We start from the raw sequence: 115,343 nt of genomic DNA, 5'->3' as shown, positions 1-115,343 counted from the left end.
CCTGGTGGTGTTGACGGCGCTTTTCATGGTGCAAAAGCATGGCACCAGCGGCATTGGCAAGTTCTTTGGCCCCATCACCACCATCTGGTTTTTGGTGGTGGCGGTTTTGGGTGCGATGCACATCGTCGAGAACCCGGCCGTTCTGGCTGCCATGAACCCGCTGTATGCGCTGACGTTCATTTATCAGCATCCCGGTCTGGCCTTCATCGCCTTGGGTGCGGTCATCCTGTGCGCCACTGGCGCCGAAGCGCTGTATGCCGACATGGGCCATTTCGGCAAGCTGCCCATTCGTCTTGCCTGGTTCAGTCTGGTGCTGCCATCGCTGGTGTTGAACTACTTCGGTCAGGGGGCGATGCTGCTCGAGCACCCAGAGAACGTTGAAAACCCGTTCTTTGAAATGGCGCCGCAATGGGCGCTCTACCCCTTGGTGGGGCTGGCCACCGCTGCGACGGTAATCGCATCGCAAGCGCTGATCACTGCGGCCTTCTCGGTGACCAAGCAAATCATTCAGTTGGGTTACCTGCCGCGTTTGCGCATCCTGCACACGTCCGAGCAAGAAACCGGTCAGATCTACATTCCGTTTGTGAACTGGGCGCTGTACGCCTGCATCGTGCTGGCCGTGGCGCTGTTTGGCTCCAGCAGCAAGTTGGCCGCAGCTTACGGTATCACCGTGACGATCGACATGCTGATCACCACCGTGATGACCTTCTTCGTCATCCGCTATGCATGGAAGTTGACGCTGCCCGTGTGCGTGCTGGCCACCGGCGCCTTCTTGGTCATCGACATCATGTTCTTCAGTGCCAACGCGATCAAGATCGTGGATGGTGGCTGGTTCCCCCTGCTGGTGGGTGTCGTCATGTTCAGCCTGATGATGACCTGGCGCGACGGCCGATCGCTGCTGCATGAACGCCTGCGCTCAGACGCGATTGATCTGCACCCCTTCCTGGAAGCGGTGTTCTGCAGTCCACCCACCCGCGTCGAAGGCACCGCTGTGTTCCTGAACGCGGATGCGGGCAGCACCCCGAATGCCTTGCTGCACAACCTCAAGCACAACAAGGTGCTGCACTCTCAGAACCTGTTTGTCACCGTGCGCGCGCATGAGGTGCCTTACATCTCGGCAGACCAGCGCATCGAGATTGAAGACTTGGGCAACGATTGCTGGCAAGTGATGCTGCACTTCGGCTTCATGAACGAGTTTGACGTGCCAGAAGCACTCAAATTGGTGAAAGAGCGTGGCGTTGCCATCAATGACATGGAAACCAGTTATTTCCTGTCTCGCGACATCATCATCCCCACCATTGGCAGTGGCATGGCCCCGTGGCGTGAAAAGCTGTTTGCCGGCATGCACCGCAATGCATCGGGCATCGCTGACTTCCTGAGCCTGCCGACCAATCGAGTGGTTGAACTGGGCTCGAAAGTGGAGATTTAAGGGCATGGTTCTGTCCCTGAGGCAGATCTTCAGGGACACCAGCCTGACCTCGGTGTCGTCCGGTTTCGTGGCGACGCTGGTCGCCTTCACCAGCACGATTGCGCTGGTATTCCACGCTGCAAGGTCTCTCGGCGCATCCCCGGAACAGGTAACCTCATGGGTCTTGGTGCTGGGGCTCGGCATGGGCTTGAGCTCGATCGGACTGTCGCTGTGGACGCGTGCGCCAATTCTGATCACTTGGTCCACACCCGGTGCCGCCGTCATCGCCAGTGCGGCCAACGGGGTAAGCCTGTCTGAAGCCACTGGCGCCTTCATGGTATGCGGCGTGCTGATGTGGTTGTGCGGGGTCACCGGTTGGTTTGCCCGCGTGATGAACCGCATTCCCTACGCCTTGGCGTCCGCGCTGCTGGCGGGCATTCTGGCCAAATTCGCCTTGCTGGCGTTCGCCGAGGCTGCCCCCCACCCCTTGCTGGTCATCGGCATGATGCTGACCTACCTGTTGGGAAAACGTTGGTGGCCGCGCTACGCGGTATTGGGTGTCCTGCTGGTGGGCGCACTGCTCGCGTGGCAGCAAGGTCAACTGAATGCCGAGCAGTTGACTTGGTCTGTAGCAACACCGGTCTGGGTCACTCCCAGTTGGTCATGGTTGGCAGTGATCGGCATGGGGTTGCCATTGTTCATCGTGACAATGGCCTCGCAAGCCGTACCCGGTGTGTCGGCCATTCGGGTGTCCGGCTATGAGCCACCCGTGTCGCGACTGATGAGCTGGTCCGGGCTGGTCACGCTGATCGGTGCTCCCTTTGGTGGCTACGCCTTCAATCTGGCCGCCATCACGGCGGCCATCGTGCTCAATCCCCATGCCCACGCTGACCCCAGCAAGCGCTACACCGCAGCTGTCATGGCGGGCCTGTTCTACGTGGCCATGGGCCTGCTCGGCGGCGCGGTGGCCGGCGTCCTGGCAGCATTTCCTGGCGCCCTGATCATGAGCGTGGCCGGATTGGCACTGTTGGGCACCATTGGCAACGGACTGGCCTCGGCGCTGAAGGACGACCACCACCGCGAAGCGGCGCTTATCACGTTCCTGGTCACGCTGTCTGGCGTGACCTTGATGGGCATTGGTTCTGCATTTTGGGGCTTGGTCGCCGGCACGCTGACACTGTTCGTGGAAAACTTCAGGGTTCATCCCGCTGACGACCAGACTGACGAACCATGAAATTCCTCTTCGTTGCCGATCCGCTCGACACCTTCAAGACCCACAAAGACAGCACGTTTGCGATGATGCGCGAAGCCGCGTCGCGCGGCCATGAACTGTGGGCCTGCGAGCCGCAGGACATCGTGTGGCGACGTGGTGAGCTGGTGCAGGCCCGCAGCCGTCGCATCAGCCTGACGGGCCATGCGCACAATTGGTACGCAGAACAGGAAGTGGCCACCGTGGCGTTGGCCAGCCTGGATGGGGTGCTGATGCGCAAGGACCCACCCTTCGACCAGGAATACCTCTACACCACCCACCTGCTGACCCAGGCCGAACGTGAAGGGGCCAAGGTGTTCAATCGTGCGCAAGCCCTGCGTGAGCACCCGGAAAAGCTGGCCATCCTCGAGTTCCCGCTGCACATCGCTCCCACGCTGGTCACACGTGACATGGAGACCATCCGAGCCTTCCATGCCGAGCACCGCGACATCATCCTCAAGCCCCTGGACGGCATGGGCGGCATGGGCATTTTTCGCGTGCGGGATGACGGACTGAACCTCGGCAGCATCGCGGAGACCCTGACGAACAACGGCCAGCAAACCATCATGGTGCAGGGCTTCTTGCCAGCCATTGTGCAAGGAGACAAGCGTGTGCTGCTCATCGACGGTGAACCCGTCCCTTACGCCCTCGCGCGCATTCCCCAAGGCGGTGAGGTGCGCGGCAATCTGGCTGCCGGTGGCAAGGGGGTCGCCCAAGCCCTGAGCGACAGCGACTGGGCCATCGCCCGTCATTTGGGACCGATTCTGGCCGCGCGCGGCCTGCTGCTGGTCGGCCTGGACATCATTGGCGACCGACTCACCGAGATCAACGTCACCAGCCCGACCTGCTTCCAGGAGATCACCGACCAGACTGGCTGGAACGTGGCTCAACGCTTTGTGGATGCCCTGGAAGCCGCCATCGCGCGCCAGCAGCGACAATAAGGCCCTCTTGCACGCCAACACCTCTGGCGCGCCCACTTTTTTGCGGATCCTAGTCTCATGGCTGTTTTGACCTTGAGCGACGCCTGCCTGGCCTTTGGCCACGTCGCCCTGCTTGACCACACCGAGTTCGCACTCGAAACCGGCGAACGCGTTGGCCTGATCGGCCGCAACGGCACGGGCAAGTCTTCCCTGCTCAAGATCATGGCCGGACTGGAGAAGGCCGATGACGGTCAACTGCAGATCCAAAGCGGTGTCGAAGTGGCCTACGTGCCGCAAGAGCCCAGCTTTGCCGAGGGCGCCACGGTGTTCAGCACCGTGAGTGAAGGCCTGGCTGAAGTAAAGGCCTTGCGTGAGCGCTTCGAGGCCCATGCAGAGGGCGATGACCTCGACGCCCTGATGACTCAGATCGAAGCCCGCAATGGCTGGACCTGGGAGCAACGCGTCGACGAAACCCTGCAGCGCCTGCGACTGGACCCCAGCCTGCCCATCGCTGGCTTGTCGGGGGGCACCAAAAAGCGTGTGGCCTTGGCACGCGCGCTGGTGGCGAGCCCGGACGTCTTGTTCCTGGACGAGCCCACCAACCACCTGGATCTGGATGCCATCACGTGGCTGGAAGAGTTGCTGGTGGCGTTCAAGGGCAGCATCGTGCTGATCTCGCACGATCGCGCCTTCCTCGACAACGTCTGCACCCGCATCGTCGAGCTCGACCGCGGCATCCTGCGCAGCTACCCCGGCAACTTCAAGGCTTACGAGGATCTCAAGGCCCGCGAACTGGCCGACGAGGCCCTGGCCAACGCCCGCTTCGACAAACTGCTGGCGCAAGAGGAAGTCTGGATCCGCAAGGGCGTGGAAGCGCGACGCACCCGCTCGGTGGCGCGCGTCAAACGCCTGGAAGACCTGCGAAAGACCCGCGCCGAGCGCCGCGATGTGATGGGCCGCGCCAAGCTGGAAGTGTCACAAGGCGAGCGCGGTGGCAAGATCGTGGCCGACCTGGACAACGTCAGCAAGACGTATCAGGGCCGGGACATCGTCAAGGGCTTCAGCGGCACCATTTTGCGTGGCGACAAGGTGGGTCTGGTGGGTGCCAATGGCGCGGGCAAGACCACCTTGCTCAAGATGATTCTGGGCGAACTGGCCCCGGACTGCGGTACCGTCAAGCTCGGCGCCAACCTGCAAGTGGCGTACTTCGATCAAATGCGCGACCACCTGGACCTCGACGCCACGTTGGCCGATTTCATCAGCCCGGGCAGCGAGTGGATCGAGATCAATGGCTCGCGCAAGCACGTGATGGGTTACCTGCAGGATTTCCTGTTCTCACCTGCCCGCGCCAATTCACCGGTTCGCACCCTCAGCGGCGGCGAACGCAACCGCCTGCTGCTGGCCCGCCTGTTTGCCAAGCCCAGCAACGTGCTGGTGCTGGACGAACCCACCAATGACCTCGACATCGACACCCTCGACCTGCTGGAAGACCTGCTGGCCGAGTACCCTGGCACCGTCTTCCTGGTCAGCCACGACCGGCGCTTCCTCGACAACGTGGTCACATCGACCCTCGTGGCTGAGGGCGATGGCCTGTGGCGTGAGTACGAAGGTGGCGTGGAAGACTGGTTGATTCAGTCCAAGCGCGCGCAAGCCATGGCGGCCAGCAAATCCACGCCGACCAACAAGCCTGCGGCCAGCGCCGAACCCGTGTCCGCCAGTGCCCCAGCGCCAACCACCGCAGCCGCAACCAAGCGCAAGCTCAGCTACAAGGAGCAACGTGAGCTGGATGAACTGCCAGGCCGCATCGCGGCCCTGGAAACCGAGCAGAAAATGCTCAACGACAAACTGGCAGACCCTGACGTTTACACCAAGGAAGGCGCCAACGTCGGCCCGATGCACGAGCGCGTCAACGCCATTGACGAAGAGCTGATGGTCTTGCTCGAGCGCTGGGAAGAACTCAGCCAGCGCTGAACCCGCACATCAAGCTGCAAACCGGGGCAAGTGCGTGGCCCCGGTGGCCGCTGCAAACTGTTCGAGACAGGTTGCCTCGGGATCTTCGCTGCCCAGCACCTGCGGCACCAGTGGGGCCAGACGGCGGGTGTCCGCACGCAGCACACGCTGCTTGATGGACGCCACCTGCGTGGGGTGCATCGAGAAGGTGCGCAAACCCATGGCCAACAGCAACTCCGTGAAGGCCGGGTCACCAGCCATTTCACCGCACACACTCACGCCCTTGCCAGCCGCACGCGCCTGGCTGATGGTGCTGTACAGTAATTGCAGAACGGCCGGATTCCAGGGGTCGTACAGGTGGGCCACGGCTTCATCGGTCCGGTCAATGGCCAGGGTGTACTGAATCAGGTCGTTCGTCCCCAAGGACACAAAGTCGAAGTGTTTCAAAAACACGGGCAAGGTCAGTGCCGCTGCAGGCACTTCGATCATGGCCCCCAGTTCAACTTCGCCAAAAGGCTTGCCCGCTTCTGCCAATTGCCGCTTGGCATGGGCCACGTTGTCCAGCGTTTGCTTGATTTCGCGCACGCTCGACAACATCGGGATCATGATCTTCACCGGGCCATGGGCCGCCGCGCGCAACAACGCCCGCAACTGACGGCGGAACATGCTCGGCTCGGAGAGGCTCCAGCGAATGGCCCGCAAGCCCAGCGCCGGATTCAGCACCGACTCATGCCGCAACTCACTCGACGACATGGCATCCAGCGGCTTGTCGGCACCGATGTCCACCGTACGGATGGTGACGGGCAAGCCCTTCATGGCTTCGACCGCACGACGATAGGCGTCGTACTGCTCTTCCTCGTCGGGCAGGTTACCGCCCCGGTTCATGAAGAGGAACTCACTGCGGAACAACCCCACGCCCACCGAGCCGGCTTCGAGCACGGCGTCGGCATCTTCGGGCATCTCGATGTTCGACAGCAGTTCGACGCGTTCACCATCCAGCGTGACGGCCGGCGTGTGCCGGAGGCGGGCCAATCGCCCACGCTCCAACTCGCTTTGACGCTGGCGGAAACGGTACTCTTCCAAAACGATGGGAGAGGGATCGACGATCACCAAACCCGCATCGCCGTCAATGATGATGCAGTCGTCCGACCGAATCAGGCTGCTGGCCTGGCGGGCCCCGACCACGGCAGGGATGTCCATGCTGCGTGCCACGATGGCGGTGTGCGAGGTCTTGCCGCCCACATCGGTCACAAAGCCCTTGAACACGCTGCGCTTGAAGTTGAGCATGTCGGCGGGCGCAATGTCGCTGGCAACCAGTACCAGCGGCTCGTCACCACCGAAGTCGCGCGAATCGCGGTCGGTTTCCGGCAACGTCAGGGGCGCACCCCGGCCCAGACTGCGAATCAGACGCTCGACGACCTGCTCCAGATCGGCCTTGCGCTCGCGCAGGTAGGCATCTTCCATCTCGTCAAACTGGCGTGCCAAGACTTCCAGTTGCGCGGACAAGGCCCACTCGGCGTTGTAGTGACGTTGGCGCACCCAATCGGCCGCGGCACCAATGAGGGCCTCGTCCTGCAGCAGCATGTGGTGCACATCGAGCAAGGCCGCCAACTCGGCTGGGGCGTCCGCAGGCAAATCACGCTTGAGCGCATCGAACTCGGCACCCACCACATCGCGCGCGGCGTACAGGCGGGCGACCTCCTCCTCAATCAGAGTCGGATCGATGAAAACGTGCGGCACGTCTACCCGGCTGGATGCGACCAGCACTGCGCGGCCAATCGCAACCCCGCGCGAGACAGGCAAACCGAAGATCTGGATGCTCATGACGTCATCCTAGCAGCGACCGTGCCACCTCTTCGTGAGGATTTGTCATGAGTTGCCCGACTGAAATCAGATGACGCGAAAGGGAAAACGCAGTCCGTCACACAAGTGTCATCCAGCCTTCACGGCACCGTCACCCGCACTGCCAACACTGTGCCCCACAGAGACACAGACATGAACGAATTGGAGATGACGATGCGCGACCTCCCCCTTCCTACCCTACCCTTGTCCGAACTGTCCGCCAACCACACCGGGGATGCACGCTCCGCCCGGAGGTTACTTCATCCAAGCTCGGACGCTCAGCCAAGCGCGCGTCAGCCCATTGAGGTCGTTTGGGCGCGCACTGAAGAGGATGTTCGTGCAGCGCAACGCCTGAGATACGAGGTCTTCGCCACAGAGATGGGCGCACGCCTGAGCGTGCCCGCCGGCAGCCCAGCCGAGCACGACATCGACCTGTTCGACCCCTACTGCGAGCACCTGCTGGTGCGCCTGGGTGGAACTGGCAGCGAGCCCGGTCAGGTCATCGGCACCTACCGCGTTCTGACCCCGGAGTCGGCCCAGCGCATTGGTGGTCTGTACAGCGAAACCGAGTTCGACCTGACCCGTCTGCGTCATCTGCGCGGCAAGATGGTGGAGCTGGGGCGCTCGTGCGTGCATCCCGACCACCGCAGCGGCGGCGCCATCATGGCGCTGTGGGGCGCCTTGGCCGAGTTCATGGTGCGCAATGACCTGGACACCATGATTGGCTGCGCCAGCATCAGCATGCGCGACGGTGGCCACGTGGCCGCCAGCCTGTGGGAGCAACTGCGTCAGACGCATTTGGCGCCCATCGAGTTGCAAGTGCGCCCCCGCCTGCCCCTGCCTGTGGAAGAACTGGACCGCCACCTGAACGTCGAGCCGCCCGCGTTGATCAAGGGCTACTTGCGCGTGGGCGCCAAAGTGCTGGGTGCGCCCGCCTGGGATCCTGACTTCAACACGGCCGACCTGCCCATGCTCATGCGCATCGCCGATCTGCCTGCACGCTACCGCAAGCACTTCCTCGGTGCGTGAATACTCGGTAAATCCTGACCGAGTGCGGGGCAGACACCTCGCGCAGCGCATAGACTGCGCGCCATGAGTAAAACGGTCACGCCCTTCTCTCCCTCGTCCTTGCCACTGTGGCAACTTCTGACCGGCTGCGCCGATGCGGTAGCGGCCGTTCGCCAAGGACAATCCCTGACCGACGCCTTGGCCGCTCGCCCAGCTTTGGAGCGCCCTGGCGTTCAAGCCCTGTCCTTTGCCGTGCTGCGAAGACTGGGCACCGCCGAGGCCTTGCGCAAGAAGCTCGTCCCCAAAGCCCCGCAACCATGGGTCGATGCCTTGCTGTTGTCGGCTTTGGCCCTGGCGCTGGGCACCGAATACAACGCCCACACGCTGGTGGATCAGGCGGTGGAAGCAGCCAAGCGCCGAGCCAAAGTGGCCAGCGGCCTGGTCAATGCCGTGCTGCGCCGCTTTCTGCGCGAGCAAGAAGCTTTGCTCAGCGCTTTGGACAACGACCCCGTGGCGCAGTTCAACCATCCTGCCTGGTGGATCAAACGTCTGAAGAAAGATTGGCCCGAGCACTGGCAGGCCATCCTCATGGCCAATCAGGAGCAGCCCCCCATGACGCTGCGCGCCAACTTGCGCCATGGCAGCACCGCTGCCTATGTGGGGCGACTGGTTGACGCGGGCTTGCTGCCGCAGCCCACCACGCAAATGCCCGATGCGCCGGATCAGGCGCAACCCATCGCCCTGCCATCCGGTGTCCCGGTACAACGCCTGCCTGGCTTTGCCGAGGGCGATGTGTCGGTACAAGACGCAGCAGCTCAGATCGCCGCACCGCTGCTCATCCATGCAGGTAGACACGCCCTTGCAGCAGGCGCACGCGTGTTGGATGCCTGCGCAGCGCCCGGCGGCAAGACCGCCCACCTGCTGGAATTGGCCGACTTGCAAGTCACCGCGTTGGATGCCGACCCAGAGCGTCTGGCCCGCGTGCAAGACACCCTGACACGACTGAAACTGCAAGCCCGCACCGTGGCCGCCGATGCCAGCCAGCCAGACTCTTGGTGGGATGGGCAGCCCTTCGACGCCATCTTGCTGGATGCCCCTTGCAGCGCATCGGGCATCGTGAGGCGTCACCCCGACGTGCGCTGGCTGCGCCGCGAATCCGACATCGCCGCCCTTGCCAAGACACAAGATGCCATCCTCCAAGCCCTGTGGCCCTTGCTCAAGCCGGGTGGCCATTTGCTGTACTGCACCTGCTCGGTCTTCAAGATGGAAGGGCAGGATCGCGTCGACGCATTTTTGCAACGCACGCCCGATGCTCAGGCTTGCCCGGCTCCCGGTCATCTGCTGCCTGTGGTCGAATACCTTGACCCCGCCCGGCACAACCGTGGCGATGGCTTCTTTTACGCCTTGCTGCACAAGACCCCAGCCTAGTGCTTGATGCCCTCAATGCGACGCCGAGCTTTCATGCAACGCAGTACCTCTACCGCGCTGGCCGCCATCTTGGCCCAGCCTGGCCGGCAGGCGTTGGCGGCGCCTGGTCGCAATGGCATTGAACTGGCTCGACTGAGCGCCCAACGCAGTGACGAAGGGGTTTTGCTGAGCTACGAAGTTCGGTTCGACCTGTCTCGTGACATTGAACAGGCTCTCTACAAAGGCTTGTCGGTGGTCTTCGTGGCCGAAGCCGAGGTGCACAAAAACCGCTGGTACTGGACCGACCAGGTCGTCGCAACGGCCACACGTCGCTGGCGCTTGGCCTACCAACCGTTGACCCGTCAATGGCGACTGAGCTTTGACGGCCTCAGTCGCCATTACAGCCGCCTCAGTGAAGTTCTGGAAGTGCTGCGACACGGCATTCAGTGGCGAATTGCCGATGCACTGCCAGCCAATGACAGCGAAGACTACTACGTGGACTTCGTCTTCAAACTCGACACCAGCGAACTCCCCCGCCCCATGCAGTTTGGCCTGGGCGGGCAATCCGACTGGGATTTGATCGTGCAACGCCGCACCAGCGTGCCTTTGCCGCGGTGACACCGCCCCCCCCAAAAAAAGCATGAGCACCATCAAAGCCAATCGCTGGGCCTGGATCGTGGCCGGTACCGCGATAACCGGTGCTGGCCTGGTGCTGACCTTTCTGCTGGTACTCGCCACACAGAACAGCGAGCAGCTGGAGCCGTATTACGGCTGGCTGCTGGCCATCAACGTGAGTGTGGCGGCCCTGCTGGGCATCGTCATCGTTTTCGCGCTGATTCGATTGGGCCTCCGGTTGCGGCAACGTCGCTTCGGTAGCCGACTGCTGCTCAAACTGGCGGGCATTTTTGGCCTGGTGGGCCTGCTGCCCGGCCTGCTCATCTACACCGTGTCCTACCAGTTCGTGTCACGAAGCATCGAAACCTGGTTCGACGTTCGCGTGGAGGGCGCCTTGGAAGCCGGTCTCAATCTCGGCCGCTCGACCCTCGACAGCCTGAGCCAGGACTTGGCAGCCAAGACCCGCGTCGCCGCCGAGCGCATGGGGCGCCAAAATCAACCGACGGGCACCAACCTCCCCAGCCTGCTGGACTTGGAACACCTGCGGGAACAACTGGGCGCGCAGTCGGTCAGCCTTTACTCGGAAACCGGTGCCGTCGAGTGGAGCGTCGGCACGACTCACTCACGCGCGCTCATCGCCGAACGGCTACCGTCATCCTTGCGGCAAGAAGCGCGCGGCAAGGGCGTGGTGTCCCAGGTTGAGGGCCTGGATGAGCCCGACAACATTGCGGCGAATGCCCGTGTGATGGCACTGGCCTGGATGCCCGACACCAGTTTCAGCCTGCAAGCACGTGGCCACTATCTGCAAGTCACGCAAGCCCTGCCACCGGACATGGTGACCAACGCCCTGAACGTGCAGACGGCCTACCGCGAATACCAGCAACGCGCTTTGGGCCGTAATGGCCTCAAGCGGATGTACATCGGCACCCTGACGCTGTCGCTGTTCCTGGCGGTGTTTGGCGCTTTTTTGCTCGCAGCCATCCTCGGGCAACAACTGGTTCGGCCGCTGCTGCTGCTGGCCGCCGGTGTGGGAGAAGTGGCACGCGGCGACTTGCGCCCGAAGGCCATCTTCCATTCGAAAGATGAACTCGGCGGCCTGACACGCTCGTTTGCGGACATGACGCAGCAATTGGCCGATGCGCGCGCACAGGTCGATCAAAGCGTGCATGAGCTCGATAGCGCCCGCGCGCATTTGCAGACCATCCTGGACAACCTGACGGCAGGCGTCATCGTCTTTGACGCACAAGGCCATATCGACACCGTCAACCCGGGCGCAACACGGATCTTGCGACTGCCGCTGTCTGCCTATCGCGGGCGCTCGCTGTCTGACGTGCCGGAATTGACCGGTTTCGCAGAAACCTTACGACAACGATTCGCACTCTACGCCACAGACCCAACGCCCGGCGAGCGTCAGCAATGGCAAGAATCGTACGAACTACAGCTACCCCACCACCCTGAGCCGCTGACCTTGCTGGTTCGCGGCGCCGAGCTCCCGCCGGACGAGCGTCTGATCGTGTTTGACGACCTTACCGAGGTGGTCTCCGCCCAACGTGCAGAGGCGTGGAGCGAGGTGGCTCGTCGCGTCGCCCATGAAATCAAAAACCCCCTGACCCCCATCCAGCTGTCGGCCGAGCGCCTGCAAATCAAGCTGGAAGACAAACTGGACGATCCCAGCCGTCAATTGCTCCACCGCTCGGTCAACACCATCGTGGCGCAAGTGCATGCGCTCAAGACGTTGATCAACGAATTCCGCGATTACGCACGACTGCCCTCTGCCAAGCTCATCCCACTGGATCTGAATGAATTGGTCAGCGACGTGCTGGGCCTTTACGGACAGGCGATTGAGCAAGGCCCCCTGCAGGTGCAACTGCAACCCAACTTGCCCCTCATCCAAGGCGATCCGACCTTGCTTCGCCAGGTCGTGCACAACCTCGTGCAAAACGCCCTGGATGCTCTGGCAGAACACCCGCCCGCCGATGCGCCGCCAACCGTGTTGATTCGCACGGACGGCCCCACCCACGCGGACGGTTCGGTGCGAGCCGTGCGCCTGACCGTGCGCGATAACGGGGTGGGATTCCCCGAAAAAGTGCTCAAACGCGCCTTCGAGCCCTACATCACCACCAAAGCCAAGGGCACAGGTTTAGGCTTAGCAGTTGTCAAAAAGATTGCCGATGAGCACGGCGCACTGGTTAGACTGCGCAATCTTCTCTCATCCCCCGCTCCTGAAGGGGACGCAATCAGTCCAGAACGCGTGAGAGGGGCACAAGTTTCGCTATCATTTTCAAAGCTGTCATCCCAAACTCCCGCAACGGGTTCACACCAGAGCTAGATTTCACCTGCGGGCTCCGAAAATTTCATGGCTACCATTCTTGTTGTCGACGACGAACTGGGCATTCGTGCCCTCCTGTCAGAAATCCTGAGCGACGAGGGTCACACCGTCGAAGTCGCTGAAAACGCAGCCAAAGCCCGCGTGATGCGCGAGCAATGCAAACCCGATCTCGTCTTGCTCGACATCTGGATGCCCGACGTCGATGGCGTCACCCTGCTCAAAGAGTGGGCGGCCAGCGGGCAATTGACCATGCCTGTGATCATGATGTCGGGCCACGGCACGATTGACACGGCCGTGGAAGCCACCAAGTTTGGCGCGCAGGCTTTCCTGGAAAAACCCATCACGATGCAAAAGCTGCTCCGTGCTGTGGAACAAGGCCTGACCAAGCCTGCGGCACCGCGTGCGGTCGCTGCAGCCCCTCAGGCTGTGCACTTGGCAACGGTGACCCCCATCACCGCAGCCTCGTCGTACGCCAGCGTCAGCTCGGTCGTCTCGACCATGCGTACCGACCTGTCCCACGCCGAACCAGTGGCGCAAGCCGCAACCGTGGCGTACAGCTCGGCCGTCGTCAGCACTCCCGTAGTGTCGCAATCCACCAACACTGGTCTGTCGCACGCTCAGAGCTTCGAACTGGATCGTCCCCTGCGTGAAGCACGCGACGATTTCGAGCGTGCTTACTTCGAGTTCCACCTGGCTCGCGAAGGCGGCAGCATGACCCGTGTGGCTGAAAAAACGGGCTTGGAACGCACCCACCTCTACAGAAAATTGAAACAACTGGGTGTTGATTTGGGTCGAAATAAGAAAACGGCCTCAAATTGATGCTATAGTTCAATTCTTCGCTGATCACTGCAACGCAGCAATCAAGCGAAGAGATGGCCTGGTAGCTCAGTTGGTAGAGCAGCGGATTGAAAATCCGCGTGTCGGTGGTTCGATTCCGCCCCAGGCCACCAAAATTCAAAAGCCCATCCTATGGATGGGCTTTTTCTTTTTTGGCCCGCCGCTCTTCAGCAGCGAAGACACGGACGCTGCACACGCATCAACCGTAGCAAAATCGCAACATCACTGAGCCATGAAGTCATCGATTTACCTCGTCGACGTCGATCGCCCGGACACATGGACACGCTACCGCAACGGTCTGTGCGACAACTGCATGGCCAACTGCTGCACGATGCCAGTCGAGGTCAAGCTGGCAGATCTGGTACGACTGCAGTTGGTCGACCCATTTGAAGCGGAGCACGAGGCGCCGAAGCAGATTGCCAAGCGTTTAACCAAGGCGGGGCTGATCGATCACTTCAACTTCAAATACGAGATTTACACCTTGGCTCGACGCGCCAGTGGCGACTGCCGCTTCCTCGACGCCAACACACGCCGCTGTACTGTGTACGAGCAGCGGCCCAATACCTGTCGCAGGCACCCACAGGTCAGCCCTCGCCCCAATTACTGCCCTTACGGCGCAAAGGCGCACGCGCGCTGAATCACGCCAGGCCAAGAGCTGAAGTCACCCACGCATGACACGCTCAAGGCGGCGATACGCGGCATACAAAGGTCCGCGCTCTGCCATGACCTGCTCGTCCAGACGGTCTGCATGCTGACGCACGGCCTGGGCCGCGTTGAGATACCTCTCTGGCTCCAGCATGCTTTCGGATGCAGCCAAGAGCTTGCGATGAAGCTCCCTGGGCATCCTGACATCGTCTACTGACAAGCCGGACCACAACACCAGATCGACATCCGACGCCCCCGTCAGCGTCGCGCCGGCATCGCCCGCGCGCTGAAGAATGAGATCCAACCCTCGCAGCCCAGCGGGCAGCCTGTGCCGTGCCACCAAGGTTCGGTGTAAATACCCACGCCCCCCAACCAGGGACGACATCAGCGCCACCCAGAGGCGGGGGGCGATGCCGTACCGCTTCCCCGGCCAACCCCACGTCGAGAAGAATGATCGGCGCACCACCATGGCACCGCCATGCAACGCGGCAGGTACACGCAGGCCATGTTGAGCCAGATGATCAAAATGGGATCGAGACACCCTCGCCCCATCGCCCACATCGGACCAATCATGTGTCACAACTTCATGATTGCCATCTCGCATGAAGCACACTGATGCTTCAATCTTTTCGGGATCCCACACATCCCCACGATCACAGAAAAACAGCGCATCGCCCTCGGCAAGTGCAACCGCCTCTTTGATGGACTTCACATAGCCCCGGCGTTTCTGATGCACGACAAGCCGGATTGGAAACGGTGCCTGTTGTGAGAACTCACGCAACACTTCTTTGGCTGCGTCGGTGGCGCCATCGTCCACAACGACCAACTCATCAGGCAATTTTGTTTGCGCTCCGATACTCCGCAGTTGCGCAGATAACGTCTGGTCGTCCCGACCGATGACCACCAATACCGAGCAAGTTGATACCTGCGGACGCATGACAGCAGGCTTGATCGGATGGAAGAAGCCATCACTCACAGGCATATACGGGTGCGGGTCCCATCGAATGGCGCGCTTCAGTGAGGCTGGAAATGGCGTGATCTTTAAGCCGGCCTTGCGCACAGCAGTGCCCACTCGCAACTCGCTGATCACATCCTCCACCGGCGCGTGATCTAGAAAGGCCTGTAATGCAGCGTGCGAAAAGAACATGCCAGCAAAGGGCACCAGCCCCGCCGCAAACTTGCGATCGGCTTCGGGTAGTCGTTCAATTTCCCGGAAGTGAAACCACTCCGACGCGACATAGCGCCCTTTTGACGTATCGCGTTTCTCGCCCGGCAAAAAGAGATCTCTGGCCGCAATGTCCACATCCCAGATCTCGGCATAGGCATCCGCCAGATCCACCGTGCAGAGGCAGTCCCATTCCACAAACACATAGCGCTTTGCGCTCACGGTTCGGTTAGCGAACCAGCGCAAGAGCACGGTGTCACACCCTCGCCAGCCATCGAGTGACACCCACGGCCCAGGAAAAGCCCTGACATCGACCGTACCCGGCAGTTGCTCATCAGCCGCATCGGTCAATGGAATGATGCAGTGATGCGCGTTGTGCTGAACCAGCAGGTTGAAATGTCGAACAGTGGTCTCATCCAAGCGGTGATACACGTAAAGGATACAAAGCTCATGCTCGCTGCCGGACTTCACGAACGCTCCCAATTTTCCACCCCTGGTTTAACGGGATGAAACAAGACATCCCTCGTTTGAAATTCTCGGGGACACTCATGGAAGTAGTTTGCACGAGACGGTCGCCAGACAAAGCTCCCCGGCTGCAATTGCCAGTCCAGCGGCGTATTGGTGTAGTTCACCTTTTGACAGTCCGCTCTGTCGCGGACATCTCGCAGCGATCGCCCTAGCGTGGACGCGATCGTCGGAACGGTGAACTCATAGTGCCCGCCCCATTGCCCGTCACGCACAGCACGCACATAGTCACCGACCAACGCCCTGGACAACCTCATGATGGGCAAGAACCCCCTCAGCCATCTCGCCTTGGGTAAGGCGTCTGGGGCTTTCGCATGCTGCCACCAGTACCACTCAGGGTCTTGGTCATGACGCACCATCGTCGTCATCAACAGGTCAGACACATCGCCCTCAAACTGGCGAAAAAAATCTGCCCAATGCCCCGAAAAATCCACGTCGTACTCCAACACCCAGACGTAAGGCGCCCCCAACGCCAATGCGCACGGCATGAACACTGTATCGAGGTAGCCCCCTTGAACGCTACCGTTGCGCATCATCTCACTGTGCCGGAGTCCCATCAGCACATCACACCCATGCAAAGGCAGCGCTGCAGAAGGATTAGGGTAGCGCCCCGGATTGAACACGAGATGCCAGTCGACGAGCCCTTGAGTTTCTGCCTTGAGTCGGCAGAAGTGTCGACGGACTCGTGGGGACATCACATGTGTGAGAAAGATGCCTTGCGGCACAGAGCCCAGACTCACCTCATGTCCTCCCGCGCTGAATACCAGCGCGGATTCTGCGTGGAAAAAGGCGAACGCAGTTACTTGCCGGCCACTTGGTAACTCAAGATGCCTGCATATTGGGTGGTGCCCTTGAGGATCACCGCCACATCCACTTGCCCCTCTGGCAGGCAGACCTCCGCTGTGTAGTACCCATCCACCGGCGTCAACTCGCTGATGATGTTGTTGCCTTGGAAGACCGTGACTTTCTCTGCATCCGGCAAACGCAGCTTGAACCTCACCGGTTCACCGGCACGGAGTCGACCATCCAGTGGGCTCGCCAACTCCACCTTTTGCGCGTAATAGCCGCTGTAGGCCTGAGGGAACCCATACGGGAAGCGGCCTGCTTGCGCAAACTGCACTGTGTAGTCGAGCACGGGCTCAAGTTGCGTGGCTTGCGGATCGGGTGAGCTGAAAATCGTTGCCCGATACTCATTGGGTGCCGGCGCTGCCAACAAGAGCCGAGAGCCGCCCTCTGGTGTCCGAATCTGGAACGACCAGTTCCCGCTGACGACTTGGCTGCCCTGCATCAAGGTGGCCTGGAGTCGCAATGCACTGACACCAAAATCAAATGCGTAGGTGTCGTCCGCCGACACAATGCGCTCGTCGACATGCGTCGACGGATCCACCCCCCAACGGCGCAAATCGGGCCTCAACTTGGTTCGCGCCAAAAAGCTTTCAAAACTCAAGGGTTGAGGCAACAACTGCCATTGCGCCGCACTGGGGTAATGCGTGGTGACAAACAAGTCCGGCTGTGCCAGAAAGTAGATGGGCTCGCCAGAGCGTTTGACGAATGCCCGCGTGGCGGCATCCACCCCGCCGGAATCCCAGGTGACATCGAGCAAGTACCAGCGGCCATCCAACTCCACTGCATTCCAGGCATGGTTTTCTTTGTCCTGCAGTGACGCGGTCGTCAAGCCCGGGCCAAAACCTTTGGCATGCCCCTCCACTTTCTCGATGTGCAGCCCTGCGGCCTTCCCCATTTCCACCAAAAGATCCGCATAACCGTTGCAGACGGACCTTCCTGAACGGAACGTGTTATCAGCCCCGCCGGCACCCATCAGACGCCCGCTCAGGTACGACTCCACGTCATAGTCAATGTAATGGGCCACCCATCGGTAGACCGCATACAGCCGTTCTCGGGGTGATGCCAATCCGTCAACCAGTCGCTCGGTGAAGAGCGCAATGGCTTCCTCACGTGGATGCCCGATGGACAGAACACGCGCGTCAATCTGGGACGCGCGCACTGCGTCCAACGTTACAGCCGGAGATTCTTGAGCCCGGACGGCAAAGGACACGCAGCCCGCAAGAAGCAGTGATCCGAGCAGTGTTTTGACGGTCGAAAGCATGACAAACACCTCAGCGCAACAAAGAGGCCTCCTGAGCATCCTATTCGATTCGGTTTGACCAAGGTAGCTGGCCATCGTACGCAACTCACCGGGGCGGCAAAATGCCGCATCTCCGGCCTGTCGCCACGGGTCCGTCGCCTAGGTTACAGTCTCTTTTTGCGCAAGTTCCCCTCTGCATTCATGCTTTCCACACCGCCGGCCACGCCTCCGCTGTCGATCCTGATGTACCACCAGATCGGCCTGTATCCGCGGCCCAAGGCTCATCGTGCCCTGTTCTGCCACATTGGTCGATTCAGACAACAACTGGCCTACCTGAAATACACCGGCTTCCGCGTCTTAAGCCTGGAAGAAGCTCGTCAGTGTCTGTTCGAGGGGCGCCCACTCCCTCAGCGCTCTGTGGTCATCACGGTAGACGACGGGTTCGACGACTTCCGCGAGCATGCCTGGCCCGCGCTGCAGGAATACGGTTTCCCTGCCACCGTGTTCCTGGTGAGTTCACTCATCGGGAAGAACGCGGCTTGGTTGCAAGATCGGCCTCAGCAAAGCAGGTTGATGGACGCTGCATCGATTCGTCGCTTGCATCAAGAGGGCTGCCACTTCGGCTCACACGCCATGAGCCACCCGCGCCTGACACAGTTGACAGCAGCTCAACAACGTCAGGAAATCTTTGGCAGCAAGCAGGCACTGGAAGATTTGCTGGGTGCAGAAGTCCCGGACTTTTGCTACCCCTACGGAGACTACAACGCCCAAGTTCGCGATCTCGTTCAGGAGGCTGGCTATCGCACAGGCCTGACCTGCATCCGAGGCGCGGCCAACACGGCACACAATCCGTTCGAGCTTCCGCGCAAAGCCATCTCATATGGTGACAACCTGATTGGCTACGCCTGGAAGTTGCACATGAAGCACAAGCGCAAAGACGGGCAATGAGCACCATGCGAATCGTTCACGTTTTGCACAGCCACGGCTACGGCGGCGCTGAGAACCACGCCCTGGTTCTTATGAAAGGGCAACGTGCGGCAGGCCATCATGTGATGTACGCCGGGCCACTCGACTCGTGGCTCGGGCGCGCCTGTCAGGAACACGGCATCCCCGCCACTCATCTGCGCATGTCCGGGCTGTTTGACCTGCCATCGCACTTTGCCCTTCGCAAGCTGGTCAGACAGTGGCGCGCCGACATCGTGCACGGTCACTTGGTGCGAGGTGCACAATACGCCGGCCTCGCAGGGCACCGGAAGCAGCGCCCCGTGGCCGTGTGCACCGCGCACGCAACCACCGCACACAAGCACATGGAGCGTTGCGCTCATGTGATTGCAGTGTCCAAAGCCGTGCAGGACAACTTGCTTCAACACGGCTATGCCGACCACGCCACCTCCGTGATCTACAACGGCATGCCCGACGGCCCACAGGGTGACCGCGCAGCCTTGCGTGCCGAGTTGGGCATCCCCTCAGACCAATTTGCCGTGGTCAATGTGGGTCGCTTCGTCCGAGACAAGGGGCAAGACTTGCTGGTTCAAGCCATGCGCCAGGTCCCCGCCAACAAGCTACACCTGTATCTGATCGGGGACCCCGACACGGCATATGGCCGTGAAGTGCAGGCTCTGGCGCAAGACACCGCGCGCATCCACTATCTGGGCTATCGCAGCGACGTGCAACGCATCCTGCCGGCCTTCGATGCCTACGCCTTGTCTTCCCGACGCGAAGCACTTGGGCTTTCCGTGATTGAAGCCTTTGCCGCCAAACTGCCTGTGATCGCCACTGCCGTGGGAGGGGTGCCCGAAATCGTGCGCCAAGATCAAACCGGATGGCTGGTTCCCACCGAACAGCCAGATGCCTTGGCGCAGGCCATGACACGTTTGGCGGCTACGCCCGAAGCCGCCTCGCAACTGGCCCAATCTGGACGAGATTTTTACTTGCAGCACCTGACCGATACCGCCATGGTTGAGCAAACCGTGGCCGTGTATCAGCATTGCCTTGCTTTGGCCCGCCACGCATGAGTGCCCACACAACCTCAACCCCACATCGCATTCTGATCGTGCGTTTGTCAGCGCTGGGGGACATCGTCATGGCCTCAGGCCTGATCCCCGCATTGCATACGCTCTACCCCAATGCTGAGGTGTCATGGGTCTGCGAAGCGGGGTGCGCCCCCCTGCTGAAACACAATCCACGGATCAAGCAAGTCATCATCTGGCCCCGTAGCGAGTGGGAAGCGCTGCTCAAGGCCAAGCGCTACGTTGCGCTGTGGCGTGCCATCAAGGCATTTCGCAATCGTCTGCGTGAAGAAAAGTTCGATCTGGTCCTTGATGGTCAGGGGCTGCTCAAAAGTGGCTTGGTCGCCTGGATGACTGGCGCACCACGCCGCGTCAGCATCATCGCCCGCGAAGGCAGCCACAGACTGGTGAATGAAGTGGTCACCCCACCTCCCGGCCAGGATCCAGTGATGGGCTCGGAATACCGCTATCTGGCCCACTACCTCGGCGCCCCGCAAGGCAGTTTCGTGCATGACCTGGCCGTCGGTGACGAACAGCGCCAGCGCGCCAGCAACGTGTTGAAGCAAGCCCTGGATGCCGCTTGGGGCGCCTCCGCTACAAGCCGCCCCATTGTCATCCTCGCGCCCTTCACCACGCGCCCTCAAAAGCACTGGGTCGAGTCGAATTGGTCAGAATTGGCTGGCGAGCTCCTCGCCAAGGGGTTGCAACCCGTGGTGCTGGGTGGACCGGCAGACACGGAAGCCGCCAACCGCATTGCGGCCACGCAGCCCCATCTGATCAATCTGGCAGGACGACTCAAACTGGATGAAAGCGTCGCGCTCATTGCTCAAGCCCAACTGCTGATTGGCGTCGACACCGGCCTGACGCACATGGGCTCGGCCTTGCGCATTCCGACCGTGGTGCTGTTTGGTTCCACACGCCCCTACCGCGAAGGTCCAACACCTCGCACACGCATCCTTTACGACGCACCACCTTGCTCGCCCTGCCGTCGCCGGCCCACGTGCAACGGCGCCTTCACCTGCATGACTCAACTCACCACTCAGCGCGTCCTCGAAGCGGCCTTGGGGCAATTGGAGATGACCGCATGAAAATCCTTCACGTTGAAGCAGGCATGCACCTGTACGGAGGCGCCTTGCAGGTTGTGTTCCTGCTACGCGGACTGAAAGCCATGGGGATGCAATGCATCCTGGCGTGCCCCGAGGGCAGCGCCATCGCCCGTGAAGCGGAACCTCATGCCAAAGTGGTGACGATGCCCATGAAGGGCGATCTGGACATGGGCCTGCTGGGTCGGCTGCGCCGACTGATCCGCGCCGAGCGTCCTGACCTCATCCATCTGCACAGCCGGCGAGGCAGTGACATTTGGGGCGCGCTGGCTGGCAAGCTCGAAGGGATCCCCGTGGTTCTCAGCCGCCGCGTCGACAATCCGGAGTCACGCTTTGTTGTCAATCTGAAGTACCGCCTCTATGACGAAGTCATCACCATCTCTGACGGCATCCGACAGGTCTTGCTGAGTGAAGGCGTGCCCGCCAACAAGGTGAATTGCGTTTTGAGCGCGGTCGACACTGATCAATACAGACCGGATCGCTCGCACCTGGACTGGTTTCGACATGAATTCAAGATCCAGCCCGATGAGTTGGTGATCGGCATGGTGGCGCAATTCATCCAGCGTAAAGGCCACCAGACACTGCTGGACGCCCTGCCGACCGTGATCGCACGGCATCCGCGCATCAAGGTCATTTTGTTCGGCCAAGGCCCCATCAGCGAAGACATCCAGGCACGCGTCGCAGCCTCACCCGACCTCGCCGCCCGCGTCCAACTGCCGGGATTCCGCAAAGACCTGGCCAAGATCCTGCCCTGCCTGGATGTGCTGGCCCATCCTGCCTTCATGGAAGGCTTGGGCGTCTCACTGTTGCAAGCCGCGGCATGCGGCGTGCCGCTGATCGGTGGGCGAGCAGGTGGTATTCCCGAGATCGTGCGCCCGGGACTCAACGGGGAGTTGATTGAACCCGGCGATGTACCGGGATTGGCTGCTGCATTGAACAAACTGTTGGATTCGCCAACCCTGCGTGACAGCTATGGCCAAGCCGGCCGACAGTGGGTCGAGAGACAGTTTTCCATCCCATCGATGGTCAAAGGCAACTTGTCGGTTTACCGTAGCCTGCTATCCAGCGACAAGCACAGATAATGCCGCACTCGAAAAAACAAAACAGACAGGGAATGATTGCTTCAATTTACACAACGATCAAGGCTGTTGCATACGCACACTGATGCTTGTTAGCTCATGTTGCGCGTCTTACAGATCAGCCCATTTGCCGTCCCGGCAGAGCCTCGCAGTGGTGGCGCCATCCGCGTTGCCGAGTCAGCACGCGCCTATGAGCGCGCCGGCTGCCAGGTCACACGTGCTTGCGTGGTCACACGCAAGCGTGACCTCCAGTCGCCGCTTGATATCAAGCTCTGGTCATGGCAGCGTGCCATGCGGCACCACTGGGGCAAGCCAGCACACTTGGGCCAACTGCGTGTGTTGTGGAGTGGCGATGGGCTCATGGGCTGGGGGCAAGCCCTCTGCAGCAAGCTCAATCAACTGAGCCAGCCCTTCGACGTCCTGCATTTGGAGCACCCGTGGGCCGCCTACGCCTTGCCATCACTGCTCAGCCATCCACGCCTCCACCGCGCCCGCATCGTCTACAGCGCTCACAACATCGAATCCGAGTTGTTGCATCAAATCTGGCATCGATCCAATCAGCTCACCCCCGCTGCAGAGAAGATGCTTACGGAAGTCCGTGCAGCAGAGCAGTTCTGCGCCCAACGGGCTGATCTGTGCTGGGCTGTCTCCGATGCGGACGCTGACACCTTGCAAAATTGGGGCGCAAAACAGATCGTGATCGGCCCGAACGGTTGCCGCACCTTGGGCAACAAAAGTCCGCAGGCAAGCATCCCGAAGACACCCTACGCGCTGTTTGTCAGCGGCGTGCATCAGCCCAGCATCCACAGCTTTCGCACCTTGGTCGCCCCATGGTTGGCTCAACTGCCACCTCACACCAGCATCGTGGTTGCGGGCAGCGCCGGCAGCATGCTGGCGGGTGACCCGCTCTTGCGCGCGCACGTTCTATCCAAACGATTGATCCTGGCAGGCGAAGTCAGCCGATCACAGTTGGACCAGCTGTTGCATCATGCACGAGCCGTCTTGCTCCCCATCGAGAACAGTGGTGGCACCAACTTGAAGACAGCGGAAGCGCTGCTCTCCAACCGCCCCATCATCGCCACGCACGTCAGCATGCGCGGCTTCGAGGCATGGTTGCAGACACCCGGCCTGCATCTCACCGATACGGTGGACGGCTTTCGGGAACGTTGTGTCAACATCCTCAGCCAGGGGCACATTCCAGACCATTCACGACCCGGCATCAGCGAACTCACCTGGGAAAGCACCTTGCATCACCCTGTTCAGTTCGCGCTGGGCACCAAATGAGCTTTGCGCATCGCCATGCCATTTGATACGACATTGACCATCATCTGCACTGCTTTCAATGCGGCGCAACGAACTCAGGAGCTCACCGAGCACCTGGGGGAGATCCTGACCACATCACCCAAGGTCGAGGTTGTCGTGGTTGATGACGCATCCACAGATCAGACCTGGCAGGCGCTTGAGCAGTTTCAGCGTGGGCTGAGCACCCATGATCGGGCTCGGCTCGCCCTGATTCAAAACGAGCAAAACAGAGGCTTGGCTGCTGCACGCAACACCGGCATGCAGCATGCGTCTGGGCGATATGTCTGTTTTCTGGATGACGACGACGCATTGATCCTTGCGTCCTTGCGCGGCCTGCTGACCATTCTCGCCACGACCACGAGTGACCTGATGACTGTGAACGTCGTGGAAGAGTCAGATGCGGGAGAGCGACGCCTCACGCACCCCCTTCTGTCTGATGACATGCCTCCAGCGGCGTTCTTTCAGCGTGCGGTGGAGCGAGGCACTTTGCTCACCCCCGCGTGGGCGTACCTTTACAGCCGGCACTTCATTGACCGCTGTGCCTGGCAATTCCCGGATGGATGGATTCACGAGGACTGCTGGTCCACCCCCACGGCACTTCTACGCGCGCAATCCATCTGCCAGTTTTCGCAACCTTTCTATCGCTATCGCAGACGTGCAGGATCCCTGACGCTCAACGACAGTCCTGTTCGCCTACAACAACGCGCACAGGACCTGATGAACATCTGCGAAGCATTGTTTTCCGAGCATCCAACTTGCCCGGTCTTCGCTCGATCAGCCCTGCTCGCTCGACAATTTGATCTGCTCGCGTATGCATGCTCGATCACATCGCCCGCACCGGCTTCCGCGCTGGCGCAACGTGCCCATGCCTTGAAGATCCGGCTTCTGTCCGAGCGCCCAGCTTGGCGAATCCTGCAATGGACGCCAACGTTGTTTCTGAAACAGAAACACCTGCGCCGTGTGCGTGACAGCTTGAAGGCTGTTCGCTGAGACATGACCATGCACGTGTCACATCCCCTCATCAGCGTGTACATCCCGACCCACAATCGCCAACTGCTTTTGCAGCGCGCGGTTCAATCTGTGCAGGCGCAAGACTACCCGCATCTGGAAATATTGATCGTGGACGATGGCTCCACGGATGGCACAGAAGCCGCGGTCAACGAATGGATGCGGGGCGATGGTCGCATCCGTTACTTCCGCCATGCGTCTGCGATGGGCGCCCCCACCGCACGCAACCTGGCCATCACCTCCGCAAAGGGGGAATTCATCACCGGGCTGGACGATGACGACTGGTTCGATCAGCAACGCCTCAGCCAGTTCTGGACCGCATGGCAGGCGCATCCATCCGGCAATGCGGCGCATCCGGTCTTCCTGTACGGTGCTGACATCACGCTCACTTCTGCCGGCACGCACGCACATCACAAACCCGTGCGTGTTCAGGCACGAGACTTGTGCCAAAGCAATTGCGTTGGCAACCAGATCTTTGCCCCACGTGCAACCTGGCTCGCTTCCGGCGGTTTCGACACGTCTTTGCATGCCTGGCAAGACTTGGACATGTGGATCAGAATGCTCGGGCCCAACGGCCATGGACAACTGGTTCCCACAGCCCTGCAACACATCGATGCAGGTCACGCATCCCCCCGCATCTCAGGCCTCGCCAAAACACGGCTCGCGCAGAGCAGAAATCAAGTTGTATCTTCAGCAGCCCACCTGGGAAGTAAGGCGCAGTTCCTGCTCTACTGCCAGATGTACTCCGAATACTACGGACACGTCCCCGACTGGGGCGACGTCCTCTACGCCATGCGCGCCTGGCCCAGTACTCAACACCTGCTTCATCTGCTGAGTTTGCGACGTAAACGGCTTCGCCAGCAACGTCAACAAACTACTCCGACCATCGCCTGAAACCACGCCATCATGACAACGCACCCACAGCCATCCAACCTGGTCAGCATCATCATTGAATGGGACAACGCGCGCCTGTCAGCCGCCAGTCGTGCGATCAGCATGTTGGAAGCGCTGCGACATCAAGCGTCCGAGGCTGCATTCGACGCTGAGTTTCTGGTGCTCTTCGACGACGAGCAAATCAACGCAGACGACTTGCGCGACCTGATTCATCAACACTTGGTAGCCGGCGCACTCAGTCAGGCACGGTGTGAACTCGTTCCGGCCGGACAGACCCGCTACTACGACCTCAAGAACAAAGGGGCACAAATGGCGAAGGGCGAGATCATTGTCTTCGTCGACAGTGATGTCCTGTTGGAAGCAAACTGGCTCAATGAGTTGACCGCCCCCCTGCGCAGCGACCCTCAAGTTCATGTCGTGGCGGGAGAAACCTATATGTCGACGAATAGCTTGATGGAAAAAGCATTCGCTCTGCACTGGTTCTTCCCGCTGCGCACGACACCCGCCAAGGCTAAACACCCGGCACAGTTCTTCTTTGCCAACAACGTTGCCTTTCGGCGCGTATCATTTCTGGCGCAGCCATTCCCGACAATTCCAGACGGCATGACCCGGGGAGCGTGCAACCGATTGGCCGCACAACTACTCCAAAGTGGAGAGGTCATCTGGGCCACCCCCGCTGCCAAAACGTCACATCCTGCGCCAAACGGCTTGCATCATTTTTTTGAACGAGCCTTGGCGCAAGGCCGTGACTGGGCACTCAACGAGAAAGACCTTCACGGACAAGCTGCATCGACGCTCGTCTTCACAGCCATACGCAAGCTCTTCCTGTCAAAACTGAATCGAATCCTGAAAGGCACCTTGCGGGAAGGTCGGCGCGTATCGCTCAGTTGGTGGCAGTCCCCTGCGGTGATTGCCATCATGTGGACCTACACACTGTTTGTCATGATCGGCGCCATCACTGCCGCCGTGCTGCCAAGCCAGGCCCGCAGAATCTGGCAGCTTTGAACTCTGATCAGGACGCGACGTTCTCAGCGGCGTTCGCAATCAAGCGAGCAGCGTGGTCACACACGCCTGCAAATCGTCAAATCGCGCATCAGCCCCTGCCAGCGAACCGTCAGACTCCTCGTTATCCGACGCAACGATAAATGCTTTTGCAACCCCTGCCTTGCGTGCAGCTTCGATGTCAGAGGGCTTGTCCCCCACCATGATGGAGTGCGCCAGCGAGAGTCCATGCTCCCGCGCAGCGCGCAAGATCATGCCGGGCTCCGGCTTGCGGCAATCGCAGTCCTTCGCCAGTTCAGGCACCTTGCCTTTGGGATGATGCGGGCAGTGATACACCGCTTCCACGGCGGCACCTGCCTCTGCCAAGTGCTCGCACATCCTGCGCGTCAGCTCCTGGAACTGCGCTTCGGTGTACATGCCACGCGCCAAGCCCGACTGGTTGGTGACCACAATCAGCACATAACCGGCCTCACGCAAACGACGCATGGCATCGATGGCACCCGGCACAAATTCAAATTCGTCCCACTTGTGGACATAAGCGCGATCCAGATTGATCACGCCATCACGATCCAGAAACGCCGCCTTGCGGGGCGACGTTAATGCAGACGCCTGTGCCGCCGAAGCAGCATCGGCAGCCTGCCCCGCGCGAATCCGCTTGACCAGGGACGTCGTGGAATACCCATTCACAAACGGGATGGCCAAGGCATCACCGCCCCACGACCGGATCACGCGCGTTTCTTCAAGCGTTTCCATGTCGTAGTCCCCGCCTTTGACGTACAGGTCAGGCTTGATCTCTTTGATCAATTCAACGGGGGTGCGCTCATCAAAATACGTCACCAAGGACACCGAAGCCAAGCCGGCCAGCACAGCAGCACGATCTTCTTCCCTGTTCAAAGGGCGATCCGGCCCTTTACCCAGCATGCGCGCCGACGAGTCCGCATTGACGGCCACCACCAGCGAGCCGCCCAGTTGCCGAGCCTCATGCAGGTAGTTCACATGGCCACGGTGGAGCACGTCAAACACCCCGTTGGTGAACACCACGGGGCGAGGCAACGCTGCCACTCGTGCAACCGCTTCGTCGCGGTCGCACACCTTGTCCATCAAGCTGCTCACGCGAACAACTCCTCATAACTCACCGTCGCCGTGCCAAACTTGGCCACAACCAAGCCACCGGCACGGTTGGCATGCGCCATGGCATCTTCGAGTGACACACCGCACGCCAGCATCAACGCCAGCGTGGCAATCACCGTGTCGCCTGCGCCTGTCACATCGGCGACTTCTCGCGCTTGAGCCTGCACGTGAGCCACGCGCCCAGCTTCAAACAGAGACATCCCCTCCTCGGACCGGGTCAGCAACAACGCCTTGAGGCCCAGGCGCTGGCGCAACGCTTCTGCCTTGACGGTCAACTCATCTTCGTTTTGCCATGTCCCGATGACCTGCTGCAACTCCGCGCGGTTCGGCGTGATCACCGATGCGCCGGCATAGCGGTCGTAATCACTGCCCTTGGGGTCGATCAAAACGGGCTTACCTGCCGCACGCGCCATCTCGATCATGCGGGGAATGTGCGCCAAGCCGCCCTTGCCGTAGTCCGAGAACAGCACCACATCGTGCTCAGGCAACTCGCGCTCGAAATCACCGAGCATCTGGGCCAGCACCTCATGGTCAGGCTCTCGCTCGAAGTCCACTCGCAATAGTTGCTGGGCGCGACCAATGACTCGCAGCTTGACGATGGTTTGCATGCGTAGGTCTTGCCCCAGCACCGCACGCACCCCAGCACCTTCCAACAACTGCCGCAGCATCCGGGCGGGCTCATCCTGGCCCACCATGCTCAGCAGCGTGACCTGCCCGCCAATCGTTTTGACATTCAAGGCCACGTTGGCTGCACCGCCCACGCGCTCCTGCTCCGACATCACCTTGACCACCGGCACCGGCGCCTCGGGCGAAATGCGGTCCACAGCGCCAAACCAATAACGGTCCAGCATCACATCACCCACCACCAGCACCTTCCGGCTGGCTACCACTTCACGCGCAGGACTGTTCAATTTTTTTGCCCCAGTGTCACCGTTATTGTTTTCAAGCCAAACCCAGGCGGGACTCAATCAATCCGCACAAGGTGTGCCCGATCAGGATATGAGACTCCTGAATACGAGCCGTCACGTTACTGGGAACCACAATGGGCACATCGCACATGGCTTTCAGCGCCCCGCCATCGCGCCCCAGGAAACCAATCACCTTGATGCCAATCGCTTTGGCCTCTTCCACCGCACGGATGACATTGCGCGAATTGCCCGAAGTCGAAATGGCCACCAACACGTCTCCGGCACGGCCCAAGCCGACGACCTGACGCGCGAAAACTTCATCGAATGAGTAATCGTTACCGATGCAAGTCAGCGCAGACGTGTCGGTTGACAGCGCAATCGCCGCCAAAGCACGCCGATCCTTGATAAAGCGGCCAGTTAGCTCAGCGGCAAGGTGCTGACTGTCAGCTGCGGAACCGCCATTGCCGCAAAACATGATCTTGCCCCCGGTCTGCAACGCATCCCCGGCCATCTGACCTGCTTGATCCACAGCATCGGCCAGTACTGGCAACGTTTGAAGAACGGCCATCTGGTCGGCCACGTTTTGCAAGAAGAGATGAGTCATGAATGAGTCTCTCAAAGACACAGCCGTGTATTGTCGTACCAAACAGGTGGATGAGCTTTATCCAGGTTGTGAAGAACGGTTTCCCCCCAATAAGTGGGGCCCCAGGCAAGGCAAAATAGCGCTCTGCACTCGATTGATCGTTCAATGTCCAAGCTCACAGATCCCCGCCCACGCACCGTTGTGCTTCTTCAGTACACCGGCATTGGTGACCTCATCTGGCACATCCACTACTTCAAGATGATTGCGGAGCAGAGCCAGGGCGGCCGCGTCACGGTCGTGGCTCAGCCGTCGACCTTGACCAAAGCCTTCATTGGGAAAGAGCCTTGGGTTGAAGCGGTGATCGATCATGACCACCGCCCACGTCGAGGCGAAAAGCGCAAGGGCAAGCACGCCGGCTTGGCAGGCATGTGGCGCATGGCGAACGAATTGAAGGCCGGGCAATTCGACCGCATCATTTTGTTCTCGGGCCGCGCCAGCCGTGGCTTGATCGCCTGGCTCAGCGGCATCCCAGTGCGCATGGGCTTTGGCTACAAGGGACTGCAACGCATGTTCCTGAACACGCCCCCCTACATCTCTGCCTACAAGGGTGAGGCCTTGGCGGTTTACCCAGAGGCCAGCGCCTTCATGGTCGCGCATGGGTTCTGTCAGGAAGCCATCGTGCCGCGCATGGACGTGCCGGACGAGATGGTTGCGCAGATGACACAGCGGATGGCCTCTCTGCCCCGTCCTCTGTATGCCTTTGCGATCGGCACCAGTGAACTCCACAAGCAATGGGGCATCCCCAATTTTGCTGAGTTGGCGCACCGCCTGATTCAGAAGGGCGCCGGCGTCGTGCTGCTGGGTGGCCCCGCAGAAGTGCAAATTGCCAAAGACATTGCCGCACAAGTGCCCGAAGCCGACCGTCATGCCTTGAGCATCATCACCGACGCGCCCGTACTCGGCAGTGCCGCAGCACTGAGACTGGCAGACGTCTGCGTGGGCAACGATACCGGCATGATCAATGTGGCGGCGGCAGTCGGAACAAACAGTTACGTGCTGATCGGCCCACGAGGCACACTGAATCAAGATCCGGAACTGATGCACAACGTCCGCGCCGCCAAGCTGGCGGACATCACTGTGGATCGCGTCATGGGCCTGATCTACCCCCCATCCACCACGCACACCAAGCCAGGTAACTGACCTCATGGAACTCAAAGAAACTGGTCAGCGTTTGCTCCAATACGCCAAGCCACAGTGGCGCATGCTGGGTGGTGCATTGCTGTTTTTCACGCTGGGGGCCGCTGTTGAGCCCGCTATTCCAGCCCTGTTCAAAAAGCTGATCGATTCAGGCTTCAAGGAAGGGCTGAACTATCCGCTCTGGATCGTGCCCATCGTGATCATCGGCCTGTTCATGATTCGCGGCTTCTTCAACTTTGCGGGCACCTACGTCATGACGTCGGCCACCACCGGCATGGTGCTGAACTTGCGCCGAGATCTGATGCGCTCGCTGCTCCGCGCCGACGCGAAGATGTTCACCACGATGAGCCCGGGCCTGGCCGTCACCAAGGTCATCAACGATCCCCAGCATGCATCTCAGACACTGGGCAGCTCGCTGATTTCCATCATCAAAGACGCCACCACGCTGCTCTTCCTGGTCGGATACCTCATCTACCTGAACTGGCAATTGACACTGATCTCATTCGTGTCGATGCCATTGCTGGGCATTACCCTCAAATTTGTGCGCAAGCGCCTCGAAAAAGTCGGCCAGGCGCAATACGAATCGCAGCAGCGTTTGGTCCGGACCGTGGACGACAACGCCAGAGCATGGCGTGTGGTCCGCACATTTGATGCGGCTGACTTCGAGCTTCAACGTTTTGACCACGAGGCCAACAACCACCGCCGGATGACGATGAAGCAGGTCGCGACCAGCTCACTGGTCACCCCTGCCTCGCAAGTGGTGGCCGCCATCGGCGTTTCCATCATCATCACACTGGCCATCTGGCAAGCCAGCCAGGGCTCGTCCACGGTTGGCGAATTCGTGTCGTTCGTGACAGCGTTGCTGATGACGATTTCGCCCATGCGCCACCTGACGGACATCTATCAACCCATCAACGGCGCCCTCATCACGGCGCGTGGCTCATTCGAGTTGATGAATGCCCCCCCAGAGCCTGACCACGGCACGGGGACCATGGACCGCTGCAGCGGCAAGATTGACTTCAACAGTGTCACCGTTCAATACGATGGTGCGGCCACCCCATCACTGGACAAGCTCGAACTGCACATCCCGCCAGGACAGACCATTGCGCTGGTTGGCGCATCTGGTGCCGGCAAGACCACCGTGGTGAACACGCTGTTGCGCTTCGCCCATGCGACGGGCGGCGAGATTCTGCTGGACGACACCCCTATCGAGACGCTGAAACTGGCCAGCCTGCGCAAGCACTTCGCTGTCGTGTCGCAAGACATCGTTCTGTTTGAGGGCAGCATTGCCCAAAACGTCGCCTATGCCAGCCCGCACGGACTGGATCGCGCCAAGGTTGAGCAATGCCTGCGTGCTGCCAACTTGTGGTCCCATGTCAGCGCTTTGCCGGACGGCATGGACGCCCAGATTGGCACAAACGGCAGCATGCTGTCCGGCGGCCAACGTCAGCGCCTGGCCATTGCCCGAGCGCTGTACCGAGATGCCGCAGTCTGGATTTTTGACGAAGCCACTTCAGCACTGGACTCCGAATCGGAAGCCATCGTTCAAAAGTCCATCGAGGACCTGCGCCACACCAAGACCCTGATCCTGATCGCCCATCGACTCAGCACCATCAAGAACGCCGATGTGATCTGCGTGATGTCGGAAGGTCGCATCGTGGAACAAGGCACGCACAGCGAGTTGATTGCACAAAACGGCCTCTATGCAGGCATGGTTCGCATTCAGGCTGCGGACTGACACAACCCATCTCAGAGCATTCACATGATCATCGTTACTGGCGCAACCGGCTTCATCGGCTCGAACATCGTGGCAGACCTCAATGCCAAGGGGCGCACGGACCTTTTGTTGGTCGACGACCTGGGCACATCGGGCAAATGGAAAAACATTGCCAAGCGCCGCTTCGTTGACCTGATTGACTACCGCAACCTGGACCAGCTGTTGCCCAGCCTGAAGCAGGCCGATGCGGTCTTTCACATGGGCGCCAACTCGTCGACCACTTCAACCGATGGCGATGAAATCCTGAGGGTGAATCTCCACGCCACCATGGCTTGGTGGAAATGGTGCACCGAGACACGCACACCGTTCATTTACGCTTCTTCTGCCGCGACTTACGGCGATGGAGAACAGGGCTTTACTGATGACCAAGCCCAAGACGCTTTGGACAAGCTGGCTCCGCTCAACCTGTATGGCTGGTCCAAGCATCAATTCGACAAATGGGCCGTCGAGCGTGCTGCCGAAGGCAAGGCGCCGCCGCAATGGGCCGGACTCAAGTTCTTCAACGTGTACGGCCCCAACGAGTACCACAAGGGCAACATGATGAGCCTGGTGGCCAAAAACACCGCGCTCATTGCACGTGGTGAGACGATCAAACTGTTCAAGTCCCACAAAGAGGGCTACGTCGACGGGGGGCAACTTCGCGACTTCGTTTACGTCAAGGACTGCTGCGCCGTGATGATGTGGTTGCTGGGCACACCAGCCGTCAGTGGCATTTTTAATTTGGGAACCGGCAAGGCGCGGTCTTTCGTCGACTTGATGCACGCCATTGGAGCCGCACTGGGCAAGCCTGTGTCCATTGAGTATGTCGACATGCCCGAGAGCATTCGCCCGAACTATCAGTACTTCACTGAGGCGAACATGCAAAAACTCAAGGGCGCAGGCTATAGCGCCGATTTTTACTCCATCGAATCCGGCGCGAGTGATTACGTCAAAGGCTATCTCACGCAGAACGACATCTATCGCTAACGGAAAACGTCCATGCTTCTGTCAAAAAGAAGAATAAACAAGCTCAAAACGAGCTGGAAGCGCCTGCCAGGCAAGCTGGTCACGATCAAAAACCTGGCTATCAGAAAAATTCAAAACAAGCAGGTACCAAAAGTCGCTTTCAAAATATCTGGCGGCCTAGGCGATCATATTGCGTCCATTCGTTTCATCAGAGACTTTTGCAGCGCAACAGGCATTGATCGTTACGATATTTATTGCACCAAGCCGGCGATTGTCAAATGGCTACAGGAAACGGAAAAGAAGTGCGTACTCGTTGGCGATGCCAAAGCATTTAATAAAAGCCTTGCATCTCAGTACGAACTGGCATTGAGTGTCACCACCGCACTCCATATCGACCACTACGCGCCAGGCGAATTTTCCAAAACATCCAGAAACTTCTCTTATCACATCAAAAAGATTGAGCAGAGCGTTTCCAGGATCATCCCCATCATTCAGCACCATCCGTATCTAGATGGCTATTTGGGGCACTATGCCGCCACCCTGGGGTTCAGGCGCCACAACCACCTGCACGCCATGGCTGATATTCGCTACGGCGGGCACACGCTGAACTTACCGGTGGATGACTCAGCCTTGACGGAGTTTGACCTCAAACCCAATTCCTACATCACCGTCAGCAATGGGTTTGATCAAGATTTTCATACTGACGCGCATACCTGCCCTACCAAAGCCTACCCATACCACAACGATGTCATCCGGCATCTCAGACAGCGCCTGCCTGGTGTGAAGTTCATCCACATTGGCTCTGTGGCCAGTGCACCGCTCGACCAGTGCGACTTGAATCTCGTCAATGCGACAAGCCTCAGACAAGTGGCTGCGCTGCTCAAAAATGCCCTCCACCATTTAGACAATGAGGGCGGACTCGTCCACACCGCCGCATCGCTCGGGACTCCGTGCACAGTGGTTTTTGGACCGACACTCCCTGCCTATTTTGGATACGAGAAAAACAACAACATTGGTCCCATCGAATGCGGCGGCTGCTGGTGGATGGAAAAGGACTGGATGAGTCGCTGCATCAGAGGATTTGACCGCCCTCCCTGCATGGCCACGCAAGACCCTGAGGCAATTGCCAATCGAGTCATCAAGACGATTGATGAAAGTGGCGAGCCCAACACATTGCGTAAAGTGCCCAGCGTATAGAGCGACACGGGATGAACATGACCTCAGTCCATGCGCAGGGATACCGCCCAGACATTGACGGGATGCGCGCACTCGCCATCATCCCTGTTCTGATATTTCACGCTTTTCCAACCCTCATGCCGGGCGGGTTTCTGGGCGTAGATATATTCTTTGTCATTTCTGGATTCCTCATTACTGGAATCATTCGCAAAGACATTCGACATCGACAATTCACTTTCAGCAACTTCTATGCTCGTCGTTTTCGGAGAATCCTTCCCGCCCTTCTGATTGTACTGTCGGCGACTTGGCTGATTGGCTGGTTCACACTGCTGCCATCCGAATACAAGAATCTAGGCATTCATCTTTCAGCAGGCGCCACCTTCACCTCCAATATCCAACTACTGAGGGAAGTCGGCTACTTTGACGTAGCAGCCGAGCAAAAGCCCACATTGCACCTTTGGTCGCTAGGTGTAGAAGAGCAGTTTTACATTTTCTGGCCCGTCATCCTGCTGCTCATCAGCAGAGTACGATTTGCTCTGATTCTGGGCACACTCGCGATTGCGTTGGCATCAATGTTCTTCATGCTGACGACCACTCCGTCCGCTGCTTTTTATATGCTGCCGGCAAGAATGTGGGAGTTGCTGATCGGGGCTGGAATCACATTGCTACCCAAGCCCGATGTCCTCAGTCAAAAAATTCGAAACACCTTATCCGTTTTAGCCACACTGACAGTGTGTGGATTATTCTTTTACAAACCTTCCGTAGCAGCGCTTGGACAGTTCCCCCAAACTCTGACGGCCGCACTGTGCGCTGCAATCATCATTTGGAGTACCCCATCATCATGGGGTAACAAATTCTTTCTTTCGACCAAGCCTGCGGTTTTTTTTGGAAAAATCAGCTACCCACTCTACTTGTGGCACTGGCCGCTTCTTTCCATTTACACGATCTATGCTCCTCATGCGCGTGATCAAAATGTTGATCGCATTCTTCTGTGTGGGGCTTCGGTACTTTTGGCATGGATCACATGGGTTTTCATTGAGAAACCTATTCAAAGCCGGTTCCCACTTGCTGCCAACAAGACGAGTCAAACACGTGTCTTGATCTATGCCACCTGCTCATTGATGGCGATCTTGGTTATTGGCCAGTTCACCCGTTTACAAGACGGGTTTCCGGATCGGGCGGGCCATGCGAGAGATGCTGCTCTGGATGTGGGGCAAGGCAACTTCGTCAAGTACGTCGCTGGCATGACGATTCAACGCAACGCATGTCACGATATGGACTATGCGGGTGGTCAATGCGTGGCGACCAACTCCCAAAACCCACCGGTTCTGGCCGTCTACGGCGATAGCCATACTGAGCACTACATCCCTGGCATTCTGGCTCCCGCGCATATAGCTCTGAGCAGCATTCTGCTCAGTCACTCTGCCTGCCCCCCCATTGCTGACATAGAGGTCTTCGAAGCAGGCATTCCGGTCAACTGCGCCAAATTCAATCGAAATGCATTGAATTTCATACTTGCACAGCCCAGCATCAAAACGATTGCGCTATCGAGTTTGGCAACGCCATACTTTCAGCTTGCCAAGCAAGCAAAATATCCTCGGGACAATCGCTTTGTACTGAAGTCACTCAACGGAAGCGATGGCTCACCTTACGATTTATTCCGGGAAGGGCTACTCAAAACCATCGACACTCTCCTTCATTCGGGGCGTCGGGTGGTCCTCTTGGTCGACATCCCAGAACTTCCCATCAGTGCAGAGTCGTGCCTGCGCAGTCTCGCATTCAAGCGGCAGCAAAATCCGACCGAATGTAACTTTCCGCGCAAAGCTTATGACGACCGCAACGTCCAATACCGATCGCTGATCCAATACATCACAAGGACCCGGCCAGGGGTCGTTGCGTTTGATCCAGTGCCATACATCTGTGACGGAGCTACATGCAAGATTACAAAGGGCAACCGCTTGCTGTACCGTGATTTTGACCACCTGTCACCTTTTGGCAGCCAGTACATTTCAGACGCATTTCTGAAATGGATTGCACATACACCAGTCACACAAAATGAATAACGTCGGCAAAAAGAACACCTATGCGCTGGTTGCCTGCGCCTTCCTGTTTGTGTGGTGGTACATCAATCACACTGGCGTCAGCAACAACTCACTGATCAGCGCCCACGCACAGTTGAAGATCGATCCGCCATTTGTGTTTCGGTTTTTGTTTCCCAAACTGTTGGCACTGCTGGTTCCGGCAGAGTGGCTTGACACCAAAACGCTCCGCATCACATTCGGTCTGAGTTTCACCTTGGCATCCATCTGGCTGATGCCCGCATTTTTCAGCCGAATCTTCTGCCACGCCATCGACGAAGAACAGACCCTGCGTGTGCGGGCTGCACTGTTGCTGGTGCTCGTTGCCCATTACGCCTTGCCACGTCCGCTCAAGGTCTACTACGTGTATGACCTGCCAGCCGTGTTCTTTCTGATGGTGATGTTTTTGATGCTGACCGACAAGCGGCATTGGATGCAAGGTCTGGCCATTCTGCTCGCACCGTTGATGGCCCTGAACCGCGAAACCATCGTGGTGGCCCCCTTTTTGGCTTTGGGTTGGCACTGGGCACATCGCAAACAAGTCAATCGGACTCAGCTTCAAATCAGCCTTGCCATGCTGTTTTGCACAGCACTGTGCATCGCTTTGACCCGGTCAGCCACAGCCCAAGTGCTGCACATTCCCGCCAGCAGCAGTTTCAGTTGGACAGAAGACGGCACTTTTAGACTTTTTGCCAACTTGCATCGAATCTTTACAAAGCCACAACACGCACTGGCGCTTCTTTGGTTTGGGGCTGGCGCAATCATTTGGCTACCTCGCCGGTGGCATCAGTTTTCTCCTGAACTGAAGGCCATGCTTCTCGCTTCCAGCCCACTGTTCGTTCTCTACAGCTTGGCAGGCAATATCGTCGAGTTGCGAATGTTCAGCGAATATGTGCCTGTCCTGGCCATCGGTTTTGCCTGGCGTCCAGGATGGAATCGTCATGAGATCTAGCTGCTTTTCCTTACGATGGGAGGAGCACTCCTCATTACAAAATGCGAGACTGGCCGTAAGATTGGAAATCGTGTCAAAAACTCGTAGCACCCCACATGGCCGAACTTTCCTTGGCTGATACCCCAGGCTCACTTTCTGGCGTCGCCCGCATCCTGGTCAACGCAGGCAAGATCGATGCACCGGCAGCCGAGGAGGTCGCACGCCTTGCCAAAGAGCAAAAGCGCAGCTTTGTCGCCGCCTTGCTGAGCAAGGGCACGATGACGTCCAGCGATCTGGCCCACACATTGTCCAGCGCATTGGCTGTCCCCTTGGTAGACCTGTCCGCCATTGATGTACAGCGTCTGCCCAAAGGCATCATCGACACCAAGCTCTCCTCGCAATACAACGTCGTTGTGCTGTCGAAGCGTGGCAACCGTTTGTTCGTGGCGGGTTCTGACCCGACGAACCAGGAAGCCATTGAGCGCATCAAATTCACCACGCAACTCACGCCCGAGTGGGTCATTGTCGAGCACGACAAGCTCGCCAAGCTTCTGGAAGGCATCGGTACTTCAGCAGCTGAGCAGCTGACTGCACTGGCGTCCACCGAGTTTGAGTTTGACGTTACCGAGGACACCTCTGCCCAGCCTGAGTCGACCGACATGGCTGCCGAAGTGGAGGACGCACCCGTCGTCCGCTTCTTGCAGAAAATGCTGATCGACGCCATCAACGCCGGCGCCTCCGACTTGCACTTCGAACCGTACGAATACAACTATCGTGTGCGTTTCCGTGTCGACGGTGAACTGCGAGAAATCACTCAGCCGCCCATTGCGATCAAGGACAAGCTCGCCTCGCGCATCAAGGTGATCTCCAAACTGGACATCTCCGAAAAGCGCGTACCCCAAGACGGTCGGATGAAGCTGAAATTCGGCAGCAAATCGATCGACTTCCGGGTCAGCACGCTGCCCACGCTGTTTGGCGAAAAAATCGTGATCCGTATTCTGGATCCATCGAGCGCCAAGCTGGGCATCGAAGCCCTTGGCTACGAGCCAGAAGAGAAAAAGCGTCTGCTTGAAGCCATTCAACGCCCTTACGGAATGGTGCTGGTGACAGGCCCAACCGGCTCCGGTAAAACGGTGTCGCTTTACACCTGCCTGAACATCCTCAATCAGCCTGGCGTGAATATCTCAACGGTTGAGGACCCGGCGGAAATCAATCTGCCCGGCATCAACCAGGTGAACGTCAACGACAAGGCCGGCCTCACCTTCTCAGCGGCGCTGAAGGCCTTCCTGCGTCAGGATCCCGACATCATCATGGTGGGTGAAATTCGGGACATGGAGACGGGTGACATTGCGATCAAGGCCGCGCAGACGGGTCACATGGTGATGTCCACCCTGCACACCAACGACGCCCCAACCACGCTGACGCGGATGATGAACATGGGCATTCAGCCGTTCAACATTGCGTCCAGCGTGATTCTGATTACGGCTCAGCGTCTTGCGCGACGCCTTTGCAGCAACTGCAAGGCGCCAGCAGACTATCCTCGCGAAGCATTGCTGAATGCCGGCTTCAAGGAGTCTGATTTGGATGGCAGCTGGAAGCCCTATCGGGCGGTCGGCTGCTCCAGTTGCAACAATGGTTACAAAGGGCGGGTCGGTATTTACCAAGTGATGCCCATCAGTGAAGAAATACAACGGATCATTCTGTCGCAAGGAACTGCCATGGACATCGCCAAACAAGCGAAACTCGAAGGCGTGCGAGACTTGCGCGAATCTGGGCTCGTCAAAGTGAAGGGCGGCCACACCTCTCTTGAAGAGGTTATTTCGGTCACCAACGAATAAACCTGCCCCAACAGTCACGGAGTTCTGACAAATGGCCACGGCTGCAGCCAACAAACCGCAAGAATTTGTTTACGAGTGGGAAGGCAAAGACCGCCACGGCAAGCTGGTGCGAGGTGAAATGCGCGCCGGTGGTGAAGCCGTTGTCGGTGCGACCTTGCGCCGCCAGGGCATTCTTGTTCAGAAGGTGAAGAAGCGTCGCACCAGTGGCGGCTCTTCCATCAAGCCCAAAGACATTGCCATCTTCACACGACAGCTCGCGACCATGATGCGTGCGGGGGTGCCGTTGCTGCAGGCCTTTGACATCGTGGGCCGTGGATCGACCAATCCCCGGGTCACCAAGCTGCTGTCCGACATTCGCGGAGATGTCGAAACCGGCACCAGCTTGTCTTCCGCGTTTCGCAAGCACCCGCTCTATTTCGACGCGCTGTATTGCAATCTGGTGGAGGCCGGTGAGGCAGCTGGTATTTTGGAAACGTTGCTTGATCGACTGGCCGTTTACCAAGAAAAAACCATCGCCATCAAGCAAAAAATCAAATCGGCACTGACCTACCCCATCGCCGTTCTGGTGGTGGCCTTTGTGGTCGTGGCTGTGATCATGATTTTCGTGATTCCTGCCTTCAAGGAAGTGTTCATGTCCTTCGGGGCGGATCTCCCTGCACCGACCTTGTTTGTGATGGGGATGTCAGAAATCTTCGTGAAGTACTGGTGGGCCATTTTTGGCTCGATCGGGGGCGGCATCTACTTCTTCCTCCAAAGCTGGAAGCGGTCCGAGACCATGCAGAAACGCATGGACAAGCTCTTGCTGAAGGTACCTGTCTTTGGTGATCTGATGTACAAGTCTGCCGTGGCCCGCTGGACTCGCACCTTGTCCACCATGTTTGCGGCGGGTGTGCCATTGGTTGAAGCGTTGGACTCCGTGGGCGGGGCCGCAGGCAACGCCGTTTTCGCAGAGGCGACCGAACAAATCCAGCGCGAGGTTTCCACCGGCACCAGCTTGACCGCCTCCATGCAAAACGTGAACCTCTTCCCGGTCATGGTGCTGCAAATGGGCGCCATCGGTGAAGAGTCAGGCTCGCTGGACCACATGCTTGGCAAAGCGGCCGACTTCTACGAAGAAGAAGTGGACGAAGCCGTGAAGGCGCTGTCCAGCCTGATGGAACCCTTCATCATCGTGATCTTGGGCACCATCATTGGTGGCATCGTGGTTTCGATGTATCTGCCCATCTTCAAGCTTGGTCAAGTGGTTTAAGCGTTCATGGTTCCTGATTCGATGCTGTCGGTGTTTACCGACCTGGTGCTTACGCCGTGGGGCTTGGCCGTGCTGGGGCTGTGCGTGGGCAGCTTTCTGAATGTCGTCATCCATCGTCTGCCCAAGATGATGGAACAACAATGGAAAGCTGACGCTCGCGGTGTACTGGAACTACCCGAAGAGGGTGAGAGTCCCGACGGCGCACTGACGCTGTCCGAGCCAGCGTCTCGCTGCCCGTCTTGTGGTCACGCCATCCGCTGGTACGAAAACATTCCGCTGATCAGTTGGCTGTTTTTGCGCGGCAAGTGCTCATCGTGCGGCACCCGCATCTCGGTGCGCTACCCCTTGGTCGAATTGAGCACCGCTGTGCTCTTTGCCGCCTGTGCAGACCATTTCGGCAATCAACCGACGACCTTGCTGTGGTGCGGATTTGTGGCGGTGCTGGTTGCCGCCACCATGATCGACTGGGACACCACGCTGCTGCCCGATGACCTCACCTTGCCGCTGCTTTGGGCTGGACTGGTCATCGCCGCCCTGGGCTGGAACATCCCCCTGAAAGACGCCCTGTGGGGCGCCGTGGCAGGCTACATGTCGCTGTGGTCGGTTTACTGGCTGTTCAAGCTCACCACCGGCAAAGAAGGCATGGGCTATGGCGACTTCAAGCTGCTGGCCGCTCTGGGTGCCTGGCTCGGCTGGTCGATGATCCTGCCCATCATTCTCGGCTCATCGGTGATCGGTGCCGTGGTGGGCATCGTCATGAAGGTCAGCGGACAGTTGCGTGAAGGCGTCTACGTGCCCTACGGCCCGTTCCTGGCCGGCGCAGGCCTGGTGGTCACGTTTGCGGGCGCTCCCACCGTGATGTCCTGGCTAGGCTGGGCTTAAAACATGCCCACACCAAGGGGTTTGGTCATCGGGCTCACCGGCGGCATTGGCAGTGGCAAATCCACCGTTGCCACCATGCTGACCGAGCTCGGCGCCCATCTTGTTGACACAGACGCCATCGCACGCGCGTTGACCGCCCCGGGTGGCTTGGCCATCCCCGAGATCGCAGCGGCCTTTGGCGACGACTTCATCGACAGCGACGGCGCCATGAACCGCGATCGCATGCGTGAACTGGCGTTTTCAGATCCGGGCGCCCTGATGCGATTGCAGGCGATTCTGCATCCGCTGATCACGCAAGAGTCCGAAGTCCAGGCGAGGCAAGCCAGTCCAGGCCAGGTTGTCGTTTTTGACGTGCCCCTGTTGGCTGAGTCTGGCAGCCGCTGGAAAGACCGCGTCGACAAAGTGTTGGTGATCGACTGCCCGGCAGAAACCCAGATTCAGCGCGTCATGGCGCGCTCGGGCTGGACGCGAGAAGCGGTGCAAGCCGTCCTCGCCAAACAAGCCACGCGCGAAAGTCGTTGCGCCGTTGCCGACCACATCATCCTAAATGATGGCTTGAGCCTCGAAGAACTACGCCAAGAGGTCAAGAACATCTGGCGACTGTGGAACAATCACGGATGACCTTGACATTCAACAGCTTCAGGTGACGCGTTGATCCTTTACGAATACCCATTCGGCGAAAGCATCCGCACAATGTTGCGGCTTGAGCACCTCTTCGACCGCCTGGGCGCGCTCATATGGCGTGAAACAGCAGTGGATCACCACTACGCGTTGGCCACACTGTTCGAGATCATGGATGTGGCCTCGCGGGCAGACCTCAAAAGCGACATCTTGCGCGATCTCGAACGCTACAAGGCACAGTTTGCGGCTTATCGCGGTAACCCTGCCATTCAAGAAGACGTTCTGGAACAAGTGCTGTCGCGCATTGAGCAGGCCTATACCAAGCTGCACAATTTGAACGGCAAGGCCGGTCAATCTCTGGCCGCCAACGACTGGCTGATGAGCATTCGCAGCCGCATCAACATTCCGGGTGGCACCTGCGAGTTTGACCTGCCGGCCTATTACGCCTGGCAACACGAGCCAGCCGCCAAGCGCCAGGCCGATCTGCAGCGCTGGGTTGGCACCCTGGCCCCCATGGCAGAGGGCCTGAAGGTCATGCTTGGCTTGCTGCGCGATGCGGGCACGCCGCACATGGTGGCAGCACCCAATGGTCAGTATCAGCAGAACCTCAAGGACAACCGCAGCTATCAGTTGCTTCGCTTGCGCATTGACCCATCGCTGGGCCTGATCCCTGAAATCAGTGCCAACCGACTCATGATCTCGATTCGGTTGATGCGTCCGGATGCCGACGGCAAACTCAAGCTTGCCAGTGACACGGATGCCGGTTTCGAACTGACACTTTGCGCGTGATGCCATGACGACGGATGCAACACGCCAGGGTGATGCTGGCGACAGCAACAAGCCGCCACTGATGGTTCGCTGCCCCTCTTGCGGCACGATGCACGTTTACACCACCGAGAACCCGTATCGACCGTTTTGCAGCAAGGGTTGCAAGGCCATTGACCTTGGAGCTTGGGCGAGTGAAGAGTACCGGGTGCAGGCGAAGCCAGATCCGGTAGACGAATGATTGCTAAACCTTAAGTCACGGCAACACGACCGCAACAGCAGGTCATGGGGCATTCCCGCCACAAAAAGTACCTAGATTTCGGCAGTTTTTGCCGACATCCAGCTACGCCTTATCCTCACTTACGATCACCATTTTGGTGCGCTGCAACGTAAGTCGTAGAATGGTTCGGCATAAATTGAAGTCAGGCCAGATTACGGTCAGGACTAGCGATACCATCTAACAAACACAGTGACATCCACGAAGGTGGGCTGTAGTCGCTGTATTGTTCGTGCGCAGTACAGACCATACGCACACAATGCTGCACCTAATCTCTACTTGGTACACCGCACCACTCATCGGCTGCTTTGTTAGTCTAGCCGTATGCGTTCTCATAGTTCTGACGCAGCGCTGGCACGGGCGCCACTCGCTTGACCATGACATGGATGGTCATCAGAAATTCCACAAGGTCCCGGTTCCTCGCATTGGCGGCGTTGCTGTCTTTTTGGGCATTTGTGCCACTGCGTTGATAACTGCGATTGATGGGACATCGAGCGAACAAAAGACAACAGCGGCCGCATTGTTAGCATGCAGCCTACCCGCCTTCCTCGCTGGCACCTTAGAGGATCTAACAAAGCGAGTCTCAGTATCGCTTCGCTTGGTTGCTTCTTTTGCATCAGCAGGTCTAGCGGTTTACCTTCTTCGGGCATATCTGACAAGCGTGGACACGCTAGTGTTAGATCACGTCTTGGCAGTGAGCCCGCTGCTTGCATACGCCTTTACGTGCTTCTCAGTGGCTGGCGTGGCAAACGCCGTGAACATTATTGACGGCTTTAACGGATTGGCGTCAGGGAGCGTCATCATCATGCTCACAGGCATCTGCGGGCTAGCGTGGATCTACTCCGATCCCTTGGTAATGCGACTTTGCCTGACCGCTATCGCACCTATCGCCGGATTTATGTTACTCAACTTCCCGTTAGGGAAAATATTTCTTGGGGACGGAGGCGCATACCTCTGTGGCTTTTGGCTTGCCGAGTGCGCGATCATTCTTCTGATAAGAAACCCAAACATCTCGACATGGGCCGTACTGCTGGTTTGCATGTACCCGGTATTTGAAACCGCATTTTCGATTTGGCGAAAGGCAATTTATCGAAAAACTGGCATGGGGCGCCCAGACAAGGTGCACTTTCACATGCTTGTATACCGACGCCTGATAAGAAAAAAAATGGGGGAACGAACCCCATCATGGGTTCTTCACGGACTCACAAGCGTATTCATTTGGATGCAGGTATTGGGGTGCAGCGCCTTCGCAATCTGCCTCACCATATTGGATGCAACATCCAGCATGGTAATGCTTACGGGAACCTCGATTTTTGCCCTCTGCTATATGTCAATCTACCGACATCTAGTGAGGGCAAGCCACCCCGTTGAGCACCACCGGGCAGGAAAGGAAGTTGGCGCCCTGTGAACCTTTAGCGGCTCACCACATAGATCAGGCACAGACCTTGATCTACAACCTTTTCGTACCGGTCCACACCACCAAAAATTCGATAAAACACCTTACTGAACGTTTTCAAAAACAGGTCTTTAATAAGGGATCCTGTTTCAACACGGCCAGCAGCATACTTTTTGAATGTCCAGCCGTTGGCATTCAAGTGCTCTTCCACGATAAAATCAAAAATCGGACTGATGTGCCCCGACTCCCAATACATCGCCCTATTAAAAGAGAATAATTCCCTCTTCAAAAGATAGTGCAGATATGAAATAGACGAGCGAGTATTGGGCGTACTAAACAGAAAACAACCACCAGGTTGCAAGCGCTCCATTACCTCATCGATAAAGTCCAGAGGTGCGCGCAAATGCTCAATCAACTCAAGACTGACTGCATTTTGCAACGCAGCAGGAAATGCTGATCCGCTCAAATTATTCGCATCGACGAACGACACCGGCACTTGTCCCTGCCAGTCCTGCAAATCGAAGTCAAAGGGCTCGACATGCCAACCTCGGTCAAGAAGCCTGTTCGTAAGGGCGCCGTACCCAGCCCCGATCTCAAAAATGTGACGCCCCTGGCAAAACTCTCCTAGCAGGTCAGCAGAAAACTCATGCAGACCAGGTGAGCAACTAATCGGCACAGCCTTATAGTGCTCCCCCTTCAAGGCAGCACGGTGAATCTGATTCATTTTATCGATCCTTCAATTTGCTCACTAGGTTGAACTGCGCCAATCAAGCGAGCATCACCTCGGTGTGCCGCGAGCAAGAGCAATGCAGGCAACATTGGGATGACATGCCGGTAAATGACCGCGATGTTACCAACGAACGTCGGAATCAGAAACAGCACGAGCAACAAGAAAAGCATCAACGATGGCCTAAGGCTCCGAAAAACAACATAACAAATACCCACGAATCCAATCGCCATATAAGCAGCCAGCAAGAAGTCCAGAGCTTGAGGCGGAGAGTCCATGAACGATGGGAACCAAAAAATGCGGGCAGGACCAAAGACGTCAATATCCAACGGCCCTAAAGAAACGAGATCGGCCGCATCAACCAGCTTGTAATTCCCACCGTACGAAGACGCAAGAGCGGAACCATATTGAGACAAAAGATCTGCTTTATCCCCAAGAATCACATCGACGAAATCATCCGGTAGAGCTGCGCCGGTAAGTAAAAGAAGACCTGCGAGCCCGCCAACAACAGTGATTGGCAGTATGGCGGAGAGGAGCAGGACGTTGAGCGGATGCATCACAACGAGCGACGCAAGCAAAAGCAACGCCCATCCACGCATTTTAGGATTTACCCAAAAAATTGCGAAGCAATACCCAACAAACATCAGAAATGAAAATTTATTAAATGCATCCAGAGTATTAAAGACCGCGAATGGACTGACGAGTACCAGCAACAACGGCACTCCGTAACGATTTGCCAGACCGTATAGCACATAGCAATACGCCGCGCAGTTCACCAGCAGCAACAACAGCGGCGCCCAACCAAGCAAGACTGCCAACCAATAGTGAGGGTTTAAAAATTTGCCGCTCCCAAGAAGATTGTCGTAGTCCATCACATGGAATTTGGCAATCGATACACTGATCATTACGATCAATGCCAGAGACAACAGGCGCAATGCACTTGGACGGCTCACACTCAACTCGGGTTGTCGCAGCATTACTGTCCCTTACCCTTCTTACGGAGAGACCAAACCACCAGAAATGCAGCCAGCAACTGCATTACAGGGGGAAGAAAAAACATATGGTCCCACTCAAACCCCTTAATGAAACCCAATATCGCAGTGCAGACTAGCCAAATTGCGACGCCAAAGGCGAACATACGTACATAGTCGCCGGAACGGGACATGAACTGAGCCTGCCTAAGTGTCCCAAATAGCGCATCTGAGACAGCACCGGCAACCATATATCCATCTGCCAAATGAGCACCCAAGACCGGCAAAGCAAGCCGATCAAAGCGAGTCACCCCCCATATCGCTGGCGCCGCCAAATTTACTCGCCCAGCAAAGTCGGAAATCCAACCCCTACTTGGAACGCGAAGCAACCCCACGCCCCCTTGAGCAAGGAGGACCGCAAGTAACAGCAAAGATAAAGACTGAGCCAACAAAACCCCCAACAGGTTTCGAAAAATGACCGCAGAGAAAAATGGCACTGCCGACAACAAAAAGGCGTGAGTTGCTCCCCCGGAAAATTCACCACGAACCACCATCGAAAACCTGAAGTTGCTATAAATCTCTGAGCAGCAAATGTAGAACAGGAAAACAAGCAAGTCGATTAGGGATAGGGTTATCGGATAGAAAAAATATGCTAACAAAAAAACCAACAATGAAACGCTAACCCGCAGCGCATTTTGATACCCAACCTCTTTTTTGCTGCCAATCAAACTATCCACGTGATACTCAATCCCAAATAGATAATTCAACTGCATGGCCAACTGGATCAAGATCGAAACCTTGAAATACCATGCTGAAATCGCAACAGGGAAACATAACACTACGGCAGCAGGCATGGCCATGCCCGGCAACGCATTCAGAATCCGCTCAAACCAGATAGATCGAGTCATAGCTTCTGCTTCGCAGCCCATTTATCGCATCCAACACACACGCCGCGAGGTACGCTCCATCTCCTGTGAATGAACGAACAGTTGCTCCGTCAAACAGTGAGCTCCCACAATCAATCAACTCATCGAGCGGAACCCCATGTTTGCGATATGGATCACCAGGCCTTTGACTAGCATAATCAAAAAACTTATAGTCCCCCCCCAACAAATCGGTAGCCTCATCGACACTGATCCATTTGTTTGGCACCATCAATGTGTCCGCCAATATTAGAGGGTGCAACGCATCGGAAGCAATAGCGTCGGCACCTCGAATCCACTCAAATAGAACTTCTACCGGCGCCCCAGTAGAGATAACGAATTGATTGCCCGCACTTGCGGTGCACCGACCATCACCAAATATCTTTGAAAACGTAATATGGTGCAGCACGACAATACGCCGTTCGCCATAAGCACCGAGCTTGAGAGCTGCTTTAGCGCGATAAAAATCAGATATTTTTTTCAACAGGGGTGGGTATGCCAAGACTTGCACTGCATCGGCCAACGACACGCCTTGACGTGGAGATCTCTTGGGATTAAGCATTTTTTTCGAGTACTCGCCTCGAACAAAATAGGCCGCATCAACAGAAATTGGGTCCACTTCCTTTATAAAACCAGAACCCAAAACAACAGAATGTGCATTAGCCTGAGTAAGCAAGCTCCCGAGAAAAATCAAGTGGGGGCCACGCTGCGTTAACGGACGATAAACACCGCAGGGAGATAGCGCCGAAAAAATATCGCGCCCCAAAACATCACCAAAATTCGGATACCCGCAATAATAAAGAAGTGGAACGCCACCAATCCGTTGAAACAACTCTTGGGTCGCCACTTTTAAAATTCGAGCCTTGCTCATCATGATTGCAAAATTCTTTCCAAGGTAGCCAAGAAACTCTGACTCCCATAACGCCCCAAACCAAAATGTGACAAGGCGAGGCGGTCTTCACTCTTCAGTTTAGATGCTTGAATAACTGCGTCCGCAAAGCCCTTGATGTCACCGGCTGATACGCCATACCCTCCTGGACCGCACACCTCGTTGGGCCCATTGCCTGGAACGTTAAAAAAAACAACCGGCACACCCGCGCTGACCGCTTCAGCACAGGTCAGCGATGGTCCCTCTGTTCTTGAAGGCAACAATACAACATCCGCGTACGCATAGACGCTTCCAGGTGACTTGCAGACCCCCATGAGCGAGACACGGACATCAGGCATCTGCAGCCCGGAGATGCGTGTCTCTAGCGCACCGCGCATGGATCCATCACCCCACACCTCTACATCAAAACCTAGAGAGCCTCGCTCAGCCAGTTCCATGCATATTTCAGGCAACAGGTCCGCGCCCTTCTCATACTCAAGGCGCCCCATATAAATAAGCTTACGCCGCTTTGAACCACCCTCCGCTTTAGAGGTTTTCGCAGCGGCCATACACTCCGAACTAATGGGGTTATAAATTACCGCCTTGCAATCGCCACCTATACTCGCAATTACATCAAAAACAGTCTGATACGAAGCAAGAGTAACTCGAAAGGCAACGAGATACCGCTCAACGAGCCATGTCAACAACTTAGTGAACGACTTCGGCTTTGGCTCAAAAAATCTCACCGAATCCATTAAGAAATATACGCCACACGAAACAGGAATGAGTGCAGAAAATACTCTGGCCCTGGAATCAGGCATAACAATCCATTGAAGGTTGCGACGAACTGCTGCCATCTTGATGATGGCAAAAAAACCTCCGTACCTGACTCCTCTTAACCCGAAGTACGCCTTACTCCCCAACCAGTCTGGCGATTCACCACGGTAAAATACCGTAACCTTATAGCCACCATCAATCAATGAGCGCGCATAAACTTCTGTGAGGCGCTGCACCCCCCCGGCGCCGGTCAAAACTCCGGCGACCAAGGCTACTTCGCGTATCTTCGCCATAGCGCTTCGGTGTAGATTTTCGACTTCACACGGCGCACAGCCATTGCTGCGCCCCAATTTATCTGATCCCAGCACCGTGGCCTCACACTGTCAGATGGTGTGTCAGACAAACTAACACTCCCGTCAGGGCGAAAGTTTACGAAGACAGTGTCGGCTAGTTGGCTCCAACACCCATTCTGAGCAATGACGGATCGTTTCTGGAGGTGCAAGTAAGGAACAGTTCCGCCCCCACCTTCGCCATCCACAGTTAAATACAATTTCGCCCCACGCCGACCAACACCACGAACTGCTCGCTTGAACTGATCGAAAGGTGCAACCTTCCAATAATTAATATCCACCGCGGACCCGCTAACTTTCACATCCCACACCAACCCACCAACATCGTCTGCAGCCCAATTCGCAAAGATTTTATTCTGATAATGAAACTCATCGAATGCGTGATTTTTAGGGTGCGCCATGATCATTTTCCATGACTGGCCATAGTAAGCATCTAACTTGCCGATGAATTCAGAATAGAAAACCTCATTCCCACCCTGAAGATGCCCTCTATTTCCAATAAATACAGGCCGATCCGTGCGACGCAACACATTCAAATACCCAGACAGATCACCATAAATACAATCCACGTCACAGCAAATTGACGCCACGACCGGCCGACCGGATAGATGGGAATAAGCAAGAGGCCAGAACTGCTTTAAATCATTCAGCTTATACCCAGATAAGGTCGTTATGGAAACACCGCACAACTCCGAAAACACATCACGCAATTCTTGAGATCGCACGCAAGTCACATTAACGTTTGCGGCGAAGAACCAATCAGGCGCTTGCGGGTGATCTGTACACACATTTACAGACCTGACCTGCGTACTCAAAGTTTGAATGGAGAACCAATTGAATGGTGACATTCGACCCAGATAGAATACAAATGCATCAACACTCATTGCTGCACACCAACTTTTGAGTAAATTTGCGCCAAGGCATCAATCATCGCAGCACTATCAAATTTCTCCAGATATTGCTGCCGAGAAACTCGCCCCATCTTGCTGCGTAGAGAATGATCCCCAAGTGCAAACAACGCTTTGAGGGCCTCGCTTTCCGCAATTGATTCCTTCTCACTAATGAGATACCCATTGGAACTCACCAATTCATTTACCCCACCGACATTGCTTGCGACAACTGGAAGACCACCCCTCATTGCTTCAAGAATCGATAGTGGCAACCCCTCAAACCTAGAAAGCAGAATAAAAATATCACTTTTTGCCAACAGCGCATCCACATCAGATCTGGCCCCAAGGAATTCAACACAGGATCGCCGATCCGCAGGAATATTAGCAAGAAACGCATCCTTGAAATCGGATGCGTCTGTGCCGTGACCAACCAAGGTCAGCCGGTATTTGCCATCAAGTCTTGCAAAAACCTTTGACATCAGCTGATGATTCTTTTGGTAGCCGACTCGAGCAACCATAATGATGCGGATTTCACCCACAGCATCTCGCTCACCAGTTAATTCAACGTTTGCACGCAAGTCAGGAATACCATTATGTATCACATCCATTCTTGAGGCCAACCAGGGCAAAACTCTGACGCCCAATTCACGATCGGCCACCGACACACATACATACCTAGAGGTCGACACCAAACCCAAAACAATCTCTAACCCGTACGCCACCAACGAGTTTGTACGCGAGCGCCCTGGGCCAAACCCCCATCCATGTACAGTAAAAACAGCCTGACGCATTAGGAACACACACGCCAGACGCGTCACGAAAGACGCTTTAGTGCTATGGCAGTGAATGACATCCGGCCGACTTCGTGAAAAGAGCATTATTAGCGCCCACACCGCGGCCAATGTCTCTTTCAAAGATGAGCCGTTATCTAGCCCTGGCAAAACCACACGCTTCACATCTGGCGGCAAGCCGGAAAACGCAGCACCATCCCCGCTAAAGACAAGTGTTACGGAGTGCCCTTTGGAAATTAACTCTTGTGCAAGCAAACTCACATGCAGGGGCGCACCACTAAGATCGGACTTAGAAGACACAAGAGCCAGATTCTGGGCATCATTAGAGATCGACATTCAAACCACTTCAAGCACGACTGGCACCAGATTCCCACACATCACCCAAAACTTTGAACACGGCAAACTTGGTTTTTATAAAGGGCCACAAATAAAATATCAACGAGATCACAAATACCAGCAGAAAGCCAAACGCCGCGATATATGCACGACGAGGCCTGTCCGCACGCTCCGGAGGGGTTGCAACGTCCACCACCTGAATGACTGCACCCTCCTTAGCCTCATCCAGGCGGGCTAACTCTAACTGCTTCGCAAACAACTCAAATAGATTTTCGTAATATTTGTACTCTCTGTACTTATCAACATAGCCACTCGCGGCACCAGACTGCCCTGAACTTTCCAACCGTTTCAAATCACTTTGCAAAAAATCTAGCTGAGCTTGAGCAGCCTTGTATTCTGCAGATTGCTCCGTTAGATATGACCTCATATACTGCAGCCGAACCTTGGCATCGGTTACTCTTGCCTTCAAGGAGGCATAGGTATCAGCCAGCGCTTTGGGTTCAGTTTTCAGAACTCCCACGTTGATGCCGCTTTGCTCGAGCGCACGCTGGGCCCCACCCAAATTCTCCTTAGCCTGTCGAAGCTGGTTTTCAAACAGAACGCGCCGCTGCTGCGCCTCGGTTAGAGCCAACTCTGATGTCAGCTTTTTAAGTTGCTGCACGTAGCCGTTAGCCAGATCGGCGGCTCGATTCGGATCCCGATCCTCGACAGTCAGAAGAATCAGTCCGTCTTTCTTCCCCACTTCGACTTTCAATGCAGCTTGCAATCTTTTCCTGACTTCATCTCTCGACGACTCGCCGTACACGCTCTTCAGATCAAATTGATCGATAACTCGATTTGTAATCCGAAATGACCAAAGAAGAGACGCATACAGGTCCGCCATATTTCTACCTGCATTCGGCAACGATACCCCTGCTGCTGCGCCAAGTGACTGCATCGCCGCCGCGGCGCCAGATTGCGATGACTGAGGAGGTAGCAACAATGTTCGGCCAACGTATGTAGGCGGGATGAACGACGTGCCCCAATAAGTAATCAACGCACCAATTGCCGCAATAATTAGACTAAATGGCACCTTCCGAAAAAGGACCTGAGCAATCTTTACGAACAGCAAGTCATCTCCCGAATTGCTGGACGCTGCGGTTTGATTCAGCGAGGTTTGGAGACTCATGTTCAGTTCCTAATCGTCTTGATCGCCGCCGCACCCAAGCCCATTTGGTAAATGATTTGAGTGATGTCTTTCGCATTCCTTGTAAACACGCTCCACGCACTCTCGTGATCTGTCTTCTCAGGCAAAACAATCACATCACCAGGCATCACCTCACTCCGCTTCACGGTTGAGAACCAGCTGTTTGTGTTGTTGGACAGCACACTGCCATCCGCGCGAATCACAAAAATCTCGTCTTGGTCAGCACCGCTCGTCAGGCCTGATTGATTCAGGTAGTCCTGCACCGTGAGGCCCGACTTCCAGATCAAAGACGATTCGGTATTCACGGCCCCCAGCACATAGACAAAATCCGGGCGTGCCGGGATCACCAGGCGATCCATGCTTTCCAGCCTCAGGGTTGGCAGCTTTTGCTCTTGGTTCAAGCTGGGCGACAAGCCGAGCATGATTCGACCTGTGGGCTGCAGGTTACGCAGTCGGTCAATGGCTTGCTTTTGCGCCTGCGCCTCTGCTTGCATCCGCAATTGGGCGGTGCCCGCACTGTCTGAGCTGGACACGCTGGCCGCGCTGGTGCTCAAACGCGTTTGTGTTTGGGCTTCCATGCGCTTCACCAGTTGCTCCAGGTTGGCAGTTTGTGCGCGCCGCACTTCGTCTCGGAAGAAGGCTGCGCCATATACATAGGCATCAGGTGTCAGCCCGCCAGCTTTGTCCAGCAGGTTCGCCATGGTTTCGCCAGGCGTCATTTGATAAATGCCTGGGCGCATGACTTCGCCCTCCACTCGCACGAACACCTGGCGCTTGGCTTGAGGCACGCGCACATCGTTCACCGAGAACACTGTCACCACATCACCAGGCTGCAGCGGCAAGTTGTCAGGGCTCTTTTCGTTCTCCAATGCCTTGCCCAGGTTGAAAGGCAAGAGCTTCACCGACACATTGGCCGAATCCACTCGCTCAACCACAGCATATTCAAGGTTGACCTCATCAACCAGGCGACCAATATCACGAGCCAAGGTGTCTTGGTCAATGACGGCGGCCTTCTCGTCGTCCGCACCAGCGCCGTCGATGAACATGCGACTGCCGGCACGGCGCTTGTCGTCATCACTCAGCAGGACATCGTTTTGTCGCTTCACCGACGCGCGCGACATCAGCACGGCTTTGTTGGGAATCAGATCACGTACGGTCATGCCGTCGCGCCAGGGCGTGCGTGTGGGCTGGGCCACGTTGCCACGCAGCGTCACCGCGTTACCAAACTCGGGCACCAGTGAGGAGACGGTGAGCAAGTCCCCACTTTTCAAGGTTTTCCCAAGGCCAATGCTGTCGAGTGCAAAGACATCGACGCTACGGGCCGGCTTCTTGAGGGGGTCAATGCGCTCCAGTTGCGCGCGCTTCGGATCGGCCACCACAGGCAAGCCACCGGCCAGCGCCAGCACACCACCAATGGTGTCACCTGCACCGCTGAGTTCGTAAACGGCTGGCGTAGAGACCTTGCCGCTCAGGGCCACATAGCCCTTTGCTGCGGGAATGACGATGGTGTCGCCATCTTGAAGTTTGATGTCATTGCCCTTCTCGCCCTTGGCAATGAACGCATACAAGTCAAGCTCGGTAACAAGCTTGTCGGCACGCTTGACCTGAACATGGCGCATGCTGCCGTTCTGGTTAGGGCCACCGCTGGCAAACAGCGCCGACACCAAGGTCGATTGGCTGCTGAGGTTGTAAGACCCCGGCTTTCGCGCTTGCCCCACCACGTACACGGTGATGCCACGCAACTGGCCCATGGTGACGCTGAGTTGAAAGTCACGGTAGTACTTGCCTACCGCCGCTTTGACAACGTCTTCAACCTGCGCACTGCGAACACCAGCCAGATTGACCGTCCCGACGCGGGGAATGTGAATAGCCCCGTTTCGGTCCACCACGGCACGTACGTCGATGTCAACCGAGCCCCAGCCACGAATCTGCAACTCGTCGCCTGGCCCCACGCGATAGTCCGGCGACACGGGCGCATTGGCCTGTGGTGCATAGGTGCTACCGATCTGGTTGAAAAATCCCGAGCCAAACAAGGGCAGTGCTTGCCCCGACGACTCCAGCACAAACTTCTGGAAGTCATTGGGCGGGAGCGGCTTGAGCGCTCTGGCATCTGCCTGGGTGGGCGCAACATTCGTGCGCTCTTCGGCTTGCTGAACCTGCCTGATGACAGGCAATGAACTGGCGCCGAACTCACTGCTCAATTTGCCAGCTGCAGCAGTGGGCATGGCCAAGCCAGAGGGACGTTCATCGTCCAAGGCTTGTGCACCCCCCCCCAGAGCAGACAGCGTCTGAGCCCCTACAGGTTGTATTGCGATAGCGACTGATGCCAAAAGCAGCAGGAAACGGCTAATACGAGGCAGGCGAGGCTGAATCATGGCGCCTTAATTCATCAAATGAGATCCGTTCATTGTAGGGGTCGTAATCATGCACTTTGGTGGTGCATATGACTTTCCAACACTCTGGGCGCGTTACCGTAAGACTGACGTAAGGTTGGCGCCAAAAAATACCTTTTGGCGTCCGCAATGCCATGCCCGACCGGGCATCTGAGCCAGAATGCGGCCCGAGTTTTAAGGAATGTCATGAAAACCTATCAGTGCATCGTTTGCGGCTTCATCTACGACGAATCTCAAGGTTGGCCGCAAGATGGCATCCCGGCTGGCACCAAGTGGGAAGACGTGCCGGCTGACTGGGTCTGCCCCGACTGTGGCGTGGGTAAGGCCGACTTCGAAATGGTGGAGATTTGAACGCCATGACCGAAGCTGTCGTCATCATCGGTTCCGGACTGGCGGGCTACAACGTGGCGCGCGAGCTGCGCAAAGCCGACGCCGAAGTGCCCATCGTGCTCATCAGCCGTGACGAGGCGGGCTTTTATTCCAAGCCCATGCTGTCCAACGCACTGGCTGGCAAGAAGACCGCGGCCTCGCTGGTCATGAAATCAGCCGAGAAGATGGCTGACGAGATCAAGGCCCGTATCGTGGCCCAGGTGTCGGTGGACGCCCTGAACACAGCTGCACAGACGCTGACCTTGTCGACGGGTGAAGTGCTGCCTTACCGTGACTTGGTGCTGGCATTGGGGGCCGACCCGATTCGCTTGCCACTGACGGGCGATGCCGCCGACACCGTGCTGTCGGTGAACGACCTGAATGACTTTGCGCGTTTTGCGCAGGCGCTGGATGCAGGCCCCGCCGGCACGCCGGTCAAGCGCGTGGCCATTTTGGGCGCAGGCCTGATTGGGTGCGAGTTTGCCAACGATTTGTTGGCACGCGAGGTTCAACCCACGGTGATTGACCTGGCTGAGCGAGCGCTGGCACGACTGCTGCCCCCAGAGGGTAGCGAACGCTTGCAAGACAAGCTGGTGGCGGGCGGAGCCTGCTTCCGCTTTGGGGTGAGCGTGGCTTCGGTTGCGCGCGGTGCGCAAGGCCTGACCGTGAGCCTGAGCGACGGCAGCACGGTGGACACCGATCTGGTCTTGTCTGCCATTGGCCTCAAGTCCCGCACGACACTGGCCGCCGCCGCAGGCATTCAAACGGGGCGCGGGATAACCGTGAACCGACACTTGGCCACCAGCGCCCCGCACGTTTACGCCGTGGGTGACTGCGCCGAGGTCGATGGCACGCTGCAACCGTATGTGATGCCGCTGATGCAACAGGCTCGCGCCTTGGCTGCAACCCTGGCAGGCAAGCCGACAGCGGTCAGCTACCCAGCCATGCCTGTGGTGGTGAAGACCCCTGCTTGCCCCACGGTGGTGTGCCCGCCGCCCGCGGGGGCTGAAGGCACCTGGACGGTCACCCGCACCGACGACGCCTTGGAAGCGCACTTTGCGCCTGAAGGTCAATCTGAACCGCTGCTGGGCTTTGCATTGCAAGGCAAGGCCGTCACACAGCGCCAGGCATTGGCTGCTTTGGTGCCACCGGTGTTGGCTTGACCCGGAGAAGGTCAACGCCAAGCCGTCACTGATTTTGGATGCGCACGCGGATCGTGTTGACCTTGATCCCCTTGCGCACCAAAGCCTCCATCAACCGAGGCTGAAGTTGCCGCAGCTTGGCGGACACGGCCGAATTGGCGGCCAACAAGGTCCACCCCTCTTCATCGACCGGCCCGGCGCTGACGTAGGGTGCCATGGCCGGTGGCAGCACCACGCGAATGGCAGCCAGGCAGTCTTGCGACAAACGCAAGCGCTGCATCAGCCCCGACAGCGCATTCGAACGCGACATGACCTTGGCGACCTGGGGCACGTCAGGCACCATGGGCTTGAAGGAAATGCTGGTCGTGATGCGGGGACGGGACACTGCGTAATTACCGAGAGTTGCAAGGGCATATTGTCACCACAGTAGACTAGCACCATGCAAGGTCGTTCGTGGATGCGGATAGGCCAGTCCCTGTTACTGGCGATGGTGCTGTTGCTCATGCAACAGGCCGGGCTGCGCCATGCCTTGCAGCACGCCGCCAATGACGATGCGCACGCCGCGCACACGATCTGCTGTGAATGTGTCGCCCACCATGCCGCCGACCACCTGAGCACGCCTCATGTGCCGGTGCTGCGCATGTTGGCAACCACCCATGCCGCACCGGATGCACCCCGCATCGTCCTGGCCGATGGCGAAGTCCGAACCGCTTACTGGGCCCGCGCCCCACCCCTTCGACAAATCTGATTCCCGTTCGCTTTTTTTGCAACGACCGGCTGGCACTTTGTCTGCGTGCCCGGCTGGTAATGATTTGTCTCATCATGAAAAAACTCTCTGCACTGGCTTTGGCCGTGGGCGTCAGCCTGCCCGCATGGTCAGCCACCGACCCCACCCTTGCGCAACTCCGTCAACAAATCGACGCGCTGCGCCAAGACTACGAAACCCGCATCAAAGCACTCGAAGACAAGCTGGCACAAGCACAGAGCCAGGCTCAAACGGTGGCTTCTGCACCCGCCCCGTCACCAGAGCCCGCGCCCGAGCCGACAGGCAGCCGCCAAGGCAACAATGCTTTCAACCCGGCCATTGGCCTGGTGCTGAGTGGCGCCTATGCCAATTTGTCCAAAGACCCCAGCACTTGGTCGATCCCGGGCTTTGCGCCCAGCGGCGGTGAAGTGGGCCCCGGACAGCGAGGTTTCACGCTGGGTGAGTCGGAGCTGAACTTCAGTGCCAACATCGACAGCCTGGCATTTGGCGCCTTGACCCTGGCCGTGACGGGTGAAAACGAAGTCGAGGTGGAAGAGGCGTACATCCAAAGCACGGCCTTGCCGGCTGGTTTGACGCTCAAAGGTGGCCGGTTCTATGCCGGTCTGGGCTACCTGAACGAGCAGCACACCCACACTTGGGACTTTGTCGATGCGCCGCTGACCCATCAGGCCTTTTTGGGCGGGCAGTTCAAGCAAGAAGGTCTGCAAGCCAAGTGGCTGCTGCCAACTGAGCAGTTCATTGAATTGGGCATGGAGGCAGGCCAGGGTGGCAACTTCCCGGGCGCCCATGCCGGGCAAAACGGGTTGGGGGCACTGCTGGTCAGCGTCCATACCGGTGGCGACATTGGACTGAGCAACAGTTGGCGCGCAGGCGCATCGTGGATGCAGACCCGCGCCAAGGACCGCACCTGGGATCTGACAGACACCGGCGAGGCTGCGCGCACCTTCCAAGGCAACAGTCGGCTTTGGGTACTGGACGGTGTGTGGAAATGGGCGCCGAACGGCAATGCCCAGTCCACCAACTTCAAGCTGCAAGGCGAGTACTTCCGCCGTGTCGAATCGGGCGATCTGACCGATGTGGCCGATGCCAGCACCGGCGCCTACCAGTCCACTCAGTCGGGCTGGTATGTGCAGGGTGTCTACCAGTTCATGCCGCGCTGGCGTGTCGGGCTGCGGACCGAGCAACTGGACACAGGCTCGGTGAGCTTTGGCGCACTGGCCGACCGCCTGAGCAACCTCGATGCACGCCCTCGTCGAAACAGCCTGATGCTGGACTGGTCCCCCAGTGAATTCCACCGCTGGCGCATTCAGGTCAACGACGACCGCGTACGTCAGGACGGCAAGGACACCCAGGTGTTCCTGCAATACCAGATGAACCTGGGTGCACACGGTGCACACGCCTTCTGAGGAGTTTGCAAATGAACCATCACACTTCACATGGCGCCCTGGCCCGCACGCTCGTGGCCGGCTGCGCCCTGCTGGCCTGCGCCAGCCCCGGTTGGGCACTGAAGGTCTTTGCATGCGAACCCGAGTGGGCCGCACTGACACGCGAATTGGCTGGCGAACAAGCCACGATCTACACCGCCACCAACGCCTTGCAAGACCCCCACATGGTCCAGGCGCGCCCCAGCCTGATGGCCGCCGTGCGCAATGCCGACCTGCTGGTGTGCACCGGCGCCGAGCTGGAGGCCGGATGGCTACCCGTGCTGCTGCGCCAATCCGGCAACCCGAACGTGCAACCGGGCAAGCCGGGCTTCTTTGAGGCCGCACGCTCGGTCAAGATGCTGGATGTCCCCAGCCGACTGGATCGCGCCGATGGCGATGTGCACGCGGCCGGCAACCCGCACATCCAGACCGACCCGCGCAACATCGCGGCCGTGGCCCAAGCCTTGGGGAAGCGACTGACTGAGGTCGATGCAGCCCAGGCGTCGCTCTATCAAAAGCGCCTGAACGACTTCAACGTTCGCTGGACGCAGGCCATGCAGCAATGGAATGCGAAGGCAGCCCCGCTCAAGGGCCTGCCCATCGTGGTCCAGCACAAAGGCTTCCCTTATCTGGAAAACTGGCTGGGGCTGAAAGAAGTCACCGCACTGGAGCCTTTGCCCGGCGTGGAGCCCAGCAGTGCGCACTTGTCCAGTGTGATCAAGTTGTTGCAGCAGCAGCCGGCCAAGGCCGTGGTCCGCGCCGCGTACAACGACGGCCGCAGTTCGCAATGGCTGGCGGAGCGCAGCCATGTTCCAGTGGTGGTTCTGCCCTTCACCGTGGGCGGCAGTGAACGTGCAAAAGACCTCTTTGGTCTGTTTGACGACACCATTGATCAACTGCTGAAGGCCGCACACTAAGGAGCATTAGGATGACGCATACCGTGGACTGGTCCATCGTGGGCCCCGCCCTGGTCGCTGGCTTGCTGGTGTTGAGCACGCACGTCCCCTTGGGGCAACGGGTGCTGCAAAAAGGCATTGTGTTCATTGACCTGGCGGTGGCGCAGATGGCCGGACTGGGCGTCATCCTGGCGGATGTGCTGGGGTGGGAGCCCCAGGGCTGGGCCGTACAGGCCGCTGCGGTGTCTGCGGCCTTGCTGGGCGCGGGCATCCTCACCTGGATGGAGCGGCGCTGGCCCGACATTCAGGAAGCCTTGATTGGCGCCCTGTTTGTGGTGGCATCCAGCGCCGGCATCTTGCTGCTGGCGGGCAATCCTCATGGTGGCGAGCACCTGAAAGACCTGCTGGTGGGACAGATCTTGTGGGTCACGCCCGAGCAACTACAACCCCAGGCCTTGCTGGCGGCCATCGTGCTGACACTGTGGTTTGGCGCTCGGCGCTGGCTGGGGCAGGCCGGCTTCTACATGTTGTTTGCGGTAGCGGTGACAGCATCCGTGCAACTGGTCGGGGTCTACCTGGTATTCAGCAGCCTGATCATGCCCACGCTGGCTGTGCGTCATGCGCCCGTGCGGTGGCAGTTGCCACTGGCATGGGGCGTCGGGGCGCTGAGCTATGCGCTAGGGCTGAGCGTGTCGGCCGTGGCGGATTGGCCCTCTGGCGCCGTGGTCGTGGTGGCGATGGCTGCCTTGTGCTGCGCACTGAGCACCTTGATCCCCACCAAACAGGCCTCACATTGAGGTGTCAGAACCGTTGTGGGCGGGGGAAAGCCCCCCTGCCCTGCGGTGTGCGCGCGTCGCAGAAGCGACACCCCTGGGTGCTACACTTTTCTGTTCAGGTTGAATGGGGGTTAGTCCCTGACAACCAGGGTCAGCCAAGGGGCTGACACAAACGACCGATTGGATTGATTGCTCCATGTTGCCCAAGCTTCTTACTTCGATTTTTGGTAGCCGTAACGAACGCCTGCTGAAGGAATACCGTCGGACGGTGGCCAAGATCAACGCGCTGGAGCCCACTTTCGAGTCCCTGAGCGACGACCAGCTGCGCGCCAAGACCGAAGAATTCAAGCAGCGCGTCGCCAACGGCGAATCGCTCGACAACCTGTTGCCTGAGGCTTTTGCCGTGGTGCGCGAAGGCTCGAAGCGCGTCTTCAAGATGCGCCACTTCGACGTGCAATTGCTGGGCGGCATGTCCCTGCACAACGGCAAGATCGCCGAAATGCGCACCGGCGAAGGCAAGACCCTGACAGCCACCCTGCCCGTGTACCTCAATGCCCTGACCGGCAAGGGCGTGCACCTGGTGACGGTGAACGACTACCTCGCTCGCCGCGATGCCGAGTGGATGGGCAAGCTCTACACCTTCCTGGGCCTGAGCGTGGGCATCAACCTGCCCCAGATGCCCCGTGAGCAGAAGCAAGCCGCTTACGCCGCTGACATCACCTACGGCACGAACAACGAATACGGCTTCGACTACCTGCGTGACAACATGGTCTACGAAGTCGAAGACCGCGTGCAGCGTGGCCTGAACTACGCCATCGTGGACGAAGTGGACTCGATCCTGATCGACGAAGCCCGTACGCCACTGATCATCTCGGGTCAGGCAGAAGACCACACCGAGATGTACATCCGCATCAACACCGTGGTGCCTCACCTGAAGAAGCAGATCGGTGAAGAAGACCCCAAGACCGGCGAAGGCATCATCGAACCCGGTGACTTCACGGCTGACGAGAAATCTCGCCAGGTCTTCCTGACCGAAGCCGGCCACGAGAAGGCCGAGCAACTGCTGACGGCCGCCGGCCTGCTGCCAGAAGGCGCGTCGCTGTACGACGCCGGCAACATCTCGCTGATGCACCACCTGTACGCCGCCCTGCGCGCACACCACCTGTTCAACAAGGACCAGCACTACGTGGTTCAGAACGGTGAAGTGGTCATCGTGGACGAGTTCACGGGCCGCCTGATGTCGGGTCGCCGCTGGTCGGATGGCCTGCACCAGGCCGTGGAAGCCAAGGAAGGCGTGCACATCCAGGCTGAGAACCAGACCCTGGCCTCGATCACCTTCCAGAACTACTTCCGCATGTACAACAAGCTGTCCGGCATGACCGGTACGGCTGACACGGAAGCCTACGAATTCCAGGAAATCTACGGCTTGGAAACCGTGGTGATCCCGCCCAACCGCATCCTGGCCCGTAAAGATCAACTGGATCTGGTCTACAAGACCTCGAAGGAAAAGTTCGCCGCCATCGTGGCCGACATCCGCGAGTGTCACGAGCGCGGCCAGCCGACCCTGGTGGGCACCACCTCGATCGAAAACTCCGAGTTGATCGCCCAGATGCTGACCCGCGAAGGCCTGCCACATCAGGTGCTGAACGCCAAGCAACACGCCCGCGAAGCCGACATCGTGGCGCAGGCCGGTCGCCCCGGCATGATCACCATTGCCACCAACATGGCCGGCCGTGGGACCGACATCGTGCTGGGTGGCAACGTCGAGAAGGACATCGCTCTGATCGAGGCCGACGAGTCGCTGGACGAAGCCGCCAAGGCCGCCAAGATCGACGCGCTGCGCAAGGAACAGGTCGAGCTCAACGCCAAGGTGAAGGAGCTGGGTGGCCTGCGCATCATCGCCACCGAGCGCCACGAATCTCGCCGCATCGACAACCAGTTGCGTGGTCGTGCGGGCCGTCAGGGTGACCCCGGTTCTTCGCGCTTCTACCTGTCGCTGGACGATCCGCTGATGCGCATCTTCGCGGGCGACCGCGTGCGCGCCATCATGGACCGCCTGAAGATGCCCGAGGGCGAAGCCATCGAAGCAGGCATCGTGACCCGTTCGATCGAATCAGCGCAACGCAAGGTGGAAGGCCACAACTTCGACATGCGCAAGCAACTGCTGGAGTACGACGACGTGTCGAACGACCAGCGCAAGGTCATCTACCAGCAACGCAACGAGATTCTGGACAGCGCGGATGTGGCCGAGGCCATCGCCAACCTGCGCAAGGGTGCCCTGACCGATGTCGTGCGCACCTTCGTGCCCGCCGAAAGCCTGGAAGAGCAGTGGGATCTGCCCACGCTGGAAAAGGTGCTGCGTGAAGAATGGCAAGTGAACGTGGACCTGGTGAGCTGGGTCAGCACCGCCACCTCGGCGGACGACGAAGACGTGCTGCAGCGCGTGCTGCAAGCCGGTGAGGCCGCTTACGCTGCCAAGGTCGAGATCGTGGGGCCCGAGCAATTTGCCGGCTTTGAGCGCATGGTGCTGCTGCAGCACATCGACAGCCACTGGCGTGAGCACCTGGCTGCGCTGGACTACCTGCGCCAGGGCATTCACCTGCGCGGCTACGCCCAGAAGAACCCCAAGCAAGAGTACAAGCGCGAAGCGTTCGAGCTGTTTGGTCAGCTGCTGGACACCGTCAAGATGGACGTCAGCCGCGTGCTGTTGACCGTGCGCATCCAGACCCGCGAAGAAGCCGAAGCCGCTGCACAAGCCATTGAGCACCAGGGCGAAAGCATCTCGAACGTCACGTACACCCACCCCAACGAAGACGGTGAAGCCGTGTCGGAAACCGACCCGGCCACTGTGGCCGCCGAAGTACCCCGCGTGGGCCGCAACGACCCGTGCCCCTGCGGCAGCGGCGAGAAGTACAAGAACTGCCACGGCAAGCTGGCCTGACCGTCTTTGGAGTTTGAATTCATGCCCGTCAATCTGACTGCCCCCAACCCTGCCGATCTGCACCCCGTTCCGGGCGTCCAGCTTGGCATCACCATGGCCGGCGTGCGCAAGGCCAACCGCCGTGACCTGACCGTCATCACCTTGGCCGAAGGTTCGGCTGTGGCTGGCGTGTTCACCAAGAACCGCTTCTGCGCCGCCCCCGTGCAACTGTGCCGTGAGCGACTGTCGGCCGGCAACGAAATCCGTGCGCTGGTCATCAACACCGGCAATGCCAACGCTGGCACCGGCGAAGATGGTCTGGTGCGCGCCCGCGCCACCACCATCGCACTGGCCCGCCTGCTGAGCGTATCCCCCGAGCAGATCCTGCCCTTCTCGACCGGCGTGATCATGGAAACGCTGCCGGTGGACCGCATTGAAGCGGGCCTGCCCGGCGCCCTGGCCGACCTGAAGGAAGACAACTGGGCCGTGGCTGCCGAAGGCATCATGACCACGGACACCCTGCCCAAGGGTTATTCCAAGCAGATCACCCTGGGTGGCCAGACCGTGACCATCACCGGCATCAGCAAGGGTGCCGGCATGATCAAACCCAATATGGCGACCATGCTGGGCTATGTGGCCACCGACGCCAACGTGGCGCCCGGCCTGCTGCAAGGCCTGGTGACCGATGCGGCCAACGCCTCGTTCAACCGCATCACCATTGACGGTGACACCTCGACCAACGATTCGTTTGTGTTGATGGCGACTCGTCAGGCGCAGCACGCCGAAATCACCGATCTGTCCAGCGCAGACGGTCAAGCCTTGCGTGCCGCCATCATCGAAGTCTCGCAAAAGCTGGCGCAAGCCATCGTGCGCGACGGTGAAGGCGCCACCAAGTTCATTTCCATCACCGTGGAAGGTGGCCGCCATGAAGCCGAGTGCGCGCAAGCCGCTTACGCCATTGCTCACTCACCCTTGGTGAAGACCGCGTTCTTCGCCAGCGACCCCAACTTGGGCCGCATCCTGGCAGCCGTGGGTTATGCGGGCATCGACGATCTGGATCAGAGCCTGATCGACTTGCACCTGGATGACGTCCATGTCGTCACCAAGGGTGGTCGCCGCCCCGAGTACAAGGAAGAAGACGGCCAGCGCGTGATGAAACAAAGCGAAATCACGATTCGCGTGGGCCTGAACCGTGGCGAAGCCAAGACCACGGTGTGGACATGCGACCTGTCGCACGACTACGTGACGATCAACGCCGACTATCGCAGCTGATCGTGCCGCCAGCCTCTTGAGCTGGCTCATGAAACAGATGAAACGCCGGGTTTTGCCCGGCGTTTTGCTAGGTGACGTGCCTTGCCCCGGGCGCCATAATGTACCGAGGCGCCCCAGCAGGTGAGGGCCTGCACGATGGGCGCCGCAGAGGAGCACGTCATGAGTCTTCCCGCTGTTCAGGCCGATTTCAAAACGGCCAACCCCCACGCGCTGGCCACCATTCTGGAAGCCAGCGAAACCAAGTCGATCATCGCATCCAGCGACATCTTCGACATCAGCGGCATCAAGCTTTGGGCACGCGACCAGCCTGTGTCGCGCGACCTTCAGCGCAAGCTGATGGACCGTGCGCTGACCAAGCCGCTTGAAACCAGTCTGATGGTGGAAGACGGCGTGACCTCGGCCACCTTGGCCCAAGAAGTGGCTCGTCTGCTGAAGGATGACGGCCCGCTGCGCCCGCTGCTGATGCCTTATGCGGAGGCCCTGATCAAAGGCGCGGCCAGCGTACACCTGCACTCGGTGGTGCAATTGCTGCTGAGCACGGTCCAGACAGCACGACCTCTGGCCTTTGCGCATGCGGTAGAGGCCATGGCCGTTGCCGGAGCACTGGCCCGCGGCCGCGGTGGCGACGACAAGCTGGTCTCCATGGCCATGACCGCTGGCCTGCTCCACGACGTCGGTGAGATGTATGTGGCCCCCGAGTATGGCGAGGCAGATGCTTTGGCCACATTGGATATCGAAAGCTACCGCCAGTTGGTGGTTCACCCCCACATTGGTCAGTTGCTGCTGACACAACTGACCGACTATCCGAAAGACATCGCCCGAGCCGTTGGTGAGCACCATGAGCGACTGGACGGATCGGGTTACCCCCATCGGCTGACCGGAGACAAGATGTCCACGCTGGGGCGACTGCTGTCGGTCACCGATGCCGGCTTGGCCGCCCTGCGCAGCCCGCATGCGAACCTGCACCATGCCAGCGTGGCCCTGCGGGTGGTACCCGGCGAATTCGACATCCACCTGTCTGGCCCCTTGGCAGCCGCAGCACGCGCCGTCAAGCCCATGCAAGCCAAGGGAACCCTGTCTGATCTGCAAGTGTCACTGTCGAGACTGGACGTGATCCTGCAGGAAGCCATGAACCACATTGATGGCACCCTGCCTGCCGAGTCCAGCGAGGGCCTGCAACGTGCTGCCGAGCTGAGCCGCTATCTGCTGCACAAGCTGCGTCAGGGTTGGAACGAAAGCGGCCTCTGGAGTTTGGGCACCATCACCCCGGAAGACATGGCCGAGGCCGAAGCGGTTCAAGACGCTTTGCGCATGCGCTTGCGAGAAATCGAGCGTGCCGCACGGCTGGCAGCGGGCAAGTTGGGCGGCGACGAAGAAGAGGTGCTCAACCAGATGTGCAAGGGCTTGGTCGACCCCTCTTGAAATCTGGCCGAGCAGCACAATATCTTGAACCAAGGTCACACGGCCGGAGCGATCCGGCCTACAATGACCTTTCTTCCTGGGGCCGACCTGGTTTCGACGTGGGTGCGGATTCGGGACAGGGCATGTCGAGCACCAGTCAGCTCGTAAATCCACTGGAAAAAAACTAACTGCAAACGACGAATCGTTCGCACTCGCCGCTTAATACCGGTGAGCCTCTCAACAGTTGGCCTATGGGCTGGGCTTGAGTCGCAAGACAAGGGCTGAGAGGTCATTCACATAGGCTGGGCTTGAGCCGGGTCACTCGGTTCAGGCCAAGATTCAAGTGACTGGCTGGCTTGGTAGCGTGTCGCTGCGCGATCAGGTTGGCGAGAATCAAATCAGACGACTACACATGTAGAACTGCTCGATGATGGCTTACGGACGGGGGTTCAATTCCCCCCGGCTCCACCATATACAAAGCCCTGAATCTCACCGATTCAGGGCTTTTTCTTTGTGGATCACCAGTAACCGAACTTGCGGCCAAAGTCGCCGATGCGGCTCTGGATCTCGACCACCTCGTCGTCGGTCAGATCGTTTTTGTAGCTACCAACCCGAGCATCAGAAATGTCTTTGGTGTACATGTCCGACCAGAAGGCACCCGAGAACTTGTCGTTCAGACGCTTGTCCTTGTCGAAGTTGGCAGCCTTCTGGTGCTCGTCCGAGAACTTGATGGCTTTGTCCGGATCGTATTGAGCTCCGGTGAAGACCCCGACCTTGACCAATTGATCAGCAGGGTTAGAGACGAAGTCTTCGTACTTCACGAAGATGTACTTGCCCTTCAGTCGAACGAAATCGACCGCGTTGTAATACGACATGTATTCCCGGCAGAAGTCAGCCATGGACTTGAGTGCGGTTTGTGGCGTATGAAGACCATCCTCCATATGGCGCGCTTGGACACGTTTGACGGAGGCGATCACATCTCGCGGATCTCGAACAATGACAACAAACTTGAAGCTTGGAAAATAGTCGGAGATGTCGTTGAAGTGGTGCGTCAACTCCGGGTTCTTCAGCATGATCACTTCCGGGTCGTTGTACCGAGCAGCGATCAGCGTCAGGTACTGGCGGAAATTGCTGAAGATGACGTCCTGGAAGTTCTCCACCGATCCGAACTGGTCTTCGTTGCGCACCTCATAGCGGGCCAGATTCCATTTGTAGATCCGCATCACATCGAGAAGGTACCAACTCTCTGAGATGTAGGGATTGGTGTTATCGCCGCCACAGAGCGCTCGATGAATCGCCGTGGTCCCGCTTCGCATGGCACCACCAATGAATACGACTTGTCGCTTCTTCATATCTCAGTCTTCCCTCAAGACCGAACACCGGTCATCACGGACAACTTGTCCTTCACCATCGTTTGCACCTGAGTATTGAGGGCCTGCATGGCAGTGTGCGCCTCATCCAGACTCAGGGTGCCATCAACAGGCAGGAGCACACGCAACGCATCTGCATACTGCTCTGGCAATTTCGGCAACCGCTGCACCAGTCTTGCCCCGCCTTTTTCCAGAACAGGATAGGTGTCGTTCAGCGCGAACATCAGGATGTCGAAGAAGAAGACGAATTGCGATGACAAGGCCACCAGATATTGGAGGTCGGCATACTTATTCACCTTCAAAGCATGAATGACCGTGATGTCCATCTGCACCGAGAAGTATTGCAGCAAGGATGTCACCAGCGCAGGAGGCATGGGGGTCACGGCATCTCTGACGCGTTTGAGCGCGCCTGATCGATCGAACATGCAATCGAGATGCGCCAAATGCGCCAATGGCGTTGTACTGAGATCGCCGTGCGGAAACAGTGGCTTGATGAACCACTTGAACTTACCCTGCCTGGCTTGCTCCACATCGCGCTCGATCGATGGCAGATCCTTTAAGAAGAACTCAAATTTCTGCCCCCCCTTTTCGGCCGAAATCAAAGCAGGGGTCTTTGTAAGCTTGCAGCCTTCGCCCAACTGCTCCAACGCTTTGATCAAGTCATTGTTCGCAAAACAATTTGCATCACGTGTATGCAGCACGATGTCAAAGTCTGACGTGGCCGATGCCAAACCCAGTGCACGCGAGCCACCAATGCTGATGGCTTCAATCCCCTCGAAAGGGATCAACACAGACAAGATATCTTCCATGACTTTCAACCGTCTCAGTTATTGGCTTGGTTATCGTCGGTCTTGCTATCCCGCGCAATGACGATCCACGTCGTCGCCAAATTGTCGGCATAAATTTGATGCGACATTTTCCGCGCCTTGGGATCGACCTGCTTGGGGGCGCAATCAACGCCGTTGGACTTCAGGAACCTGCACAGCGATGCTGACTGGATGGCATAGCTCACGTTTTGAACCAGGTCACCGTTTTTCTCGGCCATCTTCAGCGCATCCAGCTTCCGCTCGACCACACCGACCACCAGGCCGTCAGGAGAAAACACCGGACCACCAGAGTTCCCCTTTTGCACCGCGGCACTCAACTGAAAAAGCATATCGGTACTGCGACGATAGCCACTGATCAACCCGTTGGTGATTTTCAGTGAACGCCCCAGATAGGTGGGACTGGGATAGCCCAAGACATAAACATCTAGCCCAATGGGCACAGAAGACCACTCGGCGATTTCAACAGGCCGACAACTGCCTTGCACTTGAAGCAAGGCCAAATCCAGGTCTGCATCAGCTTTGATCAATCGAGCCCGCAGAAATTTGTCGGCTGCCGATTGCCCCAGGAAAATGACCTCACGCCCCTTGATCACATGATTCGCCGTCGCGAACAATCCGTTTGGCGCCACGCAAAATGCACTGCCCGTGACGTACGTTGAGGCGGGCTGGACTGGCCGGACGTCCTGCGCTGAGGTCAATGTGGAGACCAGCCACAGAACGACCGCGACCACGATATGGACGCTTCGCGCCTCTCGCAGAATCCTGGCATGACAGATCACGCAATCGCTCCCTTCTGACTCTCGCCCATTCGATTGACGCCCGCATGGGCCGTCAACCTGAGGCCGGTCCGTTGAGTCAAAGCCTGTAACCGCGATGGAGGCAAGGCGTGAGGCAACACCAAGGATGATGCGCTCATGTCTCCGCCTGCACGCCATTGACCAATGCGACGAAGCCACTCCAATCGCGTGACAGCATCAAAGTCCACCAGCAATTGCGCATACAGCAAAGCCAGATACGCATGTGACCGGCGGAACACGGAGACGTGGCACGACTCGCCGCTCCGCAGCACCACAGACTCAACCTGAAGTGGCGCATCCATAAGCGTCACGCGTTGATAGATGTCCCGCAACTCGTCTTGCGCAGCCGTCCAGTCGCCCTGAATGACCACCACTTGATTGCAGCCGTTCATGAAGGCTAGCGCAGCAGCCAGACCCGCAGCAGTACCTGAGTAACCCCGGTGCCGAGGCAAGCTCATGCCCACGATGCTTGGCGAACGTGGCTCATCACATGGGTGCGGCACATCGTCTGGCAATACATAAAGATCCAGATCTGCGATCGGATGCAACGGCGTCCCACGCGACTGACGCATCCGCCAATCGACCACCACCAGACCCATTTTTTGTCGAGCACCCACACCACAAGGCACCTCGTTTTCCGCAGTCGGGGCAGCCATCCCCGTTAACTGGTGGAACGTGTTGTGATCAAAGTGCGTGGCCACACTGCGCTGAGGTGCCCTCAGCGGTGCGACGGGCACCTTGCCCTGCAGCTTGTAATGGATGGGCCAGTTTGTCTGATACCAGACGGTGGGAGTTTCGAGCGTTTCCGTCCTCAGCCCCGTCTTCTTGACCATGACCAGCATCATGCGGTCCTCGCCCACCCCGAACTCTTTCGGCCACATCAACCAGAGCGGCATCAAAAACGCAGCACGGCGACTGATGACGTAGCAGTTGGTGTCGACATGCTGCCCCGACTCATCTGTAGGGTCCTTGGCGGTCATCACCTCGCCGTCAGGAAAGACCACTCGACGGCGCGCAAACACGACATCGGCCTGTCGACGCAAGGCGTGCACTGCAGACTCGATATGCCCGGGGTCATACCAGTTGTCTGCATCCAGAAAAGCGACGGCATCAAACCCGAGGTTAAAGGCGAGCTGTGCCCCCAAGCCACGTGGGGTCCCGCCACTGTTGCCGATGTTGAATGGCAGCCGAATGTGCATCACACCCGATGGTTGCGGCACACATAGGTCTGCCCCATCAGACACCAGAATGTGCGTCACAGGATAAGTTTGCGCACGCACGGAAGCCATGCAGCGCCCCAGAATCTCGGGTGACTCTTGCCAGCAGGGTGTCACCACGGCCACGCGCAACGGCGCTGGGTCGGCATTGCGTTGGTTCGTCATGGCTTGGCGGTCACCGGTTGAGGGGGAGCACGCCGAGGTCTGACCCACAAATGATCTGGCGCCAAGCCCTTCACGGCGCGCTCGTGCGCAGCGGTGTAGGCCGCTTCCAGGTACATGGTTCGCCCAACAGCATCAAAGACCGGCAATTGTCGACGTTGCCGGACCAGATGCTGCTTGAGCGCCATGAGTCGCTTGGGGTCCCGCAGCAAACTGACACAACACTGCACGTACGCATTGGTGTCCTTTTGCACCAATCCCTGTAGTCCGGCTGCATGCAGCAGCCCACCGCTGACACGGGATGCAAAATTGCGCCCCTCCAGCGTGACCACTGGCACGCCAGCGAACAATGCGTCACTGGTCGTAGTGTGACCACCGTAAGGCCAAGGGTCCAACATCAAGTCGCACAGCCTCATGCGAGCGAGATGAAGCTCTTGCCGACACTTTGGCGCGAACACCACGCGAGATGGCTCGACGCCACACGCCTCAATTTCTTTGCGCAGAAAGTCTCGCGCTACTTCGCCAGGCTCCAGCAGCCACAGTACCGCCTCGGGTACCGAGGACAGGATTTTCATCCACGCCCGCCAGACGTCTCGGCTGACTTTGTTGATATTGTTGAACACCCCCAGCACCAAGGCACCCTCAGGCAGCCCGTCCGGGCGCCGGCGGGGCGGCGGGGGCAAATAGCGCGCGATGTAGTCGTTGACCTGGTAGGTATGCGGTAACCGGATCAGCTTCTCGGGATAGAGCGACTCCCCCCCCTCTGGCACGGTGTAGCCATCTGCGATGACATAGTCCATGAAGCGACCACCCGAGGTGCCCGGGAAGCCAAGATAGCTGATCTGAACAGGGGCAGGCTTCCAGGCGAGGATGCCGAGGCGCGTGCCTTCGGTCAGCCCATTGAGGTCGATGAGCACGTCGATCCGGTCTTCAAAGATCTTTTTGGCTGCGGCCTCATCCTTCAGGTTTGCCAGGCTTCGTACCTTGTCAAAGCGCGACAGGATGTCTCGGCGCATGGCCGAGCCATCGTCAAAACTGGTGCAATAACCATAAAGCTCAAACCGGTCGCGGTCATGGTGACGCAGTGCGCCCATGGCAAGCAGCGAGGTCGCATGCTCGCGATAGTCGTACGACAGATAACCAATCCGTAACTTGCGGCCGGCGGCATCGGCGTGCGCCTGTGTGGCCATCGGCTTTTGTGAAGGAAACGCCTTGCGTGCAAAGTTGCTGGCAACCGCGATGTTGATCGCCTCGTCATCACACCACAGCGCATGCGTTCTGGGTGTCTCGGTTGCGGCTTCCGTCTCCCCTTGTTGATGGGCTAGCAGCAATTGGCGGGTCAACTGCTCGACAAAATCCCAGTCCGCACATTGCAATGCGACTCGCAAGGCGTACGAAGCCAACCCCAATGCCTGACCAGATTGGCGATAGCCTTCTTTGACGGCGTCCAGGGCGTTTCTGTGGTCACCCATGCGTGAGAGTTGTCGGCCGATGTCGGTCAACTCGAACGGCGACGCTTTGGCTTGTCGGGCCTGAAGCAGCGCAGGCATGGCATCCTTGCGGCGGCGAGCGTCTTCGTACAACGTGGCCATGAGCGCCAATGGGCGAGCCAAATCGGGCATGCGTTCGTGCGCCGCTTCAGCACATGCGATGGCGGAGACCCGGTCTTCATACCGCAAGGCCAAGGCCGCGTGGCACAAAAGATGAGCACCCGGTTGCCTCGGGATGCTGGCGACATGCGTCAGTAGCAAATCGGCCGCTTGTTTGCTCGCGCCCGTCTTGATGAGCGCTTTGGCTTGCTCAAGAACCGGGTGACTCTCGGCGTGGGGAGGACGTGTAGAGGCGGATCGGGTCATCGGCTGTCCAGCTTAATTGAAAAAGCCCGTGCCTTTCGGCACGGGCTTTTGCGACAACGCTCGCTTGATCAGTCAGAAGACTGCATCAGAGGTTGACTGGGACCGAGTTGGTCACGTAGCCTTGCTCGAACTCGGTGAGATCGGTGAAACGGATCACATACGAGATGCCACTGTGATCGCCATCGACAGCCAAGAAGCCAGTGTCTGCAACGTGGTCACCGTTGGTGTCCACTGCACCGAAATAAACACCCACGGTGTCCAGCGCAGCATCGGCCGACGCCAAGAAGCTGGCGATCGTGTCGAACGAGCCGCCATCTTCGTAAATCGCGCTGGCAAAGTCCGCATGACTGAAGGTGATCGAATCAGCGCCCAAGCCATCAGCAAACCCGTCGATCGTGATCATGTGATCCTTCAGGAAGGCGGTGTCTTCGGACGTGACCGTCGTATCCAGCGCCGAGGACCAGTCGGTTGCGTCCTTGTCCAACAGGTCATCAGCCACGCCCAACGACAACGAGAAGTTGCCGTCATAAGCGGTCGCATCGGTACCCAGATGGATGTCGTTGGCAAAGCGGTCTGCGAACGACACACTCACCGAACTGCCGACATCACCTGTGACGCTGACGCTACCAACATGCGAGGCAACCTCAGTGGTGCCGTTGTCGTAGTACTGATCAACATCCAAGCTGACCACCACCATGCCGGTTGTGTCCCCCGACCCGGCCGTGATGTGAATGTCTTGAACATTCTCAGCGGACATCTTCAATCCGGCGTAACTTCCGTTGTATGCCGTGATCGACACGTCGCCTTGAACATCGTGCCCGACATCCGTCCACGAATAGGCGAAGCTATTCGTCCCCGTCGCTGCAATGGTCACGTCACCAACCACGTCACCCGCGATGTGCACATGACGCTGTGCAAAGTCTTCGCCGAAGACCGCGCTGCTGTTGTCACCTGTGGCCATCACATGGATGTCGCCAGCCACATCGCCGTCGATGTTAAAGCGAACAGTGGCGCGTGACGACAAACCGGATGCTTCCGCATCGATGGAACCAGCCGTGCCATGCAACCAGAATGTGTCGTTCGACAGGTAGGCACCCGCGTAGGCGTATGCATACGAGTAATCGCCAGTGGCATGAACCGCCAGCGAACTACCCTCCAGTACCCCGTCCGGAGAGCCTGGATAGGGCCGCGCGTTGAACCGTGCGTAAGCACGAGCATATTCGCCGTCAGCCGTCACTGTCACATCGTCAGAGTAAGTGCCGCCCACATAGAAGCCAGCGTAAGCACGTGACGTTGCGCCCGAGGCCGTAGCGGAAACATCGCCATACGCATTGCCTTGCGCATAAGCAAACGCATACGCATAAGAGCGCTCTGACTCTGCATGAGCACTCACGTCGCCATGCAAATCACCCTCAGCGAGGACATACCCATAAGCACGCGAACCTTGGCTATCCTCGCCAGTGACGACATACGCCCCCGACGCGACAACATCAATGCCGCCGCTGAAATCGCCGCCGACGTACGCCCCAGCCATGGCATAGCTGCCCTCGCCAGTTGCGGAAACCTCCACGCCACCCGTGACATCACCCGTAACACGGGCGCCAAAACGAGCCGCTGCATACTCGATGTTATACGGCGTGCTGACGTCGGCAGAGCCCGAGGCAACCACCGTGATACCGCCGGTGATGTCACCATCCAAGGTGACGGTCGCACCTGCCATCGTGCCTGCCGCAGAGGCGTGTACGTCAACATGATCGATGCGCCCAACCATGGTGTACGTGGGGTCAGCATCGCCTGACGAAGACACCATACCGCCCAAGTATGCGTAGGCATAAGAGTAAGCAGCAGTGGCTTCGACCGTGAGATCACCGCCGTTCAAGTAAACCACAGGTTGGGCCACATCGGCGCTCACGTCGGTAGAAGCACCCATCACCTTGATGCCACCGACGTAGTTCATCGCATACCGAGCGGCGCTGTGATCTCCACCAGCCAACACGGAGATGTCGTTCACGGTGCCCGTTGCGAACAGGCCGGCGTAAGCCGTGGCGTACTCGCCTTCTGTTCGGACGATGACATCGGCAGGCAACTTATCACTGAACTGAACTACAGCGTCGCTACCATCCAGCAAGGCGACATCGTACGAGTTGACGCCATCCACCAGCACGCCACCATAGGGGCCTGTCTCGGTTTCGAGCAAGACGCGAATGTGCTCGTAATGCGCAGGGGTTTCAGCATCTGCAGAGACCGCAGTGCCATGATCATTCGAGATAACGACCAAGTTAGGGATTTCGTCGCCTGTATCCACCGTACCGGCAGCAAAAGCAGCGCCCAAGCCACCAGCGATCCAGCCGCCTGCACCAGAGAAAATGCCACCAGCAGTTCCAGCGGATGCACCACCCGCAGCAGCACCGGACGAACCGGAGTTCAGCAACGCCGCCGCACCAGCCGCCTCGTCCCCCACAGGGTAGGTGGCATCCACCAGGCTTTCGCCGACCACCGTTGCGCCATGCGATGCGGTGACCAAATCAACGACCAAGTCGCCTTGCTGTGCAGCAGCCGAAGCATCGGCCTCAGCTTGGCGGGACTCTTCCCAAGCCTTCTGGGCATCATTCAGCCACGCCTGATCTGCGGCTTGCACAGCATCCTTATGGGCATCGTTGATCAGACCTTGTTGCGCCGCCTTGTTGTGCTTGTCCTGCTGGGCAAGCTTGGCTGCAACGGCTCCGTTTGGATGACTACTTCTTGTCGCCATGTGGCTCTCTCCTGGGAATTGAACGATCGCAAACTGGCACAGACACAGACGGACTGCGGTTACGTTTTGCAAACAATTATGCAAGGATTAGGTATTTAGGCATAGCAAAACTCATGCGCGTTGATGTAAAGCAACCACTCTCGCGGTTGGCGCAGGGCAAACCCGTCTGCCATACTGAATATGCGCCCCATCGCCTTTGCCCCGAAAAGTCGTTCAGACCCCAAGGATTACCCCGTGCTCAGCCTGAATCAAGCCCCCCGTCTGTCATTGTTCAGTTCTGCTTCTGGCACCAAATTGGTACTGGCTGTGCTGTGTGCCCTCCCCTGCACACCCCATGCCGCACCATTAACGCTGCACGATGCATTCCAGTTGGTCACAAGCAATCACCCCGTCGTAGCGGCCAAGCGCGACGAGTTGCAAGCGGCTCAGTACGGCGTTGAGGGGGCCAAGTGGCAGCGTTACCCCAGCCTCTCCGGTCAGTCTTCGGCCAACGCTGACAGCGGGTCGGTCACCACGCTGCGGCTGGAACAGCCTTTGTGGACTGGCGGGCGCATCACGGCAGGCATCCAATCCAGCGAGGCTAAGCTGACTGCGGCCGAGGCGGCACTTGCTGAAACCGAGCAGTCCATGCTGAGCCGTGTCACCGCGACGTTTCTGGAGCTGGTTCGACTGAAAGCACGAATCGAAGCCGCAGAAGAAAACGTTGCAGAGCACGAGCGACTGCTGACGCTGATCGAACGACGTAGCACACAGGGGATTGGCTCACCGAGTGAGGTCATCACGGCCAAGGCACGGCTGCAGAAAGCGCGTTCAGAGCGCCTGCAACTGCAGACAGCCGCCATGAATGCCAGGGCCGATTTGGCGCAAGCCACGGGCGCGCCGGTCACGGAGATTCGTGCACCAAAGCCTGATCTGACCACCACAGGCGATCTCGAATCAACCGTCCAGAAAGTCCTGGGCTACTCCCCTCAGATGAAGCGCCTCGGAGCAGAAACCAACGCGGTCAAAGCGGAGGTTGAAGTCAAAAAGTCAGTTTTGAATCCTCAAATTGCTGTTCGCCATGAACTGCTCTGGGGTAAGAACTATCCCAACACAGCCACCTATCTGGCGCTGACCATGCAGACGGGCAACGGCCTGTCTGCCAAGTCAGCGATTGATGAAGTCAGGGCCCAGGAAAGTGCCTCGGCCTACAAAGAACAGGCGACCATCAAGGACATTTCAGACAGCGTTCGCACAGACTGGAACAAGGTTCAGTCAGCGCGTGAGGACACCGCCATTTTGCGAGAACTGGTGAGCGTCACACGGGACATGTACGAGTCGTATGTGCGCCAATATGCAGCCGGCCGCAAGACTTGGCTGGATGTGTTGAATGCACGCAGCGAATCCATTCAGGCACGCTACTCGCTCATCGACACCGAGTGGGGGGGAGCCTTGTCTGCCATCAAGTTGCGGATCGCAACCGGTGAGCTGACCGCGAGCAGTGCTGACGATGCATTGCCTTCCGCAGAACAACAATGACAGTGAGAATCGGCCCCACAGGGGCCGTACCCCATGACGACTTCCGCCATTGAATCCGCGCACGTGGAAACCAGTAACTTTGATATCTCCTTGGCCAAGCTGCTCTCGCGCCTGGCAGGCATGCAAGGACGAGCGGTTCCCATTCACCGGTTTGGAATGACTTCGGTCACGGCTCTGGGTGCCGAAGTACAGAGTCTGAGTTCCACCCAGCGTATCTTGGAGCTATGGCTCTCGATCGTCCCCGACGGCGATGCATCCACATCCAATGAGCCCATCACCAAGGAACAGTTGCCTGCGCTGTGGGTTGGTCCGGATGATTTGACCGTGAAACTGCTGCGTGGCGTCACCAGCAGCGGCCACTATTCGTGCGAGGAAGCTGACGGCAGCATCACGGAGTTAAGTGCTGCCGTGGCACGCACCGGCACGTTCGCCATGCTGCGCACGGCGCCACAACTCAGTGAGGCCGAGGGCAAAGCGCCCGTGTCTGCGCGCGACTGGTTTTTCTATGCCATCAGCAAGCGGCGCGGCGTCTTCCTTGAAGCCATGCTGGCGACGTTCCTGATCAGCACGTTGGCGCTGGTCAGCGGCTTCTACAGCATGCAGGTGTATGACCGTGTCATTCCCACGCAAGGCTACTCCACGCTGGTTGTGTTGACGATTGGTGCCTTCCTGGCCATCTGCCTGGAAATGCTGATCTCCTACGTGCGCACGGCCATGCTGGAACGCGCCAGCAAGGCCATTGATCTGGAGTTGTCCGGCGTCTTCTTCAACCGGATGCTGCAGATTCGGATGGACGCGCGCCCCAAAGCGGTGGGCACGTTTGCAGGGCAGATTCGCCAGTTTGAAATGGTGCGCAACTTCATGACGTCGGGGACACTGTTCCTGATGGCTGATGCCCCGTTTGCGCTGTTCTTCATCTGGATCATTTTCATCATTGGCGGCCCCATCGCACTGGTTCCGCTGGCCATGCTGCCCCTGTCATTGATTGCCGGCCTGTACGCACGCTGGCGTGTTTCTCACCTGTCTGAGGAGCAATTGCAGGATGCCAACCGGAAGAACGGCCTGTTGATTGAAGCCATTGATGGCATTGAAGCCATCAAGGCTGCAGGTGGTGAGTGGAAGCTGTTCAACAAATGGCAACGCTTCACGGCGGAATCTGGCGAACGCGAGTTGCGCATTCGCACCGCTTCGATGCTGTCAAGCAATCTCTCTCAAACGATTCAGCGCCTGGGCTATGTCTGCCTGATCGCCGTGGGCGCCTATGCCATCAATCAGGGTCTGGTGACACAAGGTGCGCTGATTGCGTGCTCCATCATCAGCAACCGTGCGCTGGCTCCAATCAATCAAATCGCCAGTTTGTTTGTGCAATGGCAGCATGCCCGCTCAGCACTGAAAGAGCTGGATGCCATGATGGCGCTGCCCAGAGATCAGGAAAACGACACACGCGTCATCATTCCGGAATCATGTCAGGGCGAGATCAGACTGGAGGGCGCTTCCTTCAGCTACGAGGAAGCGGGCACGGCTCTGCAACCGACCAATCTCGTGATCAAGCCCGGGCAGCGCATTGGTTTGATCGGACCGGTTGGGTCGGGGAAATCCACGCTCATCAAGCTGCTGTCAGGGCTCTACAAGCCAACGGAGGGACGCGTCTTTCTGGATGGGGTCGACATGCGCCATCTGGCGCCGGAGTTTCTGCGTGAACAGATTGGCTACCTCACACAAGATGTGCGGCTGTTCAATGGTACGCTGCGCGAAAACCTGACGCTGGGCTTGCCTTCCCCCACAGACGCGCAAATTCTGTCTGCCGCAGCGCGCACGGGTCTGGATCGCCTGATTCGCGCCCATCCAAGAGGGTTGGAGTTGCCCATCTTCGAGGGCGGTCGCGGTTTGTCTGGTGGTCAACGCCAGTTGGTCGGCTTGACCCGCATGCTGTTGGCCAAGCCCAAGATCCTGCTTCTGGATGAGCCGACAGCCTCCATGGACGGTGATCTGGAGGCCTTTGTGATGCGCAACCTCTTCATTGACACCCCCCAGGACGCCATCATCGTCTTGTGCACACACAAGCGCAGCTTGCTGGGTCTGGTCGATCACATCATGGTGGTTGATAAGGCGCGACTGGTCATGAGCGAGCCACGCGACGCGGCCCTGGCCAAGCTCATGGCAGCACGTCCCAACCCGAATAAAACTGAACATCCAACGCCATCTGCCGGCGGTGAGACAGCATGAACAAGCTTTTCTTTTCCAATCTGTTCGGACGCAAGCGCTCCGCCGTGCGCGACGACAGCCAGCGGCCTCACCTGCTGCTTTGGATCACGCTGCTGTGTCTGATCATTTTCGTGGTCTGGGCCTCTCAGGCTGAAATTGATCAAGTGACCCGGGCTCCGGGGCAAGTGATCGCCAGCTCTCGTACTCAAATCATCCAGTCATCGGATGGTGGCGTGGTCGAGGCTGTGCTGGTGAAAGAAGGCGACCAGGTGACCAAGGGACAAACGCTGGTCAAGCTGGACACGACCAAGACCGAGGCAGCCTATCTGGAAACCAGAGCCAAGGCGACGGCATTGCGTGCGGCCAAGGCTCGCCTCAATGCCGAGATCTTTGGCGGGGAACCCAAGTTCCCAGACGAAGTCGCAGAATACCCGCAGTTCAAAGAGAACCAATTACTGCTGTTGGCCAAACGGCGTCAAGCCATCGGGTCAGAGATCAGCGCGCTTCAAGGCATCCTGGCATTGGCCAAGCGCGAGCTTCAGATGAACCAGCCCCTGCTGGCGACCGGTGACATCAGCATGGCTGAAGTGCTGAAGATTCAGCGGCAGGTCGCAGACCTCGAGTCACAGATCGTCAACAAGCGCAACAAGTACACGCAAGACACGCAAGCCGAACTGGGCAAGGTGGAAGAAGACCTTGCTGGCGTGGAGCAAACCTTGGCTCAGCGCAAGGATCAGCTGACCCGTACACACTTGGTGTCGCCGGTGAGTGGCGTTGTCAAGAACATTCGCATCAACACCGTGGGCGGTGTCGTCAAGGCATCCGAAGAAGTGATGCAGATCGTCCCGCTGGAAGACGACCTTGTCGTGGAAGCAAAAGTTCGCCCGGCGGACATTGCCTTCCTGAAGCCGGGGCTGGATGCCAACGTGAAAATTGATGCGTACGACTACACCATCTACGGCTCGCTGAACGGCAAGCTGACCTACATCAGTGCGGACACCCTGACCGAAGACCTGAAGCAGAACGAGCAGGCCTATTACCGCGTTCAAGTTCGTACCACGGGCAAGAAGTTCTCGGGACGCGCCAGTGCACACATGGAGATTCAACCAGGCATGACCGCCACGGTAGAGATCAAGACGGGCTCCAACACGGTTTTGCGTTACTTGATGAAGCCGCTGGTGAAGACGCTCAACGAGTCACTGGGTGAACGTTGAGTACTCAAGCCTCCGTGGACGAAGACATTTCATGAAAAGCTACAGCGATCTGTTTGATGTCCGCGGTTCGGCCTATGACCTCGCCATGCGTTGCCACCCGCGGGCAAGAGATCAGGAGTTTCTCCAGGCCATCGCGCGAGCCTGCTTGACCCCTGGTCAAAGCGTGGCCGATGTGCCGGCTGGCGGTGGCTACTTGGCCGATTACCTGCCGGCGGGCGTTCAATGGACTGGTCATGAGCCCTGCGCGAGCTTCATCGCATCACGGACTGCCAACTCACCCTTGCCGCCGAGTCAGCCACTGCTGCCGCTGCCATGGGCCGATGACTCCCAAGATGTGGTCATCAGCCTTGCAGGCGTACACCACATCGAAGACAAGCGTCCGCTCTTCACAGACATGCACCGAGTGACCAAGCCCGGTGGCCGACTGGTGTTGTCGGACGTTGCGGCTGGATCAGACGTTGCGTCCTTTTTGGATGGCTTTGTGGGGGCACACAACAGCACCGGCCATGAAGGGGTCTTCCTGGGCGACACCACGCTGGATGAACTTCGATCGGCTGGCTGGCAGGTTGACGCCTGCGACTTGGTGCGCTTTCACTGGTGCTTTGATCACCGAAGCCAGATGGCCGATTTTTGTCGGCAGCTGTTTGATTTGCGATTTGCCACAAACGAAGCCATCAATCAGGCCATTGATGACACGCTGGGCGTCGATCTGTTGCCCGGTGGTCAAACGGGCATGCGGTGGTCGCTGTTGACCATTAACGCGAGCAAATCAACGTGACGAACCCATCTGCCGCCAACTGGCTGTCCTTCGCACATTGCCGAGTCATACCCGGCTACTACAGAGGGCTTCGGCATCCATGTGTGGTGGCGCGACTGCGGTTCGACATACCGCCCTCCAGGCGCGCTGATTACGCAGAGGCAATTGACGGCTGCATTGCACAGTGGTCAGCCATAGCAGGCACCCCCAATGGCTTTCAAGATGCCCCTGGCAAGCTGTCTCTGACAGAGAAATGCTCACTCTGGGTCGCGCACTGGGCTTGCCACGTCCTCAAGACGGCGGGCCTGCCCATTTTTGAGCCCCCCCAGTTGATCAGCTTGAAGCAGGACAGCGCGTCTGATGCCCCACCGCTTCTGATCGTGCCATCCATGCCGGGTCAATCTGAAGTCGGCAAGCGCGCGCTCACCGAAGCCGTCACAGCGCTGAGGCAGGCCATTGAAGCCCCGAACACCGAGCCATTTGACTGGCTCACCCATGTGCGGACCATCAGTGATGCTTTACGAGGCGTTGCACCCATTAGCGCGAACACCCCGCGTTTTTTGCAAGCTGCTTTTGAGGCAGGCATCCCCGTTCAGAGTTTAGGTGTCGAGGTCTATCAATTTGGCTTTGGTCGTCGAGGACGTTGGCTGGACAGCACTTTCACGGATGCCACCCCCAACATCTCGACAAAGATTGCCCGACACAAACAATGGGCAGCCAGCTTGCTCAAGCAAGCCGGACTCCCCGTCCCGCAACACAGCATCGCCCGCAGTGCCAGCGAAGCCGTTCAAGTTGCCACACGTTTAGGCTATCCAGTCGTCGTCAAACCCATGGACCTTGATGGCGGCGCGGGGGTGGCCGCGGGACTGGACAACGAAGCCGAGGTACGCAAAGCCTACGAGATCGCCAAGGCGATGTCCGGCAATGTTCTGGTTGAGAAGCACGTTCACGGTCGCGACTTCCGTCTCACCGTTTTCAACGGTGAATTGTTGTGGGCCGTCGAGCGCGTGCCGGGTGGTGTCACGGGAGATGGCGTGCATTCAATCGCAGCCTTGCTTGACACGTTGAATGCAGACCCACGCCGTGGCGTGGGCCCGGCCGCCCCGTTGAAGCGCCTGGATTGGGATGATGAGGCTCAAGCGTTGCTGGACAAGGCTGGGCTCTCGAAGGCAAGCATCCCCAAGCCCGGCGCGTTCATTCGGCTGCGCAGAACGGCCAATGTCGGGACAGGTGGGATGCCCGTTGCCGTGTTGGATCAGGTCCACCCCGATAACGCGAAACTGGCCATCCGCGCTGCACAAGCGCTCCAACTGGATCTGGCAGGCATCGATTTGCTGATTCCAGACATTGGTCGCTCATGGTTTGAGATCGGCGGGTCCATCTGCGAAGTCAACGCCCAGCCACAACTGGGCGCGGTCACCGCACCTCATTTGTACGCACACATCCTGCATGAGTTGGTTGAAGGGCAAGGTCGCGTGCCGACCGTCCTGGTCATTGGTGCACGCACACAGGATGACTTGCACCTTCAACTTGAACAGGCACTGTCTCAGGCTTATCCACGCTTGGGCTACTTTGATCAGCGAGGTGTCCGCCTTGGTGGTGAGCGCCTGTCACCGGGCATTCAAACTGCGTATGCAGCCGGCAAACTCCTGATGCTCGAGAGAGCCATGGATGCCATGGTGCTGAGCATCCAGGATGACAGCGTGCTCTATACCGGACTGCCCCTGCCTCGCTTTGACGTCGCGATCATTGCTGGATCCAACTTGCGCCAGTCTCAGCCGGAGCATCCACAGCCCATGGCCAAGGTGATGACCGAGGTACTGGATGCCGTGCTACCGGCCTGTGACCACACGGTGATCGTCTCAGACAGTTGCGGCATTTCCATGGCACGCGTGCAAGCCCCGCACTACACCGTACACGTCACCACGCAGGCACGCATCGTGTCCATGGCGCTGGCTGCGCTGACTGGGGTTCCTGCGGTTTCAAGCCCCGCTGCTGACGCGTAGGATGTTGGCGCCACCTGAACAGCCCTTTGTAAATCATGTCGACCGCTCTGTCCCCTTCCGACATCCTGAGTGAACAGTTCGAGGCGCTTGTGCAATGGCACGACAGCGAGGCTGGTTTGGCTGGCCGTGAATACCTGTTTCGCATGCAAGGGGCCGCGCACACACTGAGCGTGACGCGCATCAAGTACAAGATCGACCCTGCCACAGGTGGTCATCTGCCCTGCACCACACTGCAGCGGAACGAGACCGCCATCTGCAACATTGCCACCAGCACACCCATACAAGCCGGACAAACGCTAAGCCTGCTCGACGAGGGCTTGGGCCGCACGCTGGCATCGGTTGAACTCAAGCACATCCTGCGACGGGCGGAGAACCTGCACACCCAAGCGCTGAGCGTGCAACGACACCATCGTGAGCAACTCAATGGACACCCCGGCTGTGTGTTGTGGTTCACCGGTTTGTCCGGGTCAGGTAAATCCACACTCGCCAACGCGCTGGAGCAGTCCTTGCACGAGCAGGGCTGGCACACGTACATACTGGACGGCGACAACATCCGACAAGGGTTGAACAAGGACCTCGGATTCACCGATGCCGACCGCGTCGAGAACATTCGGCGCATTGCCGAGGTGGCCAAACTGATGGTCGACGCAGGGCTGGTGGTGATGACTGCGTTCATCTCGCCCTTTCGCAAAGAGCGTGACATGGCTCGCGAACTGATCGGTTCGGATCGATTCCTGGAGGTGTATGTCGACACCCCGCTGGAAGTCTGCGAAGCACGGGACGTGAAAGGCCTCTACAAAAAGGCGCGCCAAGGCCTGATCCCCAATATGACTGGGATCAACAGCCCTTATGAGCCACCCGAGCAACCCGGACTGATCTTGAGCGGTGCATCTGAGACACTGGATGGTGCCGTGCAATCACTGATGGACTGGCTGAGCATCAAATCGAATCAGCTGACTCCGCAGGAAGCACCTCGCTAAGCGACTGCTTGCCGGCGAGCATCTGTCTCAACCGCTGGACCTGCTCGGTTCGCCCCCGTGCCTCTTCGACTTTGATCAGATTCTCCGCCCAGCTTCGGTGACCTCGATGCAGCCGCACGGAACGCCCCATCCACGCGGCAGCATTCGCAGCCAAACACCGAACCACCAATCCATCAGAAGATGAAGGATCGGTTAACCTGCAAAACCCTGGTCCTCTCTACAACTGATTGGTATGGCTGCAGGGGGCACGTCATTGCTGCCGACGAAATCAGCGACATTTTTCAAAAGTACCACCGTGGACGCGGTGCACAAGGCAAACCCGGTGCAGGCTTGGGTTTGTCATTGGTACGTCGAATTTGTGAATTGCACCAAGGCAGCATTTCCGTCGATAGTCAGGAAGGCGTGGGCAGTATGTTCACACTCTCCATTCCCCGGTCTCAACACCTTGTCACCTGATCTCGTTACATGAAGCCTCGTATTGCGATTGTTGAAGACGATCCGGATCAACTGGCCAGCACGCAGGAATACCTCTCTGGCGAGGGCTACCCCACATGGGGCGTGTCCAACGCCCGTGACTTCTATGTCCGGTTCGCGGCTGAGCCGGTCGATGTGGTCATTCTGGATATTGGTTTGCCTGGCGACAACGGGCTGACCATTGCCGAGGTGCTCAGTAAAAATCCCCGCGTGGCCACCATCATCGTCAGCGCGCGGGTGATGCTGGATGACCGGCTGCTGGGACTCAAGGCTGGCGCAGACCGCTACCTGGTCAAACCCGTGGATTTCCGGGAACTGGCCGCCAACGTTGACGCGGCCGCCCACCGACGGCATCAAGCAGGATCTCCGCCGCCAGAGACGGTGATCCCCGACAGCGCCCCTGCGTCAACCACGAATGACGAGGTCCCCTGGCGACTCTCCATGCAGACTTGGACCCTGCTCACCCCACAAGGCGGTGCGCTGCCGCTGACCACCAAGGAATTTGCATTGATGCAGCAACTCATTCGAGCCAATGGCTCGGTGGTGTCCAAAAAAGAGTTGCTGCAGGAAGTCTTCGGCTTGCGATCCGCGCAAGGGAGTGAGCGACTCAGCGTCCTGGTGACACGGTTGCGAAAAAAAGCCGCCGATGTGCTGGGAGAATCGCTGCCCATCCGCACGGCCCACCAACTGGGCTATGCCTTCACGGCTCCCGCATCCGTGCAATCCTGAGACCACCTTGGGCGATCATCCTGGCCCCTGTTTCACCATGAGTTCTGTCAAGATTTTTCACAATCCAAAGTGCGGCACGTCCCGCACTGTGCTGGGCATGATCCGCGATGCAGGCATGGAGCCTGAAGTGATCCTCTATTTGGAAGACCCGCCGTCACGTGCGGAGTTGGTTCAACTCATCGAGGCGACTGGCGGCAGCGTCCGCGATGTGCTGCGCGCCAAAGGGGAGCTCTATGAGGAATTGGGCCTGGCTGACCCCAAATGGTCGGATGATCAACTGCTGGACTTCATGGCTGCGCATCCTGCCTTGATCAATCGCCCCATTGTGGTGACGGACAAAGGCACGGCCTTGTGCCGCCCGGCTGACAAGGTGCTGGCACTGCTGCCTACTGCCTGAGACACCATGAGCCGACTGGTCACCGAATTACAGCGTCTCTATGGCGCCGCACCGCAAGACAGCAGCATCACAACGCAAGCGTTGTGCGTGGAGGTCAGGCACCACGCGGCCTGGCATCACCTCGTCAGACTCTGGGAGGGGGTGCAAGAAGACCTGGCCTGGCCCGCGCCGGCCATCGTTGTCAACGGGGTCGATGGCTTTCAACTGTGGTTTTCAGTTCAGGTCGCCATCCCGGTGGCGGACGGTGCACACGCGCTGAATGCGTTGTGCCAGAAATACCTGACGGACATGCCCGCCAAACACATTCGTTGTTGGCCCACAGTGTCCCCCGACGCAGAAGCGGTCCGCCCGTCCTTGCCACCTCAGCCAGTGCAGACAGAGCAATGGTCAGCGTTCATTGCACGCGACCTGGCACCGGTGTTCGAAGACACCCCTTGGCTCGACCTTCAGCCCGGTGACGACGCGCAGGCTGACATGCTGGGTCAACTGCGCAGCATCTCGAGCGCCGCATGGTCGCAAAGCAAGGCGCTGTGGTGCGCGCCTGCAGCAGCGGCGCCCTTCGCCGAAGCGCAGCCTGTTGCCTGCGCATTCGCAGAGCATGATCCCAAAACCTTTTTGCTGCGTGTGATGAATGATCCGTCGATCGACATGGCACTGCGGATCGAAGCTGCCAAGGCGCTCTTGCCTCGCAGGACTTGAACCCGATGCGCCATCGTTGTCTACTAGGAACTTGGATGTCCCTGCTGCAACCATGGCCCGCCTGTCTGTCCACCCCTGCCTGTCCGCCCTGACCCGCTTGCTGTTCGGCAATGTGTCCTTTTCTGAATCAGAAGAAGACTTGGCATTCCGCTACAAGTTGCTGATTTTGCTGATGGTGTCGGGGGCGTTCTTCACTGCGCTGTTCATCGCGGGCACGCTGACGAAAGTCAACCCGATCGGGTGGCCCCATTTCTGGTCCATGTGCGTGTTCACCAGCACGGCCACCGTCCTGTGGCTTTGCTTGCGCAACCGTCCTCGCTGGTTGATGCCGATTGCCTGGACCTACGAAATCGTTGGGTTGCTGGAATACACATCATCAGCCATCTATGTCCCCTCCGACGAACTACGCGTACTCTGGTTCTACGTGAACGTGCCCGGCACCTTCATCATGCTGGGGGCCACAGCGGGGTGGTGTGTCACGATGGGGACGGTGCTGGGATTCCTGCTGGGCAACGCTCATCTGGACGCACCGTACTCGTCCAACGCATTGGCCACAGGTGTCCTGAGTTTGCTGTACCTGGGCGTGTTCTTCCATGCTTACGTCGACCGGTCCCTGTCGTACTTTCACCGCATGCAACGCTACAACGTGCAGTTGCGCCAGTTGGCCAGTCATGACCCTCTGACAGGCCTGATGAACGCACGCGCCTATTACGCTGCGTGCGACCACCAGATTCATGCCTGCGCCCGACAAAAACAACCGTACGCCGTGCTGTTCGTGGATCTGGATCACTTCAAACGCATCAATGACACCTACGGCCACGCCGCAGGCGACGAGGTGCTCAAGGTGGTTGCCAACACGCTCACGCAACAGATTCGACGCAGCGATCTGGTGGGGCGAATTGGTGGCGAAGAGTTCTCCATCTTCCTGCCACACACGGACCAGGCTGGCGCCATCAGGTTGGCCGAGTCACTGCGACTGGCCATCGAGCGGACGCAACCCGTGGTGAACCACAACACGCCCCTGACCATCACGGCCAGCATTGGTGTGGCCTGCGGCGACCGCGATCCACAACCCATGCAGGCGATTCAGCAGCAGGCGGACGTGGCGATGTACCAAGCCAAGAAGGAAGGACGCAATCGCGTCTCGTCTTTTGCAGCGGCTTGAGTGCCGGCTGTGCCGTCAGCCCGCAGCATCCAGCGCCAGCAAGTGCTGCACCAACCGGTCCAGACTGCCTTTGAGTGCCCGGCCTTCGTCCATCGGATACCCGATCTTGGCCAGCAGTTGTTGAGGGATGCAGGCACATTGCGCCTTCAGCGCCAGGCCCGATTCCGTCAGATGAATGTGCACCACCCGTTCGTCGTCTTGCGCACGCTCACGTCTCACCCAGCCTTGCTCGGCCATGCGCTTGAGCAAAGGCGTCAGCGTGTTGGACGCCAATTTGGCTCGCTCACCGATGTGCGAGACCGAGCACGGCGCATCGGCCCACAAAATCATCAGGACGATGTACTGCGGATAGGTCAACCCCAAGGGCTCCAGCAAGGGCTGGTACAGCCGGGTCACCAGTCGCGCTGCCGCGTACAGCGGAAAGCACAACTGGTTCTCCAGCAACTGAGGGTCAACCGATTCACGCGTACTCATGCCAATCCCAGGGCGCGACGAATGTAGGGTTCCAGTTTCTCAGGCTTGGTGAGGGTGGCAAAGCGTTTGACGGGACGCCCATCGCGTCCGATGAGGAACTTCGTGAAGTTCCACTTGATGCGACGCCCTAGGAAACCGGGCAAAGCCTGTGTCAGGTAATTGAAAACAGGATGCGCCGCCGGCCCATTCACGTCCACCTTGGCAAACATGGGAAAGCTCACACCGTAGTTGATCAGGCACGACGACTTGATATCGTCGGCATTGCCCGGCTCTTGGTTACCAAACTGATTGCACGGAAAGCCCAGGATGACCAACCCCTGATCCTTGTACTGCTCGTACAAAGTTTCCAGGCCGGCGTACTGCGGCGTGAAGCCGCACTTGCTGGCCGTGTTGACCACCAGCACCACCTTGCCCTCGTAGGCTCGCATGTCAATGGGCTGGCCTTGCAGGCTTTGCGCGCTCAAGTCGTAAAAAGCTGTCATGGTTGTCCGATTCGTGGATGTGATTTTCAAATCATCAGCGATTTAATCGTGTGCGATTTAATTGAGGCAAAAATAACCATCCAAGACAGATGGTTATCAATGCCTTCCCAAGGTGGGATGGGTCCTCAACCCATACGCCCTTCTCGGAAGTCCTGAATGGCCTGGTAGATCTCTTGTTGGGAGTTCATCACAAAAGGGCCGTACTGCACGATGGGCTCACGCAATGGCCGCCCCGCGATCAACAGAAAACGAGCATCACCTGTGACCTGCACGGTCACGCCATCGGACACCGCATCGTTGGACAAGATGGCCATGCGCTGCACCGGCACGGACTGCCCGGCAACGGACACATTGCCGCGGTACACGTAGATGAATGCGTTGTGCTCGGCCGGCAAGCGTTGTGCAAATTGCCCCCCAGATGTCATGTGGACATCCAGGTACAGCGGCGCGGTCACCTCACGCGTCACGGCGCCCGTGACCCCGTGGGAGTGGCCGGCAATCACCGTGACCTCTGCGCCCTGACCATTGCTGAATCGGGGCAATGCGTCTGCGGCAATATCGCGGTACCAAGGCTCGCACAGCTTGTCTTTCGCTGGCAGGTTCAGCCACAGCTGAAAACCTTCCATCACGCCGTCTTCCTGCTGAGGGATTTCGGAATGGATCAGCCCTCGCCCAGCCGTCATCCACTGCACGTCGCCGTTTTCCAGCAAACCTTCATGCCCGGCGCTGTCTCGATGCAGCATCCTCCCGGCAATCATGTAGGTCACCGTTTCAAAGCCCCTGTGCGGGTGATCCGGGAAGCCTGCGATGTAGTCATCGGGCTTGTCGCTGCCAAAGGCGTCCAGCATCAGGAATGGGTCCAGGCGTCGCTGCCATTGGTGGGTGAGCACCCGGTTGAGCTTGACACCCGCGCCGTCTGACGTGGGATGACCAGCGACCTGCTGTTCCACTTGACGGGAGTGGCTCACCACTTCGGTTTGAACAAGTTGTGTCATGGCAGGCTCCTCAGCAAATACGTCCTTCAGCGGGTCAGCAGGGCTGACCTGACCTGATGATCAGGCCAATGCGGCATTCAAATCGGCTTCGGCTTGTGCAAAGCCCTTCTCGACGGCTTCCGGGCCCATGTTCAAGCCCTCAGCAAAGATGAACTTCACATCGGTCATGCCCAGGAAGCCCAGGATGGTCTGGATGTAAGGCGTCTGCGAATCCGCTGGCGTGCCGCGATAGATGCCACCGCGCGCAAACGCGACAAACACCTTTTTGCCGTTGATGAGCCCCTCGGGACCGTTGGCGGTGTAGCGGAACGTCACGCCCGAACGGGCAATCGCGTCAAACCAGCTCTTGAGTTGCACCGGCACCCCAAAGTTGTACATCGGCACGCCCAGCACGATCACGTCGTGGGCTTGCACTTCGGCAATCAGGGCATCGTCCATGGCCACGCGTGCCGCTTGCGCGGGGGTGCGTTGTTCTGTGGGTGTGAACAGTGCGCCCAACGCTGCCCCATCCAGCACAGGGTGAGGCGTCACCGCCAAGTCACGCACGGTCACCAAGGCACCCGGATTTTGAGCCAGCAGACGCTCGGTCACACGGTTGGCCACGCGAGTGGAGTTGGCGCCTTCGGTGCGAGCGCTGGCGTTGATTTGCAGGATCTTCATGGTGAGCTCCAAAGTGAATTGCGATGTGCTTACTGTATTGATCAAGAAAACACTTGATAAGACCTCTGAATGGGCATCATCATTCCAAAAATGGAACAATCAATTCAAGCGGCACCTCACATTGAACCCAACGACCTGCTGATCTTTGCGCGCGTCGCGGACCTTGGCAGCTTCAGTCGCGCGGCCGACCGGCTGGGGTTGCCCAAATCCACCGTGTCACGGCGCATCAGCTTGCTGGAAGATCAGGTGGGTGAGCGCCTGCTGTTGCGCACCACGCGCCGGCAAACATTGACCGAGTTCGGCTTGCAACTGCTGGAGCACGCACGCCAGGTGGCCACCGAGGTCGACGCCGTTGCGGCCTTGCGTGAGCACCGCCAGGCCGCACCCGGCGGTCGCTTGCGCGTGTCAATGCCCAGCGACTTTGCCACCTTGCTGCTGCAAGAACATCTGGCCGCGTTTGTGGCCATGTACCCCCACATCACGCTGGAGTTGGATCTGTCGCCGCGTCGCGTAGATCTGCTGGGTGAAGGCTTTGATGTGGCCATTCGCATGGGGCAACTGCCCGACGACAACCTGCTGGCAGCACGTCGCCTGATCGTCTTTCAAAACGGTTTGTATGCCTCGCCCCACTATCTGGCCGAACATGGAGAGCCTCGTGAACCCACCGACTTGCTTCAACATCAGACCGTGCAACTGCCCAGCCGATCGATGGAGCGCCACACCTGGACGCTCACGCAAGGGCAGACACGCTGGGAAGGCACCCCACCCAGCCGTGTCCACGCCAACTCGCCAGAACTGCTCATCCTCATGGCACGTGCGGGGTGCGGCATCGCCGCAGCGCCAGATCAGTTTGCGCGCCCGCTGGTCGCTCGGGGCGAACTGCGCCGTGTGCTGCCCGACTGGTGCCTGCCTTCACACACGGCATGGGCCGTTTTTCCGGGTCGCAAACTGATGCCTGCGAAAACCCGCGTCTTTCTGGACATGCTGCAAGCCGCGCTGGCAGACCCAGCCTGAGCTCGATAATTCGGGCCATGCATTCCTTGAGAACCGACGTCCAAGTCCTGCGGGCCGTCGCAGTCCTGTCCGTCTTGATCTTCCACTTCGATTTGCCGGGCCTGGACAAAGGCTTTCTGGGCGTCGACATCTTCTTTGTGATCTCGGGCTTTCTGATGTCCCGGGTCATCATCGACAGCCTGGATCAGGCGCGCTTCAGCGCCAGCACGTTTTACCTGCGGCGTGCGCGCCGGCTTCTCCCCGCCGCGTGGGCGACCCTGCTGGCCACCACCGTGGCTGCCCCATGGATCCTGGGACCAGCGGCATTGAAGGACTACGCCGCGCAACTGGGTGGGGCCATGAGCTTCAGCGCCAACATCGTGCTGTGGCTGCAAAGTGGCTACTTTGACAGCAGTGCCGACCTCAAGCCCTTGCTCCACACCTGGTCGCTGGCACTGGAAGAGCAGTATTACTTCGTCCTGCCCGTGGTGCTCATCTGGGCCGGGCAGCGCTGGCGTGGCAGGGCGCTGCTCACGCTGACCCTGATGAGCGCGGGTCTGTGCCTGTGGATGAACGACCGTGCACCGTCTGCGTCGTTCTACCTGCTGCCGTCTCGCGCCTGGGAGTTGATGATGGGCTCCCTCTGCGCCCTGCCCGCGTTAAGGCAAGGCCTGCGCCCATGGCCATGGCTGCGCGTAGACAGTGCCTGGCTCGCCATCCCCCTCATGGCCGCCAGCTTGATCTGGGGCTGGGATGACGTTCACCCTCGCACCGATGCCCTCTTGGTGTGCCTGGCCACCGCCGTCCTGATCCTGTGGCCGTCATCGGTGCTCAACCAAAGCAACCGCCCCATGCGCACCATGGTCTGGATCGGTGATGTGTCCTACTCGCTGTACCTGGTGCACTGGCCTGTGCTCGCACTGGCCCGACACGTCTGGCTGGATGGCTTGCCCGCGCAGGTGTCTTTGGCCTTGCTGGGACTGACCTTCCCGCTGGCCTGGCTGTCGCACCGATACGTGGAGCAACCGTTTCGCAAGGTCGACACCTGGCACGGGCTCGGTCGGCAGCTGCTCTGGCTGGGCATCCCCATGGCGATGGCCTGTGCGGTGCTGATCTGGCGCATGGAGCAACCAGCCGGGCAACAGTGGTCACAAGCCTTGCAACCCAATTTTGGTTTTGGCCCAAGCTGCGAGTACGAAACCGCTTTTGCACCCAAAGCTGCCTGCCAAACCCATGGGCCAGCACGCACCCTGGTCTGGGGTGACAGTTATGCGATGCATCTGATCGCAGGCTTTCAGGCATCATCGCCGAACAACCAAGGCGTCATCCAGGCCACGCGCAGTGTTTGCGCCCCTCTGTTGGACATGGCCCGCCTGATGCCCGATGACCCTGCTGACCGGGCCCGACGCTGCATGGCCTTCAACGAATCGGTCCTGCAATGGCTGGCTCACACACCGCAGGTTGAATACGTGGTGCTTTCATCACGCTGGCAATACCTGTTTGACGACCCGGTGGTGAATGCGCAGGGGCAAGCCATCACGCCAGATACCAAGACCATTGCGCAGTCACTGGCCCGTACGGTGGACCGTTTGCGCGCTCTGCACAAAAAGGTGGTGCTCATCTCGCCGCCACCGTCACTCGGTACCGATGTGGATCTGGGTGTATGTGCCGAACGGCGAGCGCTGGGGCTGCTCACCGTCAGTCAGCAAGTAGATGCCCATTGCGACTTCTCGCTCGCGGCATCCAGGCAGCGCCAGCATGATGTCAGCACACTGATGTCCGACCTGGTCACGATCGCTCACATCGACGTCATCGATCTGGCCAACTTCAACTGCGCTCAAGGCATGTGCCACAGTCTGATGCACGGCACACCTGTCTACCGGGATATCGGACACCTGTCGCGACAAGGTGCTGCACTGATGGGCCAACAATTGAATCTGGGTCAACAAGTGCTTCAACATGCCCGCTGAGTTGCGCTGAAATTCTCAAACTCCGGGCAATCCGACTACCACCTCATGGCGGTTGGTGATAGCGTGCTCGAACATGTGTTTCATCACGGCACCCACCGGTCCAACCAGGTGCGCGATCAACATGAACCTCGCAGCACAAGCCATCATCAGCAACACAGGGACACTGTCAGAACGTCTGTCAGCACTGCACTCGCGCCTGTTGCAAACCATACCCGGCGTCGACCGCATTGCCTGCACGCTCTACGAGTCGAAAGACGACACGCTCAAAACCTACATCAACAGCACCCGCCAAGGCACAGCCATTCAGGGCTATGAAGCGCGGCTCAGCCAGAGTGCAGCCTTGTTCGAACTGGCGCAGAAGGGTAACTTCCGTGTGCTGGACGACATCGAACAGGCCATTCACTCCAATTCCACCCACTCGCAGTGGTTGCGCGAGCAAGGTTACCGATCGTCATTCACCGTCCCGTTCTACGACAACGCTCAGTTGCTGGGATTCATTTTCTTTGACTCGATGCAGGCGGGCGCCTTCACACCTCAGGTGCAGCGTGATCTGGTGCTGTACACGAGCCTGATCAGCATGCTGGTGTCCGGTGAGCTGGCCGCGATCCGCATGGTGGTCGAATCCACCCGTGTGGCGCGACAACTCACCGAGGTCCGGGACTTTGAAACCGGCGCGCATCTCGACCGCATGGCGCACTACGCGCGACTGATTGCTCGCAAGGTGGCGCCCACCTACGGTTTGGACGATGAGTTCACCGAGGCCATCTTCCTGTTTGCACCGCTGCACGACATTGGCAAGATCGGCATCCCTGATCGGATCCTGCTCAAGCCCGGCAAGCTGGATGAGGACGAGCGTCGTACCATGAACGCACACGTCGAAAAAGGTGTCGCCATCATTGACCGCATCATCGGCGACAACTCGCAGCACCGTTTTCCGGACTCCAGCATTCTGCGCAACATCATCGCCTGCCACCACGAAATGCTGGACGGGTCAGGCTACCCGAAAGCCTTGCAAGGAGACGACATCCCGCTTGAAGCGCGCATTGTGGCCGTGGCCGACATCTTTGATGCACTCACGTCCGAGCGCCCCTACAAAGCCGAATGGCCTTTGCCGCAGGCGTTTGAAGAACTGCGAAGACTGAGTGGTGAAGGCAAACTGGATGCCGAGTGCGTTCAGGCACTGGCGTCACAAGTCGACATGGTCAAAGATGTTCAGACCAAATACACCGACCAGCACCCCACCTAATCGCACATGCGATCCAACCACCAGCGAATCAAAGCGAGATGGTGCTCCGCTGCTGAACCATACGGCGCCAGCAACCGAGCGTAGTCGGGCAACTCGGCGCGCAGCTGCTGGACAGAGCGTATCTGCTCAAACATCAGCGTCAGCGGCAGCCCTTCCATGCCCTTGAATCGAGCAACAAAACGCTCCATCTCTGACAGCACACCTCTCAGTGTGGGGCGCTCGCCAGGAGCCCCTCCCGAACGCGACACAGTCGGCGAGATCGGGGCTTGCGGCTGAAACAGCACCTCAATGGCCAATAAGGTGACGTAATCCAGTTCGCCACTTGTTGCGCTCACAACTGGCAGCTGGATTGGCATGGATGCTGGAGGCGAGTCGGCGCCGATCTTGACCACAGGAGCCGGCTCGCCTTTTCGCTGAAGCAGCCCCATCGTCTCCAACTCCCTCAGTTTGGGTGACAAGGGGGTCTGGTTGGGGAGGAAGGGAACGTACTGCTCAACGCTGGATCGCCCATCAATGGCCAGCAACAAGGTCCGCAGTCGGCGAGGCACCTCATCTGGCGACTTGCGCAGCATCTCGGATGCCCGCGGTGTGCGTTGAAAGACGACGCTGGCTAATGCTTCTTGCATGGCCGGTTTCGCTCACTTCTTGAGAAAGCGCGCGAACAGTCCTCCCTCATTGGCCGGTTCGGCAGCCTTGGGTGGCGCCTTCATCGACAAAACGGTATTCGAAAGCTCCATGAGCATCTTCTCAACCGCATCCGCTTTCATCCCGTAAGGATTGAACGTGCTTTGGGTGGAGTGCTTGAGAAACAGCGCCCGGTTGTCTGCTGTGGGGGCGGCAAAGCCCATCGACCAGTTTGACCAATGGCGCTCTTCGATTTCTCCCGCTTTCAGCACCGCCAGGCTGTGGTGGCGAGGATCACGCATCAAACGACCATACAGGTCGTTCACCTGATCACGATCGCCTTCAAGCGCCTGCAAAAAAATCTTGCTGTTGAACGCCAGCATGCCGGTCAGGTCCCGGCGCTGATTATTGGTTTGCGCTTGAAGCAAGATGCGCTTGAATTCGTTGATGTCCACGGCGTCGTTGGCCGTGCTGGCATAGATGAGTCGGATCAGCATGAGGGTAAATGGGTTCGATGGAGCACAAGAACAAGAAGAAGTGCAATCGTCAGAGGGCTCACTCGCTGGTCAAAATGGCGCGCAGCTCTCGCATGTGCTTCAGGCCTTTGTCGGTGCCGGCAGGCTTGATCAGTTGCTCGTAGTCATCCAGACTTCGAATCAGCGCTTCAACTGACGACAACGGCTCCAGCTCGATCACGATCTCCAGCGCCTGGGCTGGCAGATGCTCGGCCACAAAATCGCTCATCAGGCTAACGGCAGCCTTGAGTTGAGCATTGGCCAGGCTGGCCTTTTCGTCGCCGCCTCCGGCAAACATCGCACCATTCGCCGGCTGATAGGTCTGAGACACAGCACGGTAAGCACGGAACTCGCTTGCAAAGCGGCCATCGCCAGCTCTGAAATCCGATGACGAAGCGGACGATCGAGCCAATCGAGGTGATCCGCTCTTCGTCAACTTGGGATTTGGATTCGACCTGAACAGGCCCGCGTTCGACTCTTCGATGTAGCCAGCCGTCTTGAGTGAATCCAGCAAAGCCGACACATCACCAAAAGAAGACAAATTGCGCTCGAACGCTGTGGAGTCAGTTCGTCCGTCTATGGCAATGAGCAGCGTGCGCAGCTTTCGTGGCAGGTCAGCGCTGTTGCTGGACAGTGCGGCCTTACCCAATGCCGTACGTGCGTAAGTGGTCATGTTGAATCGTGCTTTGTCGGTCGTCACCCTCTTCTGTCATGCACCAATGGCTGATGCGACCGATCCCGTTCTCGCCCGTCCGGCGTGCATGCAACAAGAGGTTTCCCGTTGTGCGGAAAAACGAAGGGGCGAAAGATACGGGCAACGATTCGGGAGACCAACTGTGGCATTCAACAGTCGGGTATTCCCTTGCCCCCCCCTCAACACAGCGCCTTTGCGGGGGGCTCTTCCATGTGCAAGCACCATTTCGGCGGGTGGTGGGGCCGTCGTCCGACCGGACTGTTTGTCGCGCACCGGCACACCGATCTTCAAGAAATCGGTACATTTTCACAACCGGTGACCCAGCACCATGGGGCGAGCTGGCAGGCTCCTCTGTGAAAGTGGCTTCAGCCGTCCAGCAAGTGCTCCAGTCCGGCAACGCCTACGGGAGGGTTTGCTGTCCAAGGGATCGCGAAAGTTCTGGTCGCCAGACCGTCAGCGATGCGCGCCAACTGCCGACGCTCCCCTTGCAGTCGCGCCCTCAGAACCGGGTCTCGTGTGTGCGTGGCCAGAATGGATTTGTTCACCACCCAGGCGTAAGGCTCGATCCGAGCCCGACGAAGGTCGTCTTGCAACGCCGCGGCCTGTGAAACCGGGGTGGTCTCAGGCAAAGTCACCAGAATGATGCGGGTGTAGTTGGGATCCTGCAGTCGCATCAAAGGGGTCACCACATGCGCCGTGGACTTGCCTTCAAACTCACGGGTCATCTGACGGTGGTAGGCGCCCGTGGCGTCCATCAACAACAGTGAATGCCCGGTCGGGGCCGTGTCGAGCACCACAAACGCACTGCGCGCAGAAGACACCGTGCGTGAGAACGCGTGGAACACGGCCACCTCTTCCGTGCAAGGCGACTGCAAGTCTTCCAGCAGCAGCGCCTTCTCCTGCTCGTCGAGCTCAGCCCCACGTGATGCCATGATCTTGTCGATGTAGCGCTGCGTCTCCACCTTCGGGTCAATGCGGCTCACGTCCAGGCCAGGAAGCAGTCCCTCCAGCGTCGATGCCAAGTGGGCGGCTGGGTCGGTGGTACTCAGGTGCACCGCATGGCCCCGCCGCACCAGTCCCACGGCCAAAGCGGCCGCGATGGTCGTCTTGCCGACGCCGCCCTTGCCCATCACCATGATGAGCCCTTTACCCGGGGCGGCCAGTTCATCGACCAATTTCTGTACGTCATCGGCTGCCCAGTCGCCTTCGTGCACATCCACGGCTGGCGTCAGGGTCCGTGCAGCTTCGTCGTCGAGCAAGGCGCGCAGTGCTTTCAGGCCAACGGTGTCAAACGCACGAAGGGGAACGGTGATTTGCGGCAGCACCTTCAGCGACTCCGGCATGCTTTGGAACGCCTCTTGATTCAACGCTTCCAAAGCCTCGGCAACCGCGTCCCCTGGTGCGGTCGCGCGGAACACGCCATTCACCACCAGGTACTGTTGTCGCAAACCGAGTTCTCGCAATTCGCCCGACGTGCGGGCTGCTTCGTTCAGGGCCCCCTTGTCGGCTCGGGCAACCAGCACAACGGTCGTTTTCTTGTCGTCGCTCAAGGCGGCCAGCGCCGCGTTAAAGCGCGCCTCTTGCATCTTCAGCCCCGAGTGCGGACCCAGGCACGATGCGCCTCGATCGTTGCCCTTGAGGAATCCACTCCAGGCCTTGGGCAAGCTGAGCAGGCGAAGGGTATGGCCAGTTGGCGCGGTGTCGAACACCACGTGGTCGTAGCTTGCTGCGCCGTCGCTCAGCAGACTGGAGAACTCGTCAAACGACGCGATCTCGGTCGTGCAAGCTCCTGAGAGCTGTTCACGAACCGTCTCACGTTCTTGCTCGGTGCTGCTGCCTTCCATCTGCGAAAGCACGCGCTGACGGTAGCGCTCTGCTGCCACATCCGGGTCGATGTTGAGGACGGACAGCCCGGGCACACCCGGTACGGGCGTCGGGGCGTTTCGCAACGGCACGCCGAGCATTTCATCGAGGTTCGAAGCAGCGTCCGTGCTGACCAGCAAAACGCGCAGGCCAGCGTCAGCGAGCTGGATGGCCGTGGCGGTGGACAAGGACGTCTTCCCAACGCCTCCTTTGCCGGTGAAAAAGACGTAGCGGGTGGGATTGGAGAGCAGCTTCATCGGATGTGATTGACGTGTTGGCGCTATGCAAACCGGTGAATTCAGTCGAGCCAGGCTCGAATTTTGTCGCGACTTGGAACCCCACCAGCATGGACCACTTTGCCATCCACAACAACGCCTGGCGTGGCCATCACGCCGTAGCCAATGATGGCCGCCATGTCTTGCACCTTTTCGACCTGCACACCCACACCCGCCTCCTGCGCAACCGCCTCGATCAGTGCAATGGTGTTCTTGCAGCTGGCACACCCGGAGCCCAGTACCTTGATGTCCTTCATGATGTTTCCTTATCGAGGTTCGCAGTGCTGTCAAAGCACGAGGTTGAAGATGTAGCCGACCAGCAGGATGCCAATGGCCACTACGCCCGCAAACGTTGCAATGAGCTGAGGCTTGAGGGCCTTTCGCAAAATGATCATTTCGGGCGCGGACAAGGCAATGACACTCATCATGAACGCCAGCACAGTGCCCAGCGCTGCGCCCTTGCCGAGCAAGGCTTGAACAATGGGGATGATCCCTGCCGCGTTGGTGTACATGGGTACGCCCAGCAGCACCGCAACAGGCACTGACCACCAAGCATCGCGGCCCATGATGGAAGCCATGAAATCTTCCGGCACGTAGCCATGAATGCCGGCACCCAGCGCGATGCCCGCCAACACGTAGGGCCACACTTTGCCAACGATTTCGCGCACATGGTGGCCCCCGGCCTCCAGGCGTTGAACCCAGTCTTGGCGCTTACCTTCATAACCGCCCCCGCCTTGCCCATTGGCCACGGCCTGAACCCACTCCTCAAGGTACCGCTCCATGCTCAGCCGACCGATGACCAGTCCCGCCACGATGGCCACCGCCAAGCCAAGGGCCAGATAGAGTGCGGCCACTTTCCAGCCGAACATACCCAACAGCATGACCAGCGCCACTTCGTTGACCATGGGGGCGGAAATCAGGAACGAGAAGGTCACGCCCAGCGGGACGCCCGCAGAGAGAATGCCAATGAACAGAGGTACCGCCGAGCATGAGCAGAACGGCGTGACGATGCCCAGCAGTGCCGCCAGCACATTGCCACCCCCCGCTCTTCGTCCGGCCAACAGAGCACGGGTGCGCTCGGGTGCAAAAAAAGTCTGCACCACACCCATCACGAACACCACACCCGTCAGCAGCAAAAGTACCTTGGGAGTGTCGTAAAAGAAAAAGTGCACCGCCTCACCCAGTGCGGTTTTGCGCGTCAACCCCAGAGCCGAGATGACGGCGTCTGCGAAGTCCGTGAGGTGAACATAAGCCAACCACCAAGCTGGCATCCACACAGACAGGCGCAACACCCAGCGAACCAGCGGCATGGCACTTTGGGGCTTCAAGGTCGATGTCGTCATTTCGCCAGCCTCCTGCACCCGTGTCAGCTCGTCAAACGACTTGCTCAAGGGGAGTCGATTTAATCGACGAGTGAGCTGGCTCGGCTGGCTCAGATACCGCGCCTGGTGGCTGCACTGGCCTGCCTTCGCCCGACTGGCGCAACAACGCCCCCCACTCCTGCAGCGCGGCATCTCGACGTCCGATTTCCTGAGAACAAGCCCAGGTCTTGATGTCTTTGGCGTATCCCATGCACATGAGCAACTCCTTGGTGGTTTCAACAAGAAGACGCAGCGAGATTCAAAAAGATGCAGGGCTTGGTCAAATCCGTGGTTCAGGCGTGCTGTCTCGGCGTGAAGCAGCAAACCGATCCATGTTCATCCAGGACGATCCGACAGGAGGCCATCAACTGCGACTTCAGGCGCCTTCTGGCTCTTTGGACCCGTGACTTGGCGCCTGCCAGCGTGATGCCCATTCTTTGCGCGTACGCCTCCTGGCTCATACCATGGAGGTCGCACTGCGTGATGGCATCGCGGTCAGCTTCACTGAGTTCTGCCAGCACACGCGGCAGGCAACTCGCCAGGCTGTCGACAGCAGCGGGCTGGTCCTGATCCGGCTCCGGCAAGGCATCGTCCAGAACTTCTGTGGGGCGCTGCTTGCGCCATTGGTCCGTCAAGGCATGGCGGGTGACCTCGAACAACCAGGCTCTGGCGTTCGCCACATCGCAGAACTGGCCGCCCATGCGCAAGGCCTTGATGAACACATCCTGGAGGATGTCACGTGCCAGCGTGGTGTCGTCAAGGCGATTCACCAACCAGGCATGCAGTTCTCGCTCGTGCGCATGCCAGGCTCGCATCAGGCAAGGCCATTCCCCGGTCTCACTCATGCGCGACGTGCCCCCAGTTCGTACCAACCTTTGCTCTGGTTGACGATGCGCACCACCAGAAGCATCACCGGCACCTCGATGAGCACGCCCACCACGGTGGCCAGGGCGGCACCCGATTGGAAGCCGAACAGGCTAATGGCCGCGGCCACGGCCAACTCGAAGAAGTTACTCGCGCCAATCAGCGCCGAGGGGCAGGCGACGCTGTGTGACTCTCCCACTCGACGATTGAGCCAATAGGCCAGGGCTGAATTGAAGAACACCTGAATCAGGATGGGCACAGCCAGCATGGCGATGACCATGGGCTGCGCCATGATGGCCTGCCCCTGGAAGGCAAACAGCAACACCAACGTGGCAAGCAGGGCGGAAATCGACCAAGGCCCGATTTTGGCCAGTGCTGCATCGAAAGCTGCCGGGCCTCGTGCCAGAAGTGCCTTGCGGATGACCTGCGCCAAGATGACGGGAATCACGATGTAGAGCACCACCGAGGTGACCAAGGTGTCCCAGGGTACGGAGATGGCCGACAAGCCCAGCAGCAAGCCAACGATGGGCGCAAAGGCGAACACCATGATGGTGTCGTTGAGCGCGACCTGACTGAGCGTAAACAGAGGGTGGCCGTTGGTCAGCCGGCTCCACACAAACACCATGGCCGTGCACGGCGCAGCAGCCAGCAGGATCAGGCCAGCGATGTAGCTGTCGAGTTGTTCGGCGGGCAGCCACGGCGCAAACACCTGACGCACGAACAGCCAACCCAGGAAGGCCATCGAAAAAGGCTTGACCGCCCAGTTCACAAACAGGGTGACCCCAATGCCCCGCCAATGCGCCTTGACTTGAGAGAGGCTGCCAAAGTCCACCTTGATGAGCATCGGAATGATCATCACCCAGATGAGCAGCCCCACCGGCAGGTTGACCTTGGCCACCTCCATGCGGCCGATAGCCTGAAAGGGCGCTGGCACAAACTGCCCGAATGCGATGCCCACGACGATGCAGAGGAACACCCACACCGTGAGGTAGCGCTCAAAGACGCTCATTTGCTGTGCGCTGGATTGAGTCATCGTGACCACCTCAGCTTTTCGCGATGACAGCCAAGGCGTCCGCCAACTCGGACTTGTTCATGGTGTCCAGTGGGAGGGCCAGCAATTGCAGCATCTTGTAGCCAATAGCCTGACGGGTCAGCTCGAAAGCACGGCGCTTGCCCTCTTCGCCACCTTCTGCGTTCGAAGGATCCGGGTAGCCCCAATGCACCTTCACAGGCTGGCCGTTACCACCAAAGAATACGGGGCAGGCCTCGGCCGCAGCGCTGTCGCACACGGTGATCACGATGGACAGCGGCGGCGCCTCGGGCGTGGTGAACTCATCCCAGCTCTTGCTGCGGTAGGCCGACGTGTCAATGCCGGCATGGTTCAGCGCCTCAACGGCAAAGGGGTTGATGCGCCCACTGGGGGCGCTGCCCGCGCTGTGCGCCTGCACATCTTTGCCCAGCTTGCGGGCCAGGTGGTTGAGCATGCCCTCAGAGAGGACGCTTCGCGCGGAATTGTGGGTGCACAGAATCAGAATGTGTGTGGTCATGGTGGCGTCAGCAGCAGCTCGAACCGGCTTGTTTGATGGGAATGGGGGTGCACTTGGTGCGCGGGGCGGGTGTGCAGCATGGGCTGGCATCAGTGCTTGCAGGCGCACCGACCTCTTGGGTGAGATCTGGTGACTCCCGGAAAGTTGGAATGGTGCCCAGCGTGCGGAAATGCTCCCAGGGGAGACCCTGCGGGTCCATCACCCAGTGCTTGTCGCTGCGGGCGTAGCAGCAGGTCGTGGCACCCTCGTCGATGAGCGCCAGATCCGCCGCCTGCGCCTGAGCCTTCAGAGTGGCCAGATCCGTCTCGTTGTCCACCTGGATACCAAAGTGATCCAAGCCCAGGTGCCCTTGGCCGCGCGTGGAAATGGCGAAATTCACTGCCGGCTCATCCAGCATCCACTTGGCATAGTCGGACTCGACTCGTGCGGGTTGAGCGCCAAACATCTTGGAGTAAAAATCGATGTTGCGGGCCAGATCGTCGACGTGGATATGAACGTGAAAGCGCTTCATGGCGGTCTCCTGTCAGCACGGGGAGCAAGCACGGGCGGTGCGCTTGCCATTGGTGGGGATTTCAGTAGCACTACAAGGCTGGCCCTGGCAGCAATGTTCGGTCAGGTACCCCAGCACGTCGGCCATGCGTTCAAACGAGGCGCGGTAGATCAGATGGCGCCCATCTCGCTCCTGGGAGACGAGTCCCGCATGCATCAATTCCTTGAGATGGAATGACAGCGAGGTGGCAGGCACATCGAGTTGCTCGGTCAGCGCGCCTGGCGTGAGCCCATCCGGACCGGCGACAACCAAGGACCGGAACACACGCAACCGGACCGGCTGCGCCAGTGCGGCGAGGGATTTGACAACTTCTTGCTCTTCCATTGTTCGATTATTATTGAATTGATGAAGTTGTCAAGTTCTCAACGAAGAGCAAAACTTCCACCGATCAGCATCAGCATCAGCATCGGAGGCACTCAGACTCGATGCGCTGCTGAATGTTGCGCAGCCAATCTGCCTCACACACCCAGGAGCTGTCATTCAGCGATGCAAGCGGGGAATCGAATCTGTTATCGATGGATGCCGAGGCGTTGCCCACGTGCCGAGAGCAAAGTCAAAGCACGTTTTCGGTCTACTTGAGCACAAGTACGTTACGTACCATCCAGTGTCGCTTGCCACCAGACCGACCCGCTCGACCGTCTGCACTTGAAAAGTGCTTGATTGACAAGAGGCATCTGGTCGGGGTGAGAGGATTCGAACCTCCGGCCTCTACGTCCCGAACGTAGCGCTCTACCAGGCTAAGCTACACCCCGAAAAGACTCTAAAACTCACGAAGATCGGTGAATCGAGTCGAACGTCAATTGTAGCAGAGCTTCCCTGAACTCGGACGGCGGCAACAGGTCCAGACACTGCTTGGCTGCCTCGGCTTGCTGCTGCGCGGCTTCGCGTGTCACTTCCAGAGCCCCCGTGGCTTTCACCACGGCCACGATCTCTGGCATGCGCTCGACTTCACCGTGGATGATGGCGCTGCGAATCAACTCGCGCTGCTCCGGCGTGCCGCGCTCCATCGCCGCCAGCAGAGGCAGCGTGGGCTTGCCTTCACGCAGGTCATCGCCAATGTTCTTGCCCAGTGCCTCGGTGCTGCCTTCATAGTCCAGCAAATCGTCGATCAACTGGAAGGCCGTGCCCAAAGCACGCCCGTAGGCAGCACAGGCCTCTTCCACTTCCTGCGAGGCATCGGTGATCAGGGCACCCAAACGTGCACTGGCCTCAAACAGCTTGGCCGTTTTGTATTCGATCACGCGCAGGTAGTCAGCCACCGAAATGTCCGGGTCATGCATGTTCATCAACTGCAAAACCTCGCCCTCGGCGATCACGTTGGTGGCGTCCGCCAGCACCTCCATGACGCGCAGGCGATTGGTCGACACCATCATCTGGAAGGCGCGCGAATACAGAAAATCACCCACCAGCACGCTGGCCGCATTGCCAAACATGGCATTGGCCGTCTTGCGACCGCGACGCAGATCCGACTCGTCCACCACATCGTCGTGCAGCAAGGTCGCGGTGTGAATGAACTCCACCACCGCAGCCAACTCATAGCGCTCCGCGCTGTCCGAACCCAGTGCACGTGCTACCAGCAAAAGCAGCATGGGTCGCACACGCTTGCCGCCAGCATTGACGATGTAATGCGAAATCTGATTGACCAGCGCCACCTGCGACGACAGTCGGCGATGAATGACCTGATCCACTTCGGCCATGTCGGCGGCCGAAAGGGTGCGGTAGCTGGCGGGGGATGAGGTGGTGGTCACGCGACAAGAAATCCGAAACGCCCTGACTCAGGGCAAACGCTGGATTATAGAAAGTCACTGGGCGCTTATGCCCGGGTCAAACCACAGGACAATAGACTTACATCAGGCAGTCCCGCACTTCCTCTTTGACGGCACCATGACTTTGCAATCCTCCGACACGTCCGCCCCTGAACTCAGTCTGGCCATCATCGGCGCCGGCCCCGCTGGCCTGAGCCTGGCCCTGCAAGCGGCGCGCGCCTTGCCCACCGCCCGCATCACCGTGTTCGATGCCCGCCCGGCCGACAAAGATGTGTCCACCGATGCGCGCACCCTGGCCTTGTCCCAAGGCACCGTGCAAGAGCTGCACCGCATGGGCATTTGGGGCCCCATTGACGCCACCGGCCACACGGCGCCCATCCGCGCAGTACACGTCTCGCAACAGCAACCCACGGTCCTGTGGCCCGGCAAGGAGCAGCCCGTCGTGCGCATCAGCGCGGCCGAGCAGCGTGTACCTCAACTGGGCGCCGTCGTCAGTTACGGCACCCTCGTTGCCCCCTTGCAAGCCGCCTGGTTGCGTGCCGTGAATGCCGACGAACATCGCCTGGCCATGCGGTTCAGCACCCCCGTTCGCGGGCTGAAGCCCGTGGACGGAGGCGTGGAAATCGATGCCGACATTGCCGAACGGTATGACATGGCCGTGGTAGCCGAAGGGGGCGTGTTCGCCGATCAACCCAAACTGAGCTGGCCTGAAGGCGTGAGCCGCGATTACCAGCAAACCGCCTGGGTCGGGCAAGTGCTGCTTGATGAGCAGAGCCCCGAGGGCACGGCCTACGAGCGCTTCACGCCATCAGGCCCCGCTGCCCTGCTGCCCCTGCCCCCCGGCCAGGTGACACCCGGCGGCCCGATCGGGCGACGCGCCGCGCTGGTGTGGTGCGTGCAGCAAGGCGATGACCCCGTGCGTGAACTCCATGACGCACAGCGTCTGACCTTGCTGAACACCCTTTTCCATCCGGACGTGGGCACCATCCGCCAGATGTCGGCGCTCAAGGCCTTCCCGCTTGGCCTCAACGCCCACACCCGACTGGTCAGCGACGGGGTGGTCGTGCGCATCGGCAACGCCGCACAGACCCTGCACCCGGTGGCCGGCCAAGGCTTCAACCTTGGCATGCGTGACGTGCACGAACTGCTGGCCGCCCTCAAACGCGAAAGCTGGTCCAACCTGCTCGACGCGGGCACGCGACGCAGCCAGCTTCAACGCGCGCTCGGCCAGTTCGAGCGCACGCGTCAGCCCGACCGACTGACCTTGGTGGCCGCCACCGACTTCCTGGCACGCACCTTCACCCGGCCAGCGCCCATCCTGGCGACCCTGCGGGGCCTGGGCCTGGGGGCCGTTCAAACCTTCAGCCCGGCCAAGCGCCTGCTGGCCCACACCATGATGTTTGGCGTGCGCTGACACACCCGGGGCACGTCACGCCTGCGTCAGCACTCGACATCCACACTGGCGTCACACCCCCGGTCCGCCGCGATCACGCGGCGCACCCACCAGTGCCACAGCCCCCGCCCGCGCGCCGAGGCAACCATCAAGCCGCACACATAGCGCCCCTGCTGGTCTGACCACTGCAGCTTGTGGCACGCCCCGCGCCTGCGTCGGCTCAACAGCATGCCCACAGGACAGGGCTCCACCAGGCAGCACACGCCGCAACCATTGCAGGGCGCGCCCTCTGGGGGCTTCGACGGCGCGTCCGGGTGAATGTGAATGACCTGATGCATAGTGAACAGAGTTTGCGACAATCTTGCACCATGAACACCGCGATCACCCCTTCCGCCGACCTGCCCGTTGACCAGTACATGGCCGCCGTGGGTCAGGCTGCCCGCTTGGCAGCCACTGTGATGGCCGCTGCCAGCACCGCCGCCAAAAACAACGCCCTGCTGGCTCTGGCGGCCCAGATCCGCACCCATGCCGGCGAACTCAAGGCCCGCAATGAGTCCGACATCGTGGCCGCCGAGCGCAACGGCCTGGCAGCCCCCATGGTGGACCGCCTGCGCCTGACCGACAAGGTCATCGAGACCATGGCCGAGAGCTGCGAGCAAGTGGCCGCGTTGCCCGATCCCATTGGCGAGATCACGAACGTGCGTCGCCGCCCCACCGGTATCAGCGTGGGTCAGATGCGGGTGCCCATCGGCGTGTTCGGCATGATCTACGAGTCGCGCCCCAACGTCACCATCGAAGCGGCGTCACTGGCCATCAAGAGTGGCAACGCCTGCGTGCTGCGCGGTGGCTCCGAAGCCATTCACTCCAATCTGGCGCTGTGGAAGCTGGTGCAAGCCGCCCTAACGCAAGCCGGGCTGCCCGCGAATGCGGTGCAACTGGTGCAAACCACCGACCGCGCCGCCGTGGGCCAGCTGATTGCGATGCCCCAGTATGTGGACGTGATCATCCCGCGCGGTGGCAAGGGCCTGATCGAGCGCATCAGTGCCGAGGCCCGCGTGCCCGTCATCAAGCACCTGGACGGCAACTGCCACACCTATGTGGACAGCGAAGTGGACTTGGACCTGGCCGTCAAGGTCACCGACAACGCCAAGACCCAGAAGTACAGCCCCTGCAACGCCACCGAGTCGCTGCTGGTGCACGTGAAGCAGGCAGACGCCTTCCTGCCAAAAATCGGCGCCGTGTTTGCCGCCAAGGGGGTGGAAATGCGCTGCGACCTACGCGCCAAAGCCGTGCTGAGCCAAGTCAGCGGCGCCAAGCTCGTTGACGCCATCGAACAAGACTGGTTTGAGGAATACCTCGGCCCGGTGATTGCAGTGAAGGTGGTCGACTCGCTGGACGAGGCCATCGCCCACATCAACCACTATGGCTCGCACCACACCGACGCCATCCTGACGACCAATCACCCGAACGCCATGCGCTTCCTGCGCGAAGTGGACTCTTCGAGCGTGATGATCAACGCCTCGACACGCTTTGCCGATGGTTTCGAGTACGGCTTGGGTGCCGAAATCGGCATCAGTACCGACAAGTTCCATGCACGCGGCCCCGTGGGCCTCGACGGCCTGACCTCCATGAAGTACGTGGTGCTGGGTCAGGGCGAAGTGCGCAGCTGATTTGCTCGACCTCACAGCCACCCATGTGGGACTGATGTTGCTGGCGTCTGCGGGCGCCGGCATGGTCGATGCCATCGTGGGCGGCGGCGGGCTGATCATCGTCCCGTCGCTGTTCGGGCTGTTCCCTCTGGCCACACCTGCCACGCTGCTGGGCACCAACAAAGCGGCCTCCATCTGGGGCACAGGCTGGGCCGCGTGGCAATACGCCAAACGCGTGCGCCTGCCCTCCACACGCCTGATCGGAGCCATGGTGGCCGCCATGTTGGGCAGCTTGTTGGGGGCCTGGCTGGCCACGCTGGTGCCGGCCGCACGCTTTCGGGCGGCCTTGCCGCTGGTGCTCGCCACGGTTTGGGTTTACACCTTGTGGCGCAAGGACATGGGCCACACGCATGTACCCCACCTTGGCCCACGTGCTGAAGCGTTGCTGGCCACCGCCATTGGCGGCGCCATCGGCTTTTACGACGGTGTCTTTGGGCCCGGTACCGGCAGCTTTTTTGTGTTCGCACTGGTGCGCCTGCTCGGCTGGGACTTTCTCCACGCCAGTGCCGCCGCCAAGCGTCTGAACTTTGCCACCAATGTGGCCGCCCTGGCCTGGTTCATTCCCCACGGACACGTGGTTTGGGCCCTGTCACTGCCCATGGCCGTGGCCAACATTGCCGGCAGTTCCGTCGGCACGCACCTCGCGCTGAAGCACGGAGCGAGCTTCGTACGCCATGCCTTTTTGTGGGTGGTGGGCGCCCTCATCCTCAAAACAGGCTGGGACGTCTGGGTGCCTTACTGCTTGGCCTGGACAGCCAGCGCAGGTCCCTTGTAGGGCATCCAACCCACGCTGTGCGCGTGCAGGCTCTGCACAATCAGCTTGCCGTCCATCTCCACCGCAGCGGTCGTTTCGGGATATGCCCCAGTGGGATCTTGCAGGTCATCCAGCACCTTGCCCGACTCGTCAAAGGCAATCAGGTGGCCATAAGGCTTGGGCACTGGCCACAGTGCGCGAGGCAAGCGCAAGGTCAACGATCGGATGAATGGGTGCGGGCCTGCAAAGTCGATCACCGGGCTGCGCGGCTTGGTCAAACCGGTCCACAAACGGCCATCGGCGCCCCGCGACAAATTATCTGGGTAACCCGGCAAGTTATCGAGGATCACCTTGGCCGTCCCTTGCGCCAATGCCGCTTCCGCCGACACCGCAGCCGTTCCTGCCCCGGCCCCTGCATCCAACCTGGACAAGTCGACCTTGAGCACACGGTAGGTCCCGGTTTCCGACAGGAACATCGACTTGCCGTCTGCCGAGAACGCGATGCCATTGGGGAAACACAAACCATCCATCACCACGCGCGCCTGCCCTGCCGGTGTCAACGCAATCAAGCGCCCAGTGCAACTGTGTTCCAGGATGTCCAGCACACTGGCCTCAAAGGTGCCACCGTTGTCTCTGGCGCCAAAGCGGGTCGAGGCATCGGTCAACCAGATCACGCCCCCAGGCCCCACTTTGACAGCGTCGGCATACCGGATCGGGTCCTCGCTGCCACCGTGCGCCACCGTCGTCAGCACCGGCTCCACCTTGGCTTGCGCCCCCTGCCCCGTGATGCGCAACAAGCCCTTCATCGCATCGGCCACCAGCAGCCGCCCTTGCTCGTCCACATCCAGGCCCAATGGCCGTCCACCCGTGTTGGCCACCAGCATCTGATCGTGCCCATCGGGCTGCATCCGCACCACATCGCCATTGGCCAGACCGGTATACAGATGCCCAGCGTACGGCAACAGGAACTCCGGTCCCTCCTGCCCGGCCTGCAAAGCAAGCTGCTTCAACCCGGCCAACTTGTCGTTGACCACATGGGCCCCGGTGTAGCCCGCATCGGGCTGCGGAGACCACGCCGCAGGCTCAATCACCACAGGCCAGAAAGCCAGATACGCCGAAACAGCCACCAGTGGGGTCGCCCAAGAGGCCAACCAGTACATCCGCCCAAACGCCATGCGCTTCATGTCATCCCTTTTGCAGTTATCCGAGCACAGCGTAAGTCAGATTGCACGCCATCCTCGTCCGGCGCGCTCCTGATTTCCACCAATCGATACTCAAAGACTATCGACATAGTTAATACGATTGACTTTACACACAATCTCACCCCACTCACAATGAGAACCATTCTTGATGAGAAGCCTTACTAAGGAGCGCACCATGGCCAAAACAGCAACCTTCGGCGTCATGCACGTGATCACCGCCTTCACGGTGACGTACGCCATGACGGGCAGCATGGCCGTGGCCGGCGTTGTCACCTTTGTGGAACCCATCGTCAACACCGTGATGCATTACTTCTTCGACAAGTACTGGGATCACCCTCGTTCCGAAGCCGCCCGCCAGGTGATGGCTCGCATGATCCGCGGCACCCCCACTGGCACGACCACGCAAAGAGAAGGCCCCGGTGCGGGGCACGCAGCCGGGGCCTGATCTCGATCTTCACGGCAAGCCAGACCATTCGGTCTGGCTGAGCACATCACTTCTCGACGAACGCGCGCTCGATCACATAGTCGCCGGCCACGCCTTGCGACGGCGAAATCTGGAAGCCACGATCGTCCAGGATCTTGCACAGATCGGTCAGCATCGAGGGGCTGCCACACATCATGGCGCGATCCGTGTGCGGATTCAGCGGAGGCAAGCCCAGATCTTCGGCCATCTTGCCGTTCAGGATCAGATCGGTCAGACGACCCTGGTTGCGGAAGGGCTCACGCGTCACCAGTGGGTAGTACAGCAACTTCTCGCGCACCAACTCGCCCAACAGTTCGTGGTCGGGCAGTTCTTCACTGATGAAGTCGTGATACGCCAACTCGGACACGGTACGCACACCATGCACCAACACCACCTTGTTGAACTTCTCGTAGGTGTAAGGGTCCTGGATGATGCTCATGAACGGCGCCAAACCCGTACCGGTACCGAACAGGTACAGGTTCATGGCGGGCTTCAAATCATCCACGACCAAGGTGCCCACGGCCTTGCGGCTCACCAGAATCTTGTCGCCTACCTTCAAGTGCTGCAGGCGCGATGTCAGCGGACCATCCTGCACCTTGATGGACAGGAACTCCAGGTGCTCTTCGTAATTGGCACTCGCAATCGAGTACGCACGCATCAGCGGCTTGCCATCCACTTCCAGACCGATCATCACGAAGTGACCGCTGGCAAAGCGCAGCGCCGGATCGCGGGTGGTACGGAAACTGAACAGCGTGTCGTTCCAGTGGTGAACGTGGGTAACGGTCTCTTGATTGAACGCGGCCATGTTGGAAGGTCCTGACGAAAACCCTGAATTGTCCCTCAGATCAAGGGCACTTGCTGCCTCTTACCCCACAGTTTCGGGGCTTTTCCGCGGGCATAAGCTATGCTCAAAAAGTCATAAAACATTTCTTGCGCCAGATCATGTCCCTCGATCCCCGTACCGCCCTGGTCGTCTTCTCTGGCGGGCAGGATTCCACCGTTTGCCTGGCTTGGGCCCTGTCGCGCTACCAGCATGTCGAAACGATCGGCTTCGACTACGGGCAGCGCCACAGAGTGGAGCTCGACTGTCGCACGCGCGTGCGACAGGCCATCCACGAACAGTTTCCCGACTGGCAAACCAGACTGGGCGCCGATCACCTGCTGGATCTCGGCCTGCTCGGCCAAATCTCGGACACCGCACTGACCGAGTCTCGTGCCATTGAAATGCAGGCCAATGGTTTGCCCAATACCTTTGTGCCAGGCCGTAATTTGTTGTTTCTGAACTTTGCCGCCGCACTGGCCTACCGGCGTGGCGCGTCGGTGCTGGTGGGTGGCATGTGCGAAACCGATTTTTCCGGCTACCCCGATTGCCGCGACAACACCCTCAAGGCTTTGCAAGTTGCCGTCAGTCTCGGCCTGGACAGTCCCATGACCATCGAGACCCCTTTGATGTGGCTCACCAAAGCCCAAACTTGGCAACTGAGCCAGGACCTGGGCGGTCACACTTTGAATGAACTCATCGTGGAGCACACCCATACTTGTTACCTGGGCGATCGCACACAACGCCATGCATGGGGATATGGATGCGGTCAGTGTCCCGCCTGTGAATTGCGCCGCGACGGCCACACCGAGTTTCTGCACGCCACTTTGAAGGATCCGCAATGAACACGTCTCAGATCGTCATCCTCACGATCGGTGCCATCGTGCTGTTCTGGGCAGTTGGTGCCTACAACCGACTCATCCGCCTGCGCAACGAGATCACCAACGCTTTCGCGCAAATCGACGTACAACTCAAGCGCCGCTTTGACCTCATCCCCAATCTGGTCGAGGTCGCACGCAAGTACATGGAGCACGAACGCGAAACCTTCGAGCGAGTCACCGCCGCGCGCGCGCAAGTGCTGGCAGCCACCAACCTGGTCAAGTCCAACCCCAACCAATCGGGCCCCATCAAAAGCCTCGGGCTGGCCGAAGGCGTACTGGCCAGTGCCATGGACAAGTTCAAGGTGACCATGGAGGCCTATCCGGAACTCAAGGCCGACGAACACATGCACGAGCTGCGCGAAGAACTGACTCACACCGAGAACAAGGTCGCCTTTGCGCGCCAGCTGTTCAACGACGCCACGCTGGACTACAACAACGCCGCACAACAGTTCCCCACCAGCCTGATCGCCAGCATTTTTGGCTTCAAGCGCGCAGAAATGCTGCATGCGACCACATCGGATGCAGAGCGGGCCCCCGTCAAAGTGACGTTCTAAGGTTTGACTGAAACATGCAGTTTCGCCAGCATCAATGGAAGGCTCATCGCAAGACCCTGCACCTGTTTGCCTGGTTTGGCGTACTGCTTGTGGCCCTCACCGCCGCCGTCAACCTGTTCCTGGCGCTCGTCGTCAAGCTGGTCATTCCGCTCGGGTCTGGTTACCCGGCCCTGTTCTTCGAAACGAACACGGCTGTGGTGGTCCTGTTCGTCATCGGCGGTGCATGGATCGAGACCGCTCGCTTGCGTGAGGGCGGCGGCGCACGTGTCGCACACTGGTTGGGTGGTGTGGAAATCAACGACCCGGACTCGCGCCTCGAACAACGACTGCTCAACGTTGTCGACGAAATGGCACTGGCAAGCGGACAAGCCACGCCACGGGTGTTCGTGCTGCGCCGCGAAGATGCCATCAACGCCATGGTGGCGGGATGGGGTGAAGACGACATCGCCTTGTGTGTCACCCGCGGTGCCCTGGAGCGTTTGAACAGAGCGGAATTGCAAGGCCTGGTGGCCCATGAATTCGGCCACATCAAGGAAGAGGATCTCCCACTCACCATGCGCTTGCTGGCTCTGGTATGGGGCCTGTCGCTGGTACATGGGTACGGACGCTCACTGATGTCGGCTGACGAGCAAGGTCGAGTCAACTCAGCCGTCTGGCTCATTGGCCTGGTTCTGTCCATCATTGGCTGGCTGGGGTGGTTGGCTGGCCGTGGCTTGCAAGCGGCCATCGCACGTCAGCGCGAGTACCTGGCCGATGCCAGCGCCATTCAGTTCACACGCACCCGCGATGGCATCGGCAACGTCCTGAGAAAGGTCTGGCACGACCAGCAAACCCTGACCGCCAAAATGCTCAGTCCTGCTGCGGACATGGTGGCTTCGCTGCTGCTGTACGAGCCGCCCGGCATGAACTGGCTCTCCAGTCACCCTCCGATTCAGGCACGCATTGCCCGAATCTGCGGCGCTGTCTTGCCTCCCATTCCTGCGCCGATCCTGCGCGAAGAAGTCAGCGAAGCGAGACACGCACGAACGACCCCAGAACCCAGTGCCAAAGGGTTCGTCAACGCACCCTTGATCCCGATCAGTGCCCTGTCAACGTCTGCAGATCATCCCGCGCCAACCATGAGCGCCCCCTTTCACGACGACCGAGACGCCCTTGCAAGACTACAGCGCCGCCAAGGCCCAACCGAGCGTCGCCTGGTCGTTCTGGGCTTGATGATGGACCCGGAGAACCACCGTGAACTCAAGCTGTGGCGGCAGATCGCAACGGGCTTGACGCACGCCAACGCCATTCTGGAGGACGTGCAACACCTGCACCCGAAACGTCGCCTCCCCGAGTTCGAACGGATGACGGCACAAATGAGCGGCGATCCCATCGAACAAAAGCGCAAGCTGATTGAAGAGGCACGTGATTTGTTGCGTGCAGACGGGCGCGTGACCCCGCTGGAGCGACTCTGGTGGCTCACGTTGCGGCATCGGCTGGACACCCAACGCGTGACGCAATCTGCACGCTTGGCACCGCTGAGCATTTCTGACGAAACACCGACCCAGTTCTCCCCCCAGGACCTGGTGCATGCAGGCAATCTCACTGCCTATCTTGCGCGCGTCATTCCCGAGAGCGAGGATCAGCCCGAGATCACCCAGCGTGGATACCTCTGGTGCAGCCGCGTCATGAACCGGTTCGGGATGCCTGACCAGATTGCCCAGGCCTTGAATGCACCAGATGCCGACACGCTGATGCACAGCCTGGCAGAAGTCCAGGAGCTCTCATGGCTGCAACGCCCCTTGCTCCTCAAAGCTTGGGTCGAAGAAACGATCAACCTGAGTCCAACAGGATTGCTATCTGATCGTCATGCGGATGCCCTTCGGCTGATGGCGTGCTTGCTCGCCTGTCCGCTGCCCCCCATGCTGGAAACGCACTATCGCCGAATTCAATGAGCTTGCGGTCTCCGCCCCGGGAATAAAAAAAGGCCACCGCACAGGTGGCCTTTTTTGGTGGACGCTGATGCCTCAGTTCTTGATGCCCAGCAAACCGTTGCGCAACTCTTCCGGCGCACCTTGCCCAATGTACATCCGCAGGTAGATCTGGAACGCCAGTTCGTCCTTGATGGCGTTACCGCCACCGTCCATGGTGAGGAGCTTGCCATTGTGCGTTGCGGTCCAGCCTGTACCGGGAATCCAGTCCAGATTGACCACGTCGCCCTTCGACACCTTCTTCACGTTGGCGTATGCGGAACCGATCTGACCGATGGGACCGATCAGACGCTTGAACTCATCATCGGTCGCCGACTGCTTGAAGTCAGCCAGGAAAATGCGAGAAATGGTGGAGGAAGTGAACTCCCGAAGGATGTTCAACTGGATGCGACGCACGCCATCGAGCTTGTAAATCGCATCCGGATTCGAGGTCTTCTTCGGCAGATACAGCGCGGTCACATCGGCCTTGAAGTAGCCACGCTTGCGAACGGCTGCGCCATTCAAAACGAGCTTTTGACCATTGACCGTCACTGTGTCGTCCAGTTCGACGCCTTCCAACTCTGGTGCGGCATGAGCACTCGACGCCCACGGCAACATCGCAGAGGCAGCCGCCCCCATCATCAGTTGACGACGCAGCGAATCCACCCCTTCGGGCTTCTTAATCTGATCACGCATGGTTGAACCTCCAACCAGTTACATCACAGGGGCTTGGAGACAGTCAGCCACACAGCTTGACCTTCGGTACGGTTGCGCGCGTCGAATTCCTTCAGGAACTTGCCTTCAATCAGCATTTCGCCGCCGTTCTTCAGCCAACCCACAGCAGGGCCCACGCCATTCACGCTGATCTTGTTGCCGTTCACAATGGCCTTGGCCAAGGTCTGTTGCTGCACTGTTGAGTAACCGCTCAGATCTTGCGTGTCATTGGTGTACTGACGAACGAAGTAGCCTTGCAGGCCCACACGCACGTCATCCGAAACGAACTTCATGGCCTGCCAGTCGACGTTGGCAACGTTGCCCGAGAAGTAACCGTTGTCCTTGTTGCGCGTGTTGAAGGACAGCACCAAACGCGCGCCCACGTCCCAGCCATCGCCAATGTAGGCGTATTGAACGGAAGGACGGAAAGTAAAGAAATTGCCGTAGCCAGCGTTGGTACGAGTGGTGGCGTCGTAGTCACCTGTCGGCAGCACAATCGTTGGCGCAAAGGTCACGGCTTGATGATCACCAATTTCCCAGTGCAGCACCGGCGACACTTCCACGTCACCAAAACCCAGCGTCGCGCTGCTCGCAGCAGACACCTTGGCCGCCACGCCTGCCTGAATATTCCCGATCGCACCCGCCGCAGCGGCGCCGCCCAATGTCGCGTTGCCACCGTTCATGGCAGTCAAGACGCCGGTGATACTGGTGCGGAAGGCATCAGGCACAGACACGTCTTGTGCAGACAAGTCCAGCTTGCGACGCACCAGCGGCAACATGGCCGTGAAACCCACGTTCGCACCGAACAGACGATTCGTACCCAAATAGGTTACGCGAGGCTGCAGCGCATACGTTTCAGCCTTCAACTTGGTCTTGTACGTGGCGGTGACACCTGCTGCATAGCCAGCAGCGTTGAACAAGGCCGTCTGCTGGGCATTTGCGGGATCCGGCGTCACCAAAGCGGCGCTCACCGCATCCTTGCCATCGTTGCCCTTCACCTTGTTAGCGTGATAAGCCACCATGGGCATCTGAACATACCAACCTGGCACCAAAGGCGTAGTCATGTCGCTACCGCCGATACCGGGCGAGTAGCGCTGCAGGCCGTTATCGGCCGCCATGGCGCTCGACGCAGCAACGACAGCCAGAACAACGGCAGACAGTTTTGCGGGCGCAACAGATACAGACAGCGTAGAACGAACTTGGCGAACCATCATGACTCCTTGGTCTTCAAACGGTATGTGAAACGGCTTGCTCTTCACGTCAGCCGTTTTCCTCAGGGTGTAAGGGAGACTGTGCCCTGACTCGCTGCCCTTAAGTTAAGGGCTTGTCTCCCCAAAGCTACAAAAAAACACGCTTTCGGGCTTGTTCATGACAAGTTGTGACGATCAGTAGCACTTGCCGTATTAGGGTTTACTCGCCCTCGCCGAACTTGTCATTGATCAGCGCGAGGATGGCCTGGCTGGCCTCATCCTCTTTCGGCCCATCGCATTCCAACTCCACAGCAGTCCCAATCCCTGCGGCCAGCATCATCACACCCATGATGCTCTTGGCATTGACCCGGCGGTCATTGCGCGTCAAAAAAACC

At 58.9% G+C, this 115,343-nt stretch carries 105 protein-coding genes, 2 tRNA genes, 1 other RNA gene and 2 pseudogenes (2 of these 110 cut by a window edge); 63 read left to right on the top strand and 47 right to left on the bottom strand.

Annotation, left to right across the window (positions count from 1 at the left end; genetic code table 11):
• The 4 genes in view from ACOYNB_RS06100 to ACOYNB_RS06085 are tightly spaced (at most 57 nt apart) and all read left to right on the top strand, a layout consistent with a single transcriptional unit that may run on beyond the window.
• Positions 1–1,429: the 3' portion of a potassium transporter Kup gene (locus tag ACOYNB_RS06100; protein ID WP_422838237.1), read on the top strand. It extends 461 nt beyond the left edge of the window; only the last 1,429 of its 1,890 coding nucleotides appear in the window; its start codon lies beyond the left edge, outside the window; its stop codon occupies positions 1,427–1,429.
• Between the two features lie 4 nt (positions 1,430–1,433).
• Positions 1,434–2,642 carry a benzoate/H(+) symporter BenE family transporter gene (locus tag ACOYNB_RS06095; RefSeq protein ID WP_422838236.1) on the top strand — a complete coding sequence of 403 codons (1,209 nt, stop codon included), beginning with the start codon at positions 1,434–1,436 and terminating at the stop codon, positions 2,640–2,642.
• Entirely contained in the window at positions 2,639–3,598 is a 960-nt protein-coding gene (gene gshB / locus ACOYNB_RS06090; RefSeq protein WP_422838235.1) for a glutathione synthase, read from the top strand. The genes ACOYNB_RS06095 and gshB overlap by 4 nt, the downstream gene beginning before the upstream one ends.
• A 57-nt stretch (positions 3,599–3,655) precedes the next feature.
• Entirely contained in the window at positions 3,656–5,548 is a 1,893-nt protein-coding gene (locus ACOYNB_RS06085; protein ID WP_422838234.1) for an ATP-binding cassette domain-containing protein, read from the top strand.
• A gap of 9 nt (positions 5,549–5,557) precedes the next feature.
• On the opposite strand, the gene ptsP is transcribed toward ACOYNB_RS06085, so the two are convergent.
• The gene (ptsP, locus tag ACOYNB_RS06080; protein WP_422838233.1) at positions 5,558–7,351 is read right to left on the bottom strand and encodes a phosphoenolpyruvate--protein phosphotransferase; all 1,794 of its coding nucleotides are present in this window, start codon (positions 7,349–7,351) and stop codon (positions 5,558–5,560) included.
• A gap of 192 nt (positions 7,352–7,543) precedes the next feature.
• Between ptsP and ACOYNB_RS06075 the strand changes: the two genes are divergently transcribed.
• From ACOYNB_RS06075 to ACOYNB_RS06045, 7 genes are all read left to right on the top strand, one after another.
• Complete coding sequence (locus ACOYNB_RS06075; RefSeq protein WP_422838255.1) at positions 7,544–8,398, top strand: GNAT family N-acetyltransferase; 855 nt, start codon at positions 7,544–7,546, stop codon at positions 8,396–8,398.
• Positions 8,399–8,461: 63 nt separating this feature from the next.
• Positions 8,462–9,805 (top strand): 16S rRNA (cytosine(967)-C(5))-methyltransferase RsmB, encoded by a 1,344-nt coding sequence (gene rsmB, locus ACOYNB_RS06070; protein ID WP_422838232.1) that lies wholly within the window; start codon positions 8,462–8,464, stop codon positions 9,803–9,805.
• A gap of 33 nt (positions 9,806–9,838) precedes the next feature.
• Positions 9,839–10,402 carry a DUF4390 domain-containing protein gene (locus ACOYNB_RS06065; RefSeq protein WP_422838231.1) on the top strand — a complete coding sequence of 188 codons (564 nt, stop codon included), beginning with the start codon at positions 9,839–9,841 and terminating at the stop codon, positions 10,400–10,402.
• Positions 10,403–10,424: 22 nt separating this feature from the next.
• Positions 10,425–12,728: an ATP-binding protein gene (locus ACOYNB_RS06060; protein WP_422838230.1), complete on the top strand. Its 2,304-nt coding sequence runs from the start codon at positions 10,425–10,427 to the stop codon at positions 12,726–12,728.
• Between the two features lie 27 nt (positions 12,729–12,755).
• The gene (locus ACOYNB_RS06055) at positions 12,756–13,547 is read left to right on the top strand and encodes a response regulator (protein WP_422838229.1); all 792 of its coding nucleotides are present in this window, start codon (positions 12,756–12,758) and stop codon (positions 13,545–13,547) included.
• Positions 13,548–13,602: 55 nt separating this feature from the next.
• A tRNA-Phe gene (locus tag ACOYNB_RS06050) sits at positions 13,603–13,678 on the top strand.
• A gap of 119 nt (positions 13,679–13,797) precedes the next feature.
• Positions 13,798–14,202, top strand: coding sequence for a YkgJ family cysteine cluster protein (locus ACOYNB_RS06045; protein ID WP_422838228.1), 405 nt, complete (start codon positions 13,798–13,800; stop codon positions 14,200–14,202).
• Between the two features lie 24 nt (positions 14,203–14,226).
• Here ACOYNB_RS06045 and ACOYNB_RS06040 read toward each other — a convergent pair whose 3' ends face one another.
• From ACOYNB_RS06040 to ACOYNB_RS06030, 3 genes are all read right to left on the bottom strand, one after another.
• On the bottom strand, positions 14,227–15,549 hold the full coding sequence (locus ACOYNB_RS06040; RefSeq protein ID WP_422838227.1) for a glycosyltransferase: 1,323 nt from the start codon (positions 15,547–15,549) through the stop codon (positions 14,227–14,229).
• A 293-nt stretch (positions 15,550–15,842) separates the two neighbouring features.
• A complete protein-coding gene (locus tag ACOYNB_RS06035) occupies positions 15,843–16,640 on the bottom strand; it encodes a hypothetical protein (RefSeq protein WP_422838226.1) in 798 nt (265 codons plus the stop codon).
• 59 nt (positions 16,641–16,699) lie between these two features.
• The gene (locus ACOYNB_RS06030) at positions 16,700–17,905 is read right to left on the bottom strand and encodes a transglutaminase domain-containing protein (RefSeq protein WP_422838225.1); all 1,206 of its coding nucleotides are present in this window, start codon (positions 17,903–17,905) and stop codon (positions 16,700–16,702) included.
• A gap of 282 nt (positions 17,906–18,187) precedes the next feature.
• On the opposite strand from ACOYNB_RS06030, the gene ACOYNB_RS06025 reads away from it, so the two are divergent.
• The 8 genes from ACOYNB_RS06025 (at position 18,188) to ACOYNB_RS05990 (ending at position 26,386) form a co-directional block, all read left to right on the top strand.
• Positions 18,188–18,934 carry a polysaccharide deacetylase family protein gene (locus ACOYNB_RS06025; RefSeq protein ID WP_422838224.1) on the top strand — a complete coding sequence of 249 codons (747 nt, stop codon included), beginning with the start codon at positions 18,188–18,190 and terminating at the stop codon, positions 18,932–18,934.
• On the top strand, positions 18,931–20,001 hold the full coding sequence (locus ACOYNB_RS06020) for a glycosyltransferase (RefSeq protein ID WP_422838223.1): 1,071 nt from the start codon (positions 18,931–18,933) through the stop codon (positions 19,999–20,001). The genes ACOYNB_RS06025 and ACOYNB_RS06020 overlap by 4 nt, the downstream gene beginning before the upstream one ends.
• Positions 19,998–21,083 (top strand): lipopolysaccharide heptosyltransferase I, encoded by a 1,086-nt coding sequence (waaC, locus tag ACOYNB_RS06015; protein ID WP_422838222.1) that lies wholly within the window; start codon positions 19,998–20,000, stop codon positions 21,081–21,083. The genes ACOYNB_RS06020 and waaC overlap by 4 nt, the downstream gene beginning before the upstream one ends.
• On the top strand, positions 21,080–22,180 hold the full coding sequence (locus ACOYNB_RS06010) for a glycosyltransferase family 4 protein (protein ID WP_422838221.1): 1,101 nt from the start codon (positions 21,080–21,082) through the stop codon (positions 22,178–22,180). Before waaC ends, ACOYNB_RS06010 begins: the two co-directional genes overlap by 4 nt.
• A gap of 96 nt (positions 22,181–22,276) precedes the next feature.
• Positions 22,277–23,461, top strand: a complete 1,185-nt coding sequence (locus ACOYNB_RS06005) for a glycosyltransferase (protein WP_422838220.1) — start codon at positions 22,277–22,279, stop codon at positions 23,459–23,461.
• 15 nt (positions 23,462–23,476) lie between these two features.
• Positions 23,477–24,469: a glycosyltransferase family 2 protein gene (locus tag ACOYNB_RS06000; RefSeq protein WP_422838219.1), complete on the top strand. Its 993-nt coding sequence runs from the start codon at positions 23,477–23,479 to the stop codon at positions 24,467–24,469.
• A gap of 9 nt (positions 24,470–24,478) precedes the next feature.
• On the top strand, positions 24,479–25,381 hold the full coding sequence (locus ACOYNB_RS05995; protein ID WP_422838218.1) for a glycosyltransferase family 2 protein: 903 nt from the start codon (positions 24,479–24,481) through the stop codon (positions 25,379–25,381).
• Between the two features lie 102 nt (positions 25,382–25,483).
• A complete protein-coding gene (locus ACOYNB_RS05990; RefSeq protein ID WP_422838217.1) occupies positions 25,484–26,386 on the top strand; it encodes a glycosyltransferase in 903 nt (300 codons plus the stop codon).
• A 39-nt stretch (positions 26,387–26,425) separates the two neighbouring features.
• Here ACOYNB_RS05990 and gmhB read toward each other — a convergent pair.
• The 4 genes and pseudogenes from gmhB to ACOYNB_RS05970 form a co-directional block, all read right to left on the bottom strand.
• Positions 26,426–26,998, bottom strand: a pseudogene (gmhB, locus tag ACOYNB_RS05985) (D-glycero-beta-D-manno-heptose 1,7-bisphosphate 7-phosphatase); the annotation flags it as partial.
• Between the two features lie 27 nt (positions 26,999–27,025).
• Positions 27,026–27,484, bottom strand: a pseudogene (rfaE2, locus tag ACOYNB_RS05980) (D-glycero-beta-D-manno-heptose 1-phosphate adenylyltransferase); the annotation flags it as partial.
• Between the two features lie 8 nt (positions 27,485–27,492).
• The gene (rfaE1, locus tag ACOYNB_RS05975) at positions 27,493–28,365 is read right to left on the bottom strand and encodes a D-glycero-beta-D-manno-heptose-7-phosphate kinase (protein ID WP_422838254.1); all 873 of its coding nucleotides are present in this window, start codon (positions 28,363–28,365) and stop codon (positions 27,493–27,495) included.
• A 91-nt stretch (positions 28,366–28,456) separates the two neighbouring features.
• Positions 28,457–29,026: a D-sedoheptulose-7-phosphate isomerase gene (locus ACOYNB_RS05970; protein WP_422838216.1), complete on the bottom strand. Its 570-nt coding sequence runs from the start codon at positions 29,024–29,026 to the stop codon at positions 28,457–28,459.
• Between the two features lie 144 nt (positions 29,027–29,170).
• Between ACOYNB_RS05970 and ACOYNB_RS05965 the strand changes: the two genes are divergently transcribed.
• The 13 genes from ACOYNB_RS05965 to ACOYNB_RS05905 all read left to right on the top strand — a co-directional run bounded on the left by ACOYNB_RS05965 (position 29,171) and on the right by ACOYNB_RS05905 (position 44,149).
• Entirely contained in the window at positions 29,171–30,205 is a 1,035-nt protein-coding gene (locus ACOYNB_RS05965; protein ID WP_422838215.1) for a glycosyltransferase family 9 protein, read from the top strand.
• Positions 30,206–30,209: 4 nt separating this feature from the next.
• Complete coding sequence (gene msbA, locus ACOYNB_RS05960) at positions 30,210–31,940, top strand: lipid A export permease/ATP-binding protein MsbA (RefSeq protein ID WP_422838214.1); 1,731 nt, start codon at positions 30,210–30,212, stop codon at positions 31,938–31,940.
• Positions 31,941–31,964: 24 nt separating this feature from the next.
• Positions 31,965–32,945, top strand: coding sequence for an ADP-glyceromanno-heptose 6-epimerase (gene rfaD, locus ACOYNB_RS05955; RefSeq protein WP_422838213.1), 981 nt, complete (start codon positions 31,965–31,967; stop codon positions 32,943–32,945).
• Between the two features lie 12 nt (positions 32,946–32,957).
• A complete protein-coding gene (locus ACOYNB_RS05950) occupies positions 32,958–34,121 on the top strand; it encodes a glycosyltransferase family 9 protein (RefSeq protein WP_422838212.1) in 1,164 nt (387 codons plus the stop codon).
• Positions 34,122–34,132: 11 nt separating this feature from the next.
• Positions 34,133–36,163 (top strand): acyltransferase family protein, encoded by a 2,031-nt coding sequence (locus tag ACOYNB_RS05945; RefSeq protein WP_422838211.1) that lies wholly within the window; start codon positions 34,133–34,135, stop codon positions 36,161–36,163.
• A complete protein-coding gene (locus tag ACOYNB_RS05940) occupies positions 36,156–37,130 on the top strand; it encodes a hypothetical protein (protein ID WP_422838210.1) in 975 nt (324 codons plus the stop codon). Before ACOYNB_RS05945 ends, ACOYNB_RS05940 begins: the two co-directional genes overlap by 8 nt.
• Before the next feature lie 95 nt (positions 37,131–37,225).
• Positions 37,226–38,947 (top strand): type IV-A pilus assembly ATPase PilB, encoded by a 1,722-nt coding sequence (gene pilB, locus ACOYNB_RS05935; RefSeq protein ID WP_422838209.1) that lies wholly within the window; start codon positions 37,226–37,228, stop codon positions 38,945–38,947.
• Between the two features lie 31 nt (positions 38,948–38,978).
• Entirely contained in the window at positions 38,979–40,196 is a 1,218-nt protein-coding gene (locus ACOYNB_RS05930) for a type II secretion system F family protein (protein WP_422838208.1), read from the top strand.
• Positions 40,197–40,202: 6 nt separating this feature from the next.
• Complete coding sequence (locus ACOYNB_RS05925) at positions 40,203–41,078, top strand: prepilin peptidase (RefSeq protein ID WP_422838207.1); 876 nt, start codon at positions 40,203–40,205, stop codon at positions 41,076–41,078.
• A 3-nt stretch (positions 41,079–41,081) separates the two neighbouring features.
• On the top strand, positions 41,082–41,699 hold the full coding sequence (coaE, locus tag ACOYNB_RS05920; RefSeq protein WP_422838206.1) for a dephospho-CoA kinase: 618 nt from the start codon (positions 41,082–41,084) through the stop codon (positions 41,697–41,699).
• A 30-nt stretch (positions 41,700–41,729) separates the two neighbouring features.
• Positions 41,730–42,488, top strand: a complete 759-nt coding sequence (gene zapD, locus ACOYNB_RS05915) for a cell division protein ZapD (protein WP_422838205.1) — start codon at positions 41,730–41,732, stop codon at positions 42,486–42,488.
• A 4-nt stretch (positions 42,489–42,492) separates the two neighbouring features.
• Positions 42,493–42,705, top strand: coding sequence for a DNA gyrase inhibitor YacG (locus tag ACOYNB_RS05910; protein ID WP_422838204.1), 213 nt, complete (start codon positions 42,493–42,495; stop codon positions 42,703–42,705).
• Between the two features lie 418 nt (positions 42,706–43,123).
• Positions 43,124–44,149: an MraY family glycosyltransferase gene (locus ACOYNB_RS05905; RefSeq protein WP_422838203.1), complete on the top strand. Its 1,026-nt coding sequence runs from the start codon at positions 43,124–43,126 to the stop codon at positions 44,147–44,149.
• A 4-nt stretch (positions 44,150–44,153) separates the two neighbouring features.
• On the opposite strand, the gene ACOYNB_RS05900 is transcribed toward ACOYNB_RS05905, so the two are convergent.
• From ACOYNB_RS05900 to ACOYNB_RS05860, 9 genes are read right to left on the bottom strand one after another with little or no spacing between them, the layout of a single operon-like run.
• On the bottom strand, positions 44,154–44,861 hold the full coding sequence (locus ACOYNB_RS05900) for a class I SAM-dependent methyltransferase (RefSeq protein WP_422838202.1): 708 nt from the start codon (positions 44,859–44,861) through the stop codon (positions 44,154–44,156).
• Positions 44,858–45,841 carry a hypothetical protein gene (locus ACOYNB_RS05895; RefSeq protein ID WP_422838201.1) on the bottom strand — a complete coding sequence of 328 codons (984 nt, stop codon included), beginning with the start codon at positions 45,839–45,841 and terminating at the stop codon, positions 44,858–44,860. The genes ACOYNB_RS05900 and ACOYNB_RS05895 overlap by 4 nt, the downstream gene beginning before the upstream one ends.
• Complete coding sequence (locus ACOYNB_RS05890) at positions 45,841–46,695, bottom strand: hypothetical protein (protein WP_422838200.1); 855 nt, start codon at positions 46,693–46,695, stop codon at positions 45,841–45,843. Before ACOYNB_RS05890 ends, ACOYNB_RS05895 begins: the two co-directional genes overlap by 1 nt.
• Positions 46,696–46,720: 25 nt before the next feature.
• Positions 46,721–47,632 carry a hypothetical protein gene (locus ACOYNB_RS05885; RefSeq protein WP_422838199.1) on the bottom strand — a complete coding sequence of 304 codons (912 nt, stop codon included), beginning with the start codon at positions 47,630–47,632 and terminating at the stop codon, positions 46,721–46,723.
• Entirely contained in the window at positions 47,629–48,696 is a 1,068-nt protein-coding gene (locus tag ACOYNB_RS05880; protein ID WP_422838198.1) for a glycosyltransferase, read from the bottom strand. Before ACOYNB_RS05880 ends, ACOYNB_RS05885 begins: the two co-directional genes overlap by 4 nt.
• Positions 48,675–49,637: a DUF6625 family protein gene (locus ACOYNB_RS05875; protein ID WP_422838197.1), complete on the bottom strand. Its 963-nt coding sequence runs from the start codon at positions 49,635–49,637 to the stop codon at positions 48,675–48,677. Before ACOYNB_RS05875 ends, ACOYNB_RS05880 begins: the two co-directional genes overlap by 22 nt.
• Positions 49,634–50,770 (bottom strand): glycosyltransferase, encoded by a 1,137-nt coding sequence (locus ACOYNB_RS05870; RefSeq protein WP_422838196.1) that lies wholly within the window; start codon positions 50,768–50,770, stop codon positions 49,634–49,636. Before ACOYNB_RS05870 ends, ACOYNB_RS05875 begins: the two co-directional genes overlap by 4 nt.
• 10 nt (positions 50,771–50,780) lie before the next feature.
• Positions 50,781–51,938: a lipopolysaccharide biosynthesis protein gene (locus ACOYNB_RS05865; protein WP_422838195.1), complete on the bottom strand. Its 1,158-nt coding sequence runs from the start codon at positions 51,936–51,938 to the stop codon at positions 50,781–50,783.
• A 2-nt stretch (positions 51,939–51,940) separates the two neighbouring features.
• A complete protein-coding gene (locus ACOYNB_RS05860) occupies positions 51,941–54,331 on the bottom strand; it encodes an SLBB domain-containing protein (RefSeq protein ID WP_422838194.1) in 2,391 nt (796 codons plus the stop codon).
• A 204-nt stretch (positions 54,332–54,535) separates the two neighbouring features.
• Here ACOYNB_RS05860 and ACOYNB_RS05855 point away from each other — a divergent pair, with 204 nt between their 5' ends.
• Entirely contained in the window at positions 54,536–54,700 is a 165-nt protein-coding gene (locus tag ACOYNB_RS05855; RefSeq protein WP_420817189.1) for a rubredoxin, read from the top strand.
• Between the two features lie 5 nt (positions 54,701–54,705).
• A complete protein-coding gene (locus ACOYNB_RS05850; RefSeq protein ID WP_422838193.1) occupies positions 54,706–55,881 on the top strand; it encodes an NAD(P)/FAD-dependent oxidoreductase in 1,176 nt (391 codons plus the stop codon).
• A 25-nt stretch (positions 55,882–55,906) separates the two neighbouring features.
• Here ACOYNB_RS05850 and ACOYNB_RS05845 read toward each other — a convergent pair whose 3' ends face one another.
• Positions 55,907–56,245, bottom strand: coding sequence for a hypothetical protein (locus tag ACOYNB_RS05845; RefSeq protein ID WP_422838192.1), 339 nt, complete (start codon positions 56,243–56,245; stop codon positions 55,907–55,909).
• Positions 56,246–56,299: 54 nt separating this feature from the next.
• Here ACOYNB_RS05845 and ACOYNB_RS05840 point away from each other — a divergent pair, with 54 nt between their 5' ends.
• The 8 genes from ACOYNB_RS05840 to ssrA all read left to right on the top strand — a co-directional run bounded on the left by ACOYNB_RS05840 (position 56,300) and on the right by ssrA (position 65,786).
• Positions 56,300–56,608, top strand: a complete 309-nt coding sequence (locus ACOYNB_RS05840; RefSeq protein WP_422838191.1) for a hypothetical protein — start codon at positions 56,300–56,302, stop codon at positions 56,606–56,608.
• A 74-nt stretch (positions 56,609–56,682) separates the two neighbouring features.
• Positions 56,683–58,032: a hypothetical protein gene (locus tag ACOYNB_RS05835; RefSeq protein ID WP_422838190.1), complete on the top strand. Its 1,350-nt coding sequence runs from the start codon at positions 56,683–56,685 to the stop codon at positions 58,030–58,032.
• A gap of 11 nt (positions 58,033–58,043) precedes the next feature.
• Complete coding sequence (locus ACOYNB_RS05830; RefSeq protein ID WP_422838189.1) at positions 58,044–58,967, top strand: metal ABC transporter substrate-binding protein; 924 nt, start codon at positions 58,044–58,046, stop codon at positions 58,965–58,967.
• 11 nt (positions 58,968–58,978) lie between these two features.
• Positions 58,979–59,743 carry a metal ABC transporter permease gene (locus ACOYNB_RS05825; RefSeq protein ID WP_422838188.1) on the top strand — a complete coding sequence of 255 codons (765 nt, stop codon included), beginning with the start codon at positions 58,979–58,981 and terminating at the stop codon, positions 59,741–59,743.
• Between the two features lie 175 nt (positions 59,744–59,918).
• The gene (secA, locus tag ACOYNB_RS05820; RefSeq protein ID WP_422838187.1) at positions 59,919–62,663 is read left to right on the top strand and encodes a preprotein translocase subunit SecA; all 2,745 of its coding nucleotides are present in this window, start codon (positions 59,919–59,921) and stop codon (positions 62,661–62,663) included.
• Between the two features lie 21 nt (positions 62,664–62,684).
• Entirely contained in the window at positions 62,685–63,914 is a 1,230-nt protein-coding gene (gene argJ / locus ACOYNB_RS05815; RefSeq protein ID WP_422838186.1) for a bifunctional glutamate N-acetyltransferase/amino-acid acetyltransferase ArgJ, read from the top strand.
• Between the two features lie 159 nt (positions 63,915–64,073).
• Complete coding sequence (locus ACOYNB_RS05810; RefSeq protein WP_422838185.1) at positions 64,074–65,336, top strand: HD-GYP domain-containing protein; 1,263 nt, start codon at positions 64,074–64,076, stop codon at positions 65,334–65,336.
• 78 nt (positions 65,337–65,414) lie between these two features.
• Positions 65,415–65,786: a transfer-messenger RNA gene (gene ssrA / locus ACOYNB_RS05805) on the top strand.
• A gap of 47 nt (positions 65,787–65,833) precedes the next feature.
• On the opposite strand, the gene ACOYNB_RS05800 is transcribed toward ssrA, so the two are convergent.
• From ACOYNB_RS05800 to ACOYNB_RS05775, 6 genes are all read right to left on the bottom strand, one after another.
• The gene (locus ACOYNB_RS05800; RefSeq protein WP_422838184.1) at positions 65,834–66,667 is read right to left on the bottom strand and encodes a sulfotransferase family protein; all 834 of its coding nucleotides are present in this window, start codon (positions 66,665–66,667) and stop codon (positions 65,834–65,836) included.
• A 14-nt stretch (positions 66,668–66,681) separates the two neighbouring features.
• Complete coding sequence (locus ACOYNB_RS05795) at positions 66,682–67,494, bottom strand: hypothetical protein (protein ID WP_422838183.1); 813 nt, start codon at positions 67,492–67,494, stop codon at positions 66,682–66,684.
• A gap of 14 nt (positions 67,495–67,508) precedes the next feature.
• Complete coding sequence (locus ACOYNB_RS05790; protein WP_422838182.1) at positions 67,509–68,243, bottom strand: S1 family peptidase; 735 nt, start codon at positions 68,241–68,243, stop codon at positions 67,509–67,511.
• A 44-nt stretch (positions 68,244–68,287) separates the two neighbouring features.
• Positions 68,288–69,691, bottom strand: a complete 1,404-nt coding sequence (locus tag ACOYNB_RS05785) for a glycosyltransferase family 2 protein (protein WP_422838181.1) — start codon at positions 69,689–69,691, stop codon at positions 68,288–68,290.
• A complete protein-coding gene (locus ACOYNB_RS05780) occupies positions 69,688–71,544 on the bottom strand; it encodes a hypothetical protein (RefSeq protein WP_422838180.1) in 1,857 nt (618 codons plus the stop codon). Before ACOYNB_RS05780 ends, ACOYNB_RS05785 begins: the two co-directional genes overlap by 4 nt.
• 85 nt (positions 71,545–71,629) lie before the next feature.
• Positions 71,630–74,296: a hypothetical protein gene (locus ACOYNB_RS05775; protein ID WP_422838179.1), complete on the bottom strand. Its 2,667-nt coding sequence runs from the start codon at positions 74,294–74,296 to the stop codon at positions 71,630–71,632.
• Positions 74,297–74,530: 234 nt separating this feature from the next.
• Here ACOYNB_RS05775 and ACOYNB_RS05770 point away from each other — a divergent pair, with 234 nt between their 5' ends.
• The 11 genes from ACOYNB_RS05770 to ACOYNB_RS05720 all read left to right on the top strand — a co-directional run bounded on the left by ACOYNB_RS05770 (position 74,531) and on the right by ACOYNB_RS05720 (position 86,440).
• Positions 74,531–75,814 carry a TolC family protein gene (locus ACOYNB_RS05770; protein WP_422838178.1) on the top strand — a complete coding sequence of 428 codons (1,284 nt, stop codon included), beginning with the start codon at positions 74,531–74,533 and terminating at the stop codon, positions 75,812–75,814.
• A gap of 33 nt (positions 75,815–75,847) precedes the next feature.
• Positions 75,848–78,040, top strand: a complete 2,193-nt coding sequence (locus tag ACOYNB_RS05765; protein WP_422838177.1) for an ATP-binding cassette domain-containing protein — start codon at positions 75,848–75,850, stop codon at positions 78,038–78,040.
• The gene (locus ACOYNB_RS05760; RefSeq protein ID WP_422838176.1) at positions 78,037–79,233 is read left to right on the top strand and encodes an HlyD family type I secretion periplasmic adaptor subunit; all 1,197 of its coding nucleotides are present in this window, start codon (positions 78,037–78,039) and stop codon (positions 79,231–79,233) included. Before ACOYNB_RS05765 ends, ACOYNB_RS05760 begins: the two co-directional genes overlap by 4 nt.
• A gap of 31 nt (positions 79,234–79,264) precedes the next feature.
• Positions 79,265–80,011 (top strand): class I SAM-dependent methyltransferase, encoded by a 747-nt coding sequence (locus ACOYNB_RS05755; RefSeq protein WP_422838175.1) that lies wholly within the window; start codon positions 79,265–79,267, stop codon positions 80,009–80,011.
• Between the two features lie 368 nt (positions 80,012–80,379).
• Positions 80,380–81,996 (top strand): acetate--CoA ligase family protein, encoded by a 1,617-nt coding sequence (locus tag ACOYNB_RS05750; protein ID WP_422838174.1) that lies wholly within the window; start codon positions 80,380–80,382, stop codon positions 81,994–81,996.
• A 35-nt stretch (positions 81,997–82,031) separates the two neighbouring features.
• Complete coding sequence (gene cysC, locus ACOYNB_RS05745; RefSeq protein ID WP_422838173.1) at positions 82,032–82,976, top strand: adenylyl-sulfate kinase; 945 nt, start codon at positions 82,032–82,034, stop codon at positions 82,974–82,976.
• 180 nt (positions 82,977–83,156) lie between these two features.
• A complete protein-coding gene (locus ACOYNB_RS05740) occupies positions 83,157–83,432 on the top strand; it encodes a sensor histidine kinase (protein ID WP_422838172.1) in 276 nt (91 codons plus the stop codon).
• Between the two features lie 9 nt (positions 83,433–83,441).
• Positions 83,442–84,179, top strand: a complete 738-nt coding sequence (locus ACOYNB_RS05735) for a response regulator transcription factor (RefSeq protein WP_422838171.1) — start codon at positions 83,442–83,444, stop codon at positions 84,177–84,179.
• A gap of 37 nt (positions 84,180–84,216) precedes the next feature.
• A complete protein-coding gene (arsC, locus tag ACOYNB_RS05730; protein WP_422838170.1) occupies positions 84,217–84,576 on the top strand; it encodes an arsenate reductase (glutaredoxin) in 360 nt (119 codons plus the stop codon).
• 6 nt (positions 84,577–84,582) lie between these two features.
• Positions 84,583–85,275 carry a hypothetical protein gene (locus ACOYNB_RS05725; protein ID WP_422838169.1) on the top strand — a complete coding sequence of 231 codons (693 nt, stop codon included), beginning with the start codon at positions 84,583–84,585 and terminating at the stop codon, positions 85,273–85,275.
• 52 nt (positions 85,276–85,327) lie between these two features.
• Entirely contained in the window at positions 85,328–86,440 is a 1,113-nt protein-coding gene (locus tag ACOYNB_RS05720; protein ID WP_422838168.1) for a GGDEF domain-containing protein, read from the top strand.
• A 15-nt stretch (positions 86,441–86,455) separates the two neighbouring features.
• On the opposite strand, the gene ACOYNB_RS05715 is transcribed toward ACOYNB_RS05720, so the two are convergent.
• From ACOYNB_RS05715 to ACOYNB_RS05700, 4 genes are all read right to left on the bottom strand, one after another.
• Positions 86,456–86,914, bottom strand: coding sequence for a MarR family winged helix-turn-helix transcriptional regulator (locus ACOYNB_RS05715; RefSeq protein WP_422838167.1), 459 nt, complete (start codon positions 86,912–86,914; stop codon positions 86,456–86,458).
• Positions 86,911–87,396: a glutathione peroxidase gene (locus ACOYNB_RS05710; protein WP_422838166.1), complete on the bottom strand. Its 486-nt coding sequence runs from the start codon at positions 87,394–87,396 to the stop codon at positions 86,911–86,913. Before ACOYNB_RS05710 ends, ACOYNB_RS05715 begins: the two co-directional genes overlap by 4 nt.
• A 125-nt stretch (positions 87,397–87,521) precedes the next feature.
• Positions 87,522–88,391, bottom strand: coding sequence for a pirin family protein (locus ACOYNB_RS05705; protein WP_422838165.1), 870 nt, complete (start codon positions 88,389–88,391; stop codon positions 87,522–87,524).
• Between the two features lie 60 nt (positions 88,392–88,451).
• A complete protein-coding gene (locus ACOYNB_RS05700) occupies positions 88,452–89,051 on the bottom strand; it encodes an FMN-dependent NADH-azoreductase (protein ID WP_422838164.1) in 600 nt (199 codons plus the stop codon).
• Positions 89,052–89,141: 90 nt separating this feature from the next.
• Between ACOYNB_RS05700 and ACOYNB_RS05695 the strand changes: the two genes are divergently transcribed.
• From ACOYNB_RS05695 to ACOYNB_RS05685, 3 genes are all read left to right on the top strand, one after another.
• Positions 89,142–90,065, top strand: a complete 924-nt coding sequence (locus ACOYNB_RS05695; RefSeq protein WP_422838163.1) for a LysR substrate-binding domain-containing protein — start codon at positions 89,142–89,144, stop codon at positions 90,063–90,065.
• Positions 90,066–90,082: 17 nt separating this feature from the next.
• Positions 90,083–92,014, top strand: coding sequence for an acyltransferase family protein (locus tag ACOYNB_RS05690; RefSeq protein WP_422838162.1), 1,932 nt, complete (start codon positions 90,083–90,085; stop codon positions 92,012–92,014).
• 121 nt (positions 92,015–92,135) lie between these two features.
• Positions 92,136–93,260, top strand: a complete 1,125-nt coding sequence (locus tag ACOYNB_RS05685) for an HD domain-containing phosphohydrolase (RefSeq protein WP_422838161.1) — start codon at positions 92,136–92,138, stop codon at positions 93,258–93,260.
• Here ACOYNB_RS05685 and ACOYNB_RS05680 read toward each other — a convergent pair.
• The 13 genes from ACOYNB_RS05680 to ispB all read right to left on the bottom strand — a co-directional run bounded on the left by ACOYNB_RS05680 (position 93,257) and on the right by ispB (position 103,301).
• A complete protein-coding gene (locus tag ACOYNB_RS05680) occupies positions 93,257–93,886 on the bottom strand; it encodes a hypothetical protein (protein WP_422838160.1) in 630 nt (209 codons plus the stop codon). The genes ACOYNB_RS05685 and ACOYNB_RS05680 overlap by 4 nt on opposite strands.
• 12 nt (positions 93,887–93,898) lie before the next feature.
• Positions 93,899–94,381 (bottom strand): BLUF domain-containing protein, encoded by a 483-nt coding sequence (locus ACOYNB_RS05675; RefSeq protein WP_422838159.1) that lies wholly within the window; start codon positions 94,379–94,381, stop codon positions 93,899–93,901.
• A 58-nt stretch (positions 94,382–94,439) separates the two neighbouring features.
• On the bottom strand, positions 94,440–95,072 hold the full coding sequence (locus ACOYNB_RS05670; protein ID WP_422838158.1) for a hypothetical protein: 633 nt from the start codon (positions 95,070–95,072) through the stop codon (positions 94,440–94,442).
• Between the two features lie 386 nt (positions 95,073–95,458).
• Entirely contained in the window at positions 95,459–97,213 is a 1,755-nt protein-coding gene (arsA, locus tag ACOYNB_RS05665; protein WP_422838157.1) for an arsenical pump-driving ATPase, read from the bottom strand.
• Positions 97,214–97,254: 41 nt separating this feature from the next.
• Positions 97,255–97,488, bottom strand: a complete 234-nt coding sequence (locus tag ACOYNB_RS05660; RefSeq protein ID WP_422838156.1) for a thioredoxin family protein — start codon at positions 97,486–97,488, stop codon at positions 97,255–97,257.
• A 30-nt stretch (positions 97,489–97,518) separates the two neighbouring features.
• Positions 97,519–98,574 (bottom strand): permease, encoded by a 1,056-nt coding sequence (locus ACOYNB_RS05655; protein ID WP_422838253.1) that lies wholly within the window; start codon positions 98,572–98,574, stop codon positions 97,519–97,521.
• Positions 98,575–98,885: 311 nt separating this feature from the next.
• Positions 98,886–99,437 carry an RNA polymerase sigma factor SigZ gene (gene sigZ, locus ACOYNB_RS05650; protein WP_422838155.1) on the bottom strand — a complete coding sequence of 184 codons (552 nt, stop codon included), beginning with the start codon at positions 99,435–99,437 and terminating at the stop codon, positions 98,886–98,888.
• Entirely contained in the window at positions 99,434–100,465 is a 1,032-nt protein-coding gene (gene arsB, locus ACOYNB_RS05645) for an ACR3 family arsenite efflux transporter (RefSeq protein ID WP_422838252.1), read from the bottom strand. The genes sigZ and arsB overlap by 4 nt, the downstream gene beginning before the upstream one ends.
• A gap of 34 nt (positions 100,466–100,499) precedes the next feature.
• Entirely contained in the window at positions 100,500–101,003 is a 504-nt protein-coding gene (locus tag ACOYNB_RS05640; protein ID WP_422838154.1) for an arsenate reductase ArsC, read from the bottom strand.
• A gap of 7 nt (positions 101,004–101,010) precedes the next feature.
• Complete coding sequence (locus ACOYNB_RS05635) at positions 101,011–101,514, bottom strand: ArsI/CadI family heavy metal resistance metalloenzyme (protein ID WP_422838153.1); 504 nt, start codon at positions 101,512–101,514, stop codon at positions 101,011–101,013.
• 12 nt (positions 101,515–101,526) lie between these two features.
• Positions 101,527–101,877, bottom strand: coding sequence for an ArsR/SmtB family transcription factor (locus tag ACOYNB_RS05630; protein ID WP_422838152.1), 351 nt, complete (start codon positions 101,875–101,877; stop codon positions 101,527–101,529).
• 351 nt (positions 101,878–102,228) lie between these two features.
• Positions 102,229–102,305, bottom strand: a tRNA-Pro gene (locus tag ACOYNB_RS05625).
• A gap of 15 nt (positions 102,306–102,320) precedes the next feature.
• Positions 102,321–103,301 carry an octaprenyl diphosphate synthase gene (gene ispB, locus ACOYNB_RS05620; protein ID WP_422838151.1) on the bottom strand — a complete coding sequence of 327 codons (981 nt, stop codon included), beginning with the start codon at positions 103,299–103,301 and terminating at the stop codon, positions 102,321–102,323.
• Positions 103,302–103,437: 136 nt separating this feature from the next.
• Between ispB and ACOYNB_RS05615 the strand changes: the two genes are divergently transcribed.
• The gene (locus ACOYNB_RS05615) at positions 103,438–104,733 is read left to right on the top strand and encodes an FAD-dependent monooxygenase (protein WP_422838150.1); all 1,296 of its coding nucleotides are present in this window, start codon (positions 103,438–103,440) and stop codon (positions 104,731–104,733) included.
• 26 nt (positions 104,734–104,759) lie between these two features.
• Here ACOYNB_RS05615 and ACOYNB_RS05610 read toward each other — a convergent pair whose 3' ends face one another.
• The gene (locus tag ACOYNB_RS05610) at positions 104,760–105,050 is read right to left on the bottom strand and encodes a hypothetical protein (protein ID WP_422838149.1); all 291 of its coding nucleotides are present in this window, start codon (positions 105,048–105,050) and stop codon (positions 104,760–104,762) included.
• 30 nt (positions 105,051–105,080) lie between these two features.
• On the opposite strand from ACOYNB_RS05610, the gene ACOYNB_RS05605 reads away from it, so the two are divergent.
• Together ACOYNB_RS05605 and ACOYNB_RS05600 are read left to right on the top strand one after the other, a co-directional pair.
• The gene (locus tag ACOYNB_RS05605) at positions 105,081–106,382 is read left to right on the top strand and encodes a glutamate-5-semialdehyde dehydrogenase (RefSeq protein ID WP_422838148.1); all 1,302 of its coding nucleotides are present in this window, start codon (positions 105,081–105,083) and stop codon (positions 106,380–106,382) included.
• A gap of 34 nt (positions 106,383–106,416) precedes the next feature.
• Positions 106,417–107,196: a sulfite exporter TauE/SafE family protein gene (locus ACOYNB_RS05600; RefSeq protein ID WP_422838147.1), complete on the top strand. Its 780-nt coding sequence runs from the start codon at positions 106,417–106,419 to the stop codon at positions 107,194–107,196.
• On the opposite strand, the gene ACOYNB_RS05595 is transcribed toward ACOYNB_RS05600, so the two are convergent.
• Entirely contained in the window at positions 107,157–108,359 is a 1,203-nt protein-coding gene (locus tag ACOYNB_RS05595; RefSeq protein WP_422838146.1) for an SMP-30/gluconolactonase/LRE family protein, read from the bottom strand. The two genes, ACOYNB_RS05600 and ACOYNB_RS05595, sit on opposite strands and share 40 nt — an antisense overlap.
• A gap of 193 nt (positions 108,360–108,552) precedes the next feature.
• Between ACOYNB_RS05595 and ACOYNB_RS05590 the strand changes: the two genes are divergently transcribed.
• Positions 108,553–108,822, top strand: coding sequence for a DUF2061 domain-containing protein (locus ACOYNB_RS05590; protein ID WP_422838145.1), 270 nt, complete (start codon positions 108,553–108,555; stop codon positions 108,820–108,822).
• Positions 108,823–108,868: 46 nt separating this feature from the next.
• Here ACOYNB_RS05590 and ACOYNB_RS05585 read toward each other — a convergent pair whose 3' ends face one another.
• A complete protein-coding gene (locus tag ACOYNB_RS05585; RefSeq protein ID WP_422838144.1) occupies positions 108,869–109,645 on the bottom strand; it encodes a ferredoxin--NADP reductase in 777 nt (258 codons plus the stop codon).
• Positions 109,646–109,782: 137 nt separating this feature from the next.
• Here ACOYNB_RS05585 and queC point away from each other — a divergent pair, with 137 nt between their 5' ends.
• Genes queC through ACOYNB_RS05570 form a run of 3 tightly spaced genes read left to right on the top strand, consistent with a single transcriptional unit; the run spans position 109,783 to position 113,029 of the window.
• Positions 109,783–110,505, top strand: a complete 723-nt coding sequence (queC, locus tag ACOYNB_RS05580; protein ID WP_422838143.1) for a 7-cyano-7-deazaguanine synthase QueC — start codon at positions 109,783–109,785, stop codon at positions 110,503–110,505.
• Entirely contained in the window at positions 110,502–111,095 is a 594-nt protein-coding gene (locus tag ACOYNB_RS05575; RefSeq protein WP_422838142.1) for a LemA family protein, read from the top strand. The genes queC and ACOYNB_RS05575 overlap by 4 nt, the downstream gene beginning before the upstream one ends.
• Positions 111,096–111,109: 14 nt before the next feature.
• Positions 111,110–113,029, top strand: a complete 1,920-nt coding sequence (locus tag ACOYNB_RS05570) for a M48 family metalloprotease (protein ID WP_422838141.1) — start codon at positions 111,110–111,112, stop codon at positions 113,027–113,029.
• 72 nt (positions 113,030–113,101) lie between these two features.
• Here the strand turns inward: ACOYNB_RS05570 and ACOYNB_RS05565 are convergent, their stop codons facing one another.
• The 3 genes from ACOYNB_RS05565 to ACOYNB_RS05555 form a co-directional block, all read right to left on the bottom strand.
• Positions 113,102–113,740 carry a chalcone isomerase family protein gene (locus ACOYNB_RS05565; protein ID WP_422838140.1) on the bottom strand — a complete coding sequence of 213 codons (639 nt, stop codon included), beginning with the start codon at positions 113,738–113,740 and terminating at the stop codon, positions 113,102–113,104.
• A gap of 23 nt (positions 113,741–113,763) precedes the next feature.
• Positions 113,764–114,969: a SphA family protein gene (locus ACOYNB_RS05560; RefSeq protein WP_422838139.1), complete on the bottom strand. Its 1,206-nt coding sequence runs from the start codon at positions 114,967–114,969 to the stop codon at positions 113,764–113,766.
• A gap of 199 nt (positions 114,970–115,168) precedes the next feature.
• Positions 115,169–115,343, bottom strand: the 3' portion of a protein-coding gene (locus tag ACOYNB_RS05555; protein WP_374257918.1) for an HPr family phosphocarrier protein. It continues 95 nt past the right edge of the window; 175 of the gene's 270 nt are visible here — the last part of the coding sequence; the start codon falls outside the window, past its right edge — the gene reads right to left on this strand; it ends in the stop codon at positions 115,169–115,171.

This window comes from Aquabacterium sp. (genome assembly GCF_049317225.1).
Lineage (GTDB): Bacteria > Pseudomonadota > Gammaproteobacteria > Burkholderiales > Burkholderiaceae_C > Aquabacterium.
Note: the sequence above shows the minus strand (reverse complement) of the source record. Positions and strands in the feature narration are given on the sequence as shown.

Bases quoted from the DNA above. Each gene is read 5' to 3' on its own strand.
- ACOYNB_RS05575 (WP_422838142.1), top strand. From the start codon at position 110,502: ATGAACACGTCTCAGATCGTCATCCTCACGATCGGTGCCATCGTGCTG.
- ACOYNB_RS05690 (WP_422838162.1), top strand. From the start codon at position 90,083: ATGCATTCCTTGAGAACCGACGTCCAAGTCCTGCGGGCCGTCGCAGTC.
- ACOYNB_RS05740 (WP_422838172.1), top strand. From the start codon at position 83,157: ATGAAGGATCGGTTAACCTGCAAAACCCTGGTCCTCTCTACAACTGAT.
- ACOYNB_RS06055 (WP_422838229.1), top strand. From the start codon at position 12,756: ATGGCTACCATTCTTGTTGTCGACGACGAACTGGGCATTCGTGCCCTC.
- waaC (WP_422838222.1), top strand. From the start codon at position 19,998: ATGAGTGCCCACACAACCTCAACCCCACATCGCATTCTGATCGTGCGT.
- rsmB (WP_422838232.1), top strand. From the start codon at position 8,462: ATGAGTAAAACGGTCACGCCCTTCTCTCCCTCGTCCTTGCCACTGTGG.
- ACOYNB_RS05835 (WP_422838190.1), top strand. From the start codon at position 56,683: ATGAAAAAACTCTCTGCACTGGCTTTGGCCGTGGGCGTCAGCCTGCCC.
- ACOYNB_RS05800 (WP_422838184.1), bottom strand. From the start codon at position 66,667: ATGAAGAAGCGACAAGTCGTATTCATTGGTGGTGCCATGCGAAGCGGG.
- ACOYNB_RS06075 (WP_422838255.1), top strand. From the start codon at position 7,544: ATGCGCGACCTCCCCCTTCCTACCCTACCCTTGTCCGAACTGTCCGCC.
- arsB (WP_422838252.1), bottom strand. From the start codon at position 100,465: ATGAGCGTCTTTGAGCGCTACCTCACGGTGTGGGTGTTCCTCTGCATC.
- ACOYNB_RS05700 (WP_422838164.1), bottom strand. From the start codon at position 89,051: ATGAAGATCCTGCAAATCAACGCCAGCGCTCGCACCGAAGGCGCCAAC.
- ACOYNB_RS05710 (WP_422838166.1), bottom strand. From the start codon at position 87,396: ATGACAGCTTTTTACGACTTGAGCGCGCAAAGCCTGCAAGGCCAGCCC.
- argJ (WP_422838186.1), top strand. From the start codon at position 62,685: ATGCCCGTCAATCTGACTGCCCCCAACCCTGCCGATCTGCACCCCGTT.
- ACOYNB_RS05680 (WP_422838160.1), bottom strand. From the start codon at position 93,886: ATGCAAGAAGCATTAGCCAGCGTCGTCTTTCAACGCACACCGCGGGCA.
- ACOYNB_RS05860 (WP_422838194.1), bottom strand. From the start codon at position 54,331: ATGATTCAGCCTCGCCTGCCTCGTATTAGCCGTTTCCTGCTGCTTTTG.
- ACOYNB_RS05675 (WP_422838159.1), bottom strand. From the start codon at position 94,381: ATGCTGATCCGACTCATCTATGCCAGCACGGCCAACGACGCCGTGGAC.
- ACOYNB_RS05640 (WP_422838154.1), bottom strand. From the start codon at position 101,003: ATGACCACACACATTCTGATTCTGTGCACCCACAATTCCGCGCGAAGC.
- ACOYNB_RS05720 (WP_422838168.1), top strand. From the start codon at position 85,328: ATGGCCCGCCTGTCTGTCCACCCCTGCCTGTCCGCCCTGACCCGCTTG.
- ACOYNB_RS06045 (WP_422838228.1), top strand. From the start codon at position 13,798: ATGAAGTCATCGATTTACCTCGTCGACGTCGATCGCCCGGACACATGG.
- ACOYNB_RS05925 (WP_422838207.1), top strand. From the start codon at position 40,203: ATGGTTCCTGATTCGATGCTGTCGGTGTTTACCGACCTGGTGCTTACG.
- ACOYNB_RS05885 (WP_422838199.1), bottom strand. From the start codon at position 47,632: ATGATGAGCAAGGCTCGAATTTTAAAAGTGGCGACCCAAGAGTTGTTT.
- ACOYNB_RS05870 (WP_422838196.1), bottom strand. From the start codon at position 50,770: ATGTCGATCTCTAATGATGCCCAGAATCTGGCTCTTGTGTCTTCTAAG.
- ptsP (WP_422838233.1), bottom strand. From the start codon at position 7,351: ATGAGCATCCAGATCTTCGGTTTGCCTGTCTCGCGCGGGGTTGCGATT.
- ACOYNB_RS05565 (WP_422838140.1), bottom strand. From the start codon at position 113,740: ATGCGTGATCAGATTAAGAAGCCCGAAGGGGTGGATTCGCTGCGTCGT.
- ACOYNB_RS05795 (WP_422838183.1), bottom strand. From the start codon at position 67,494: ATGGAAGATATCTTGTCTGTGTTGATCCCTTTCGAGGGGATTGAAGCC.
- ACOYNB_RS05600 (WP_422838147.1), top strand. From the start codon at position 106,417: ATGTTGCTGGCGTCTGCGGGCGCCGGCATGGTCGATGCCATCGTGGGC.
- pilB (WP_422838209.1), top strand. From the start codon at position 37,226: ATGGCCGAACTTTCCTTGGCTGATACCCCAGGCTCACTTTCTGGCGTC.
- ACOYNB_RS05910 (WP_422838204.1), top strand. From the start codon at position 42,493: ATGACGACGGATGCAACACGCCAGGGTGATGCTGGCGACAGCAACAAG.
- ACOYNB_RS05850 (WP_422838193.1), top strand. From the start codon at position 54,706: ATGACCGAAGCTGTCGTCATCATCGGTTCCGGACTGGCGGGCTACAAC.
- ACOYNB_RS06025 (WP_422838224.1), top strand. From the start codon at position 18,188: ATGCTTTCCACACCGCCGGCCACGCCTCCGCTGTCGATCCTGATGTAC.
- rfaE1 (WP_422838254.1), bottom strand. From the start codon at position 28,365: ATGCTGGACCGTTATTGGTTTGGCGCTGTGGACCGCATTTCGCCCGAG.
- queC (WP_422838143.1), top strand. From the start codon at position 109,783: ATGTCCCTCGATCCCCGTACCGCCCTGGTCGTCTTCTCTGGCGGGCAG.
- ACOYNB_RS05970 (WP_422838216.1), bottom strand. From the start codon at position 29,026: ATGACTCATCTCTTCTTGCAAAACGTGGCCGACCAGATGGCCGTTCTT.
- arsA (WP_422838157.1), bottom strand. From the start codon at position 97,213: ATGAAGCTGCTCTCCAATCCCACCCGCTACGTCTTTTTCACCGGCAAA.
- coaE (WP_422838206.1), top strand. From the start codon at position 41,082: ATGCCCACACCAAGGGGTTTGGTCATCGGGCTCACCGGCGGCATTGGC.
- ACOYNB_RS05635 (WP_422838153.1), bottom strand. From the start codon at position 101,514: ATGAAGCGCTTTCACGTTCATATCCACGTCGACGATCTGGCCCGCAAC.
- cysC (WP_422838173.1), top strand. From the start codon at position 82,032: ATGTCGACCGCTCTGTCCCCTTCCGACATCCTGAGTGAACAGTTCGAG.
- ACOYNB_RS05810 (WP_422838185.1), top strand. From the start codon at position 64,074: ATGAGTCTTCCCGCTGTTCAGGCCGATTTCAAAACGGCCAACCCCCAC.
- ACOYNB_RS05950 (WP_422838212.1), top strand. From the start codon at position 32,958: ATGCTTCTGTCAAAAAGAAGAATAAACAAGCTCAAAACGAGCTGGAAG.
- sigZ (WP_422838155.1), bottom strand. From the start codon at position 99,437: ATGAGTGAGACCGGGGAATGGCCTTGCCTGATGCGAGCCTGGCATGCG.
- ACOYNB_RS05875 (WP_422838197.1), bottom strand. From the start codon at position 49,637: ATGAGTGTTGATGCATTTGTATTCTATCTGGGTCGAATGTCACCATTC.
- ACOYNB_RS05900 (WP_422838202.1), bottom strand. From the start codon at position 44,861: ATGAATCAGATTCACCGTGCTGCCTTGAAGGGGGAGCACTATAAGGCT.
- ACOYNB_RS05705 (WP_422838165.1), bottom strand. From the start codon at position 88,391: ATGACACAACTTGTTCAAACCGAAGTGGTGAGCCACTCCCGTCAAGTG.
- ACOYNB_RS05590 (WP_422838145.1), top strand. From the start codon at position 108,553: ATGGCCAAAACAGCAACCTTCGGCGTCATGCACGTGATCACCGCCTTC.
- ACOYNB_RS05655 (WP_422838253.1), bottom strand. From the start codon at position 98,574: ATGACGACATCGACCTTGAAGCCCCAAAGTGCCATGCCGCTGGTTCGC.
- rfaD (WP_422838213.1), top strand. From the start codon at position 31,965: ATGATCATCGTTACTGGCGCAACCGGCTTCATCGGCTCGAACATCGTG.
- ACOYNB_RS05735 (WP_422838171.1), top strand. From the start codon at position 83,442: ATGAAGCCTCGTATTGCGATTGTTGAAGACGATCCGGATCAACTGGCC.
- ACOYNB_RS05865 (WP_422838195.1), bottom strand. From the start codon at position 51,938: ATGAGTCTCCAAACCTCGCTGAATCAAACCGCAGCGTCCAGCAATTCG.
- msbA (WP_422838214.1), top strand. From the start codon at position 30,210: ATGGAACTCAAAGAAACTGGTCAGCGTTTGCTCCAATACGCCAAGCCA.
- ACOYNB_RS06005 (WP_422838220.1), top strand. From the start codon at position 22,277: ATGTTGCGCGTCTTACAGATCAGCCCATTTGCCGTCCCGGCAGAGCCT.
- ACOYNB_RS05595 (WP_422838146.1), bottom strand. From the start codon at position 108,359: ATGAAGCGCATGGCGTTTGGGCGGATGTACTGGTTGGCCTCTTGGGCG.
- ACOYNB_RS05630 (WP_422838152.1), bottom strand. From the start codon at position 101,877: ATGGAAGAGCAAGAAGTTGTCAAATCCCTCGCCGCACTGGCGCAGCCG.
- ACOYNB_RS05780 (WP_422838180.1), bottom strand. From the start codon at position 71,544: ATGACCCGATCCGCCTCTACACGTCCTCCCCACGCCGAGAGTCACCCG.
- ACOYNB_RS06095 (WP_422838236.1), top strand. From the start codon at position 1,434: ATGGTTCTGTCCCTGAGGCAGATCTTCAGGGACACCAGCCTGACCTCG.
- secA (WP_422838187.1), top strand. From the start codon at position 59,919: ATGTTGCCCAAGCTTCTTACTTCGATTTTTGGTAGCCGTAACGAACGC.
- ACOYNB_RS05605 (WP_422838148.1), top strand. From the start codon at position 105,081: ATGAACACCGCGATCACCCCTTCCGCCGACCTGCCCGTTGACCAGTAC.
- ACOYNB_RS05840 (WP_422838191.1), top strand. From the start codon at position 56,300: ATGCAAGGTCGTTCGTGGATGCGGATAGGCCAGTCCCTGTTACTGGCG.
- ACOYNB_RS05670 (WP_422838158.1), bottom strand. From the start codon at position 95,072: ATGACCACTTACGCACGTACGGCATTGGGTAAGGCCGCACTGTCCAGC.
- ACOYNB_RS05855 (WP_420817189.1), top strand. From the start codon at position 54,536: ATGAAAACCTATCAGTGCATCGTTTGCGGCTTCATCTACGACGAATCT.
- arsC (WP_422838170.1), top strand. From the start codon at position 84,217: ATGAGTTCTGTCAAGATTTTTCACAATCCAAAGTGCGGCACGTCCCGC.
- ACOYNB_RS05945 (WP_422838211.1), top strand. From the start codon at position 34,133: ATGAACATGACCTCAGTCCATGCGCAGGGATACCGCCCAGACATTGAC.
- ACOYNB_RS06000 (WP_422838219.1), top strand. From the start codon at position 23,477: ATGCCATTTGATACGACATTGACCATCATCTGCACTGCTTTCAATGCG.
- ACOYNB_RS05750 (WP_422838174.1), top strand. From the start codon at position 80,380: ATGCCGGGTCAATCTGAAGTCGGCAAGCGCGCGCTCACCGAAGCCGTC.
- ACOYNB_RS06010 (WP_422838221.1), top strand. From the start codon at position 21,080: ATGAAAATCCTTCACGTTGAAGCAGGCATGCACCTGTACGGAGGCGCC.
- ACOYNB_RS05940 (WP_422838210.1), top strand. From the start codon at position 36,156: ATGAATAACGTCGGCAAAAAGAACACCTATGCGCTGGTTGCCTGCGCC.
- ACOYNB_RS05685 (WP_422838161.1), top strand. From the start codon at position 92,136: ATGAACCTCGCAGCACAAGCCATCATCAGCAACACAGGGACACTGTCA.
- ACOYNB_RS05715 (WP_422838167.1), bottom strand. From the start codon at position 86,914: ATGAGTACGCGTGAATCGGTTGACCCTCAGTTGCTGGAGAACCAGTTG.
- ACOYNB_RS05760 (WP_422838176.1), top strand. From the start codon at position 78,037: ATGAACAAGCTTTTCTTTTCCAATCTGTTCGGACGCAAGCGCTCCGCC.
- ACOYNB_RS05775 (WP_422838179.1), bottom strand. From the start codon at position 74,296: ATGGCGACAAGAAGTAGTCATCCAAACGGAGCCGTTGCAGCCAAGCTT.
- ACOYNB_RS05825 (WP_422838188.1), top strand. From the start codon at position 58,979: ATGACGCATACCGTGGACTGGTCCATCGTGGGCCCCGCCCTGGTCGCT.
- ACOYNB_RS05725 (WP_422838169.1), top strand. From the start codon at position 84,583: ATGAGCCGACTGGTCACCGAATTACAGCGTCTCTATGGCGCCGCACCG.
- ACOYNB_RS06065 (WP_422838231.1), top strand. From the start codon at position 9,839: ATGCAACGCAGTACCTCTACCGCGCTGGCCGCCATCTTGGCCCAGCCT.
- ACOYNB_RS05830 (WP_422838189.1), top strand. From the start codon at position 58,044: ATGAACCATCACACTTCACATGGCGCCCTGGCCCGCACGCTCGTGGCC.
- ACOYNB_RS05990 (WP_422838217.1), top strand. From the start codon at position 25,484: ATGTTGGAAGCGCTGCGACATCAAGCGTCCGAGGCTGCATTCGACGCT.
- ACOYNB_RS05895 (WP_422838201.1), bottom strand. From the start codon at position 45,841: ATGCTGCGACAACCCGAGTTGAGTGTGAGCCGTCCAAGTGCATTGCGC.
- ACOYNB_RS06060 (WP_422838230.1), top strand. From the start codon at position 10,425: ATGAGCACCATCAAAGCCAATCGCTGGGCCTGGATCGTGGCCGGTACC.
- ACOYNB_RS05965 (WP_422838215.1), top strand. From the start codon at position 29,171: ATGTCCAAGCTCACAGATCCCCGCCCACGCACCGTTGTGCTTCTTCAG.
- ACOYNB_RS05560 (WP_422838139.1), bottom strand. From the start codon at position 114,969: ATGGTTCGCCAAGTTCGTTCTACGCTGTCTGTATCTGTTGCGCCCGCA.
- ACOYNB_RS06020 (WP_422838223.1), top strand. From the start codon at position 18,931: ATGAGCACCATGCGAATCGTTCACGTTTTGCACAGCCACGGCTACGGC.
- ACOYNB_RS05755 (WP_422838175.1), top strand. From the start codon at position 79,265: ATGAAAAGCTACAGCGATCTGTTTGATGTCCGCGGTTCGGCCTATGAC.
- ACOYNB_RS05695 (WP_422838163.1), top strand. From the start codon at position 89,142: ATGGAACAATCAATTCAAGCGGCACCTCACATTGAACCCAACGACCTG.
- ACOYNB_RS05660 (WP_422838156.1), bottom strand. From the start codon at position 97,488: ATGAAGGACATCAAGGTACTGGGCTCCGGGTGTGCCAGCTGCAAGAAC.
- ACOYNB_RS05585 (WP_422838144.1), bottom strand. From the start codon at position 109,645: ATGGCCGCGTTCAATCAAGAGACCGTTACCCACGTTCACCACTGGAAC.
- ACOYNB_RS05615 (WP_422838150.1), top strand. From the start codon at position 103,438: ATGACTTTGCAATCCTCCGACACGTCCGCCCCTGAACTCAGTCTGGCC.
- ACOYNB_RS06085 (WP_422838234.1), top strand. From the start codon at position 3,656: ATGGCTGTTTTGACCTTGAGCGACGCCTGCCTGGCCTTTGGCCACGTC.
- ACOYNB_RS05765 (WP_422838177.1), top strand. From the start codon at position 75,848: ATGACGACTTCCGCCATTGAATCCGCGCACGTGGAAACCAGTAACTTT.
- gshB (WP_422838235.1), top strand. From the start codon at position 2,639: ATGAAATTCCTCTTCGTTGCCGATCCGCTCGACACCTTCAAGACCCAC.
- ACOYNB_RS05610 (WP_422838149.1), bottom strand. From the start codon at position 105,050: ATGCATCAGGTCATTCACATTCACCCGGACGCGCCGTCGAAGCCCCCA.
- ACOYNB_RS05995 (WP_422838218.1), top strand. From the start codon at position 24,479: ATGCACGTGTCACATCCCCTCATCAGCGTGTACATCCCGACCCACAAT.
- ACOYNB_RS05930 (WP_422838208.1), top strand. From the start codon at position 38,979: ATGGCCACGGCTGCAGCCAACAAACCGCAAGAATTTGTTTACGAGTGG.
- ACOYNB_RS05890 (WP_422838200.1), bottom strand. From the start codon at position 46,695: ATGGCCATGCCTGCTGCCGTAGTGTTATGTTTCCCTGTTGCGATTTCA.
- ACOYNB_RS05570 (WP_422838141.1), top strand. From the start codon at position 111,110: ATGCAGTTTCGCCAGCATCAATGGAAGGCTCATCGCAAGACCCTGCAC.
- ACOYNB_RS05880 (WP_422838198.1), bottom strand. From the start codon at position 48,696: ATGGCGAAGATACGCGAAGTAGCCTTGGTCGCCGGAGTTTTGACCGGC.
- ACOYNB_RS05785 (WP_422838181.1), bottom strand. From the start codon at position 69,691: ATGACGAACCAACGCAATGCCGACCCAGCGCCGTTGCGCGTGGCCGTG.
- ACOYNB_RS05905 (WP_422838203.1), top strand. From the start codon at position 43,124: ATGGATGGTCATCAGAAATTCCACAAGGTCCCGGTTCCTCGCATTGGC.